Here is a 114,210-nt window from a genome sequence, read left to right on the forward strand (position 1 = left end):
AGAGCTTCCCCGGCTCGTTCTATCCGCGGGCGATGAGCCCGGGCTCGGTGGTCGTCGAGTCGCGGATCGGCAGCGAGGTCATCGACGACCTCGAACGCCGTGGACACCGGGTGACGGTGGGCGGTCCGTGGTCGGAGGGCCGGTTGTGCGCGGTGGCCCGCGACCGGGAGAACGGTGTACTTTCAGCTGGAGCCAATCCCCGGGGCATGCAGGGCTACGCCGCGGGACGATAACTGAACTTTCGAACAAATAGCGGTCCGGGAACGCCGGACCGCTATTTGTCGTGTCATTTGTAGAGGCGCTCGGATTCGTCCGATGACAAAAACGAGAACAATCTACGAAAAGGAATACCCGGCGAGAAAAGTACGAAACCTTGAAGTATCTTGTAGCGCATGCTCGCTCGCTTCACACGGATGCTGGTGCTCGGCGTTACCGCCGCCGCCATCGCTTCCTGCGCACCGGTTCAGCACCCCGCTGGAACGGCAACGCACACAGATGATTACGGCACACCCGTGGGATCGCAGCCGGTACGTGAGGGCGGCGACCTGGTGATGGGCCTTTCCGCCGAACCCGACAAGCTCGATCCGACCACCTCCAGCTCGCTCTACACGCGTTATGTCATGAGCTCGATCTGCCAGAAGCTCTACGACAACGACGCGTCCGGAAATCTGGTGCCGCAGTTGGCGACCGCGTTGCCCACGCTGTCCGAGGACGGACTGACGGTGACCATCCCGGTCCGCACCGGAATCAAATTCGCCGACGGCGCCGCGTTCGACGCGGCCGCGGTGCAGACCAGTCTGCAGCGGCACTTCAGTATGAAAACCTCACAGCGAACCAGTGAAATGGGTCCGATCGCGTCGATCGAGACGGCCGATCCGAGCCACGTTGTGATTCGCTACAAAAAGCCCTTCGCGCCGATCACCGCGGCGCTCGCGGACCGGGCCGGGATGATCATGTCGCCCGTCGCGCTCGCGAAGGACGAAGGCAAGAACTTCAGCGACAACCCGGTGTGTGTCGGCCCGTTCAAATTCGTCAAGCGAATCCCGCAGACCTCCATCGTGGTGGAACGCGATCCGCTGTACTACGACGCGAAGAACGTGCATCTCGATACGGTCACCTACCGAATCATGGCCGACGCGAACATTCGCGCGTCGAACCTGCGCTCCGGTGACATTCAGGTCGCCGACACGATCTCCCCCCAGGACGTCGATGCGCTGGCCAAGGACCCGGACCTGAACCTGCTGGAGACGGGCTCGCTCGGGTTCCAGGGCATCTACCTCAATATCGGCAACGTCGACGGCGTCGGCAAGCCGGCCAAGCCGATCGACTCTCCGCTCGCGAAGAACGCCAAAGTCCGCGAGGCGTTCTCGCTGAGTATCGACCGGCAGACCTTGGTCAACACGGTATTCAACAACTGGTTCGAGCCTGCGTGTTCGGCCATCGTGCCGAAGAGCACCTACGCGACGCCCGCCGGAATCGCCTGCCCGCCTTATGATCCGCAGCGGTCGAAGCAATTGCTCACCGAGGCCGGCGTGCAGCTGCCGTACCCGATCACGCTGCAGGTCACCAATTCGCAGGATCAGCTTCGTTATGCGCAGGCATTGCAGGCCAACGTCGCCGAAGGCGGCTTCGACCTGAAGATCGTGCCCGCCGAATACTCGACGCTGCTGGACGTGCAGAAGCGCGGCACCTACGAGGCGTTGCTGCTCGGCTGGTCGGGCCGGCTCGACCCGGATGCCAATATGACCCGCTTCCTGTCCACCGGCTCGGGCGGCAACTACGGCGGTTTCAGCTCGCCGAAGCTGGACGAACTGCTGGCCCAGGCGGCGCGCACCACCGACACCGCCAAGCGCGCCGAGTTGTACGGGCAGGCCACGCAGATCATTCAGCAGGAGAATCCGTACCTCTACACCTACCGAATCCGGGTTCTCACCGTGCACACCAAGCGGGTGACCGGCATCGAGGCCTACGCGGACGGTGTCGTGCGGCTCGGAAAGGCCGCCTTCCTCGACGAGAAGGACTGAAAGAGCGCGGCAGCGCAATAGTCGAACACCGCACAGGAATTAGCGGTCCGGAATCGCCGGACCGCTATTTTCCGTATCGATTCCCGCCCGCCACGATTTCCGATGATGGCTGCTAAGAGAACAATGTACAAAAAGAAACGGTGGTGGCGAAAAATGCAGCGTGTTGAAGTATGTTGTAGCGCATGCTCGTTCGCTCCACTCGGATGGCGGTGCTCGGTGTCGTCGCCGCCGTCCTCGCTGCCTGCGCACCGACGCAACACACCACCGAGACCGCAACGCACGTCGACGATTACGGCACACCCGTAGGCACGCAGCCGGTGCGTGAGGGCGGTGATCTGGTGATGGGCCTGTCGAACGAACCCGACAAGCTCGATCCGACCACATCCAGCTCGCTCTACATGCGTTATGTCATGAGCACGGTCTGCGAGAAGCTCTACGACAACGACGCGTCCGGCAACCTGGTGCCCCAGCTGGCCACCGCCCTGCCCGACATCTCCTCGGACGGTCTGACGGTGACCATCCCGCTGCGTAGCGGGATCCAGTTCGCCGACGGCACCGCGTTCAACGCCGACGCGGTCGAGACCAGCCTGACCAGGCACTGGAAGATGGAAGGCTCCCAGCGCACCGGTGAGATGGGTGCGATCAGCGAGATCGAGGCGGCCGACTCGACGCACGTGGTGATCCGGTACAACCAGCCGTTCGCGCCGCTCACCGCCGCGCTCGCGGACCGCGCCGGGATGATCATGTCGCCCACCGCGCTGAAGGAGAAGGACAAGAACTTCGGCGATCACCCGGTGTGCGTCGGCCCGTTCAAGTTCGTCAAGCGGGTGCCGCAGACCTCGATCGAGGTGGAACGCGACCCGCTGTACTACGACGCGAAGAACGTGCACTTCGATTCGATCACCTACCGGATCATGACCGATCCGAAGATGCGCGAGTCGAACCTGCGCTCCGGTGACATCCAAGTGGCCGACACCATGTCCCCGCAGGACGTGGACACACTGGCCAAACTGCCGCAGCTGCGCGTGCTGACCTCGGGATCGTTCGGTTTCCAGGGGATGTATATCAATATCGGCAATGTCGACGGTGCGGGTAAACCGATCAAGCCGATCGATACCGCGATCGCCAAGGACGCCCGCGTCCGGCTGGCGTTGTCGCTGAGTATCGACCGGCAGAAACTGGTCGAGAAGGCGTTCAACAACTGGTACGAGCCCGCTTGCACACCGATCGCGCCCCGAACCTCGTACGCCACCCGCGTCAGCACGGCGTGCCCGGCCTTCGACCCGGCGCGGTCCAGGGAGCTGCTCCAGGAGGCGGGCGTGCAGCTGCCGTACCCGGTCACGTTGCAAGTGATGAACGTGCCCGACCATCTCCGGTACGCGCAGGCGTTGCGGGACAGCGTCGCGGAGGGTGGCTTCGATCTGCGGCTCGTGCCCGCCGAGTACTCGACGATGCTGGACGCGCAGAAGCGCGGCACGTATGAGGCCCTGCTGCTGGGCTGGTCCGGCCGCATCGACCCGGACGGCAACACCGCCCGGTTCCTCACCACCGGTTCCAACGGTAACTACAGCGGATACAACTCGCCCATCCTGGACGACCTCCTGGGCTGGGCCGCACACAGTACGAACGCCGCGCAACGCGGCGCGTTATATGAGCAGGCGGTGCGATTCATTCAGCGGGAGAACCCGTATATCTACACCTACCGTCTGCGTAACTTGACCGTGCACTCGACATGGGTGACGGGCATCGAGGTGTACGCCGACGGCGCTGTCCGGCTCGGCAAGGCCGCGTTCGTCGCGGATCGGAAGGGCTGAAAATCCATGTTGCAGTATGTGTTCCACCGTCTGTGGCAGTCCGCTGTCACGCTGGTGCTCGCCTCGATCGTGGTCTTCATCGGGGTGCGCGCGCTGCCCGGTGATCCGGCGACGACGCTGGCGGGCGAGCAGGCCGACGAGGCCGCCCTCGCCGCGGTGCGTGCCGAATTGGGGATGGACCGGTCGCTGCCGGTGCAGTACTTCGAGTTCGTCACGCACGCGCTGACCGGTGACTTCGGCAAGTCGATCCGCACCGGCACGCCGGTGATCGACATGATCGGCACCACGCTGCCGGTGACCATGCAGCTTGCGCTGTACGCCATGATCATCGCGGTGCTGGCCGGCGTGATCGGCGGCGTGCTCGCGGCGGTGTACCGCGGTCGCTGGCCCGAGTGGGCGGCCAACGGGTTCTCGCTGATGGCGTTGTCGGTGCCCACCTTCTGGGTCGGCATCCTCGCGGTGCTCTACCTGTCGGTGCAGCTGAACTGGTTCCCGGCCTCGGGGTACGTCTCGCCGTTCGAGCATCCGCTGCGCGGCCTCTACTTCCTCACCCTGCCCGCGATCATCCTCGGCCTCGCGCACGCGGCGGTGGTGCAGCGCCAGACCCGCTCGTCGATGGTGGAGACGCTGACCGCCGACTTCGTGCGCACGGCCCGGGCCAAGGGCCTCAGCCGCGGCGCCGTCATCTTCCGATTCGGCTTGCGCAACAGCCTGATCGTGGTCACCACGATCGTCGGCCTGCAGCTCGGCGGGCTCATCGCGGGCGCGGTGGTCACCGAGCGCATCTTCAGCCTGCCCGGCATGGGCAAGCTCACCCTCGACTCGGTGTTCACCCGCGACTACCCGGTGATCCAGGCGGTCATCCTGGTGATCGCCGCGTCCTACATCGTGATCAACCTGCTGGTCGATGTGCTGTACACGGTGATCGACCCCCGCGTGCGAGTGTCCGGGAGGGCGCAATGACAGTCACCGACACCCCGGTCGTCGAGACGACCACCACCGCCGAACCGAACCCGGTCCTGCAGACCCCGCCGCTGGCTGCGGTGCGCGGCCGCGTGCTGCGCCAGCTGTGGCACAACCCGCTCGGCATGGTCGGCGCGGTGCTGCTGCTGATCGTGATCTTCGTAGGCGTTTTCGCGCCGTTGCTCGCGCCGTACTCGCCGAGTGAGGTGCACTTCTCGACGCCGTTCCAGCAGCCGGGCACCGTCGGATTCCTGTTGGGCACCGACGATCTGGGTCGTGACATCTTCTCCCGGGTGCTCTACGGCACCCGGGCCTCGCTTCAGGTCGGCGTGCTGTCGGTGCTGTGCGCGGTGCTCATCGGCGTGCCGCTCGGCCTGCTGTCGGGCTACTGGCGGACCGCGGACATGGTGCTGTCGCGCCTGTCCGACGTGCTGCTCGCGTTCCCCTTCATCATCCTGGCGGTCGGGCTGACCGCGATCAACGGCGGCGGTCTCGCCGACGCCGCCATCGCGCTCGGCATCGCCCAGGTGCCGATCATGATGCGGGTGGTGCGCGCGGAAACGTTGCGGCTCAAGGAAACCGACTTCGTGCTCGCCGCCAACACGATGGACGTGCCGTCCTGGCGCATCCTCGGTGAGCACATCCTGCCCAACTCGCTGGCCCCGATCATCGTGCAGGCCACGGTGATCATGCCGACGGCGGTGCTCGGCGAGGCGATCCTGTCCTTCCTCGGCCTCGGCATCAAACCGCCCGCGCCCAGCCTGGGCATCATGCTGTCCGACGCGCAGCAATACCTGCTCCGCACGCCGTGGCCGGGCATCTTCCCCGGTGTGGCGCTCGCGATCATCTGCTTGGGATTCAACCTCTTCGGCGACGCCCTGCGGGACGCTCTCGACCCGAAGACACGGCGCTGAAGGAGCCCGCAATGACAGAACCACTCTTGGAGATCAGTGATCTGCGGGTGTCGTTCGGCGACGTGACCGCCGTGCAGAGCGCCGACCTGGTGGTCCAGCCGGGGGAGCGGGTCGCCATCGTCGGTGCCTCCGGATCCGGCAAATCGACACTGGCACATGCCATCATGGGTCTGCTGCCCGGCTCCGGCCGGGTCACCGGCGGCACCATTCGGTGGCGCGGCGCGGACATCACCCACGCCGACGAGAAGGTGCTGCGCGCACTGCGCGGCAAGGAGATCGGGCTGGTACCACAGGACCCGATGTCCAACCTGAACCCGGTCGCACGGGTAGGTCGCCAGGTCTCGGAAACCCTTCTCGCGCACAAGATCTGCTCACGCCGCGAGGCGAAGGAACGCGCCATCGAGCTGCTCGGGCAGGCCGGGTTGCCCGAACCGGCCCGGCGGGCGCGGCAGTATCCGCACGAGTTCTCCGGCGGTATGCGCCAGCGCGCGCTCATCGCCATCGGCCTGGCCTGCCGGCCGGACCTGCTGATCGCCGACGAGCCCACCTCGGCCCTGGACGTGACCGTGCAGCGGCAGATCCTGGACCACCTGGAGAAGCTGACCCAGGAACTCGGCACCGCGCTGCTGCTGGTGACCCACGACCTGGGTCTCGCCGCCGAGCGGGCCGACCGGGTGGTCGTGATGTCCGACGGCAAGATCGTCGAATCCGGTCCTGCGCGACAGGTTTTGACGGATCCGCAGGAGGAGTACACACGGCGGTTGGTCGCGGCGGCGCCTGCGTTGATCGCGCCGCGGCGGGCTGATCCGGTGGTCGCGGATCAGGCGGTCGAGGCGGCTGAAGGTGTGGTCGCCGAGAGTGATGCCACGGCTGTCGACGGCACGGTTGTCGAGGGCACCGGCGAGAAGGCTGCTGCGGGAAGCGAAGACGCTGTGGCGACGGAGCCGGCCGCCGATGACGCGGTCGCTGCCGACGAGGCGACTGCCGACAAGGTCGATGATTCAAAGCCGGTCGAGGACAAGGCTGTTGCCGAGGCCGCCGACACGAAGGTCGACGAAGGCAAGGGCGCCGGTAAGAAGGGTGCCGCCAAGAAGTCTGTCAACGGCAAGGTTGCCGCCGCGAAGGTGGCTGAAGAGGTTGCCGAGAAGAAGGCATCTGTCGGCACCGGCGCAGATGAAAAGGCTGCTGACGAAACAGCTGCTGACGACAAGGCCGCTGACGACAAGGCTGCCGACGAAGACGCCATCGACCAAAAGATCGCCGATGGCAAGGTGGCCGACCACAAGGCCGTTGAAGACGACGCCGCTGATGCGAAGGCTGCCGACGAGACGGCAGCTGATGAGAAGGCCGTCGACGGGGAAGCCGCTGTTGCAAAGGCCGCTGATGAGAAGACGGCTGACGACAAGCCGTCGGACGAGAAGGCTGCCGACGGCAAGGTAGCCGACGAGACGGTGGTCGCTGAGAAGGCCGGCGTCACAGTGGCTGCCGACGAAAGCGGCACCGACAACAAGGTGGCTGGCGATAAGGCTGCCGGCGACGAAGCGGCTGGTGCGAAGGCTGTCGATGAGCAGGCCGACGAGAAGGCTGGTGGCGACAAGGCCGCTGAAGACGAAGCCGCTGATGCCAAGGCCGTCGACGAGACGGTAGCCGTCGACGGGGAAGCCTCTGTCGCGAAGACCGCTGACGAGAAGCCTTCCGACGAAAAGGTTTCCGTCGACAAGGCCGCCGCCGACAAGACCGCCGACGAAGCGGTTTCCGTCGAGAAGGCCGTCGACATGTCCGCCGACGAGAAGGTCTCCGTCGAGAAGGCCGTCGACACGTCCGCCGACGAGAAGGTCTCCGTCGAGAAGCCTGCCGCCGAGTCGACAGTTGCCAAGTCCCTCAAGGATTCTCCGATCCTCGAGGTCTCCGGCATCAGCAAGGAGTACCGGATCCGCGGCCGCGGTGGGGTGCTGCGCGCTGTCGACAATGTGTCGTTCACCATCGCCCGTGGCCGCACCACGGCGATCGTCGGTGAGTCGGGTTCGGGCAAGACCACGACGGCGCGGATGGTGCTGGGCCTGGTACCCGTCACGTCCGGCTCGATCAAGCTGAACGGCGTCGACATGGTCGGGCTGCGCGGTGCGCAGTTGCGCGCGGCGCGGCTGTCGATGCAGCCGGTGTTCCAGGATCCGTACGCCTCGCTGGATCCGATGTGGACGGTGGAGCGGTTGATCGCGGAACCGTTGCGCGCCTTCGGTATCGGTGATCGCGAGTCTCGCCGGGCGCGGGTCGCCGAACTGCTGGAGCAGGTCGCGCTGCCCGCGGCGATGGCGCACCGGTACCCGAACGAGCTCTCTGGTGGCCAGCGGCAGCGTGTCGCGATCGCTCGCGCACTCGCCATCGAGCCGCGGCTCGTGGTGTGTGACGAGGCGGTGTCGGCCCTGGATGTGCTTGTGCAGGACCAGATCCTGACGCTGCTCGCGTCGTTGCAGGAGCGGTTGGGCGTCAGCTACCTGTTCATCTCGCACGACCTGGCGGTGGTGCGCGCGCTGGCCCACGAGGTCGTCGTGATGCGCGACGGCCGGGTGGTGGAGCAGGGCCCGGTCGAGGAGGTGCTGACCGCACCGGCCGATCCGTACACTCGCCAGCTGCTGGACGCGATCCCCGGCGCGGGCATGGTCGGCCGCGAATTGCCGGACCACGTGGTGCCCGCCGCCGCCGACGAAGACGCGGACGTCGATTCCATCGACAAAGAACTGGCTGCCAAAGTCTGACGGCGGCAGCCGAATCGAGGCTCCGCGTCGCGGCTGACTACGCGACGCGGCAAAGCCGCCCCGACCCATTCGTGGGTCGGGGCGGCTTGTTTCGTTCTGGTGCGCGGTGTCGCGTTACTCGGTGACGATCGCGATCGCGTCGATCTCGACGAGCATCTCCGCGCGCGGCAGTCCCGTGAAAACGGTGGTGCGGCTGGGCAATACGTCGCCGGTGGTGTTCGCGCTGACGAACTCGCCGTAGGCCTCGTTCATCGCGGCGAAGTCGTCGCGGGTGGTCAGGTAGACGCGCAGCATCACCACATCGTCGAACGTCGCCCCGCTCGCGTCGACGATCGCCTTCACATTTTGCAGCGTGCGGATGGTCTGCGCCGCAACATCGCCCGGGTACAGGTACTCGTTGGTGATCGGGTCCACCGGACCCTGTCCAGAGACCTGCACGAACGGTCCCTTGCGGACACCCTGAGAGAACGTGTGCGCGGGTGCGGGTGCGTCGGTGGTGCGGACGGCGATCTTCTCACTCATGGTCAGCCTTTCGTGGCGGTGGTGGCTCGGCCGGGAATCCAGCCGAGCTCGGCGGAGATGGCGTCGGCCGCCGCGCGAACCCGCGGCAGTTGGGCCAGTACCTGGTCGTGGTCGAGCAGCATGTCCGGCACCGACATGGAGACGGCGGCGACCACCGCGCCGGTGCCGTTGCGCACCGGGACGCCGATGCAGTTGACGAAGCTCTCGTGTTCCTCGTGGTCTTCCGCATAACCCAGGGCGGCAACCTTTTCCAGCTCGATCAGGTAGCGCTCGGGGGTGCGGATGGTTCGTTCGGTGAAGGGGTGGAAGTCGATCTTCTCGGCGATGACCCGCCATTCCGAGCGGGGCAGCGACGAGATGAGCACCTTGCCGACGGCGGTGCAGTGCAGCGGGGCCGGGCGGCCCACCCGCGAGTACATCCGCACACTCTGGGTGGCGTCGAGCTTGTCGATGTAGATGACATCGCCGGACTCGTAGGTGGCGAGATGGATCGTCTGTCTGGTGTCGGCGTTGAGCGCGCTCAGATGCGGCCGCGCGAGCGTGCGTACGTCGCGCTGCTCCAGTGTGCGGTTGGCCAGTTCGAACAGCCGCGACCCGAGCACATACTTGTGCTGACTGTCGTGGGTGACGAAGCGCTGCGCCTCCATCGTCTGCAGCAGCCGCAGCACCGTCGATTTGTGCACGCTGAGCTGGGTCGCCAACTGGTCCAGCGATCGCGAATCCTCGCCGAGGGCAACAAGAATGGTCAACGCACGCGACAAACTCTGACTCATGACTGTGACTCGCTGACTTCAGGGTGACTCATGGCGTGATTCCTTGCTCATGAGGCCACATTCTCGATGACGGTATCGTTGTAATGCAGTTCGGCCCAGGTGGTTTCGTCCACCGCGGCCAACCGTTCCAGTATCGCCGGTGCGGGCAGTTGCGCGCCGTCACCGGTTCCGGTGAGCGCGGCGGCGGCACAGAGGTGGCCGAAGCGCAGTCGCTGCGCCAGCGACCGGTCGTGCAGCAGCGCGGCGAGATAACCGCCGGCGAAAGCGTCACCCGCGCCGATGCGTTCGGTGACCTCCAGCCCGAGCGCGGGCACCTCGACGCGGTGCGCGCCGTCGAATCCGGTGACCGAGTGCGCGTCGTTCTTGACGATCAGCTGCGGGGGTTCCGGGAACAGCGCGCGCAATTCGTCGGCGTCGTCGGTGCCGAACACGGCGCCGGCCTCGTCCGCGCCGAGGAAGACCACGTCGCAGCCGCGCACGTGCCGGGCGAGTACGTCGGCGGGTTTCTCGGCGCGCCCGGACCAGAGCGTGGGCCGGAAGTTCAGGTCGAAACTCACCAGCCTGCCCTCGCGGGGCAGCGCCAGCAGGGCCTCGGTGAGCGCGGTCGCCGACGCCGAGAGCGCGGTGGTGATCCCGGTGAAGTGGACCAGGTCGCAGTTCGCGAGCAGCCGCGCTGCCGGGGTGGCGGCGAGGTCGGCCGGGGACAGTGCGCTGGCCGCGGAGCCGGTCCGGTAGTACAGCATCCGGCTCGCCCGTTCGGCCAGGTCGGTGGCCTTGCCCGAGCCGCTCCCGCGCTCCTTGACGTATACTGCGGTCGGCCTGCCGGGATCGGTGACCACCGCCGACACGTCGACGCCGCGTTCGGTGAGGTGGGTGAGCAGGTATCGGCCGAATCCGTCGTCGCCCACCCGCGACAACCAGGCCGTGTCGACCCCCAGCTGCGGCAGTACGGTGGCCACGTTCGCCTCCGCACCGCCCGCCGTCCGCTCGAAGATCTCCGACTCCTCCAGGGGTCCCGGCTGTGCGACCAGCACGGCAAGTCCCTCGCCGACGGTTACCGCCCGTGGGCGGGTCGACGTAGGCCACGTCACACCGATCTCCTTCCTGTGCTTGCGGCCACCGGCCATCCCGTGCAGAATAACCACACGAAACACGATGCGCAACAAGCATTGCAGAATATGCAATAGCGAGATGCTATGTAAGAACACGCGAATTCGCTGGGAAGGAATGCCGTGGCGATCGACGAAGACGTCGTAGCAGGACTCGGAGACCGGACGCTCGGTCCCGAGCACAAAGGGCTGCCGCCCGCCGCCTGGGGTCGCACCGTGCGCGAATTCCTCGCCACCGCACCGGAGCTCGCGCAGTTCGAGACGCCGCTGCTGACCATCGACCGGTCGGCCGTCGAGGCGAACGTCGCCGTCATGGCCGACTGGGCGAGTGCCGCGGGCGTGCAACTCGCGCCGCACGGCAAAACCACTATGTCGCCGCAGCTCTGGGCGCAGCAGCTGGCCGCGGGTTGCTGGGGCATCACGCTGGCCACCATCTGGCAGGTGCAGGTGGCGCGCTCGTTCGGGGTCGGCCGGATCCTGCTGGCCAACGCGCTTGTCGACCCGGTCGGCTTGCATTGGGTCGCAGCGGAATCGGCGCAGGATCCTTCCTTCGAGTTCGTCTGCTGGGCGGACAGCGTCGAGACCGTCGTGCTGATGGACGAGCACCTGCGGACCGCGCCGGGTACGGCTCAGGTCCGGGTGCTGGTGGAACTCGGTGGGCCGCACGGCCGTACCGGCGCACGCACGGTCGAACAGGCGCGGGAGGTCGCGGCGGCGATCACCGACGCCGAGCGACTCACGCTGGCCGGTGTCGGTGGCTACGAGGGCGCACTCGCACACGACCGTACGCCTGGAGCCACCGATACGGTACGGCACTACCTCGACGAACTCGCCCGCCTGCACCGTGAAATCGCCGCCGCCGGACAGTATCCGGACGGTGCGATCGTGACCGCTGGCGGCAGTGCATACCCGGACCTGGTGGTCGAACATCTGGCGGGCCTCGCCGATGAGCAAGGCGCACAGGGTGTTCCGACCTCGGTGGTGCTGCGTTCCGGCGCGTACATCATTCACGACGACGGTTTCTACGCGGGCATCTCCCCGTTCGCCGCGACGCGCAGCGAAAAGCCGCTCCGTTCGGCTATGCACGGCTGGGCGCGCACGCTGTCGCGTCCGGAGCCGGAACTGGCGCTGCTGGACGCGGGCAGGCGCGACCTGCCCTTCGATGAGGGGCTTCCGGTCCCGCAACGCGTTGCGGGACCGGAAGGTTCGGCGCTGGACCCGGCCGCGACGGTATCCGCGCTGAACGACCAGCACACGTTCCTGCGGCTGCCCCCGGGCACCGAGCTGCCGGTCGGCGCCGTGGTGCGGCTCGGTCTGTCGCATCCCTGTACCGCCTTCGACAAGTGGCGGCTCATCCCGGTCATCGATGACGCCGACGCGCCGTCGCCGCGGGTCGTCGACTTCCTGCACACCTTCTTCTGAGCTGCGGATCATGACGGACTTACTCTTTCGCGACATCGACATCATCGACGGCACCGGTGCGCCGAGCTACCGCGGCGACGTGCTCGTCGAGCAGGGGCGGATTTCGCGCATCGCCGAGCCGGGCAGTATCTCCGGTGCGGACCGGGTCATCGATGCCGGTCCGGGTGCCGCGCTGTGCCCGGGCTTCATCGACATGCACGCCCACTCCGATCTGCATCTACTGACCGAACCCGGGCACTTCCCGAAGGTCAGCCAGGGCATAACCACCGAGGTGATCGGGCAGGACGGGCTGTCCTACGCCCCGATCGACGACGCCACCCTCGCGGTGGTGCGGCGCCAAATCGCCGGGTGGAACGGCAATCCCGCCGATCTCGACTTCTCCTGGCGCACCGTCGGCGAGTACCTGGACCGGCTCGATCGCGGGATCACGCCCAACGCAGCCTATTTGGTGCCGCAGGGCACGTTGCGGCTGCTCGTGGTCGGCGCCGAACAGCGTCCGGCGACGGCGGCGGAGATCGTCCGCATGCAGGAGCTGCTCGCGCAGGGCTTGCGCGAGGGCGCGGTCGGCATGTCCAGCGGGCTCACCTACACGCCCGGGATGTACGCCGACACCGGTGAATTGGCGGCGCTGTGCACGGTGGTCGCCGAGTTCGGCGGGTTCTACGCGCCGCACACCCGGTCCTACGGCGCGGGCGCGCTGGAGGCGTACGCGGAGATGATCGAGCTGGCCAAGAGCACCGGCTGCGCGCTGCACCTGACCCACGCCACCATGAACTTCCACGTGAATCGTGGCCGCGCACCGGAATTCCTGGCACTGATCGACGCCGCGCGCGCCGCGGGCTGCGACATCACCCTGGACACGTACCCGTATCTTCCTGGCGCGACCACACTGTCGGCGCTGCTGCCGAGCTGGGCGATGTCCGGCGGCCCGGACGCGGCCCTTGCCCGCCTCGACGATCCCGAGACGCGGGCGCGAATTGCCGTGGATGTGAACGTGAACGGGTCCGACGGCTGTCACGGCGTGACCGTCGAGTGGGAGACCATCCAGATCAGCGGCGTGGGCAACGCGGAACTCGAAGGCTACGTCGGCAAGCGGCTGGACGAGATCGCCGCCGAGCGCGACATGGCGCCGGTCGAGGTGTTCTTCGAACTGCTGCGCCGCGATCAGCTGGCCACCAGCATCCTGCAACACGTCGGGCACGAGGAGAACGTGCGCGCGATCATGGTGCACCCCGGGCACATGGGCGGCAGTGACGCGCTGCTCGCTCCGGCTCGGCCGCACCCGCGCGCCTGGGGCACCTTCCCGCGCTACCTGGGCCACTACGTTCGCGAACTCGGTGTGCTCGAGCTCGAAGACTGTGTGCACCACCTGACGGGCCGGCCCGCCGCTCGGCTACGGCTGCGTGACCGCGGCCTGGTCCGTACCGGCTACGCCGCCGATCTGGTGGTGTTCGACCCTGCCACCGTGGTGGACACCGCCACCTTCGACAATCCGAAGCAGCAGGCGCGCGGCATCCGGCACGTGCTCGTCAACGGCGAGTTCGCCATCGAGAACGGTGCGCCCACCGGCACTCTCGCCGGACGCGCGCTGCGCATGGACGCCTCGCGAAAGGAGTCATCTTGAGTACCTCGGCCATCGAGGTCATCCGCGCCGACCGCGTGCTGAGCGTGGTGCGCGCACCGGAGATCCCCGATCCGGTCGCGCTCGCCGAAGCGCTTGCCTCGTCCGGGATCCGGGCGCTGGAACTCACCTTCACCACGCCGGGTGTGCTGGGCTATCTCGCTACGGCTGCCGCGGCCGAGGGTGCGGTGCTCGGTGTCGGCACCGTGCTCACCGGTGAACAAGCCAAGGCCGCCATCGACAGTGGCGCGCGGTTCCTGGTCACGCCGGGACTACGCACCGATGTCGCCGAAGTCGCCGCGCAGCACGACATCCCGGTCGTGATGGGCGCTTTCACGCCGAGCGAGGTGCTCACCGCGCTCGATCTCGGCGCGGCGGCGGTGAAGATCTTCCCCGCCAGGGCACTCGGCCCCGGCTACCTGAAGGACCTGCGTGGTCCATTCCCTGACGTGGCGCTCATCCCTTCCGGGGGCGTCAATGCGGGGAACGCCGCCGAATTCCTGGCCGCGGGCGCGATTGCCGTCACGGCGGGTACCGACGTTGTTTCCCCTTCCGATGTCGCCGCGGGCCGCTGGTCCGAAATCGCTACTCGTGCGGCATCGTTCGTTCGATCCATGAATTGAGAGGTCCACATGGGCGCCGTTGATTGGCTGCGCACCACAACCCCGGGGCTGCTTGTGCTCTGCGGGTTGGCGATCGCCGTGTTGCTGTTCGCCATCATCAAGGTCAAGCTGGAGCCGTTCATCGCGCTGCTGCTCACCGGACTCGGGCTGGCGCTCGCCGCCGGGCTGCCGGTGTCGAAGATCGTCGGCACCGCGATCAAGGCCGGTGATTCCCTGCTGGAGACCGGCTTCGGTGGCATCCTCGGGCACATCGCGGTGATCATCGGGCTCGGCACCGTGCTCGGCGCGATACTCGAACGCTCCGGCGGCGCCGACGTATTGACCGGCAAGCTGCTGAACCTGTTCGGCGAGAAGGGCGCTCCGTTCGCCATGGGCCTGCTCGGGCTCATCTTCGGCATCCCGGTGTTCTTCGACATCGGCATCTTCGTGCTCGCGCCGCTGATCTATGTGGCCGCCAAGCGCGGTGGCCGCTCGCTGGTGCTGTACGCGATGCCGATGCTCGCGGGTCTGTCGATGACGCACGCCTTCCTGCCGCCACACCCGGGCCCGGTTGCCCTGGGCGGGCTGCTCGGCGTCAGCCTCGGCTGGTTGATCCTGATGGGATTCGTTTGTGGCCTGCCGGGATTCGTGGCAGCGGGTCTCGTGTGGGGCAGCTACATCGGCAAGCGGATACACGTCGAGGTGCCCGACGAGTTCCTGGTGCGCAAGGAAGATGAGCAGACCGCTCCCGATGAGGGGGAGCGTGTCTCCGACGGTTCCGGTGGGGTCGCGACGAAGACCGTTACGGTCACACCGCCTTCGGTCGGGCTGATCGGCGCGATCATCGCCATTCCGCTGGTGCTGATCCTGGGTGCCACCTTCGGAACCCAAATGCTGGACAAGGACTCGCAGCTGCTGCAGGTGCTGACGTTCTTCGGCACGCCCGCGGTGGCGCTGCTCATCGCGGTGCTGATCGCGTTCTACGTGCTCGGCGTGCGGCGCGGGTCCACCGTGCAGGAGCTCAGTGAGCTGACCGCGGAATCGTTGCGGCCGGTGGGCATGCTGCTGCTGGTGGTCGGCGCGGGCGCTTTCTTCGGCAAGGTCATCTCCGCCACCGGCATCGGCACCGCCCTGGCGGACACCATGTCCGCGGCCGGGCTGCCGGTGATCGTGCTCGCCTACATCATCAGCTGCGGGCTGCGCATCGCCCAGGGCTCGGCGACCGTCGCGATCGTCACCACGGGCGGCATCGTCGCCCCGCTGGTGGCGAGCCAGAACTACTCGCAGATGTCGATCGCGTTGATCGCCATGGCCATCGCCGCGGGCTCGATCATCCTCAGCCACGTCAACGACGGCGGCTTCTGGATCATCGCGAAGTACTTCAACCTGACCGTCAAGCAGACCCTGCAGACCTGGACCGTGCTCGAAACGATCCTGTCCGTGGTGAGTTTCGCGGTCGCGGCGATCCTGTTCGCGATCGTCAGCTGAATTGCGCGGACCCTCGGGTCCGCGGTGTCGAGGTCCGTTGCGGGGCCGGACAACTCGTGGCACAGCCGCCCGTCGGAAGCGACGAGCGGTCCCGCCCAGTCCGGCCCCGCTTCGGCGTTTCGCCGGAGCGCGCTGCCGCCCCGCACCACGGCTTCCGAGTCTGGTAGCTCGACATAACGGGCCAGTTCACACGAGCCGGCACCGAAATCTCCGACCGCGACGGCGATGTCGCCCCTGGCGTGTGGAAGACCCGCGACAACCGGTTCGTGGTCGGTTCCTATGTCCCCGGTCATCCGAACGCACACCTGCTGGTGGTGATGTTCTGGGAACGCACCATCGCTGAAGATCCGGACAACTGTGATCTGACGGTCCGCGTCGACGTCGCGGACCTGACGCACGCACAACAGGTCGTGGATCAAATCACCATGGCCATGGCCGCCGCGCCAGCGGAGCAGACCAGCTGATGCGAGGTGGAGACCGACAACGGTCTCCACCTCGCCGACATCCCCAGCGAAACGGAGACCAAAATCAGGCGCCTGGTCACCCCGCACGCCCTAAACGACGACAAGCGCACCCTGCTGCAAATGCTCGGCCTGATCGAGACCGCCAGCAATGTCGCAGGTGAGAGGACGTACTGACCCTCGGTTCGCTGAGGGGCGGAATGCTCGTCGCCGTTTCTGTCCGTCATCGGGACCCCCGTTCTGAGCAGGCTTAATCCGATCGGCGCGCCAATCGCTGATCTTTTCGGTCACGTGCGCGAGGTTCTTGGGGGCGTGGTGTAGCGCTGGGTGTGTCACCAGTCCGTGGCGTGGGTGGTGCCGAATACTGATCAGGTTTGATGCTTCCCTGCTGGATGGAGATCGTCCGGTGTCCTTGCTTGTCATTCGTCGTCGTCACAGGAGGTTGGCATGGCAGCTCGTGTGCGGAAGATGTGTTCGGTGGTCGCGGTGACCGCGGCCGTGCTGGGTGCAGGGATCGGCACCGCGGTCTCGGCGACTGCAGCACCAACTGGGGAAGGACAGTGCACAGGTACCAAGGTCGAGGACGACGCGGACAAACCGCTTATCATCTCGGCTTGTAAGCGTGCCCACAGCGCCGCCACCCGCGCCGCCACCGCCACCACCGCCATCCGCAAGGTCGTTGGCGACGCCGCACAGGCCCGCGCCACCGCCACCAAAGCTCGCGCCGACGCCAACGCCTTTGCCGCCGAAGACCCACCCGACGCCGAGCTCGTCGCCCGCACCGCCGGAGACGCCACCCGCGCCGAAGCCGACGCTGCCGCCGCTGAAGCCACCGACGCCGCAGCAACTGACGCCGCTGCCCGCGCTGCCGACGCAGCAGCCGCCACCACCTCAGCCGACGCCGCTACCGCCGCCCGCGCCGCTGCTGATGCCGCTGACGCTGCCACCTCNCTGCCGCAGCCGACAGGCCCAAGGATGCAGAGCTTGCCGACAGAGCGGATCAGGCGGAGAAGGCAGCAGTGGAAGGCTTGCAAGCCTCTGCCGACATGCCCAAAAGCGAAGAGACTGGCGGCAGCCCTCAGAAGAAGGACGACGACGACTAGGTCAGGTCTCCCAATAACAGCGCGAGCAGTTCCTAATGCGTGTCATTAGAAGCCGTTACCGATCACGGTTCGCGATCATGTAGCGGCAGGACCAACTGGCTTACGGAATCACCCCGAACACATCCGTTCGGGGTGATTTCTGTCGGTGCCGACTGGTACAACCCTGGTCATGTTTGACCAGATCCGGTCCGCGCGTTTCGCGCTCGACCAGGTGGCATCCACACTCGACCGCCACTCCATACGCGGCGAATAGCTCCCCCGTGATCACATGAGCAAAATGGCGGGCATCATCCGCGACGCGATGGCCGCCTATGACAAGGCCCTGGCACCCCCAGAATGACCGAGCCCGAAGACCTGATGACCGCCGAGCAGCAAGCCCTCGTGCTCGCGGTAGTCGACACGCAACAAAGCAACCCAGCCGGTCACAGACGAACAACTCGCCAGATTCCTCGGAGAGCCCCTCGCGGACGTCGCCGCGGTACGCCGCATGAACTACCGAACGTCGTGTTCCAGCCGGGTGAGCCACCGAAAATCGTGCTCGCCCGGATGCTCGATGTGCTCGAGGCATTCGATCAGGGTGAGGACTACACGCCCCCGCCGGCCGACGCAGACGGCCGCTACTGACTGCGCTTCGAGCCGTCAGGCCAAACGATCGCGACCGGGACACCGCGGTCGCGCGCTAGCTCTACCACGGTGCCGGTGCCGCCCTTCTCGCCAGCGCCACCATCCCACACTGCGATCAGGCGGTCGCACGACGTAAGCATCGCTTCATTCGCAGCCTCGTATGCTTCGCGGCCGACGTCCGGGAAGTCCATTACATGAACAGCGTCAGCCTTACCCAACAGCTGATCAAACAACTCGGCGTGATCCGGCTTCACTTTCCGCTCACGGTAGTTCTGCGCCGGAAGCACAACTTCGAGCGTGCCGCCTGCATCAAGTACGGCCTGAGCGAAAACGGAGTCGGCGCCGCGGGCAATGCAGCTGATACCAGTTAGGTTGGTCGAGTCCTCCTCGGCAAGCAGTTCCATGATCGCGTCGTACACCAGCGGCGCGGTGTTCTCGGTGATGTTCATGTGCCCGGTGACTCCGATGCGCACCAATCCAACTCCTCCTATGCCGTCGCGACCAGCAAGGGCTTCATCTGACCGCGCAGCTCAGCCACACGACCCACCTGCACGAACTGTTCAGTCGCGCGATACACCTTGATCAGTTTCTTCTGAACACGATCTGAGGCTGTTTTCCCCACCGCCTCCACCGCAGTCTCTCCGATCCGGCAGGCTTCTTCCAGTTCGCCCTCGATGAGTCGAGCCTCCAACATTCCCAGCTGGTCCAAGGCGGCACTGCGCCGTCGGTTCGGGCGGCGCAGCTTGACAGCTTGGTCAATCTGCTCGGCTGCCGCAGTTGCGAACGCGGGTTCTCGTCGCGCCATCTCCAGCAGCCGCCCGCCGACTGTCCCCGCCAGCTCTGCCGTGTCGAAGTAGTTGATCCAGTAGGGATCGGTGCTTGGATCCGAGTTGCTGAGCGCTTCGTGGGCCCTGTCGCTGGCTCGGCGAAATGCCGTGGGCCGCCCCAACTTTCCGTATGCCCACGCTTCCCGCGTGTGAAGCATCGCGTTGACGGTTGCAGTGATCCGGTCGCCGAAATGGTCTTGTGCGATCCGAATCAGTTCAAGCGCGTCCGCCGCTCGCTCCCGCTCGACGCTCTCCCGCGGGCAAGCCATTCCGTAGTGGTCGAGAGAAAGCAGCTGTCGAGCCATCCCGGCCAGAGCGTTCGCGCACAGTGCGGGGTCGTCGGCTTCTTTCGCTGCGCGGACTGCCACGGCGTAGTACTGCTGCGCCTTGCTCTGACGACCGGAGTCCCACGACATCGTGGCAGCGGTTTCGGCCAGCAGCGTTTTCGTCCTCATCAGGCGGCGTTTGATCTCTGGAGGATGGGAGTCCCGCAGTATCTCGTTGACCTCGCTGAGCTGACCGACGACTGCCTTGCGGCGCAGGCCGCCGCCGAACTGATCATCCCATTGGCGGAAACGAATGCGCCCGACTCGCAAGACGAGTCGGGCGCATTGGTCGAATGGGCGGTGGCCGCACTGTTCAGATTGTGGGGAACGTCGATCACGTCTCCGTATGTCTGGCAGTGGCCGGTCCTGCCGGGGATTGCGAGGAAGGCCCGCCAACCTACGAGGGTCCGGCCAGGTCCGTGCCGGTGGCCGTTCCTACAGAGGACGGGGCTGGGCACGATCCAGCGGCCGTCACAGGTTCGGTACAGGCGGAGCCGCCCGCGATCGATGCGCCCCCGGACCGGCGCGTGCCCGTCAGTCGCGAGGCCACCGCGGCGGTCGCGCGAGGTCCTCGGTGGATCGGGTCGGTGGGTGGCGGCTTACGCTCGTGACGATCTGAGAGGGAGGTGTCACGATGGCCAAGGCGATCATCGTCGGCGGCGGAATCGGCGGTCTGACCACCGCCGTCGCATTGAGCCGGCGCGGCTGGACGGTGGAGGTGCTGGAGCGGGCTCCCGAGATCAGCGAGGTCGGTGCGGGAATTTCGCTGTGGCCGAACGCACTTCGCGCGCTGGATGCGATCGGTCTCGGCGAACAGGTGCGTGCGCGGGCCATCGAGGAAGGCTCGTCGGGCATCCGGGACAGCTCGGGGCGGTGGCTGTCGCGCATCGATGTCGAAGGGATTCGCGCGCGGTACGGCAGCCCGATCATGATGCACCGCGCCGATCTGCTGGACATCCTGCTCGCGGCGCTTCCGGAAGCTGTTCTGCGCGCAGGTGTCGCGGTGACCGAGGCGCGGACCGACGGCACCGTGGTGCACTCCGCCGGTACCTCCACCGGTGACCTGGTCGTCGGTGCCGACGGTATTCGCAGCGTCGTGCGACGTGCGGTCTGCGGCGATGTCGCCCCGCGCTACAGCGGCTACACCGCTTGGCGGCTGGTGACCACTCCCGCCGAGCCGATCAACAGTTTGGGTGAAACTTGGGGCCGTGGTGAACGTTTCGGCCTGGGCGGGCTTTCCGATGGTCGTGTCTACTGCTTCGCGGTCGTCAACATGCCCGAGGGCCTTCCCGGTGGCGGTCTGGCCGAGTTACGCCGCCGGTTCGGTACCTGGCACGAGCCGATCCCGTCGCTGCTCGCGTCGGCCGACGAGTCCGCCGTCCTCAAACACGACCTCTACGATCTTCCCGACCTGAAAACCTATGTCGCGGATCGCATCGCCCTCGTCGGCGACGCCGCCCATGCGATGACGCCCAACCTGGGGCAGGGTGCGTGTCAGGCGATCGAAGACGCCGTCATTCTCGCCCGGGTCGCCACCGAGGACGCAGACCTGACCAGGTACGACCGCGAGCGCAGGCCTCGTACTCAGATGATCGTCGCCCGTTCCCGCCAGATGGGCACGATCGCGCAGCTGTCCTCGCCGCCGCTCGTCGCCATCCGTAATGCGGCGCTGCGGCTTGTCCCCGCCTCGGCGCAAGCCAAATCCCTTGCGCCGGTGCTGGACTGGACCTGCTGACGATCCGGATCCTGGACCGATCTCGCTGGTTGCCTCGTGATGGGCGCTGACCCTGTCCGTACTCCGAGGTGGGATTCAGATGACGTTCAGCTAGCGGCGCTGCTCAATCGTGTTCCTGCGCAGGGAAATCGCGCAGCGCACGGTGACAGCGGGTGGCTTGGGCGCGCAGGGCGGTGACCAGTTCCGGCGGGCCGGACAGCAGCGTGAAGTCGATGTCCACCGAGGTGATCATCCAGACGAGGGAGTCGGGTGTTTCGGCACCTACCTGGAGGCGGCAGGTTTCCGCGTCGACGGGTTCGAGGACGCCCATGCCCGGCCAGATGTTCGGGGTGGCGGTCTCGGCGGAGGTGTGCAGCAGGACGGTGGCCTGGTACGGCCAGGCGCGGGTGGACAGTTGGTGCGAAAGATAGGTGGCGACATCGCCTTCCGGCGGTTCGCGCGGGGTGAAGCGCGGACCGGTGGGGATGCGCGGGGTGAGCCGGTCGGCGCGGAAGGTGCGCCAGTCGGCGCGGTCGACGTCCCAGGCCACCAGGTACCAGTGGCGGCTGAAATGGACCAGGGTGTGCGGTTCCACCGTGCGCACGGTGGTGGCGCCGTTGTGGGCGCGGTAGTCGAAGCGGAGGCGTTCGTGGCGTTGGCAGGCCTCGGCGACGGCCATCAGCGTCTCCGGTTCGACCGCCGTGCCGGGGGCACTGACTCGTATGGTGGCGCCGCGCAAGGTACGGACGCGGTGGCGCAGGCGCGGAGGCAGCACCTGCTCGAGTTTGGTCAGCGCGCGCAGCGACGATTCCTCGATGCCCGCCACGGTTCCGTCCGAAGCGCTGCGCAGACCGACCGCTACCGCGACCGCCTCGTCATCATCGAGCAGCAGCGGGGGGAGGGCCGCGCCCGCGCCGAGGCGGTAGCCGCCGGTGCCCTGGGTGGCGTGCACCGGATAGCCGAGCTCGCGGAGCCGGTCGACATCGCGGCGCACGGTGCGGCTGGTGACGTGCAGTCGTTCGGCCAGTTCGGCGCCGGTCCAGTCGCGGTGGGCCTGTAGTAAAGCGAGCAGTCTGAGCAAGCGCGCCGACGTCTCCAACATGCGATCCAGCATGGCAGACCGTTAGGAACGCAACTGTCCTAAGTAACGTTGTAGAGCGCGTGCATTCGACCGGCCGTTTCGGCTACTCGCGCCCGCAATTCGGGCGGATCGAGCACCTCGGCGTATTCGCCGAGCGGCAGCAGTCCGTGGGCGAGCACCTCGTACGACTCCGACGGCAGGGTCAGTTCGACCCAGCCTGCCGCGTCGGGTTCGGTCGCCGTGGCCAGTGCCTCAGCCACCGCGACCGGTTCGTTCATCAACCGCAGCATTCGCAGATGCGTGGCGGCGATCCGGCAGCGGGCCCGGACCCGCAGCATCGATTGCGCGAAATCATCGGCGGCCGTGGACCAATGGGTGGACAGGTCGAAATCCGTTGGCCGGTCGAACGATTCGTCGGTCGGCTCGGCGGAGATAATCCTGCTGACCCGGTAGGAGCGGATCGCCGTGCCGTCGCGTGCGACCAGATACCAAGTGCCCGCCTTCATGACCAAACCGAGGGGGTCGAGCGTGCGGTGGACGACCTTGTCCTTGCGGCCGTAGCGCACCCGCAGCTTGCGATCGTGCCAGAGTCCGTCGGCGACGGCGTTCAGCGTGGGTGTCTCGTCGGGGCGGTGGAACCAGCCGGGTGCGTCGATGTGTACCCGTTCGGCGATTCTGGTTGCGCGGCCGCGCAATTCGGGCGGGAGGGCGGCCAGCACTTTGAGCTGGGCGGTGGCGAGCACGGTGCCGAGTCCGAGATCGGCTGCCGCGCCGGGCAATCCGGCGAGCAGCACGGCGTCGGCTTCGTCGGTGGTCAAGCCGGTCAGTCGAGTCCGGTAGCCGTCCACCAAACGCACGCCGCCCGCGCGACCCGGCTCGCTGTAGACCGGTACGCCGGCGGCGGACAGCGCCTCGACGTCCCGGTACACGGTACGTATCGACACTTCGAGTTCCTTGGCGAGCTCGCCCGCCGTGGTCCGGCCGCGGGTTTGCAGGATCAGCAGCAGCTGCACCAGTCGACTTGCTCGCATCAGTCGAGATTAGCCAGAAAACTGGACAGGAGATGTCAAGAATTGCTCGTATCGTGCTCGATATGGCCACTTGGAGTGAGTTCACCGCAGAAGCACCGCACATCGCCGAGATCTTCGTTCGCCGACATGCCGCCGCAGGCAACCTGTGCATGCTCGGCACCCTGCGTTCGGACGGGTTTCCGCGAATCAGTCCGATCGAGCCGCGGCTGTTCGAGGACATGCTGGTGATCGCGGGCATGCCCGGCACCACCAAGTTCCGCGATCTCGCCCGCGATCCGCGCTTCTGTCTGCACACCGCCACCACCGATACGAAGGTCAGCGACGGTGACGCGAAGTTATTCGGCACCGTGGTGGATGTCCAGGACAAGGAGGTGCACGTTCGTTTCGCGCAGGACCTGTTCGAGGAGAGCGGGTTCGATATCCGGGGTCAGGAGTTCGACCACTTCTATGTCGCCGACCTGAGCAGCGCGTCGACCGTCGAAGTGGAGGAGGACCACCTGAGTATCACCATCTGGAAGCCGGGCCAAGGGGAGCGGGTCGTGCAAAAGCAGTAATGCTCGCCGCTGGTCAGTCCTTGCGGGGCAAGCGGTTGAGCACTTCGGTGGCGAGCTGTTGCGGATCGATGCCGAGTGCGCGCAGCGCGGGATGTACGACCTCGTCCTCGTGCGCGAGCAGCCCGAGCATCAGGTGCCCGGTGTCGGCTCTGCTGTTGCTGGTCTTATGGGCTTCGGTGTCGGCGCGGGCCAACGCGCGCAGCACCAGCGGGGTGAAGCGCGGGTTGACCGGTGCGGAGGCATGGTGGGTCGCGACGGCTGCCAGGGCCCGGCGAAGTTTCTCGTGCCCGAGGCCCAGCGCGTCGACCGCGGCGGCGATCGGCGTATCGGGGTCGTCGTCGGCCGTGCTGGTCAACGCGAGCAACAGATCGCTCGCCTCGATGTGCGCGTGATTGAGCGCTCGCGCTTCCCGCAGGCTGTTCTCCAGCGCCTTCCTGGCCTGCTTGGTGAAGGGAATGTTCCCGGACACGCTGTAGTCCGCCGTCCCCGGCGTCAGCGCGATCTGCACCCTGGCCGCCGCGGGCTCGATGCCCAGCTCCGCCAGCGCACGCGCGGTGGTGGCCGCGGAACCGATCTCGCAGGCGCGCAGGATGGCGAGCAGCATGTGCTCCGGGCCGATGTAGTCGTGGCCGTGTTCTCGTGCCTCTTCTTGCGTCAGCACGATCACCCGACGGGCCTGATCGGAGAATCTCTCGAACATAGCGACCCCCTTTCGGCCATTGGCCGCTGCTATCGATGGTAGTCAACATCCGGAGCGGCTGGTCGATATCAGCGGTGTCTAGTGCCGGAGGCGATCACGGCGCGGAAGATCGGGTGCTCGGCATTCAGTCGCTCTCGGTCAACGCTCGGCGGCGACGGGCGAGAAAGGCTCGCTCGGCCGAATTCTCGGTGCGGGCGAGCGCCGCGTCGACGGCGGTCACGGCTTCGGTTGTGCGGCCGAGACGTTCGAGAAGGTCGGCCCGAATCGCGTGGTACAGGTAGTAGTTCGCGAGGTCGAGATCGTCGAGCAGCGAGAGCGCGACGGCGGGCCCGTCGACTTCGGCGACCGCTACTGCCCGGTTGAGCGCGACGATCGGACTCGGCGCCAGCACGGTCAGTTGGTCGTAGAGCTGGACGATCTGCGGCCAGTCGGTGGCGGCCGCGGTCGGGGCGTCGGTATGTACGGCGTTGATCGCGGCTTGGATCTGGTACGGCCCAGGTTGGTTGCGGCGCAGGCACTCTCGCACGATCGCGTGACCTTCTGCGATGCGTTCGCGATCCCAGCTGTCGCGGTCTTGTTCCGGCAGTGGGATCAGAGATCCGTCGGTGGCGGTGCGGGCGGCTCGGCGTGCGTCCGTCAACAGCATCAGAGCGAGCAGTCCGGCGGCTTCCGGTTCGTCGGGCATGAGCTCGGTGAGCAGGCGGCCGAGGCGGATCGCTTCGGTGCAGAGCTCGGCGCGGATGAGGCTGTCCCCGGTGGTGGCCGTGTGTCCCTCGGTGAAGATCAGATAGATGACCGCGAGGACGGCGTGCAGCCGGGCCGGGAGGTCGGCGTCGGCGGGCACGCGATAGGGGATGCGGGCATCGCGGATCTTGCCCTTGGCGCGCACAAGTCGTTGCGCCATGGTCGATTCCGAGGTCAGGAAGGCGCGGGCGATCTCCGGAGTGGTGAGCCCGCCGAGCAGCCGTAAGGTGAGCGCCACCTGGGCGGCGCGGGCCAGCGCGGGGTGGCAGCAGGTGAAGATCAGCCGTAGGCGGTCGTCGCGCACCGCACCCTCCTCGGCCGGTTCGGTGTCGGCCTGCAACAACGCGGCCTGGGCGTACTTGTCCGCGCGGGCGGCTTCCTTGCGGAGCCGATCGATCGCCCGGTTGCGTGCGGTCGTGATGATCCAGCCGGGCGGGCTCGGCGGCAGCCCGTCCGACGGCCAGCGCTGCACCGCCGCGGTGAACGCGTCCTGCACCGCGTCCTCGGCGACACCAATGTCACCGAAGACGCGGGTCAGGGTCGCGACCGCGCGGCCGTAATGTTCGGCGAACACGCGCTCGATCGCCGCGGTGGTCACGGGTGCGTTCATTTAACTGTCGTGCAGTGGCCGGACCTCGATCGGCAGCGTGATTGCCGCGGCCAGCCTGCGACCCCACTCCAGGGCTTCATCGAGATCGGTGGCCTGGATGATCGTGAAACCGCCGATGTGTTCCTTACCCTCGACGTACGGACCGTCGGTGACGAGCGCTTCGTCGTCTTTGACGCGCACCACGGTTGCGGTGCTCGGTGGATGCAGGCCGGCGGCGAAGACCCATGCGCCCGCGGACCGCAGATCGGCGTTGACCGCGTCGACATCGCGCATGATCTCGTCGATATTGTCGGGTACGCCGTCACCGTCGGGCTGGTAGATGCTCAGCAGATACTGCTTCATCGAGGTGCTCCTTCGTACAGGCCGGCCTGGTGCCGGCTTCACCGACTACACGATCGGGCACCCATCAAATCGACACCGTCGGCGAACTTTTTCAGGCGGGATCGGTGAGGGCTTGGACTCGACCGTAGCTCGGGGCTTCGGTGGGGGTGGGGTTGTCGTCGCGGACCGCTCGGGCGGCATCGACGGCGGCGGCCAATGCCGTGCGGTACAGCAGCGAACCGGTGCTGACCCGGCGGACACCGAGGTCGGCGAGCGCGGCGAGGGAGGGGCCGGTCGGTGCGTAGAGGATGTTCAGGGGGAGTGGGGTAGCGGCGACGATTCGGCTGATTTCGTCGGGGTCGGTGAGGCCGGGGACGAAGATGCCGTCGGCGCCCGCGGCCGTGTACTGCTCGACGCGGGTGGAGGTGGTGCCGGTGTCGAGTTTCAGCCAGTAGGTGTCGACGCGGGCGTTGACGAACAACTCGGGGGAGCGGGCCTTGATCGCCGCGATCAACTCGGACTGGTGATCCGGTTCGGCCAGTGCGGTTTCCGTGCGGCCGTCCTCCAGATTGACTCCGGCGATACCCAATTCCGCTAGTTGCGCGACGTATTCGGCGACGGCGCTGGGGCTTTCGCTGAAGCCACCTTCGATGTCGACGGTGACCGGCACCGGCAGCCGGGCGAGTAGCCGAGCCAGTGCCATCGTCGCCTCGGCGGCGACTCCGGTGCCGTCCGGCAGACCTGCCGCGACAGCGACGCCGAGACTGGTGGTTCCGATCGCCGGGAACCCTTCGGCCGCAAGGATTGCCGCGGAGCCGAAGTCCCAGGCGTTCGGCAGGACCAAGGGGCGGTCACCGTGGTGCAGTTCGTGGAAGATCTTCGTCTTGATCATGCGGACCCCTCGATGATTCCGGCGGCGATGGCGATGGCGTGTGCTCGGCCGGGGCAGGCGTGCGGGCCCGCCCCGAATCCCAGTCCAGGGTGCCGCATGTCGAGCTCGACCACCGTTCCGTCGACGAACCGTCTGGTCGAGCGAAGCGGTGGGTTCTCGATCATGGTCCGTTCGATGAGCTGCTCGGCGGTGCCTTCGGCGGTCAGCTGCCGAGCGTTGGCGATCAGTGCGCTGGTCGCGGCACAAGCCTGCACCAGCAGGCAGATTCGGGCCGCCGTGGTGTCGTCGGCTACGCCACTGATTGCCGCTACCAATTCAGCGACGGCCTTGTCAGCCGCAGGGTTGTCCGGCTCGTATGGTTGATAGTGCGCGGCGACGAGGGCTACGGCGTCTACGGAAATGTCATGCAGGCCAAGGGCTTCCGCCAAAGTGCGGACATGGGGCAGTGGGCCGGCGGTGATACCGGCTCGCTCGCGTAGATCAGCGGGGGAGAGCCGGTCGAGTTCCGCGGTGACCAGCGCACGCAACCGCTGGTGCTCGGCTCCCTCGGTGAAACGCGGCACGTGGCAGCGCAGCCAGGCCAGGCCGACCGGTGCGTCCACCCGGGGCACGGCGGGCACCGGTGCGTTGATCAATGTGGCGCGCACTTGCTCGGGATCGGTGATCGCAGGTGCTGTCATGCCGTGACCGTAGCCCCGGATCATTTCGGTGGCCGCCGAAACGTTCGCGCACCATCATGGGATGGTGTCATCCAGAGGAGCCGAACTAGCAGGTCTCGCCGCGTTGCTCGCCGACCGCACCCGCGCCGACATGTGCCTGGCCTTGGTCGACGGCCGCGCCTGGACCGCAGGTGAGCTCGCCCGCCACACCGGAGTGGCCGCGTCCACCGCGACCGAACACCTCGATCGCCTCCTCGCGGGCGGGCTGCTCATCGAACGCCGCCAAGGGCGGCACCGCTACATGCAACTGGCGGGCCCACAGGTGGCCGACCTGCTGGAGTCCATGGTCACCCACCTGGACCCACCCCGGCCGACGGTGACCAACCTCCGACCCGCCACCGCCGCAGCAGCTTTGGCCCGCGGCCGCACCTGCTACGACCACCTGGCCGGACGCTTGGGCGTCGCCATCACCGATGCCATGACCACCCAGGACTTCCTCGACCAGGACAACGGTTTCGCACTCACCGAAGCCGGCCTGACCTGGCTGACCGGCCCGCTGGGTATCGACCCCGCCACCCTGCGTACCACCCGCCGCCCCCTCGCCCGCCCCTGCCTCGACTGGACCGAACGCCGCACCCACCTCGGCGGCGCCGCGGGCGCTCACCTCTGCCGCCGCCTCCACGAACTCCACTGGATCACCCGCGTCGGCACCGGCCGCGCCATCCGCCTCACACCGAAAGGCGAATCCGCCCTGCAAACCCTGCTGGCCCTCGACCCCTCCGCGCTACAACCAACTACACCCCATCCCGCAACTGCCGCAGCCGATAAGCCACCCTCGAAATAACTCCCGCCAACATCCGAGCCCCCGACTCCAACCGCTCCAGCAACTCCACCAACTCGTCCTCGGTGGCCCGCGAAACATCCAACCCCCGCACCCCGGCCACCGCACTCTCCAGCGCTCTGACCTGCTCCTCAAAGGATTCGTTCGAACGCATGTTCTAATAATAGCAGCTCTGCTCTGCGTGCAACGGATGTGCCGTCGGCACGCAACTCCGCGGTACGGGCAGGAACTCGGATGCCGGTCCGCTCAGCAGTTCGGTCGTGGCGGCGCGGACAGTCGCGCGCCGGTGTCCAAGCCAGTTCGGGCGTTGGTGGCCGCACCGGTGCTGACACCCGATGGTTGGAAACTGATCGCGCTGTCGATCAGGCCAGTGAGGACGTCCTCAACGGCGTACCCCCCGATCCATGGCGCGGACGACTGCATCCTGTTCATCATCGCCATACCGTGCAGCGCCGTCGAGAGACCCGCGGCGATCACTCCTGAATCATCGGGTTCGCCGCCACGGCAGCGCGCGAGCGCGCCGGTCAGCACATCCAACGCGTCGTGTGCCCCTGAGGTTGCGCCTGTTCGCTGCGTCATCAGCGTGTAGCGCAAGGGATGTCGCCGCGCGAACGCGATATACGCGAGGCATCCATGCATGAGAAGGTCGCGAGATCCCGTCGCCTGCTCCGAACTGCCGACGATGGCGCGAACGATCTCCTCCCAACTCGCTTCGGTCACCGCGTCCAGCACCGTGTCCCGATCGGGAAAGTGCGCATAGATGGCGGGTGCGGACACGCCCGCGGCGCGCGCGATGCTGCGCAAGGTCACGTCGGATTCCGATTCGACCTCGTCGATCAACCCGGTCGCCGCGCGCACGATCTCGTGACGTAGCGCACTCCCGTGGCCTCGAGCGTTGCGTTTGCGAGGTGTCGCTGCCATGCTCTCATCTTAACACTTGTAAATAAACAATTGTAAAGTCGAGGATTCATGAAGGTCACCCACCGTTTCGCCCGCCACCCCGCCACCTGGTTGCCGCCGCTGGTAATGATGTTCGTGCTCGCGATCGCACTGCCTGCCGTTTACCTCGGCGGCACAATCGATCCGAGCGGCGATCTGAAAGACTTCCCGATCGCGATGGTCGTCGAGCCACAGACCAGCTCGGCGAACAACGCGGCGGGCCAGGTGCGCGCCGCGGTGGAATCCGCCGTGAACGACGACACCGTCACCTTCATCCCGATGACCACCGACGAGGAGAAGGAGCAGATGGGCGCCGGCAAAATCTTCGGAGCCGTGCGCATCCCTGCGAACTTCAACGCCGAGATCGCCCGTCTGACAACGGATTCGGTCGGGCCGCCCGCGCGCGCTGTGCTACACCTCGACAGCGCACCGGCATCCGGGGCCCTGAGCTCCGGGCTGTTCACCGGCCAACTCGCACCCGTGGCCGCCGCGGTGAACACCGAATTCGGAAAGGCATTGGCCGCCAACGCGACCCCCGTCACCGCCGCGACCGCACTCGCGGCGCCGTTCACCGTCTCGGCTGCCCCGCTGGTGCCGCTTCCCGCCCGCACCGGTCTTGGCACCAGCGTCTTCTATTACGGGTTGATCCTGGTGATGCTCGGCTTCGTCGGCGCCTCGGCGCTGCATCCGATGATCGACTCGGCACTCGGCTTCCAGCCGAGCGAAATGGGACCAAAGGTTCAGCGCCGCAACTATACCCACCTATCCCGGGCGCATACCCTGCTGGTCAAATGGTCGGTCATGCTGCTTGCCGCACCGCTGTGCGCCGGCGGCGCACAGCTCATCGCAGGCCCCCTGTTGCACATGCCCATTCCGGCACCGCTACAACTGTTTCTGTTCTCGACAACCACCATCGCCGCCATCGGCATCGGCGCCCTGACCGTCTTCGCGCTGTTCGGCGCGCTCGGCCCGCTGATCAACATGTTCTTCTTCGTCGCCCTCGCGATGATCTCCTCGGCCGGAACGATCCCACTGGAAGCTACGCCGACGTTCTTCCGCACGATTGCCACCTTCGAGCCGATGCGCCCCATCATCACCGGCTTGCGGTCGATCCTTTATTACGACTCCGCACCACTGTCCGGCTTGACAGCGGCCTGGGTCCACGTCGGCATCATCGGCGCCGCCGCGGCACTGACCGGCATCATCGCCACCTACCTGTTCGACCGGGTTCCCGCTTTCACCCGTCAACCCGAACTCGCTGGCACTGCAGGGTGAGAGCTCGTGGAGTCGGACAGCGAACCGGAGGACTTACTATCGGCGCTTGATCCACGGGCCTTGCGAGGAGTGTCGTCAGTGGAGTTCTTCGACCAGTCCGATGATGATGCCCTCGGGGCCGCGCACATATCCGTAGCGGAGCATGTCTTCGTATCGGGCTATCGTGCCGACGAGTTCGCCACCATGGGCGCGCAGGCGGTCGATGACGTCGTCGATGTCGTCGATGGCGAACGTCAGGCGGGGGATGCCCAGGGTGTTCACCGGTGCCTTCGGCGCGGGTTCGGTCGCCGGCGAGCGGAAGGTCGAAAGCTCGACCCGGCCATGGCCGTCCGGCGTCCGTACGACGGCCATGTCTGCTTGCACGCCGTCCAGTCGGAGGAGGTCGTCGGCCCATTGACCACCGACTGTTGCCTCGCCCTCCAACTCCAAGCCCAGTTCGATAAAGAACGCGACAGCTGCCGCGAGATCCTCGACCACAATGCCCACGTGGTCCATTCGGCGGATCGCCATGATGTTCTCCTCAGGTTTCGTTGCGCGGCCCATTCGGCTGCTCGTACCCCTGGGACGGAGCTGACCGAGCGTTCTCGACATCCTCGAACCGGAAATTCATCCAGCCCCCGAAACCAGGGGCAGGATGTGCCTCTCGATGACCGATAGCATCGGTGCCACGCACTGCCCCAGTCAATTGATGGTGCGCCAGGGGGGAATATTCGATGCCAGAAGAAACACTTCGGGCAGACGACGAAGCTGTGCAGGCTGACCTCCTCGGTGACAACCTCAGTAGCCGCAGTAGACGGCGCAGACTGCAATTCCCGGCAACCTTCGGCTTACCGCGATGCCGGTGACACGATGGCCGGTCCACGCGATGCGCAAGATCCTCAGAGCAATCGGATTCAGGGATAGAGGTCACGGACTGTGAGCGGGTTCGAGGTTGAGATCAGTCAGCTGAAGGAGGCGGCCAAGGCGGCGGGATCCGCCGCGACCCAGGCCTTGGCGGTGGACCCGGGTAGCGGCTTGGCCGGGCTCGCGGCGGCATTGCCGGGTGGGGAGGCGGCGAAGAAGGCGCCGACGTTGGTGACGACGTTCAACGACCGCGCGAAGGGCTGGGCAGAGGAGATCGGCGGCTGGGGCGATTTGGTGACCGCGGCCGCGAAGTTGTACGCCGAGAACGAGGTCGAGGCGGAAAGGGCTTTCGGATAATGGCCGTCGGCTATCACGACGTCCGCAAATGGGACTCGCAGGCGCTCGATACCTCGGCCACCAACCTGCGTGGGCGGCGGGACAAACTCATCGGGCTGCAGGACGAACTCGACGACGCGAGGAGATTGCCGCAGTGGCACGGCCCCGCCAGCGAGCGCGCCCGCGGTTCGCTGGGCACCACGCGCAACAACGCCGAAATCCTGATCGCGGAGCTGTCCGCGGTCGACCGCGCTATGCAGAACGCGTCGGACGACGTGTCCGCCCTGAAAACCCGGGTCGCCAATAACGACGCCCTCGCCGACACTTACCAATTCGGCATCGCCGCCGACGGCGCGATCGTGGACAACAAGCCGCCGGACCCGCCGCCGAAGTCGCGATTCGAGGCCGAAGACCGCGCGGAGAGCGCGCGGCATCGCGAAACCATCAAGGCGCAGCTGGAAAAGGAAACCAAGGCGATACTCACCACGGCGAAGAACATCGACACCGCCGTCGCCCTGGTGCTGCAACTCGCGCAGGACCGCAAGATCAGCGACCACGGCGCGACCACCCTCGACGGCGCCAGAAAAGGTGGGGAGATCGACGCCAATGTGGCCGAGATGGAGCAGGCGCTGCGCGACGCCGGGCTGCTGACCGGTCCGCCGGTGACCGGCTATTACCGGCAGTGGCTCGAGAACGCCGTGCGCCGGGGCGTATCGATCGACACGATCAAACAGATGGTCTCCGAACACAAGATCACGCCGGAGGATTTCAAGATCCTGGATCGAATGGAAGAGATCCGCGAGGACGAGGACGGCGACGGGATCTTCAAGTCGTTCTTCCTGATGCCGAACAACATGAGCGGCGACGACGCCGCCAAGGCGGTGCGGATGACCTACATCTTGAACGCGGGCACCGACTACGGCACCGAAGGCGAGAAGACCGACTTCGCGCCGACCCCATACGGATCCGCGGAACTGCGGCGAATCACCGAGCGGCAACGGGACAACTCCTGGAGCTACAACGACGATGTGGGATTCGTGCACGGTAATGGTGGGCGTTTGGTGACCACCCCGAACGGCATGATGATGGGTTTGGGCGGAAACCTCGTCCAAGACCAGTTCAGCCAAAACGGCGGAACCACCTGGGGCGATACGTTCATGCTGAACATCGACGACACGAAAGATCCGGCGCAACAGCTTCGAGAGGTCGCGAGGTCGGGTCACGCGTGGTACGAAAACGACAACGGCCCATACCGAGGCAAACTCGATCTGGACCGCTTTTTGCATCACGAGGAGCGCCATTCCCAGCAATGGGCGGAGGAAGGTTATGCCGGCTTCCTCGCGTCCTACGCGTGGGAGCAGGTCACCGGCGGCAACGAGACCGAGGAAGAAGCGGGGCTTTCCGATGGCGGCTATTAGGTGGCCACGCGTCGCCTGCGCTGCCGTGTTCGTGGCGGCGGTGACCGGGGCGTGCGACAGCCAGGCACAGTTCGCGCCGTCGCTGCCGCCGGCCGCCGGGTTCCGCGTCGACGACGGCGTCCTGAAACTGTGGACGGGCACTCCGTGCGAGGGTGTCACCGGCCTGACGTTGATCTTCGACTCGGGCACCTCGAACAGCACGGACCAGGTGTGGACCGCGCCGCGGCCCGGGGTGCCGGTGGAGCGCATGGACCTGCTGCGGACCGACAAAGGGTCTTTTCCTGACATCGGCGGACCTTTCCAGGTCCAGAAACCGCTGCCCGCGGACTACGACTGGACCAAGGCAGGTTCGCTCTCCTTCTCCGTTGACGGCCCGGAGGCGTACGGTGCCAGAGCCGACGTCGCTCGAGTCTTACGCGAGTCGGCCCAACACCCGTCCGGGAGTTACCTTTTCGGTGAGCGCGGTTGGCTGGACGCGTCGGACGTGCAACGCGAGAACCGGAAGTCGTTCCTGACCGTCTGTACTCCCGACCCGAAGTGATTGCGGCACAACCCAACCCGCGGAGCCGACATGGACACGCCGAACAGCACTCCCCGCACAAGCGCACTGCGGACCACGCTCCGCCGCCTTGTGCTCGCCGCGTTCGCCTGCACCGCCGCGTTGATCGTGCTGTTCGTCGCCGAGGTGGTGCTCAGCGTCACCGGAGTGTCCGCCGACCCGCACGGCTACGGAATGTTCGCCGGAATCCTGTTCGCGGCGACCCTGACACCGGTGGCGTTGGCGCTGTGGTTTTTGTATCGATCAATGCGACGACGCGGGAACTGACCAGCTCGATACAGCACCGCGCACCTCGCCACGAGCATGCATCCAGCCTTCGCTGCGGCTACGCATCCCAGGGCGATCTCGCCGCGGTAGCAGGTTTTCGGAAGCGTGCGGGTGCATCGGGCTGTGACGATCACCAGACGTCGATCCGAGGAGAATCATGCGACGACATGTTGGGCTGGCCTTGTTGGCCGTCGCGGGGTTGCTCGATACCGCACCTGCCGTCGGTGCGGTCGCGCCGCAGGGAATGTACGCCGCTTATGGCATTGCTCCGGCCGGGCGCGATCTCGAGGTGGTGCTGCGGCACCGGGCGGTGCTGTTCGCCGTCCTCGGGGTCGGGCTGCTGGTGGCGGTCTTTCGTCCCGCGCTGCGGCCGATCGCGGTGCGCGCCAATGCGATCAGCATGGGCAGTTTTCTCGTTCTGGTGATCGCCGGGGGTCCGGTCGGACCTGGGTTGGTGCGGGTGGCAGCCGTCGACGTCGCCGGTTTGGTGGCGCTCGGCGTCGGCGTCGCGCTGCTGCGGGGTGAGGGCGCTGTCGAGCAAGTGCCCTTGGTTGGGGGAAGGCGATGAGAACCGTTGTGCTGTGCCTTGCCGGTGTGCTGTTCGCGGGGATGGGGTTGTATGCGCTGGCCGCCCCTGCCGCGCTGGTGCGGCCGTTCGGGTTGTCTACGCCAACGGCGGTGAGCCGCGCAGAGATTCGCGCGGTGTACGGCGGTTTCGGTCTGGCCGTCGCAGGGGTGCTGTGGTGGTCGGCGTTCGGTGCCGGCGAGCTGCGAACCGGGGCGGCGCTGACAGTCGGGTTCGCCTTGGCCGGGATGGCGGGCGGCCGCATCATCTCGCGGCTGATCGACAGCGGAATGCGTTTCTATCCGATCTGGTTCTACTGCTTGGTTGAACTCGCCGGCGCGGCACTCGTGCTCGGTGTCGCCTGACATGCACGTTCACAATCCGTCTACTGCGATGATCACGACTATGATGGTCGACTCGGGCAACCGCCACGTGGGCGAGCGCACCCTGTGGCTCTGGCAGGGCCAGGCGGCGTACCTCGGCCCGTCGTTCCAACTGGACACCCACTCGACGCCGGTGCAGTGCTTCGTACTCGGCGTGGACGAGAAGATCACCGTCCGCACCCCGGATGGTGGACGGTGGCAGCGGCGCAGCGTGCTGATTCCGGCACGAACCGCACACAAACTCGAATCCAGCGGACGGGTCCTGTTCTACTACCTCGATCCCCGCTCGGCGGCCGCTGCCCGATTGCGAGCGGCGATGAACGAGCAGACAACACCCGTGGCGACGGGACACCGGGACGAGGCGGCCTTGACCGCCCACCTGAATCAGCCCGGCCACCCAGACCCGCGAGTACTGCGCCGGATCATCGCCGGCCCCGAGACACCAGCGACGATCGACGAACGGATCCGAGCGGTGATGAACACGATCGTCAACGAGCCCGCCGGACAATCCGGCGCCGCAGAGCTGGCCGCCGGCCTCGGCATCTCCACTTCCCGTTTCCTGCACCTGTTTTCGGCCAACGCCGGCACCAGCTTTCGGCGCTACCGCTTGTGGGCCCGCCTGTTATCGGTCGCAGGCGCCGTCGCCGACGGCATCGACCTGACCCGCGCCGCAGCCGACGCGGGATTCGCTTCGGCCAGCCATTTCAGCGACACGTTCCGAACTTTGTTCGGACTCACCGCAACTGAAGTACTCGCCCAAGGCATGAAGATCGTCCTCGTGCCGGACCCGGAGTTGGATGCCGGTGACCGATAGGGATACAGCCGTCAGGATTCGCGGGCTGCGATCGCGGCTTGGATCCGTCGTAGCGTGCGGAGACCTTTCTTCGCTGCGACGCTCACCATGCCGTCGAAGACCGTTGAACCACGATCGTGGGCCATCAACCGTTCCAGTGTCGGCACGGCACGATCGTCGCCGGTCGAACCGAGCGCGACAGCGGCCCAGTAGCGCTGGTCCGGGTCGTCGCTGTCGGCCGCCTTGCACAACCTCGGGATGATGTCCGGGGCGAATTTGGCCAGCGCGCTGGCGATATAGCCGATGCGGTAGTACCGGCGGTTCTCGAATTCGTCCCATAGTGCGGCGAGGGCCGCCTCGCCGCCGATCAGGCCGAGCGCCTCGGCGGCACGTTCGCGCATTCCGGCGATCGAGTCGCGCAGCACGGGGGTGAGTGCCGGGACGACGGATTCGTCGCCGAGTTGGCCCAGCGCGATGACCGCTTGCTCGCGAGCCATGTCCTGGGGGTGGTCCAGCATCGCAATCAAGCTGGGGACCGCCTCGCGGAAGCCGAGCGCCGCGCAGCCCATCGCCGCCCAGGCCTGGCAGTTGTACTGAGTGTCGGCGAGCGACGCCAGCAGCGGTTCTCGCAGCGTGTCGTCGCCGAAGATCGCCGCCAGGTTCAACGCCCGGGTGTACAGCGACCGGTGGTAATCGCGATAGTCGCGGACGAGCCCGCGCAGTGCTTCCTCGGCGGAGGCGTCGCCATCGGCAGCCCGATCGAGCAGGAGCCGCAGATTTTCCACGCGGGTCTCGAGATCACCGTCTTTGAGGCGTCGCGCATCAGCTGGATTCACCGCCCAACGGTACCTGGCGCTGATCTCGCCCTCCGGTCGCCTCAACCTGGCCTGACCATTGACGAGTTACCGCTTGGTGCGTTGTCCGGCCCGAGCCGCGATGGCCTTGGCGAGCGGCCATTGCGCACCGATGGCGGTCAATTCGGTGACTTCGCCGAGCAGGCTATCGGCGGCGGGGAGCGCGTAGTGGCGGCTGCCGGACGGAGAGTTGCCGTGCGCCTTGGCATCTCGGGCACGAACGAGCAGGACGGCGCGGTCCAGTGCGTCGTAGGGGGGGCCGGTCGGGGCTGCGCGCGAGATCGCCGCCGCGATGTCGGGCGGGTGCGGTGTCGCGTAACGGCCCAGGTCCAGGATGCTGTCCCGGATCTCGATGACGGTGCGGTGCAAGAGATATCGGTTGGGCTGGGCGCCGTCCGGTACAGGGCTGTGGTGCACGATCTCCGGGCAGGCGGCGGTCAGTTCGGACCAGAGGGGGCGCAGCGCTTTACGGTGGCGTGTCAGATCGTCTACGCCCATCCGGTTGACGATGGCGATCACCGTCAGTCCCATGCACAGCACCAGATCGAAAAACACTCCGTTGCGATCGATTTCGGCCTGGATGCCGGTGAAAGTATTGTGCTGCCCGGTAATCCGGAAGGCGGACGCCACCAGGGTGGCGCCGATACGTCCGAGCACCGCGACGCCCGTGAGCAGCGTCGCCACGTACATCGCCGCTTCGCCGCGACCGACTCGGTTACGGAGTTCGGCACCGGCCGCCTGAATGACCAGGACTGCCATCGCGACACCGATCGGCGCCGTGCACAGCCAATATCCGAACTGTGCCCATCCGGTGCGTTCGAAGATCGTGCCGGTGCCGCCACCGAAGGTGCTGAAACACAGTGCCGCGACGCTGAATACGGCGGCCAGCCCGTAGCTGACGCGCGGCGAGCGAAAGCGATACAGCAGCGCCGCGCCGATCAGCAGCCCGGCCGCATAGCCGACATTGAAACCGATCACCCCGAGTTCGAGGATCAGTTCTTCGGAGAGCCATCCGCCGGAGAGATCGGTGATGAGGCGGCGCACTGTCGGTTCCCGGGTGGTCGCGGTGGCGACGACACAGCCGAAGGCGATGGTGACGTGCCGGTCGAGCTCGGTGTTGAGCAAGCCGACGAGGCGACCAGCCAGCAACAGGCAGGCGGCGATCACGGTGGGCAGCGTTACCGCTGTCGGTAGCGTCGAGGTCAGCATCGCTCAGCGCTGAAAGACCAAGCGGCCGAGCACCGAACGTGGTCGCTGAACCTCGAGGTCGACGTCGGACATGAGCATCGAGGCGAACAGTTCGGCCTGGTTCTCGTCGACATCGTCGTAATTGCTGCGGGCCAGCACGCGCAGCACACTATCGATATCCAGGTCGGGGAACAGCGCCGCGAGCGTGCGGCGCTGCGCGCCCGGCGAAACGAATCCGGCGTGGTCGAGCAACAGATGGGCGATCTCGTGCATCACGATGTGGTCGGTGTGATACCCGGTGCTGGCCGCGTCGTAGGCGATGACGATATCGTCGGCGCGTTCCACAACAAGCCCGCACGGAAACCCACCCGTGGTCAGATCCTGTTGCGGAACAATCAGAATCGGCTTACCCACCCGTTCGGCCACGTGCGCGACGAAGGTCGCCAGATCCCACGGCCGCGGCACCTCGAGCGAGATCGCCAGCTGTCGGATGCGTTCGACCGCGGGGTCGACACCGGCGCGTCGGAACATGGAGCCATCTTCGCCGCCGATGGTCCGGATTGTCCAGGGGAGCAGCCCGCCGTCCGACTGACAGAATCGCCGGTCGCACGGTGTCTTCAAGATCGGCACTGCGTACATTCCGTGACGTAACGCCATAACCGAGGAGAAGGCGATGGGTAGTACACCGATAGAGCCGAGGGCATTGACCGAGCTCGAAACTAGCGTTGTGACCAAACTGCTGTCCGCCTCGGGCAAAGCCGGCGCTGGTGACTATCTGGCGCAGGTCCCGTTTACACAGGTCGTTGCCACGTGGGGTGAGGGTTCCCCGAGCGTCGATCTGGTGGTTCCCCCCGGTGTGGCCGCCGCATCCGATTCAACCAACGGAATCTTCATCGATGGAGGTGTCACCGACCGCAACGGGGCACCGATCGGCGAAGTCATTCTGTGGGTCGAGGACGGGAGGCTCGGCGGAATCGAGTACACCTGGTACACCGATGAGCGCCCGAAGTCGCTGCCCAACCCGTCGCAGATCGAGGTTTCGAAGCGGGTCTAGATGGCCCGCACCGCGCGGCGGATCCGTCGGCGTTTGCGTTGATCACGGCGGCGGCGCATCGTGTTCACGCAAAGGCTGAGGTGATCGGTCTGTCAGGTCACGCAGCGCTTCGTCATATTGGTTGCGGTCGAACCTGAATGGGCCGAACACGGCATAGTCGCGTTCCGGCCGATAGGGCTGTTCGATGCGATGCCAGATCACCAGGCTGTCGGAGACGACGATTTCGGCCAGCAGCGGCCAGTCGCCCCACGCGCCGCACTGACACACGAGCAAGGGCGTTTTCGTTCCCGTTGTCATGCTGGACCTTCCGTGAAAATGGTCATCGATCCGAAAGTTCCACGCGGATCCGGGATGCAGGCCACCGTATGCGCCACCCGCGGGCTGCATGCCTGCCGCGAGCTCGAACCTGTCGATCAGATCGGTGAGTGGCACACCGTCGATACGGGGTTCGACAGTGTCACTTCGCACGATCGGTAGTGGGCGTGGCACGAACGGAAGGACGCCGGGAGGAAGCCAGGGGCGCGTTCGGGAGACCCGGACCTGCATGTCGAACTGAATGTTATTGAGGGCCATGGTCGAATCCGGTCTGGCCGATGGATCGGCGCGGAGCCGCGGCAGTGCAGTATCTCGACCTGCGTCGCCGACTGCGATCCGTGATGCTATCGGCCGATCGGAAAACGGCCGCTTGCCGGGCGTCACCGGCAGGGACGCATGGCGTCCTTTCCACAGAGGAAGTTCACCGCCCCAACATATATGGCACGCACACCAGCCACAAGATGCGCTTGGCCGGGTGTTGAGCCTGCCCGCGTGGCGTGATTTATCCGACCTTCAGTGACGAGACGGCGAGTTGTTCGGTGAGCGCTCGCCGCAGGAAGCTCGGATCATTCAGGTGCGGTTGGAGTAGGCGCCAGCCGTGGTAGTAGGTGAAGATGTAGGGCTCGGTGAAGGGGGTGCTGAGAAAGCCTTGTAGGAACGTCAGTTCGTCGTCGGATACCAAGGCTGTGTCGGCGAGGTAGTCGCGGACCTTCGGCCATGGTGTCGCGTCGGCCAGGAGCAGCGAGGCGTTGCAGTATGCGCCCCAGAGGATGTTGCGGGCGTGCTGGATCTTGGCGTAGTTACTCGAATCGGGTTGGAGCTCTTCGATATTGTCGAGTAGCCAGTGCTGGGCTTCGTCGTCGGGGAACAGCACCTGCGGGGCGTGCAGGCCGAGGCCTTCGGATACGACGTAGGCCGGTGACGGCATGAATCGCACCTGGATGTCGGGGCGGTGACCCTGATGGATTTCCTTCATCATGAATTCGCAGATGTGTCCCGGAACTGCCTCGTGGGCAACGACATAGAACAGATCGGCCAGGTTGAAGGGCAGGTTCGGATCCACGAACACGCTGCCTGCGGTTCCACCTCGATGCAGTCCACGAAAGGGTCCGGGGGCGAATTCAACTGTCACAGCTAGCTTTTCCGGCAGCGATAGTAGCGCCTCGGTTCGCCGCCGGGTTTCCGTCAGCGCCAGGTGAATCAGTTCGGACAGGCGCTCTGGTCGGCCGGGCGGCAGGCTGTGTGCGGTGCGCCAGGCGTGCAACCGTTGCGCGAGTGTGCCTTTCGTCTCGGGCAGGGCTTCGTCCAGTAGCTGGTAGGCCTCGCCGAAGACCTCGTCGGGAATCCATGCGGCGTCGATTCCCAGCATCCCGCGTACCTGTTCGGGAAACGGCAGCTGCTCTCCGGTCAGCCGTCGGGCGATGGTGTGCAGCGCCCGCACCTGTTCCGCCATGGCGGGATCGTTGTCGGCGACGGCCGCCGCCATATCCTGCGCGGCCCGGACCAGATCCGCAGGATTCGGCAAGGGCTCGTTCGCCACCTCGTCCAGCCACCGCGCAGGCCCGCGATAGTCGAGAATCCAACTTCCGGTGGGATGTTGGGTCACCAGCCGATCGACCCGCAGGGCGAGCAGCGCGTAGTCACGCAAAACGTCCATATTTCCACTGTGCCGCGTGTATCGAACTTCCGCAGCCGTCGAAGACTCCGCCTGCTCCGATTCGGCCCCGACAGCACGACGGCAGCGGGCAGTGGGCAGCGTGACCTCTCGAAATGAATTGGGCGAATCGGGCAGCGATCCGCCATGATTCGTCGGGTCAACGTTCAACGCACGTGCTCACAAAGGAAAGTGCTTGATGAGGTTCATGAGTAAGGCCGCAGTCGCGATCGCGACGATGGGTCTTGCGGCCGGGTCGGTAATCGGTGCCGGCGCGGCGAACGCGGCCAGTCTCCACGGTGCGATCGCATTCAGTGGCGATGACTGGAGCTACGGCACCAGTATCGATGCGCCGAGCCGCGAGGAGGCGATCGCCGAGGCGCTCGACGCGTGCGGCATCGCCGACTGCATCGTTTTGGTGGATTGGGCGGACGGCTGCGGTGCGCTCGTCTACACCGACGACGCGGTCGCCACCGGCGCGGGGTTCAACCGCTCGGCCGCACTGTTCGGCGCCTACGCCAGCATGTCCCGGCATTACCCGCCGGCCTTCCTGGCCAATGTCGGTTCCGCGGACAGGTCGGGGACGGAGATCAGCGAGGTGATCTGCACCGCCAACGCGGGCTGATCTTCGTTTACTTGGAAGACCCGGAACCTGTTGGGGGCCGGGTCTTCTTTGGTGTTCCGAGCACCCATCGGGGTAGCCGGTTTCGGGCGCCGAAGTGCCGCGTCATCAGGCAAAAGCCACAATCACGACGTCCGCCGTGTGATCTGTGGCCCACCGTTTGACAGGTCTCGGTCGGCGGGTCTCAATTGGTCACGTGACCAGTTAGCCTCGGCTCTCCCCTCGGAGCAGCGCGTTTCCGCACAGGAGTGAAGATGAACCTACGGAGCCTCGTGCTCACTGCCACGTTCGCCGCGGCCTGCGCCGTGGTGACACTCGCGACACCTATCGCGCATGCCGAACCTGATCGAGTGCCCGAAACCGTCGATATCGCCTGCGCGGGTGGCATCCGGCATCGCAACGCCGACTGGTATCTGCCCGAGGGGTCCGCCAACGGTCTGGTTTGGCTGCAACACGGTTTCGCGCGAAGCAACGCGAACGTGGCCAGTCTCGCCGAGCATTTCGCCGCCGCCGGCTACGTCGTCTTCGCGCCCGCCTTGCCGTTTCTCGATCCAGCAGGCTGCACCCTGCAGAATCTCGGCAACAACACCGGCTTCCTCGACAACATCGCCGGGCTGTTCGCCACTGCGGCCGACCCCACCAGCCCGCTGGCCCGCAGCTTCGCCGCGGCCACGTCGGCTGCGCACCGTTCGGATCTTCGACTTCCGCAACAAACCGTGTTCGTCGGACACTCCGCCGGCGCCGAGGCCGTCGAATATGTCGCCCACCGACTGCACGCCGACCACCCCGCCGCCTTCGCCGACCTACACGGACTGGTCCTGCTCGATCCCGTGAAATCATTCCTCGGCGACAACACCGATCAAGCCCTCGCCGATCTCGACCACACCGACCTACCGATTCTCGACATCGCCGCGAAACCCTCGCAATGCAACCTCTTCGGTGTCGGCACCGCAGCCGCCCAACGCCTGCTGCACCGTCGCTACCTCGGCGTCCGCATCGGCACCGGCGTGCACACCGACGCCGAAGGCGACAGCGGTGACATGATGGGAAACCTATTGTGCGGCAACCCGAAATCCGTGAATATCTCCACCCTGCAAACCCTCGCAGTCGGGTGGACCACTGATTTCTTCACCGGCACCAGAACCGCCGACTATTACCCCGCCCAAGCACCCGCCACCGACGCAGCCACCGCGCAATCAGCAGTCACAGACGCAGTTTCGGCCGCACCGGAAGCCAAGATTTTGACCGGCTCGTAGAAAGCGAAGCCTGGAATTGGGTGATCGGGGCCTACGCTTGGATTACCTCGATGCCGACCAGGGCGTTCAGTGAGTCGCAGCTGGCCCAGGACTGATTCTGTCCGTATTGCACCGGGCCGTATTTCCAGTAGGTGAAGGGGACTGGCCAGGCTACGCAGGTGAGCTTTACCTGGTGCCAGGTCGGCAGCTCGCAGTTGGCCATTCCGCCGGTGTTGAAGATGTTGTAGACGTGACAGTTGGCCTGCCATACCGGTACGTCGGCCTGGGCGACACCGCCACCGGCGAGCACTGTGGCTGCGGCCGCGGTGGCAACGAAAGCGCCGGCGGCGAGTCGTTTCGTGGATACCATTGCGAACCTCCTGAAATAGTGTTGTCTGGAACACATCGCAGACAAGGCGCACTTGTTACTCGAAACGTTCATGACGGGCGCGGTTTCTCCTGGGCAGTCCTGAATGCATTTGCGCAGTCGACGGCTTATCCGTCGTCATGAATAAGGCTTGGCCGGACTCGGCATCACCGTTATAAGCACGGAGTGGGCCGACTATCCGTCGGGACGGCGATGCGGCCGCTAAAGATTTGCGAGTCGCGCGGCCATGGCCACGTGCGCAGTCGCTGAGGGTGATGCGGGTTGTTGCGTTGTTCCGATCCGTAGCAGGTTTGTCCAAGCCCCCAGCGGCCGTGCTACCGGATCATGGCTGTCGGCGGTGCTGCCGGACCTGGTGCGGAGGGGGCGCCAGGTCCGGGATCGCGACCGCTGGACAAGTGATCACGGGGAACTGGTGCTGGCATCGGCCCGAGAAGCCGACCGCACCATCTCCACGTGATCACTTGTCCAGCAAGGTATTACGAAAGAGGCGGCCCGGCCCTGGGGCAAGCGAGGGCCGGGGTCTGTGAACGGGCGACGGTCAGTCGTTGTCTTGGTCGATTGAGACAATCGTCCCGGTGCGCGCGTCGACCGTCACCTCGTACCCACTGCCGTCGCGGGTTTTGACGTCGACCTCCCACTTGGGGGTGCCGTCCGCGGTGTCCAGCTCGACGGATTCGACGGTCGCGCCCATCAACGCCTGCCGCGCCGCGTCGAGGGCTTCCTGCTCACTCACGGGTTCCGCGGTGGCCAGTGCACTGCCACCACCGATCAACGCGACGGTCAGCGCCGCGCCGACGGTCAATCGGCGCAGGTCGGAGCCGATGCGGCGGTTGGTGAACGGCATGATGATCCTCCTTGGTCGATAACTTCGGTGGCGCGGCGGTCGCCCGCCTGCGCCCTTCGCGTGGGAACTACCACCGAATCCGCGCGGTATGCCTGTTAATCAGGACCGCCTGGTGTGGTGTTGGCAATGCACCTCATCGGCCCGCGAGTCGGAACTTTGCCGGCAACACCCCTGCCTTCTGCGGCTCCATGTGTTTGGGGCCCAGAATCTGCGGCGAGGCCAGGCGCGCGAGTGTGCGGCCAACGGGGGTGTACCGCCGGCGATCTGCGACACAACCCCAGGCGGAACCTCGCGCCCAATTGGTGTTTGCGCCCAGCCGAGCCGGGTACCAAGCCTGCGAAACCCCTGACTCTTCCAGCGGGATCAAGGCAAGATGGGGACCAGCTGGTGAATGAGCTTGCATAGTCGTGCATAATCATCACATGGTTGATTCGGTGCACGCGCCGGAGCCAGCAGGGCCCGCGTTGCGGGTTGCGGTGGCCGGGGCGAGTGGGTACGCGGGCGGGGAAGTATTGCGACTGCTGCTCGGTCATCCGGCGTACCGCGAGGGCCGCCTGGTGATCGGCGCGCTGACGGCGGGTTCGAACGCCGGAACCCCGCTCGGCGCGTTGCAGCCGCACCTGTTGCCGCTGGCGGACCGAGTGCTCGCACCGACGACTGTCGAGGAGCTGGCGGGGCACGATGTGGTGTTCCTCGGCCTGCCGCACGGGCAGTCCGCGGCCATCGCCGAGCAGCTGCCCGCATCGACGGTGATCATCGACTGCGGCGCCGACTTCCGGCTGACCGACGCGCAGGCGTGGGAGAAGTATTACGGCAGCGCGCACGCGGGCAGCTGGCCTTACGGCCTGCCCGAGCTGCCGGGCGGGCGGGAGAAGCTGCGCGGCGCGAGCCGGATCGCGGTGCCGGGTTGCTACCCGACCGTGGCCAGTCTGGCGATGGCACCGGCGATCGCCGCCGGCATCGTCGCGCCGAACGTGAATGTCGTTGCGGTGAGCGGTACTTCGGGCGCCGGGCGCAAGCTCGACGTCGGCCTGCTCGGCTCCGAGGTGATGGGTTCGGTGCGGGCGTACAGCATCGCGGGCGCACACCGGCACACCCCGGAGATCGCGCAGAACCTGAAGGCGGCGGGCGGCACCGACGTCGCCGTGTCGTTCACGCCGGTGCTGGCACCGATGCCGCGCGGCATCCTGGCGACCTGCACGGCACCGACCTCGGTGGATGCCGAACAGGCCCGCGCGGTCTACGAAAAAGCCTATGCCGATGAGCCATTCGTGCACCTGCTGCCGGAAGGCGTACTGCCGCAGACCGGCGCGGTGCTCGGTTCCAACGCCGTCACCCTGCAGGTGGCGGTGGATGCCGACGCGGGCTTGCTCGTGGTGATCGGCGCGATCGACAACTTGACCAAGGGCACCGCGGGCGCCGCGATGCAATCGATGAACCTGGCCGTCGGATTCGACGAGACCGCAGGACTTTCCACCGTAGGAGTGGCACCGTGACGACATCCGCTGCGACGCAGACCGCCAACGGCAAGCTGGTGCGCAACCAGGGCGTCACCGGCCCGCTCGGCTTCCGGGCCGCCGGTATCGCGGCCGGCATCAAGGCCAGCGGAAAGCCGGACCTGGCACTGGTTTTCAACGAGGGCCCGGAGTACGCGGCGGCGGGCGTATTCACCCGCAACAAGGTGAAGGCAGCCCCGGTGCTGTGGTCGCAGCAGGTGCTCTCCGGCGGACGACTGCGCGCGGTGATCCTGAACTCCGGCGGTGCCAACGCCTGCACCGGCCCCGGCGGCTTCCAGGACACGCACAAGACCGCCGAAGAACTCGCTGCGGCACTGAGCAATTGGGGTTCCGAGACCGGCGCCGGTGAGATCGCCGTCTGCTCGACGGGGCTGATCGGCGACCGGCTGCCGATGGACAAGCTCGTCCCCGCGATCACCGAGATTGTGCACGAGATGGGCGGCGGGCTCTCCGGCGGGCTCGACGCGGCGCACGCGATCATGACCACCGATACGGTGCCCAAGGAAGCCGCGTTCCACCATCGGGACAAGTGGAACGTCGGCGGCATGGCCAAGGGTGCGGGCATGCTCGCCCCCTCGCTGGCCACCATGCTTGTGGTGCTGACCACCGATGCCGCCGCCACGCCCGACCAGCTGGATCAGGCGCTGCGCAATGCCACTGGGCGCACCTTCGACCGGCTCGACGTCGACGGCTCCTGCTCGACCAACGACACCGTGCTGCTGCTCGCCAACGGCGCCAGCGAGGTCACCCCGAGCCAGGAAGACCTCGACGCCGCCGTGCTCGCGGTCTGCGACGACCTGGCCGCCCAGCTGATGGCCGACGCGGAGGGCGTCACCAAGCGGGTGCTGGTCACCGTCGCGAGCGCGGTCAGCGAGGACGAGGCGGTGGCCGCCGCGCGCACCGTCGCCCGCGACAGTCTGGTCAAGACAGCGCTTTTCGGCTCCGACCCGAACTGGGGCCGGGTGCTCGCGGCGGTCGGCATGGCGCCGGTCACCCTCGACCCGAACCGGATCTCGGTGTCGTTCAACGGAAATCCGGTCTGTATCGACGGCGTCGGCGCACCGGGCGCCCGCGACGTCGACCTGTCCGGTGGCGACATCGAGGTGCTGATCGAGCTGAATGTCGGTACCGCCGCAGCCACTATCCGCACCACCGACCTCTCGCACGGTTACGTCGAAGAGAATTCGGCGTACAGCTCATGACAAGCCAACTCCGCCACGAGCTTTCGGCGCTGGACAAGGCGCACATCCTGGCCGACGCGCTGCCCTGGTTGCAGAAGTTCCGCGACAAGATCGTGGTGGTGAAGTTCGGCGGCAACGCCATGGTCGACCCGGAACTCGAGCGGGCGTTCGCCGCCGACATGGCGTTCCTGCGCACCGTCGGCGTGCACCCGGTGGTGGTGCACGGCGGCGGCCCGCAGATCAGCGCCATGCTGAAGAAGCTCGGCCTGGAGGGCGAGTTCCGCGGCGGCTTCCGGGTGACCACGCCGGAGGTGATGGATGTGGTGCGCATGGTGCTGTTCGGGCAGGTCGGTCGCGAACTGGTCGGCTTGATCAACGCGCACGGCCCGTACGCCGTCGGCATCTCCGGTGAGGACGCGCAACTGTTCACCGCGACCCGCCGCACCGTCGAGGTCGACGGCGAGCCCACCGACATCGGGCTGGTCGGCGACGTCACCTCGGTGAATCCGGACGCGGTGCTCGACCTGATCTACGCGGGCCGCATCCCGGTGGTGTCCACCATCGCGCCGGACGCGGACGGCGTGGTGCACAACATCAACGCCGACACCGCCGCCGCCGCGCTCGCCGAGGGCATCGGCGCCGAGAAACTGGTGGTGCTGACCGACGTCGAAGGCCTCTACACCGACTGGCCGGACCGGTCCTCGCTGATCACCCGCATCGATACGGCGGCGCTCGCGGAGTTGCTGCCCCGCCTGGATGCGGGCATGGTGCCGAAGATGGAAGCCTGCCTGCGCGCCGTACAAGGCCGGGTGCCGACAGCGCATGTGATCGACGGTCGCGTGCCGCACGCCGTGCTGCTGGAACTGTTCACCGGAGAAGGAATCGGAACGATGGTGACGCCCGACTCGTCCTCGAACGGGGCGGGCTCGCCGGACGGAACGAGAACATGAGTACAGACCAAGAACTCCAGGCGCGGTGGTCCGCCGCGATGATGAACAACTACGGCACGCCGAAGATCGCGCTGGTGCGCGGTGCGGGCGCGGTGGTCTACGACGCGGACGGCAACCGCTACGTCGACTTCCTCGGCGGTATCGCGGTGAACAGCCTCGGGCACGCCCACCCGGCGATCCTGGCCGCGGTCACCGAGCAGCTCGGCACGCTCGGGCATGTCTCGAACATCTACGCCAACGAACCGGTGATCGAATTGGCCGAGCGCCTGCTCGCGCACTTCGGTGACGGTTCTTCCGAGACGGGCCACAGCGGGCGGGCCTTCTTCTGCAACTCGGGCACCGAGGCCAACGAGGCCGCGTTCAAGATCGCGCGGTTGACCGGGCGGCGCAAGATCATCGCCTGCGAAGAGGCCTTCCACGGCCGGACCATGGGTGCGCTCGCGCTCACCGGGCAGGCCGCGAAGCGAACGCCGTTCGAGCCGCTGCCCGCGGGCGTCGTGCACGTGCCCTACGGTGACGCCGCCGCGCTGGAAGCCGTGGTCGACGCGGACACCGCCGCGGTGTTCCTGGAGCCGATGATGGGGGAGAGCGGCGTCGTCGTGCCGCCGGCCGACTACCTGGTCAAGGCCCGCGAGATCACCGCGCGCCACGGTGCGCTGCTCATCCTCGACGAGGTGCAGACCGGCATCGGCCGGACCGGAAAGTTCTACGCGCACCACGCCGCAGGCATCGTGCCCGACGTGATCACCCTGGCCAAGGGGCTCGGCGGCGGGCTGCCGATCGGCGCGGTGCTGGCCACCGGTGCGGCCGCCGAACTGCTCACTCCCGGCCTGCACGGGACGACCTTCGGCGGCAACCCTGTGTGCGCCGCGGCCGCGCTCGCCGTGCTGCGCACCATCGACGAACAAGACCTGCTCGCGCATGTCGAGTCGGTCGGCAAGCGGCTCGCCGACGGCATCGAACTGCTGGAGCATCCGCTGATCGACCACGTGCGCGGGGCCGGGCTGCTGCTCGGCATCGTGCTCACCGACGACGTCTCCGCCCACGTCGAGGCGCGGGCCCGGGCCGCCGGATATCTGGTGAATCCGGCCAAGCCCAACGTTATTCGGCTCGCCCCGCCGCTGATCCTCACCGAGACCCAGGCCGACAATTTCGTCGCCGATCTGCCGGAGATCCTGGACTCGGCCACCCAAGATGCGAAGGAGGCTGCGGCGCAATGACTTCAGCACAGCAGGTACGGCATTTCCTCCGCGACGACGATGTGAGCCCGGCCGAGCAGGCCGAAATCCTCACCCTGGCCGCCGAACTCAAGCACGCGCCGTTCTCGCAGCGTCCGCTGGAGGGGCCGCGCGGGGTCGGCGTGATCTTCGAGAAGAACTCCACCCGTACCCGGTTCTCCTTCGAGATGGGCATCGCTCAACTCGGTGGGCACGCGGTGGTGGTGGACGGGCGCGACACCCAGCTCGGCCGCGAGGAAACCCTCGGCGACACCGGCCGGGTGCTCTCCCGCTACGTCGACGCGATCGTCTGGCGCACCTTCGAGCAGTACCGGCTCGACGAAATGTCGGCCACCGCAACGGTTCCGGTGGTCAACGCGCTGTCCAACGAGTTCCACCCCTGCCAGGTGCTCGCCGACCTGCAGACCCTCGCCGAGCGCAAGGGAAACCTGGTGGGGCGCAACCTCACCTACTTCGGTGACGGCGCGAACAACATGGCGCACTCGCTGCTGCTCGGTGGCGTCACCGCGGGCCTCAACGTCACCATCGCCGCGCCGACGGGTTTCGAACCGCTGCCCTGGATCCTGGAGGCTGCCCGCAAGCGCGCCGCCGACACCGGCGCCACCATCACGCTGACCGCCGACCCGATCGCCGCGGCCGACGGCGCGGACGCGCTGGTCACCGACACCTGGACCTCGATGGGCCAGGAGAACGACGGCCTGGACCGCGTCGGCCCGTTCCGCCCCTTCCAGGTGAACAGCGAGCTGCTCGCGCACGCCCAGCCCGACGCCGTGGTGCTGCACTGCCTACCCGCCCACCGTGGCGAGGAGGTCACCGACGAGGTGCTCGACGGTCCGCACAGTGTGGTGTGGGACGAGGCGGAGAACCGGCTGCACGCGCAGAAGGCGCTGCTGGTGTGGTTGCTGGCCAAACGAAGTGATGGTGCGGCATGAGAGGTGAGCGTCCGCGACGAGCAGTCGTGCGTGCGTGCGTTGACGAGGTGCTGTCGTGAGCGTCGCACATCCGGAGCCGGGCAAGACGGGACCAGAAATCGCGCGCACTCGCGCCGGACGGCAGTCGCGCATTGTCGAACTGCTGACCGCACACGCGGTGCGCAGCCAGACCGAACTGGCGGCACTGCTGGCGGCCGAGGGCATCGAGACCACGCAGGCGACGCTCTCGCGTGACCTGGACGAACTCGGCGCGGTGAAGTTGCGCGCCGCCGACGGGGGCGCGGGCGTCTATGTGGTTCCCGAGGACGGCAATCCCATCCGTGGCGTCATCGGCGGCACCGATCGTCTCGCGAAGCTGCTCGGCGACCTGCTGGTCTCCACCGATCACAGCGGCAATATCGCGGTCCTGCGCACCCCGCCGGGTGCCGCGCACTACCTGGCCAGCGCACTGGACCGCGCCGCGCTGCCTTATATCGTCGGCACCATCGCAGGCGACGACACCATCGCCGTCATCGCCCGCGAGCCGCTGACCGGCGCCGAACTGGCCGCGAAGATCGAGGAGATCGCCTGACGCAGGTCAGGAGAACGGGTATTGCCCGCCGCCACCACGCGGTGTGCGATTGTCCGGCGTTGCCACGTCGATGATGTCTTGAATGAGGTCGACGACCGCGCGGCCGACGTCCAGGACACCGTGGCCGAGGGTGCTGAACTCTCCCGCGACGAGGTGTAGCAGTGCGTTCATGACGTCCGTCCTTCTACCCGCCCGACGATTCCGTTTCCAGGGTCGCACACCGGCGAACGGCACGCCAAGGACGTAATCCGCTTGATGGGCAGTGACTTTCGCGAACGATCCGGGGCTGCGGGAGCGGTTCCCGGACCCCCGTTGTGAATGGGCTTGCATCATCGTGCATAATCATTTGTAGGACGTGCGGGCCGCTGTGGCGGGAAGCCGGTCCGTACTTCGAACACAAGCATCGAAACCGAGGAGCACACAGACCATGTCCGAACGCGTCGTACTCGCCTACTCAGGTGGGCTGGACACCTCCGTGGCGATCAGCTGGATCGCCAAGGAGACCGGTTCCGAGGTGGTGGCCGTGGCCATCGACCTCGGCCAGGGCGGCGAGGACATGAACGTGGTGCGCCAGCGAGCGCTGGACTGCGGCGCGGTCGAGGCCATCGTGGTGGACGCGCGCGACGAGTTCGCCAACGACTACTGCCTGCCGACCATCCAGGCCAACGCCATGTACATGGGCCGCTACCCGCTGGTCTCCGCGATCAGCCGGCCGCTCATCGTCAAGCACCTCGTCGAGGCGGCCAAGTTCCACGGCGCGAGCACCGTCGCGCACGGCTGCACCGGCAAGGGCAACGACCAGGTGCGCTTCGAGGTCGGCATCGGCGCGCTCGCGCCGGACCTGAACGTGATCGCCCCGGTCCGGGACTACGCGTGGACCCGGGAGAAGGCCATCGCCTTCGCCGAGGAGAACGCGCTGCCGATCAACGTCACCAAGAAGTCCCCGTTCTCCATCGACCAGAACGTGTGGGGACGCGCGGTGGAAACCGGCTTCCTCGAGGACCTCTGGAACGCGCCGACCAAGGACGTCTACGACTACACCGCCGACGCGACGGTCAACTTCGAGGCCCCCGACGAGCTCATCATCACCTTCGAGAAGGGTGTCCCGGTCGCCATCGACGGCCGCCCGGTGAGCGTGCTGGAAGCCATCGTCGAGCTGAACCACCGCGCCGGACGGCAGGGCGTCGGCCGCCTCGACATGGTCGAGGACCGGCTCGTCGGCATCAAGAGCCGCGAGATCTACGAGGCGCCCGGCGCCATCGCGCTGATCACCGCGCACCAGGAGCTCGAGGCCGTCACCGTCGAGCGCGAACTCGGCCGGTACAAGCGGCAGGTCGAGCAGCGCTGGGGCGAGCTGGTCTACGACGGCCTGTGGTTCTCCCCGCTCAAGCGCGCGCTGGACGCGTTCGTCGGCGAAACCCAGGAGCACGTCTCCGGCGACATCCGGATGGTGCTGCACGGCGGCAATGCTGTCGTCAACGGCCGCCGCTCCGAGCAGTCCCTCTACGACTTCAACCTCGCCACCTACGACGAGGGCGACACCTTCGACCAGTCGCTGGCCAAGGGTTTCGTGCAGATCCACGGGCTGTCCTCGAAGGTCGCGGCGCGTCGGGATCTGAACCAGAAGTAAGCGCGCTGAAGTCGTGCGGGCCGAGGAGAGTTCGCGGCCCGTACGGCGGCGGCTGGCGCAAGGTCAGCCGGTCGGCGCTGCTCGCGCGGCTCCGGATGGCACCATGCGGAGGACAGTCGCTCCATCGGCTGGCACAGTGCAAGGCGCTGCGCTGTTCACACCGAGCAGTTCGGCACCCCGCAGGTGGGCACCTTTGCAATGGGGGCGCACCGGGCGCTCGCAGTGCGGCGGCGCACCGTAGGGCAGGCGCTGCACTGGACGGCACGGCATAGACATCACCCCTCTGATGACCGCAACCGAGGAGACAGCACACCATGACGCAGAGCGGCAGCACGAACACCGGTGCGCTCTGGGGCGGGCGTTTCGCGTCCGGACCGGCCGAGGCGATGGCGGCCCTGAGTAAGTCGACGCAGTTCGATTGGGTGTTGGCGCCGTACGACATTCGCGCTTCGAAGGCGCATGCGCGGGTGCTGCACAAGGCGGGGCTGCTCTCGGAGAGCGATCTCGCCGGGATGCTCACCGGGCTGGATCAGCTTGCCGCCGACGTGGATTCGGGCGCGTTCGGTCCTGCCGAGTCCGATGAGGACGTGCACGGTGCGCTGGAGCGTGGGCTGATCGAGCGGGTCGGCGCCGAGCTCGGTGGCCGGCTGCGGGCCGGGCGGTCGCGCAATGATCAGGTGGCCACGTTGTTCCGGATGTGGTTGCGCGACGGTGTGCGCCGGGTCGCGGCCGGTGTGCTCGACGTGGTCGACGCGCTGGTGGCGCAGGCGGCCGCGCATCCCGATGCGGTGATGCCGGGTAAGACGCACCTGCAGGCCGCGCAACCCGTGCTGCTGGCTCATCACCTGCTCGCGCACGCGCATCCGCTGCTGCGCGACATCGATCGGCTGCGTGACTTCGACAAGCGGGCGGCGGTGTCGCCGTACGGTTCCGGCGCGCTGGCCGGTTCGTCGCTCGGGCTCGATCCCGAGGCGATCGCCGCCGAATTGGATTTCGACGGTTCCGCAGCCAATTCGATCGACGCCACGTCTTCGCGGGACTTCGCCGCCGAGGCCGCGTTCGTGCTCGCCATGATCGGCGTCGACCTCAGCCGGATGGCCGAAGAGGTAATCCTCTGGAGCACACCGGAATTCGGCTACATCACCCTCGCCGACGCCTGGTCCACCGGTTCGTCGATCATGCCGCAGAAGAAGAACCCGGACGTCTCCGAACTCACCCGTGGCAAGGCGGGCAGGCTGATCGGCAACCTCACCGGTCTGCTGGCAACCCTGAAGGCGCAGCCGCTGGCTTACAACCGAGACCTGCAGGAGGACAAGGAACCCCTGTTCGACTCGGTCGCGCAACTCGAACTGCTCTTGCCTGCCATCGCCGGCCTGGTCTCGACGCTCACCTTCCACACCGACCGGATGGCCGAACTCGCGCCCGCCGGTTTCACTCTCGCCACTGACATCGCCGAATGGCTTGTCCGGCAGGGTGTTCCGTTCCGGGTCGCGCACGAAGCGGCCGGCGCTTGCGTCCGAGTCGCCGAATCCCGCGGTGTCGGCCTGGCCGAGCTCACCGACGAGGAATTCGCCGCCATCGACCCCGCTCTCACGCCGAACGTGCGCGAGGTCCTTACCGTCCAGGGTTCCATCGCCTCCCGCAACGCTCGCGGCGGCACCGCGGGCACCCAGGTTGCCCGCCAACTCGACGAAATCGCCGGTACCACAACCCAGCTCCGCAGCTGGTTGAGCTGAGCCTCCGCGAGTGGCACATGGTGGTGGCAAACGTCGAGTAGACCTCACGATGGTGTGCCACTCACGGGGGAAGTAGTTCCGCAACGTGGAGTAGGGGAGCGGCCAGGGCTGGGATTGCCTTGGGGTGCCGTAGCTGACCCTTGTGATAGGTGAGCAGGTCTTGGCCGGCGAGGCTCCAGTGCGGGACCGCGTTGTAGAGGTGCGCGGTGATCAGCTGAGGGCCGATCAGCCTGCGGGCGTAGTGCGGGTCCGGTGCGACGACCCGGTAGCGATAGTCGAACGTCGGATTGCCGGTGGCCGTCGGTTTATCGCCGAACAGGCTGCGGCCCAGCTGCGAGAGCGAGCCCCGGGACAGCACGCTGACCGGCAGGTGCGGCTGGTCCAGGCGCACAACAATGACGATGTAGTGGTGCGTCGTCGAACTACCGTCCGAGGACGACGTCTCGTGTTTGTAATCGGCCACGGTCACCCACCGGCCACCGAGCTGCCCGGTCAGCACCACGCCGAGGCCGCGCGGATTTCGGCCGGGTAGCCGCGTCGTCCACTCCGCGCGGGCACGCTCGGTATACGACCAGCCGTGCGCCCGCGACCATTGCCACAGCTGAGTTTTGCGCGCCCGTTCGGCACGCATCGACCGCTGGACCGCGACCACGAGCAGCACGATCAACGCGACAACCACCGACGCCCCCGCCGCGCCGACGAGCATCACCACATCCATCCCGATCCTTACATCCTCGTCGCCGGACGCCGCCGCGTCCCACCCTCGCCGAGTTCCCCCCGGCTACCGCACCACCCACGGCGCGCTGCCCCGTCATTCTCCGGTACTCGTTACGCTGCCGCCATGACCCTGCTGTTTCTCGCCATTGCCATCGCGTCCGAGGTGACCGCAACCGTTTCGCTGAAACTCTCCGACGGATTCAGCAAGGTCATCCCGTCGATCATCGTGGTCATCGGCTACGCCAGCGCATTCTGGTTCCTCTCCCAAGCCCTGAAGCGCGGCATGCAGATCGGCGTCGCCTACGGCATCTGGTCCGCGGTAGGCGTAGCCGCCATCGCCATCATCGGCGTCCTCTTCCTGGACGAGCGCCTGACCCTCATCCAAGTAGGCGGCATCGCCCTGGTGATCCTCGGGGTGCTCGCCCTGGAACTCGGCGGCGCACACTGAGTGAGCGGGTGTGCCGCCAATCAACACTCAGCGGCACACCCGACACGGTAGAAATCAGACGAACTCGCTGGTGTCGAGGTCGAACTCGAAGGGCTTCGGCAGCCGGAGCGAGACACCGAACTTGGCGGTGGCGGTGTGCCGGTATTCCCCGTCCACCGGCTCCCAGTAGACCGTCATTTCGGCGCGATGGCGATCGATCAACAGGTAGGCGGGGATATGAGCCTGCGCATAGGCATCGCGCTTCTCTATGCGATCGACTTCCGCGTCGCGTTCGCGACCGGAAGTGATCTCCATGATCATCAGCACCCCAGACGGGTCGGACCACGACGGCTGATCCCGGAAATACCCACGTGGTGCGACTGCACCATCCACCCTGGCACGGCTTTCGCGATAGGCCGGGATACGCACGCCGACCTCGGGCAGTAGCCGCCACTCCGGGCAATGGTCCCGAATTTGATCGCCGATGATGCTGGCGAACTCGGCATGCTCACCATCGGGAACCGGAACCACGTAGATCCTTCCATTGATCAGCTCGACGTCGACCTCCTCGGACGATGCGCGCTCCAGCACCTCGAACTCCGCGAGGGTCACATCGGCGTCCATGCTGCTCATATCCCCAGGGTAACTGGGCGGCGCGGGTTCGTTCTGCTGGTCGTCCACCAGCAGGTGTCGCGCTGCGGTGCGCGGGCTCATGTGGCGCCCAAGCTCGACCGCGGGCTGCTACGTTCCACTCTGCAACTCCTTCTACTCGACGACGGGATCGTTGTGCATTTCCTTTGACGTGCGACGCAGGCCAATGGTTCCCGCAAAACTCCGCGACTTTCAGTGCTGAAACTGGGTGTTGGCGATCCACTACTCGCCGAGCAGCTGCTGAGGACGTTCAGTGCATTGTTTTCTCACCCCAAATAACCGGATCATGTTGCGCCTCTCGCATTTTGCCGAATACGTCCCATGAGACCTCAGCCCGAACGTAGCATCGGGCGATGGATTGGACGTTTGCTCAGCTGTGCGTGCACGGATGTGGCCGATGACCTCGGACGATGCCGCGAAACAGGCCGAACCGACCGGCGAATCGGCCGTCGCGCTGCGGGCCGATGGACTGGTGAAGCGCTACGGCGCGGTGGAGGCGTTGCGCGGCGCGAACTTTCAGGTGAGCGCCGGTGAAGTGGTCGCCTTGATCGGCGACAACGGTGCGGGTAAATCGACTCTGGTGAAATGCCTTTCCGGCGCCGAACAGCCGGATTCCGGGCGGATTTTGCTGGACGGCAAGCAGGTGGTGCTGAATACGCCCACGGCGGCACGCAAACTCGGCGTGGAGACGGTGTATCAGGACCTCGCGGTGGCTCCCGACCTGGACCCGGCCGCGAATCTCTTCCTCGGCCGCGAACTGGTGCGCAAGGGTTTGGCGGGCAAGCTCGGCATGCTGGATCGCACCGCGATGAGAGCCCAAGCGGTCGAACACTTCCGGCGTCTCGGCGTCACCCTGCAGAGCGCGGATGTGCCGATCGGCTCGCTGTCGGGCGGGCAGCGGCAGAGCGTCGCGGTGGCCAGGGCGGTGATGTGGGCGAGCAAGGTGGTGTTCATGGACGAGCCGACCGCCGCGCTCGGCGTGGTGCAGCGCGAGCGGGTGCTCGACGTGATCCGCCGGGTCCGCGACGAAGGCATCGCGGTGGTGCTGATCAGCCACAACATGCCGGAGGTGCTGGCCGTCGCGGACCGCATCGAGGTGCTTCGGCTCGGTCGGCGGGTGGCTCGGTTCACCGCGGCCGAGGCCACCCTCGAACAGCTGGTCGGCGCCATGACCGGCGCGCTGTCACAGGAGGGTACGGCATGAGCACGCCAGCAATGCCGGAGCAGAGCGAGGTGCGGGCATGACCGAGGTCAACACTGTCGACGGCAACGGCGGCCCGGAGTTGCCCGAACGCACTGTCCTGCAACGACTTCTCGGCGCGAGCACAGTCTGGATCGGCGTCGTGCTGGTCGCGCTGTGCATCGTGTTCAGCGTCCTGCGGCCCGATGCGTTCCCCACCCGCTTCACCTTTCAGACGCTGCTGATCGAAACATCGGTGCTGCTGGTGCTTTCGGTGGGCATGACGTTCGTGATCATCACCTCCGGCATCGATCTGTCCGTCGGTATGGTGCTGATCTTCGCCGGCGTGATCGGCGCCAAATCGATGGAGGCGCTGAGCCCGGACCAGGATGCGACCGGCGCGGGTTGGGGCATCATCGGCATCGGCTTCCTGCTTTCCGTTGTGGGCGGCGGTGTTTGGGGCCTGATCAACGGATTACTGGTGGCGAAGGCCAAGATTCCGCCGCTGATCGTCACGCTCGGTTCGTTCGGCGCCGCCCTCGGCGCGGCCCAGCTGATCACCGGCGGCGTCGATACGCGCACGGTGCCCGAAAAGCTGCGTAACACACTGGGTTTTGGTACCACCCTCGGCGGCATCCCCAACCTGGTGTTGGTCGCCACCGTGGTCACCGTGGTCGCCGCGTGGGTGCTGCACACCACCCGCTTCGGCCGCTACACCTACGCCATCGGCTCCAACGAGGAGGCCGCCCGGCGTTCCGGCATCGCGGTCACCCGGCATCTGGTGCTGGTGTATCTGCTCACCGGCGTGCTCGCGGGTCTGGCGGGCTTTATGAATCTCGCCTACTTCGGCACCACCACCATCGGCGGGCACACCACCGACAACCTGGATGCCATCGCCGGCGTAGTGATCGGCGGCACCAGCCTTTTCGGTGGTGTCGGCTCGGTCGTCGGCACCGTGATCGGCGTGTTCATTCCGTCGGTGCTGAAGAAGGGGTTCGTCATCGCGCAGGTGCCGGTGTTCTGGCAGCCGATCGCGGTGAGCGTGGTGCTCGTCGCGGCAGTCTGGTTCGACCAGCTGCGCCGCCGGGCCCGCGATCGGAAATAGGAGTCGACAGTGACAAACAAGATGGCGGAGGTAGCCGAATGAGGGTGGCGAAGCGGACGGCGGTGATGATCGGCGCGATGGTGTCGGTCGGCGCGCTGCTGGTGTCCTGTAGTGGGCAGGTGGGCGATTCGGGCGGCACCGACAGCAAGAAGCTGGTGCTGATTCCGGGCGTCGCGGACGAGCCGTTCTACATCTCGATGCAGTGCGGCGCACAGGAGCAGGCCACCAAACTCGGCTACAAACTCGACACCCAGGCGCCGACGAAGTTCGACGCGGGATCGCAGACGCCGGTGCTGACCGGCGTGGTGGCGAACAAACCCGGCGGCATTTTGATCGCGCCGACACACGCCACCGCGATGGCCAATCCGATGAAGCAGGCCAAGGACTCGGGCATCAAGATTGTCGAGGTGGACACCGCCCTGGACGACACTTCTGTTGCGCTGTCATCGATTTCGTCCGACAACAAGAAGGGTGGCGCGCTCGCCGCGCAGACCCTCGCCAAGCTGGTGGGGGACAAGGGCCCGGTGCTGGTGATCAATACCAAGGCGGGCACCTCCACCACCGACGCGCGGGCGCAGGGCTTCGAGGAGGCGATCAAGAGCTTCCCCGGCATCACCTCGCTCGGCGTGCAATACAACAACAACGAAGCGGCCCAGGCGGCTTCGATCGTCACCGCGACGCTCGCCGCACACCCCGACCTCGCCGGAATCTTCGCCACCAACCTCAGCTCGGCCGAGGGCGCGGCGACCGGCCTGCGCAACGCGAACAAACTCGGCCAGGTGAAACTGGTCGGCTTCGACGCCAGCCCCAAACAGGTCGAAGACCTGAAAGCCGGTACCGTGCAGGCACTTATCGCCCAGGACCCCGCGGGCATCGGCGCCAAGGGCGTCGACCAGGCCGCCGCCGCCATCGAAGGCAAACCGGTGACCCGAAAGATCGAGACCGACATGATCGCGATCACCCAGGCCGACATGGACGCCAACTCGAAGTACTTCTACAAGCGCAAGTGCTGACGCTCGGATGAGGGGCCGACCGGGCGCGATCGAGCGCCCGGTCGGCACACATCCAGGTGACGCGCACTGGCGTTCGGCCCGCCTTCGTGCGCGACCTGGCGGCGCATCTACTCGGCGTTGCCCCTAGTCCGCCGCGCGGACCGAGTAACCGGCGTTGGTCAGGGCGTTGAGGACGTCTTCGCGGTGGTTGGGCCCGCGGGTTTCCAAGGTGAGGGAAACCTCGACCTCGTCGAGCGCCAGCCAGGTTCCGGTTCGGGCGTGCCACACGTCGACGACGCTGGCGCCGGTCTTGCCGACCACGGCGAGTAGTGCGCTCAATCCGCCTGGTTGATCCGAGATCGTCACGCGGACAGCGAGATAGCGGCCGGCCGCGCTCAAGCCGTGGCCGATCAGGCGGGTCAGCAGTAGGGGATCGATATTGCCACCCGAGAGGATCGCGCACACCGGTCCCTTCAGTTCGAGATCTGCTGCAGCACAACTCATCAGTGCCGCGACTGCCGCCGCACCCGCGGGCTCGACGATCAGTTTGGCTCGTTCCAGGCACAGCAGCAGCGCCTTGGACAGCGAATCCTCGTCGACGGTCACCATGGCCGAGACGTGTTCGGCCACATGGACGAACGGCACCTGGCCCGGCTGCCCGACGGCGATACCGTCGGCCATCGTCGACATCTTGCCGACTCGCACCGGCTTGCCCGCCGCCAGCGAACCCGGCCAGGCGGCCGCCTCTTTCGCCTGCACCCCGATCACCCGCACCTGCGGGGCCAGATGGTGCAGCGCCACCGCGATGCCCGCGATCAAGCCGCCGCCACCGGTCGGCACGAGCACGGTGCCGACGTCGGGGATCTGCTCCAGGATTTCCAGCGCCACCGTCGCCTGCCCGGCCACGACGTCGGGGTGGTCGAACGGATGGATCAGCGTCGCACCGGTTCGGTCGGCGAACTCGGTGGCCGCGTCGAGCGCGTCTTCGATGGTCTCGCCCACCTGCCGCACCTCGGCACCGTAGGCCTTGGTGGCGGCCAGCTTCGGCAGCGAGGCACCGACCGGCATGAAAACGGTCGAGGTGATATCCAGCGAGGTCGCGGCCCAGGCCACGCCCTGCGCGTGGTTACCGGCACTCGCGGCGACCACGCCGCGCGCCCGATCCTCGGCGGGCAGATTAGCAATCCGGTTATAGGCGCCGCGCGGCTTGAACGACCCGGTCCGCTGCAGGTGCTCGCACTTCAGCCACACTTCGCCGCCCGCACGCTCGGACAGTACCCGGGATGCGACGATGGGCGTTTTCCGAATCACCGGCGCCAGCAATTCCGCCGCCGCAGTGATTCGCTCCATACCGACCAACTCCATGGCGCCCATGCTGCCATCCTGCCCGCAATACGTCCGACGATTCCGGCCGACGCCACACCGCCGGCACCCGGACCTGCGGTCAGGCCGCCTTGGCGAGGTTGTGCGCGAGCGCGCCGAGGCGGGCCAGGCGCGCGTCACCCAGGGGAGTGAGACGCCCACCGAGACGGTTGGTGACGAAGCCCAGCGACATGCCGGTGGCGGGGTCGGCGAAGGCACCGGAGCCGCCCAGGCCGAAATGGCCGAAGGCGGAGATCGGGTCCGCCTTCGACGGGCGCATGGGCACGCCGTGGTAGCCGAGCGCCCACGGGATTCGCAGGGCGAGAACGTAATCGGGGGTGAAGATCTGACGGCGACTGACCTCCGCGATGGTGTTGGGGCGCAGCAGCTGGAATCCGTCGAGCTCGCCACCATTGGCGAGAGCACCGTAGAGCCGGGCCAGCGCGCGGGCGGAGAACACGCCGTTGACGCCGGGCATCACCGAATCATGCAGGCGCGGATCGGCAACCAGGTCGGCGAAGCCCTTCGGTGTGGTGTCCATCGCCGCCGAAAACCTGGTCCGGCCGAGCAGCCGGGAGCTGTTCTCCCAACTCATGCCCGCGACAGTCAGCCGGGGAAAGTTCGTCGCGACCCGGTCGCGCTGCGCATTCGGCACCCCGAACCAGAGTTCTTCGGCGGCAAGCGGTTCGGCGATCTCGGTGCGCAGCACCTCGGTGAACTCCGTACCGGTGATCTGCCGCACCAGCTCGGCGACCAAGTGCCCGAAGGTGATTCCGTGATAGCCGCTGGTGACGAGGTGGCGCGGATCCGGCGCCGCCGCGGCCAGGGCCGCCGTCACCGCCGCATCGTCGAAGAAGCGATCGAACGAACCGGGCAGCAGCCCACGCAACCGGTGCAAACCCGCTCGGTGGCTGAGCAATTCGCGCACCGTGATGCGCTCCTTGCCCGCGGCGCCGAAGTCGGGCCAGTACGTCGCCACCGGCTCGTCGTAGTCGAGCTCGCCACGCTCGGCGAGCCGGTGCAGCACCGTGCTGGCCACACCCTTGCCGGTCGAATACGCCATGGCCACGGTGTCGTGCGCCCACGGCACCTCGGGCTTTGCGTAGCCGGCCCAGACGTCGACCACCGGCTCGCCGTGCAGATAGACCGCGAGCGCACCGCCGCCGTCGAGAGGTCGCCGGAACAGCCGGTCGAACTCGGCGACCAGGGTCGCGAACCGGCGATCTACGAACTGTGCTGCCGAAACCGTCATCGGAAACTCTCTGTAGTACGTGTCCCGCATTCCAGAATTGCACGACGCACAGCAGCCGCGTGCACGCCCCTCGCCCGCGACCGGTCGGTACGGTGAACGTTTCCTGAGCGTCACACAGCCGCCTTCGATCGCAACACGCCTGGCCTAGCGTGTTCGCATGCCCCCGAGACGACGTTCGGCGCTACTCGCGAGGTTGGTCGTCGACACACCCGGCCGACCGCAAGTGATCCTCGGCGAACTACGCCGGGTGATCCTGGACGGCGCGGTGCCGCCGTGCACCGTCATTCCGCTACGTGAGGTGGCCGTACTGTTCGGCGTGAGTCACATCCCGGTCCGTGAGGCGTTGAAGACGCTGATCGGGGAGGGGCTGGTCACGCACGAACCGCACGGGGGTTACGTGGTGGCCCAGCTGACCGCCGCCGAGCTGCGCGAGATGTACATCGTCCGGGAGACCTTGGAGAACGCCGCACTGGCCGCAGCCGCGATCAACGCGAGCGCCGCGGACCGCGCGGACCTGATCGCGGTGAACGCGCAGCTCGAACAGGCGATCCGCGACGACGATCCGGCCGCCTACCACCGCCGTTCCCGCGACTTCCACGTCGCGCTGACCAGGCCGTCGCGCCTGTTCCGGCTGCTGCACATGCTGGAGTCGGCGTGGAACGTCACCGAGCCGGTGCAGTCCATGGTGCACATCAGCCGCGGCGACCGGGTGCGCCTGCACACCGACCACGCACTGATGATGGACGCGTTTCTCGCGCGCGACGTGGATCGCCTGCTGCTCACCGCCGAACGTCATCACCGCAGGCTGGAAACCGTCATCGCGACCTTGCCGACGGATACCGGGTTGCTCGCGCCGGAAGATATATCGGCCGCGCAATAGCCGGGAAATAACGAGGCAATGGCCGGGCAATGCCGCCTCCATACGGTCGTTTCGAGCACAGTTCCACCTCCCGGACGGGCAGAACCATGACCGAAACAATTGCGGCACCGAGCATTGCGCCACCGGCGCACACCGTCGGTGCGGCCTACGACCCACGCCTGACCAATGCCGATCTCGCGCCGTTACGCACGCAGAGCTGGGGTTCATACAACTTCTTCGCCTTCTGGATGTCGGACGTGCACAGCGTCGGCGGTTATGTCACTGCGGGCAGCCTGTTCGCGCTGGGCCTGGCCAGCTGGCAGGTGCTGGCGGCCTTGCTGATCGGCATCACCATCGTCTACTTCTTCTGCAATCTGGTGGCGAAGCCGAGTCAGGTGACCGGCGTGCCGTATCCGGTCATGTGCCGCAGCGCCTTCGGGGTGCTCGGTGCGAACATTCCCGCCATCATCCGAGGACTGATCGCGGTGGCCTGGTACGGGATCCAGACCTTCCTGGCCTCGGCGGCGCTGGATGTCGTTCTGGTGAAACTGTTTCCGGGGCTCGCCCCGTACGCCGTGGCCGACGACTATGGCTTCCTGGGACTTTCGCTGCTCGGCTGGTGCAGTTACCTCCTGCTGTGGGTCGTGCAGGCGTGCGTGTTCTGGCGCGGCATGGAGGCCATCCGCAAGTTCATCGACTTCTGCGGGCCCGCGGTCTACGTGGTGATGTTCCTGCTCTGCGGCTACCTGATCACGAAAGCAGGTTGGGGCGCCATCGATCTGAACCTCGGCGACGTGAAGTACACCGGCTGGGACGCAGTACCGGTCATGCTCGGCGCGATCGCGCTGGTGGTGTCCTACTTCTCCGGCCCGATGCTGAACTTCGGCGACTTCTCCCGCTACGGAAAGACTTTCGCCGCCGTGCGCCGCGGCAACCTGCTCGGCCTGCCGCTCAACTTCCTGCTCTTCTCGCTGCTGGTGGTGATCACCGCCTCGCTGACGGTCCCGGTCTACGGCGAACTGATCACCGATCCGGTGGCGACGGTCGCGCGCATCGACAGCACCTTCGCGATCGTGCTGGGCGCGTTGACCTTCACGGTCGCCACCATCGGCATCAATATCGTGGCGAACTTCATCTCCCCGGCCTTCGACTTCTCGCACGTGGACCCGCAGCGGATCAGCTGGCGCGCGGGCGGCATGATCGCCGCGGTCGGCTCGGTGCTGATCACCCCGTGGAATCTGTACAACAACCCCGAGGTGATCCACTACACCCTCGAGGTGCTCGGCGCGTTCATCGGCCCGCTGTTCGGCGTGCTCATCGCCGACTACTACCTGGTGCGTAAACAGCACGTGGTGGTCGACGACCTGTTCACGATGTCGAAGACCGGAAGTTATTGGTATAGCAAGGGATACAACCCGGCGGCAGTGCTCGCGACGGCGGTCGGCGCGCTGGTCGCGGTGATCCCGGTGCTGGCCAAGGACATTCCCGGCATGTACACGGCGGCGCAGTACAGCTGGTTCATCGGCTGCGGCCTCGGCTTCGCGGTGTACTACGTGGTCGCCACCAGAACGCCGTGGGCTGTGCGCGGAGTGCCTGCCTGATGCGGATCCGCTTGATCAACCCGAACACCACGCGGGCGATGACCGACACGATCGAGGAATGTGCCAGGGCCGTCGCCGGTCCCGGCACGATCCTCGACGCGGTGACCGCCGAGATGGGGCCCGCCTCGATCGAGAGTCACTATGACGAAGCCCTCAGCGTCCCAGGCCTGCTCGCCGCCATCCGGTGCGGCGAGCAAGCGGGCGTAGACGGCTATGTGATCGCCTGCTTCGGCGATCCGGGCTTGGATGCCGCGCGGGAACTGGCCGGCGGCCCGGTGATCGGCATCGCCGAGGCGGGCATGCAGGCGGCCAGTCACATCGGTCGTGGATTCAGCGTCGTCACCACATTGCACCGGACCATCGGACGCGCGGCCGACCTGGTGGAACGGTATGGGCGGCAACGGTTCTGCCGCGGCATCCACGCCTGTGAGCTCCCGGTGCTCGCGCTGGCCACGGACCCGGACGCCCGCAAGATCGTCACCGAGGCCTGCCGGACGGCGGTGGACGCAGATGGTTCCGATGCGGTCGTGCTCGGCTGCGCGGGCATGGCGGACCTGTGCGCGCACATCCGCGCCGAGATCGGGGTACCGGTGATCGACGGGGTGGCGGCGGCGACGCTGACCGTGCAGTCGCTGATCACCCTCGGACTGCGCAAGTCGGGTAGGGGAGAGTTCGCGCCGCCGCCGCCCAAGCCGTATTCGGGGCAGCTGCGTTCGTTCGGGCTATGAGCGCGAACTCACGCGGCGACGGCGGTGTGCAGTGTCTGCAGCACGGCATCCGGATCATCGACATCGACGACGACCCTGGTGAAGGCGGCACCGGAGAGCTCGATGCGCAGAGCACGTCCGTCGAATCTGGTGTCCCAGAACTCTTTACGACCCTTGCCGCGGAACGTGCCCGCGGCGATCACGCCGGGGAAGAAGGTGCCGGGTGCGCGTACCCACGGCGGGCGCCGATCGACCTCGGCTTTGGTGACATCGGTGATGTTCGCTAGATCGAAGGTGATGTGCTCGCGCAGGGCGAGTACCTGATGTCCGCCGACCACCTGGATCGTCACGGTCGTTCCCGTGACCTCGATTTCGACCATCGCGCACCTCACGTCCGGAGAGAATCTCTGACGTCTCCCACCATGCAAGGCGGACCTGGTCATAGCCTGTGCCCTTCCTTTGATTTTTCTCAGTGTTTGCTTCACATGCTCTTACTTAGATATGCGCATCTAAATATGTAGTCACCGCCACCTCGCCGTCTTCGGTCCCGAGCGTGTCGGCACAAAACAGCAAGGACGGGATGGGATTCTCATCTTGCTCCACCTGTTCCTGCACGTCCGCATTCCGACGCCGCACCGGTCGTTCGGAAAACCGTCCGCGAGAAAAGGTGTCGATGCTCGGGAAAATTGCCGGCACAGCGGCGCTGTCCGCCGTATTGCTCGTCCCCTTCGAAATCCCGGCCGCATCCGCGTTACCGCCTTCGGGCCGGTGCGCGAACGGCGACTTCCGCTGGACCGCGGTGGACGGCGCGATCGACATGACCCCGCACGTGCTCACCTTCACCTCTGTGGGCGTGCTCCGCGACTGCACGGGCGGCCCCGAGGGCATCACCGGCGGCACCTTCACCGGCACCCACCTCGCCACCTCCGACTGCCTGCGCCCGGCCGACGGCCCGATCACCGTCGACGTGCTCTGGTCCAACGGCGCGACGAGCAGGCTGTCGGGACCGTGGCCGGTGACGATGCAGCAGCCGACGACCGGAACGCTGGACGTCGTCGACGGCCTCGGCCAGGGCGGTCGCGTCCTGATCACCGCCGACTACGAGATGACCCCGGCGATGATCGGCGACTGCCTCGGACCCGGGGTGCGCACCGGTGTCGGACGGCTCAGCGCGACTACCGTTCTGTGAGCGCCCGTTCGGCGACCTCGAGCACGCCGGCCAGCCACGGCGTGTAAGCGTCCGGATCGTCGGCCATCGCGTCGCGCAAGGCCTCCGGCTCGATCCAGGCGTAATCGGCGACCTCGTCCGGATCCGGGTGCGGCGAACCGGCGCTGAGCAGCCCGACCAGCACGTGGTCCCATTCGAACTCGACGCGCCCGGTCGTCGCGTCCTCGGCGTGATACCGGTAGACGCCCACCTCGGCCAGGGTCGTGGCGAGCCCCATCTCCTCGGCGAGGCGGACCGCGGCGGCCGCCGTGACGGGTTCGCCGGGTGCGGGATGGCCGCAGCAGGTGTTGGCCCACTGCGACGGGAAGCGTGTTTTCACCGCGGCGCGCTGCTGCAACAGCACGCGGCCGGTGTCGTCGAACAGCAGCACCGAGAACGCGCGATGCAGCTGTCCGGGCGCCTGATGGGCCTGCGACACCGGGCACGTGCCGATCGCGTGTCCGGCGTCGTCGACGAGTTCGACGGGCAGGGCCTCGCGGTCGGTGATCGGGTGCTCCAGTGTCTCGGTCACCTCTCCACCTTATCGGCGGCGATCAGCGGGTAGCTGCGGCAACCCTCCTGGTCCACGGTCCGGAACGGTCGCTCGGCACCCCACGCCAGCTCGGCTTTCGGCTGCGGCGCCCAGTGCGGGACGGTGGTGGCGGTGAGGTCGGTCACGTGCTCGAGAATGGTCATGCCGGTACACCCTCTCTCAAAGCGGCAGTGTCTGTTTCTGGTGATCCACGCAGCGGTCGACAGGCGAGACCGACCGGGCCTCGACAAAGGTCGATGGTTATTCGGCGTCAGTTACTTCTGCACAAAACGACGCGGGCGCAATGCCCGCAAACCCGGCGAAATGGTCTACGCGACAGCATGTTCGGAGCTGGCACCGATGGTAGGACGGTTGGCGGGTCGCGTGCAGCGGAACGACGAGATGCCCGAGCGGATGGTTACGACATGCCGCCGATCGAATAGCCGGGACATAACTTTCGGCCCGGAATCGCAGAACAGCGGACAGCTCGCTGCCGGCTAGCTATTTTGCGCGGCGGCGATGCCATGGAGCTGCTCGACGGTGACCGAAATTCCGCGGACTCGGCATTCCGACGATTGCGCGTATGGCAATTCGAGTTCGATCCAAACCTGTTCGTGGCGTCGAAAATTTGTGCGGAATCGGGCGCTGACCCCGGCCGACGTGCATGGATCGTGTCACAGCGGACACATAATGGACACACGGTGTGGGAAGCTCTGTGCAAACACATCGGCGTACTTGTCGGGAGCCGGCGGGCTATCCCTTCGGTCGGGTACGCGAATGATGAGGGTCAACGTTCTAGGGTAGGGCCAGGAGCGATCTTGAAGTTCAGTGCGAAGGATTTGGTCGGATCGGCGCAGCGGTTGATGGCAACCGCGCAGAACGGCCTGGAGGTCATCCGTTTCGGCGGGTTGACCCATGACGTCGAGTCGTCCCCGTTCGAGGTGGTCGAGAGAAGGCGGATGTACCGGCTGCGGCACTACTTCCCCGACGACCCGACTCCGGGCCGTCCGGTCGCGCTGCTCGTGCCACCGCTCATGGTGAACGCCGACATCTGGGACGTGAACGTCGAGGACGGCGCCGTCGGCATCCTGCAGCGCGGCGGAATCGATTGCGGGGTCGTCGATTTCGGCTCGCCCGCCAGTGAAGAGGGCGGCTGGGAGCGTGACCTCGCCGACCATGTGCTCGCGGTCAGCAGCGCGATCGACGCGGTGACCGAGGCGACCGGCAGCGCCGTGCACCTGATGGGTTATTCGCAGGGCGGCATGTTCGCCTACCAGGTCGCCGCCTACCGGTTCGGCAAGGGCGTGCAGAGCATCGTGACGTTCGGCAGCCCGGTCGACGTGGTCGCGGGCATGCCGTTCGGGCTGCCCTACGGGATGGTGTCCGAGGTCGCCGACTTCCTGGCCGATCACGTGGTCACCCGGCTGCCGATCACCGATTCCATGGTGCGCATCGGCTTTCAGCTGCTCGACCCGATGAAGACCGCCAAGGCCAGGTTCGACTTCCTGCGGCAGCTGCACGACCGGGAGGCGTTGCTGCCCAAGGAGCGTCAGCGCCGGTTCCTCAACAGCGACGGCTGGGTCGGTTACGCGGGTCCGGCCGCCGCGGATCTGCTCAAGCAGTTCGTCGCGCACAACCGATTGATGCTGGGCGGCTTCGTGATTCGCGATCAGCCGGTATCCCTCGCCGAGTTGAAGTGCCCGATCCTGGCGTTCGTGGGCGAGGTCGACGACATCGGCCAGCCCGCCGCGGTGCGCGGCATCGTGCGGGCCGCGCCGAACGCGGAGGTGTACGAGGCGACCCTGGTCGCCGGGCATTTCGGCCTGGTGGCGGGCAGCACGGCGACCAACCACACCTGGCCGCTGGTGCGCCAGTGGGTCGATTGGCTCGAACGCGACAAGCCGCTGCCGCCGGAGATCCACCCGATGGCCGAGCACGTCGACAGCAACCGGCCGCGGTCGGCGGCCACCCGGGTGGTGCACACCGCCGCGACCCTGGCCGAGGCGGGCGCGGGCGTCGGCAAGGCGCTGGAAGGCATTGCCAGCAATACCGTTCGCGGTTCGGTCGAGCTGGCCGGTGAGGCCGCGCGGGCGCTGCCGCGACTGACCCGGCTCGGCATGATTCAGCCGCACACCCGTATTTCGCTGGGACGGTTGATCGCCGAGCAGGGCAGGCGCGCACCACTGAAGGACCTGTTCCTGTTCGAGGATCGGGTGCACACCAACGCCGCGGTCAACGTCCGCATCGACAATGTGGTGCGTGGGCTCATCTCGGTCGGTATCCGGCCCGCGATGCGGGTCGGCGTGATCATGGAGACCCGGCCGAGCGCGCTGGCCACGGTCGCCGCGCTGTCCCGGCTCGGCGCGGTGGCGGTGCTGCTCGCCCCGGGCAGCGAGCTCGCCCGCGCGCTGGAGATCACCGGCGTCGACACGGTCGTCACCGATCCGGAGAACCTGCGGCACGCCTCGACCGTCGGCGCGCGGGTGCTGGTGCTCGGCGGCGGCGACACCCGTCGGCTCGATATTCCGTTGAGCGATCAGGTGATCGACCTCGAGCAGATCGATCCGGCGCAGGTGAAACTGCCGGCTTGGTACCGGCCCGATCCCGGCTTGGCGCGCGAGCTGGCGTTCGTGCTCGTCACCGGCACCGGTGACCGGCTGGAAACCAAATACATCACCAACCACCGCTGGGCGCTGTCCGCCTTCGGTACCGCGACCACTGCCGATCTGAATCGCAGGGACACGGTGTATTGCCTTGCGCCGCTGCATCATTCGTCCGGCCTGCTGGTGAGCCTCGGCGGCGCGATCGCGGGCGGCAGCCGGATCGCGCTGGCGCGTTCGCTGGATCCGGCGCAGTTCGCCGAGGAGGTGCACCGCTACGGGGTCACCGTGGTCACCTACACCTGGACGATGCTGCGCGACATCCTCGACGCCGAGGTGTTCCCGGTCGGGCACCGGCACCCGATCCGGCTGTTCATCGGCTCGGGCATGCCCGCAGGGCTGTGGCGGCGCACCACCGAGCAGTTCGATCCGGCCAGGGTGCTGGAGTTCTACGCCTCCATCGAGGGCGACGTGGTGCTGGCCAACGTGAAGGGCGTCAAGCGCGGCTGCAAGGGCAGGCCGGTGCCGGGCACCGCCAGGGTGGAGCTGGTCGGCTACGACCCGATCACCGAGCAGATCCTGGTCGACGACTCGGGTTACGCCCGGCGTTGCGCAGACAACGAGGTCGGGCTGCTGCTCGGCAAGGCGTCCGACGGGGTGGACATCTCGGCGGGCGGGTTGCGCGGGGTGTTCGCGCCCGGTGACTCGTGGATGCCGACGGAGAACCTGTTCCGCCGCGACAGCGACGGCGACTACTGGCTGATCGACCGCAAGGACACTGTGATCCGCACACCGCGGGGACCGGTGTTCGGGCAGCCGATCGTCGATGTCCTGAACGACATCACCGCGGTCGACTTGGAGGTCGCGTACGGACTGGAGGTCGGTGAGCACTGCATTGCCGTTGCCGCGGTCAGCGTGCGCAAAGGTTTCCGGTTGGAGCCCAAGGACGTGACCGAAGCGCTGCGGGCCCTTGATCCGGCCCAGCGACCCGATCTGGTCTACGTGGTGGAGGAGATTCCGCGCAGCTCCTCCTACCGGCCGTCCACCCGGGCGGTGCAGGCGGCGGGTCGTCCGCAGCCTGGCCCCGACACGTGGTGGTACAACCGGGCGTCCGACGCCTACGAAATTCTCACCGAGGACGACGCGCCCACCCTCCTCGGCGACAGCTGAGACGACGAATCCAGTTGCCGAGCCGCCGCATTCACCGGGTGCGGCGGCTCGACCCGGTCGCGCGCGCCGAGCGCCCGCGCCGTAGCATCCAGCGCTGACGTTGCTGTCCGATTTTCAGGGGTCCTTGGTGCGTACGAGCCTTATCTACCGCAACGCCACCGTGTACGAGCTGCTTATTCGCGCGCTGTACGGCCGGCACTACACGGCGCGGTACCGCGCGATCGAGGCGCTCGTGCCCGATGGCGCGAGTGTGGTCGATTTGTGCTGCGGGCCGGCGACTTTGTACACCCGCTATCTGCGCGACAAGTCCGTCGACTACACCGGGCTGGATCGCAACGACAAGTTCGTCGCCCAGCTCACCGAGGCGGGCGGGCGCGGCATGGTCTGGAACCTGAACTCCGACACCCCGCTGCCCGAGGCGGACTATCTGGTGATGCAGGCCAGCCTCTATCACTTCCTGCCCGAGGCCGCGCCGGTGCTCGATCGCATGCTGACGGCGGCTCGCAAACAGGTGATCATCGCCGAACCGGTGCGCAATATCGCCAGCAGCGACAACCGGGTGCTCGCCGCGATCGGTCAGCGGTTCACCAATGCGGGGGACGGCGCGCAGGCGCATCGGTTCACCGAGGAGACGCTGGACGAGTTGTTCCGCAAGTACGAGTCGCGGGTGGTGCGCCAGTCGCTGATCGCGGGCGGCCGGGAGAAGTTGTACGTACTCGACGCCTGAGCGTTGCGGCGAAAGGCGCGACCGCGCATGACATCCAGGCTCGACGCCTGAGCGTTGCACCGAAGCTAGGACCGCGCACCCGTCGCGAGCGATCCTCAGACGGTGAAGTCGGTGACCGCTTCGACCACGCGACCGACCTGCTCGTCGGTGAGATCCGGCCACAACGGCAGGCGCACAACGGTTCCCGAGAACTCGGCGCTGCGCACGCACGGGCGCGGTGTGCGGCCCAGCTTCAATCCGGCCGGGCTGGAGTCCAGCGGCACATAGTGGAACGGCGCCACGATATTGCGGGCCCGCAGGTGCGCGATCAGGTCGTCGCGGCGTTCCTCGGTGGGTGTGCGCAGGTAGTACAGGTGCGCGGTGTGCTCGCGGTCGGCGGGCACGGTCATCAGCCGAACGTCGTTGCGGGCGGCCCATTCCGGCAATCCGGCGGCGTAGGCGTCCCACACCCGGTGCCGGCCGGCCTGGATCGTATCGAACTCGTCGAGTTGCGCGTCGAGCACCGCCGCGTTCAACTCGCTGGGCAGGTAACTGGAGCCGATGTCCTGCCAGGAGTACTTGTCCACCGCGCCGCGCAGGAAGCGGGCCCGGTCGGTGCCCTTCTCCCGGATGATCTCCGCGCGCGCCATCAGGATCTCGTCGGTGAGCAGCAGCGCGCCGCCCTCGCCGCAGTGCACGTTCTTGGTGTCGTGGAAGCTGAGCGTGCCGAGGCTGCCCAGGGTGCCGAGCGGGCGCCCGCGCCACCGGCCGCCGAGGCCGTGCGCGTTGTCCTCCACGATGGCGAAGCCGTGCGTATTGGCCAGAGCCAGTAGCTGTTCCATGTCGGCGGCGACGCCACCGTAGTGGATGACCACCACGGCCTTGGTCCGTGGGGTGACCGCGGCCGCCACCGACTCGGGGTCCAGGTTGCCGGTGTCGAGATCGATGTCGGCGAAGACACAGGTGGCCCCGCGCAACGCCATGGCGGTCGCGGTGGAGGTGAACGCGAAGCTCGGAACGATCACCTCGTCGTCGGGGCCCAGTTCCAGCAGCAGGCCCGCCATCTCCAGGGCGGAGGTGCACGAGGTGGTCAGCAGCGCGTGCGGGGCGCCGGTGATCATCTTCAGCTTCGTGGTGGCCGCCGCGGTGAACGGTCCGTCGCCGTGGCTGTGGTCGGAGCCGAGCACGGCGCCGAGGTTGGCCAGTTCGCGCGGCGACCGGAACGGACGGCTGAAGATGATGCGGTCAGTGCTCAACCCGGTCGGTCCCCTTGGTAGTCGTGGTCAGTTCCCGGTCCTGCCCCGGTCCGGCCGCGGCCAGCGGGCGCGGCGTCGGTGAATCGACGGTCAGATAGAGCGGCTTACCCACGAGGATATGCAACGCCACCCCGAGGTATTCGGCGATCAGGCCGAGTGAGAACAAGATAGCGCCGGCCACCAACAGCAGCACCACGATCATCGAGGCCCAACCTTCGGGCGCCCAATTGTCGGTGGTCAGCGCCTCGTACACGATGACGCCCGCCATCACGACGCCGCAGAGCGCCAGCGTCACACCCAGCAGGCTGACCAGGCGCAGGCCGCGAGTTCCGCTGCACAGCACCATCTTCCAGAACAGCGAGAACAGGCGGCGGTAGTTGTAGCCGGAGTCCTCGCGGCCCTCGGCGCGCAGCACCACCGGCACCTGCGCGACCGAACCCACCACCCAGGTCAGCGCGACGTCGAGATACACGCCGTTGGAGGCGACGTCGGCGAGCTGACGCCCGATGGCGCCGCGGATCAGCCGGTAGCTCTCGAAGCGGGTGGAGTCGGGGAACGCGAACACCGTCGCGAGCACCAGCTTCGCGCCGCGCGAGGTGAGGTTGCGCAGGAAGCCGTGCGGGCGGGTGTTGCTCGGCTTGGAGTAGACCAGCTCGGCGCGCTCGGTCAGCGCGGCGTCGAGGAAGCTGCCGATGAACCGGGGGTCGTGCTGGCCGTCCTCGTCCATGGTGACGATCCAGTCGCCGCCCGCCGCCGACATGCCGGCGATCGTCGCGGCGTCCTGGCCGAAGTTGCGGCTCAACCAGATGGTGCGCACCTCGGGGTAGGTCCGCTCGAGTTCCTGCAGCACCACATCGGAGCGGTCCGGGCCACGGTCGTGCACCAGGATGATCTCGTCGATCTGGAAGGTGGCGCCGCCCGGCGTCTCGGTGGGGCGGGTGAGCTCGTGCAGTTCGGCGACGAGCCCGCCGATGGTGTCCTCGCCGCGATAGATCGGCACGACCACGGACACGGCATGCGGCCGGGACGGCCCGCCGTTCGAGGTGACCGCGGCGGGGCGGGGCGTGCGGGTGGAGGGAATCGGCATCAGCTGGATCGACTTTCGATGACGGTGCGTGCCGGTACTCCCCGCTGGACAGCAGGGCCCGAGCCGCCCAGAACTCTAGCATGGTGCGGGTTTCGGATTCCGGGTCGGCGCATCCCCCCATCATCGACGCGTCGGCGGCCGGATGCCAAGCGCCACACTGCTGTGTAGGGTTTGGAACTCGTGACGGATAGTGCAGTGTCGAGGGTGACGCGACCGGGGTCCGCCGAGGTCACGAGGGGTGACTCGAGCGAGGTCGCCGAGGCGTCGCCTGCCGGGGCCGCCCGTCCGGATGTGCCGGAGGGGGCCCGCGCGGCCCGCCGGGACGTCTACCGCTGGGGACTGGTCACCGCCGTCGGCGTGGTCCTCGGCTACCTCGCGGTGCTGCTCGCCAACGCCAGGCACTTCTACACCGACGACACCGAGTCGCAGTACACCGGATTGTGGGTCGGCCTCGGCGATGCCCTGCGCGACGGCACCTTCCCGGTGCTGGTGCCCGAGCGGTGGATGTCGGGCAACAACACGATGGACGACGCGGGCCTGTTCAACCCGCCGCAGCTGCTGATCGACCTGATCGCGCCGTCCGTCGACAACATGGCGCTGTACGCCACCGTCGTCAAACTGATCTTCGCGATCATCGCCGCACTGGGCGTCTACCGCATCTGCCTCGCCTACGGTGGCCGGCCCGCGTGGTCGGCGGTGGCCGGTGTCGCGTTCCCGCTGTCCGGGTTCTTCCTGTTCTTCGACGAGGCCAGCTGGATGACCGCGCTCACCGGCACCGCGTGGCTGGTACACGCGTGGGCGTCGTCGGTGCGCTACACGCGCGGTCAGGGCGGGCCGATCCCGGTTTTCGTCTTCCTCTATCTGACGATCTCCACCCAGTACATCTTCCCGGCGGTCGAGGCGGCGTTGATGCTGCTCGCGGTCGCGGTGGGTGAGGTTGTCTACCAACGCAAATGGTGGCCGGTCGCGCGGCTCGCGGTGGTCGGGGCCTGTGCCGGGCTCGCGGGGCTGCTGACCTTCCTGCCGAGCATGCTGTCGGCGAAGGTGACCTGGCGCGGCACCATGGAGATCAACAACGACCAGTTCCTCACGGTGCCGTGGTCGGAGTCGTTGAATGCCAGCCTGCCGAGCTCGCTGCCCGCGTTCACCTCCTGGTGGGGGTATGTGCAGCCGATGCCGGTCACCTATATCGCCTGGTTCCTGATTCCGGCGCTCGCCTTCATCGATTGGGGCCGGGCCAAGGACAGCTGGCGGGAGCTCTCGGGTGTCGCGTTCTTCGCGACGATGATGCTGATGTGGGCGGCCGGGCCGGGTTCGATCGGTCCGCTGCGCTGGCCGGTGCGGGTGCTGCCGATGCTGGCCATCGGGCTGCTGGTGCTGGTGTGCGTGTTGCTCGGGCGCTACGGCACGACCAGGGACCTGAAGAATCGCGGTATCGCCGCCGGCGTGCTGGTGCTGCTGCTGTGGGTGCGGTCGTTCTCCGCCGATCCGCACGACGTTGTCTGGCATGTGCTGGCGGCCGTGGCGATCGTCGCGCTCGGCGCCGCGGTGCTCTGGGTGGACCGGATCAAGGGGATCGCGGCGGCCTGTGTGCTGGTGATCGTGGCGATGTTCCCGATCGCGTTCTTCCAGGTGCAGGCCGCGCAGCCGACTCCGATGACGTGGAACTTGCCGACCAACCGCTCCGAGGCCAAGGCCGCGTTCCCGGATTTCCCTGGGACCACGCTGCAGCTCGCTGAGCGCGGACTGCTGCAACCGGGGGACAACAGTCTCGAAGGCGCGTACGGTTCGCTGGTTTTCGGCAACTACGCCAAGTCGCTCGAGCTGTCCTACGTCAACGGCTACACCCCGACCGGTCACTTCTACTTCGGTGAGCTGCTGTGCATGCGGTGGGACAGCAGCGTCTGCCCGGACGCGTTCCGGCGCATGTTCGCACCGGAAGCAAGCACGGGGCGCACCCTGGCCGATCTGATGAAGCTGGATCGGGTGGTGCTGCAACGCGCTCTGTTCCCGGACGCGCGCAACCAGCCCGCGCCGGACGGCTGGAAGTGGGTCGACTATCCGGGGCACGAGAAGTACATCTCGGTGCTCGAACGAGCGGACGGACCGATCTCCACGGTGAACGGCCGGGTTGCGGACGCCAAGAACGTGACCGCGACGTCGATCTCGGAGACCGACACCACCAGCCGGGTGCGGGTCAGCTCGCCGAACGGTGGGCGGGTGGTGTTCGCCCGGCTCGGCTGGCCCGGCTACCGCGTCACCATCGACGGCAGGCAGATTCCGATCACCACGGTGGCGAAATCCTTTGTCGCCGTAGATGTTCCCGCCGGTACGCAGAACGCCGAGCTGGTGCTGACCTGGCGCCCGCCCGGCTGGAAGATCGGCATCGCCACGCTGGCCGCCGGAGTGGTGGGCACCGGTGTGCTGCAGTGGCTGTACGTGCGGTCGCGGCGGCGTGCCAAGGCGCAGCCCGCCGCCGGGTAGGGTCTGGGACTCGTGGTGGAAAGCAACGCCCTCGCCCGGCGGGACGTGTACAAGTGGGGCTGCATAACGGCGCTCGGTGTGCTGGCCGGATATGTGGCCGTGCTGCTGGCCAACGCCCGGCACTTCTACACCGACGACACCGAGTCGCAGTACGCCCCGCTGTGGGTGATGCTCGGAAATCGCCTGCGGGACGGCAAGTTCCCGGCGATGATCCCTGAGCACTGGATGGCGGGTAACTACACCATCGAAGAGGCGGGGCTGCTCAATCCGCCGCAGCTGCTGATCGATCTGATCGCGCCGTCGGTGGACAACGTCGCGCTCTACGCCACCGTCGTCAAGCTGATCTTCGCGATCGTGCTCGGGCTCGGGGTGTACCGGATCTGTTTGGAATACGGGTCATCCGCGCCGTGGGCTGCGGTGGCGGGCATCTCGATTCCGTTCACCGGCTGGCTGTTGTTCTTCGACGAAGCCAGTTGGTACACCGCGTTCGTCGGCACGGCGTGGCTGGCGCACGCGTGGGCCTCCGGTGTTCGTTATGCGCGGGGGCGCAGCGGGCCGATCCCGACTTTTGTCTTCCTGTATCTGGCCATCTCGGTGCAGTACATCTTTCCGGCGGTCGAGGCCGGTCTGATGATCGGCGCGGTGGCCGTCGGAGAGGTTGTCTACCAACACAAGTGGGGGCCGTCGCTGCGGTTGCTCGCGGCGGCCGCCGGTGCGGCGCTGGCAGGTCTGGCGACCTATCTGCCGAGCATGTTGTCGGCGAAGGTGACCTGGCGGGGCACCGCGCAGATCAACAACGACCAGTTCCTGACCGTGCCGTGGTCGGAGTCGCTCAACGCGAGTCTGCCGAGCACGTTGCCTGCCTACAACTCCTGGTGGGGTTATGTGCAGCCGATGCCGGTGGTCTACATCGCTTGGTTCTTGATTCCGGCGCTCGCCTTTATCGATTGGCGTAAGGCGCGGGAGAATTGGCGGGAATTCACCGCGATCGCGCTGTTCGCGATCATGGCGCTGATGTGGACGGCGGGGCCGGGGACCATCGGCCCGTTGCGCTGGCCCGCGCGGGTGCTGCCGATGGTGGCGCTCGGGCTGTTGGTGCTCGTCTGTGTGCTGTTGGGGCGGTACGCGACCTTCGACGGCTGGCGGCGGCGCGGGATCGCCGCCGGGGTGCTGATCGCCTTGTTGTTCGTGCGCTCGTTCTCCGCCGCGCCGCAAGAGCTGGGTTGGCATGTGCTGGCGGCACTTTCGGTGGCCGCGCTCGGTGCCGCGGTGGTGTGGCTCGGCCGGACCAGGGGGATGGTCGCGGCCTGCGTGCTGACGCTGGTCGCGGTGGCCCCGATCGCCTACATCCAGGTGCGAGCGGTGCAGCCGACACCGATGAGCTGGAATCTGCCGGAGAAGCGCTCGGACATGAAGGCCGCCTTCCCCGACTTCCCCGGCACCACACTGCAACTCGCCGACCGCGGGCCCATCCCGCCTGCCGAGAAGAATTTGCAGGGCGCCTACGGTTCGCTCGTCTTCGGCAACTACGCCAAGGATCTGGAGCTGACCTACGTCAGCGGCTACACCCCCAACGGACACTTCTGGTTCGGCGAGATGTTGTGCATGCTCTGGGATACCAGCGTGTGCCCCGACGCCTACCGCCGGGCCTTGGCGGTCGAACCGACCACCGGGCGGACCATCGTCGACCTGATGAAAGTCGACCGAGTGGTCCTGCAGCGCAGGCTCTACCCCGACGCCCGCAACCAGCCCGCCCCCGACGGCTGGAAGTGGGTCGACTACCCCGGCCACGAACAAACCATCTCCGTGCTGGAACGAGTGGACGGATTGATCTCCACCCGCAACGGACGCATCGCCGCCACCACCGGCAGCACCGCCACCTCGGTCTCGGAATCGGATACGGCCAGCCGCGTCCGGGTGAACTCCGACAACGGCGGCCAAGTCGTCTTCGCCCGCCTCGGCTGGCCCGGCTACCACGCCACCCTGAACGGCCGCGAGATCCCCACCCGACTCGTCGCGAAAACGTTTGTCGCGGTAGATATCCCGGCCGGGACGAAGAATGGTGACCTGGAATTGAGCTGGCAGCCACCCGGCTGGCAGATCGGCGCGGCGGCAGCGTTGCTCGGGCTGCTCGGGGTCGGGGTGTTGCAGTGGGTGTTCCTGCGGAACCGGCGTCGCGGTGATGGGGTGGATGCGTCGGTTGACACCGATCCGGGTGAGCCGAGTTCGCCAGAGGCTGATCTGGTGGACGTGAAGAGCTGACGGCGCAGTTCGATTGCGTAGACGCCAAGTCTGACGGCGCAGCTTGATCGTGAACTCAACGCACTGAGGTCGGGCAGTCGTTGTGCCAGGCCGACTGGTGGACGTGTGTTTCGCGGTCGATGGGAATGCCTACCGCGCTCGCGCTCAATTCGGTGGCCGCGACACGTTGGTCCGGGTGAACCCGCCGCGTGCGGCGCAGTCTCGGGCGCGTGGGCCAGCGGTGTGCTGGGAGGGGATTCGGCGGACACGAAGCGCTCATATCGGGTGCGGCGTTGCCAGCGCGAGCAAGTTCTGAGGCGCGATCGGTGCGCCCGTCGATCGGCCGGCGGGGCGGGGCGATAGAGTGCCTGGCGCGACTGGAGGTGGGCACCTGATGGAATTCAACGATGAGCGAAGTGAGGTGTCCGCGGGCGCCGACGGGGTCGCGTCTACGGCGACTCGCGGCGCGGCTTCGTTGGACGACTGCGATGGGCAGAGCGGGCGCGCTGTGCTGAGCAGTGATCCGATTGCCGTCGATCTCAGTACCGCCGAGCAGGCGAAGCCTGGACCGCTGCTGCGTTTGGTGCAGCGGCAGGAGGTCGCGTTCGCGGCCGTCGGCGGGTTCAATACCGCGTTGGGCATCGGGCTGACCGTGGTCTGGCTCGCGGTGCTCGGCGACAACGTGCCGCCGTCGGTCGCGGTGGCGGCCGCCTACGCCGTCAGCATCGTCATCGCGTTCGTGCTGCATCGCACCCTGGTATTCCGGGTGCGCGGACACCTGCTGCGCGACTTCCTGCGCTTCGTCGCCGTCAATTCCGGTGGCCTGCTGCTGAATATGGCACTGCTCGAGCTCGCCGTCTCGGTCTGGCACTTCCCCGACAAGCCCGCCGCCGTCGTGGTGATGGGCCTGGTCGCCTTCGCTAGCTACTTCGGCCACCGCCACATCTCGTTCCGCCGCCGACCGCAGGTCGAAGCAGACCACGCCGTCGGGTAGGTTTTCGGTCATGCCGGAGCACACCTTGGACGCCACCCTGCTGAGCCTGCTCGCCTGCCCCCAGGACAAGGGCCCGCTACTACTGGTCCGCGCCCCCGAGGGCCCCGTCCTCTACAACCCCCGCCTACGCCGCGCCTACCCCATCGACAACGGCATCCCCGTGCTGCTCATCGACGAGGCCCGCGACGCCACCGACGCCGAACACGCCGACTTCATCGAACAGCCAGTAGAAGCCTGACCCTCCACCGGACATAACGGCGGACCCATCTGCCGTTCCCAACCCCCATGTCCCGCCCAGCGCGGGCATCAACGGCCAGCGTTGTCGAGCGGGACAAGAGGGCGGGTCCACTAGATGTTCCCCGCCGTTACGTCCCCTTCGGCGCATCACCTGGGTCGAGGTGTTGCCGAGCGGGACGTGAGGGCAAGCTCCTTCGGCGTTCTTGCCACCATGTCCCCTTCGGCGCACACGGAGTTCGCGAGTGGGACCTGACGGTGGGCGTACTCGATGTTTGGCGCCATCATGTCCCGTTGGGCGCAGCCTCCCGGGTGAGACGGGAAATGGTGGCGGGCCTCTCGGTGCTCTTGCCACCATGTCCCGGTCAGGCTGAGCCCGGCTGTTCGGTTGGGGGAGTGGTTATTTCGCCGGTGAGGTAGCGCTGGAGGGTGGGCTCTTATACACATTTGACGCTGCCGACGAAGGGTTAGGGGTGGGACTGCGGTGGTGGCGGGTGTGTATAGAGAAAGTGCGGGNGCGCTGGAGGGTGGGGGCTATGGCGGTGATGAGGTCTTCGGCGGGGGGGGAGGCCATGGGTTCGATGGCGACGATTTTGCGGGCCATCAGGACTCCGATCATTTGGGAGCCGACGAGGGCTACGCGGAGGCGGCCGTCGTCGTGGGGGGTGGCGATGCGTTGGCGGACGCGTTCGAGGACGACCTCGAGGATGAACGAGCGTGCCAGCGAGACGTCTCCGCCGGCGATGATGCTGCGGACCATCGCGACGATGCCGGGGCCTGCGGGGGAGTCCCAGACGCCGAGTACCGAACGCAGGATGGTTTCGCCGAGTTGGTCGAGTGGGGCGGCGTCGACGGCGGACAGGGTGAGTTCGGGGCTGACCGGTAACTGGACTACCGCGCCGAACAGTTCCTGTTTGGTGCCGAAGTAGTGGTGTACCAAGGCGGGATCGACTCCCGCGTCGGAGGCGACGGCGCGGATGGACGTCTTGTCGAAGCCCGCCTCCGAGAACCGCGCTCGCGCCGCCGCCAGGATCGCCTCGCGCGCACCGGACTGTCCTGGCCTGCGTCCCGAGCGGGCCGGACGATCCTCGCCGGGTGATCCGTTGGTCGCCGTCACGGTGTGCGCCGCCGTAGCGTCGCCGCGCCCAGGCACAGCGCGACGATCGCGAACCCGGCGACGACTGCCAGGTCGCGCCACATCGCACCGGTGGCATCCGGATGCACCGAAACCTGTTGCAGCGCATCGACGGCGTAGCTCAACGGCAGCACATTGCTGATCGCCTCCAACCAGCCGGGCAGCTCGCCGCGCGGAACGAGCAAGCCGCACAGGAAGATCTGTGGCGCTACGACCACCGGCATGAACTGCACCGCCTGAAACTCGGTGCGCGCGAACGCACTTGCCAGCAGGCCGAGCGCGACACCACACACCGCGTCGACCACCGCGATCAGCACCACCCAGCCAGGGTTACCGGCCGAGTCGAGCCCGAGGAGGCCGAACGACACCAGGCAGGCGACCGCAGCCTGCGCCGCCGCGGCCAACGAGAACGCCGTGCCGTAGCCGCCGAGCAGGTCGAGTTTCGCCAGTGGCGTGGTGAGCAACCGCTCCAGCGTGCCCGAGGTGCGTTCGCGCTGCATGGCGATGGCGGTGATCAGGAACATCACGATGAACGGCAGGATGCCGAGCATGCTGATGCCGACGCGATCGAACAGCGACACCGGATTCAGCGGGTTGGTCGGGGTGTCGCGATAGATGAAGTACAGCAACGTCATCAGCAGCGCGGGGACCACCAGGATCATCGCGACGGTGCGGTGATCGTTGCGCAGCTGGCGCAGAATGCGGGTGGTCGTCGCGACGTAGGTGCGGAGGGTGGGCGTCCGCCGGGTGGCGGGCTCGAGTGTGCTGGTCATGGTTCCTGCCTGGTGTTCGACGATGCGTTGCGGTCTCGGGACGGGTCGGCGCTCATGCCGCGCGACCCGTGGTGATCAGCGTGAGGAACGCTCGTTCGAGGTTGTCCTCACCGGTTTCGGCGCGCAGTTCGTCGGGGCTCAGCTGGGCGAGCAGATGACCGTCGCGCATCAGCAGCAGCCGGTCGCAGTGCTCGGCCTCGTCCATCACGTGGCTGGACACAACCAAAGTGGTGCCACCGGCGGCCAATTCGTGAAACTGCTTCCAAAGGTCCACGCGCAGCACGGGATCCAGCCCGACCGTCGGCTCGTCGAGCACCAAGAGCTCGGGCTGAGCGACCAGGGCGCAGGCCAGCGAGGCACGGGTCTTCTGTCCACCGGACAGTTCGTCACCGCGTTGATGCGCGTGTTCGGTGAGCCCGACAGCATTGATTGCCTCGTCGACGGCGCTGCGCTCACGCCCGTAGAGTGCGGCGAAATACGCCACGTTCTCGTGCACGCTGATGTCGGAGTAGATGCTCGGCGCCTGCGTGACATAACCGATGCGCCGCCTGAGCTCCGCCGCCCCGGCCGGTCGGCCCAGCGCCGAGATCTCCCCGGACTGCACGATCTGGGTGCCGACGATGCTCCGCATCAGCGTCGTCTTCCCGCACCCCGACGGACCGAGCAATCCGGTGATCGACCCGCGCGGAATCGTCAAGGAGACATCGTGCAGAACTTCCCGTCCGCCGCGCCGCACCGTCAGGTTCCGGACCTCGACAGCGGTTGATGAGGTGGTTTGCGACATGGTCGCCTCAATTCATCGAGTGTTGAATTCACTGTGTGATGAATTTAGCGCGAGCGCGCGACAAGGGCAAGACCTGCATGTTCGATTGCGGCGTGTCCAGTGATGTGAGCGGCTGATCCGCCGCTCAATGCCCGTGCCGCGGTGGTTCACCCACCGATCCGCCAGCTTCGACCACCACGAATTGGCCCATCATCCCTTGATCCTCATGCCACAGCAGATGGCAGTGATACATGTACGGGGTGTCCGGATCAGCGGGACCGTCGAACCGCATCGCCAACCGGACGGTGCTGTTCGGCGGGATGAAAACGGTGTCCTTCGGTCCGGTGAGTTCCGCGGGCGGCGGGCCGTCGTTTCGCCCGAGCACACGGAACTGCACGTCGTGAATGTGGAAGTTGTGCGGCATCCCGTCGTTGTTGTGCACGATCCACGTCTCGGCCGTGCCGCGCGTGACGGCCAGGTCGATGCGGTCCATGGCCATCGGCTTGCCGTTGATGCCCGCCATATTGATGTCGAAGCGGCGTTCCTGGACCGAGTCCGAACCGTCGGGGGTAGACGGGCGGGCAAGGGCCGCAGGCAGTTCCGGTGACGGGCGCAGTGTGTCGGCGGCGCGAAGCTCGAGAATATCGAAAGTGTCGTCACCGCCGGCGAAACGCTGAGTCCAGAAGTTCAATCCGGCGTCGAGTTTGTTGCTGCGCAACATCGTTCGCTCACCGGGTCGCACCCGTACCACGATCTCGGCGCGCTCGCCCGGTGAAAGCTGCAAACGATCAAGCGCCAGCGGACTTTCCAGCAACCCGCCATCGGTCGCGATGAGCGAGAACTGACGCTCGTCGTCGAAGCCGAAGGTGTAGACCCGCGCGGTGGACGCATTGAGCAGGCGCAGCCGGATCAGCTCGTCGCCGACCTCGCGGTAGGGCGTCAGCGTCCCGTTGACCATCGTCTGATCCCCGAGAAACCCGACATCACGGAACATCGCATGCGACAGATCGAGCTCGGCCCGACGGAATTTCACATCCTGCACAATGATCGGCAGATCATCGACGCCGTAAGTGCTTGGCAGCGGCAAACTTTCGGATAGCTCGTCGTCGAGAAAGAACATCCCCGCGAGCCCACGCCGCACATGCTTCTCGGTCTCGCCGTGCGGATGCGGGTGATACCAGAGCGTCGCGGCAGGTTGATCGATCGTCCACCGAGGCGTCCACGCGGCACCCGCCTGCACCATCTGGTGCGGCCCACCATCCATCACCGCGGGTAAATGCATCCCGTGCCAGTGCACCGTCGACGCCTCGGGCAGCTGATTACGAACGGTGACCGCGACCTGCTCGCCGCGCCGGGCCCGTAGCGTCGGCCCGAGGTAGTTTCCGTTGAACCCCCAGGTCTCCGTCGCCTGTCCTGGCCGGAATTCGGTAACCCCCGTGCGCATTTCGAGCTCGAACTCGCGCGTGCCATCCGGCCGCACCGTCGACGGCGCCAACGGCGGAATCGCGAGCTGGTTGCCGAATTGCACGCGGCCGACAGTGTTCACCACTGCGTTGACGTACACCACGCGGACACAGCCGCCGATCGCAAGCCCGAGCAATGCGACGAGCCCAGCGAGAATCAGGAACAACCGCCGCCACCTGCGCGGCCGGGAAACCGAAACCATCTCCTGACGGTAGGAATCGAGCCCACCCCGTCACATCCGGAAGCGTCCCCATTTCGACCCTTGACTTCCGCCCCGCCACACCAGGATTACTCGCCGCTGAGTTCGGCGGCCGACTCGTGTCCGGCCGCGGCGGTACGCCGCAGGAAGTCCGCGATCAGTGCGAGCTCGGACTCGGTGTATTGCTCGCACAGCTCGTCCATGCGACTGTTCATGCCGGAAAGCACCTGGTAGAGCTCGGTGTTGCGCTCGCGGGTGGCGCGAATGGTGACCGCGCGACGGTCGGTCGCGTCCGGGTCGCGCTCGCGGGTGATCCAGCCGCCGCGCTGCAGACGGTCGAGCACGCCGGTCATCGTCGCGGGATGCAGCCCGGCGAGTTTGGCGAGCGCGCTGGCGCTGAGCGGCCCGTGCCGGTCGACCAGTTCGAGGCAGGTCCAATCGACGTCCTTGAGTTCGACCTTGCCGCCGAACTGCCGGTTGAGCAGCGACAGCTGGGTGTTCAGGTCGCGCAGCGACTCCTTGACCGCGTTGGCCGAGCGTCGATGACGGCGAGCGTCCGCCACTGTTACCTCCTTCATATTGTATGGGACTCATATTAGTTGATATGGTCCTCATATGATACGGCGCTCGGACAAACAGGCGCCGCACCGATATCCCGAGAAGGAACACCATGCGCATCACTGTTTTCGGAGCCAACGGACCCACCGGCCGCCTACTGACCGATCAGGCGCTCGCCGCCGGTCATGACGTCGTCGCGGTCACGCGCCGACCCGAAGATTTCCCGATCGACCACGACCGGCTGACCGTCTTCGGTGGCGATGTGCGGGAAGCGGATTCGGTACACATCGCCGTCGCGGGCGCCGACGCGGTGCTCTCCACGCTGGGCGTGCCCTACGGCAAGGAGCCGATCGACACCTACTCGGTCGGCGTCGCTAATATCGTCGCCGCCATGCGCCGCAACGACATTCGACGCATCGCCGTGGTGTCGTCGAGCGCCGTGGATCCGCAGCCGTTCACCGACGCCGGGTTCCTGTTCAACCGCGTGCTGCAGCCTTACATCGCGCGGGTGATGGGCAAAACGCTGTACGACGACATGCGACGGATGGAATCCCTGCTCGTCGCAACAGATCTCGACTGGACCATCGTGCGTTCGGGCGGCTTGTACGAACTGCCCGCCGTCACCGACTACCTGCTGGTCGAGGGCCATGCCGACAAGCGCTACACCGCCCGGGTCGACCTGGCGGCCGCCATGCTCCGGCTGCTCGATGACAACACGTTCGTGCGCAAGATCGTCAGCGTGGCGACGACAACGGACAACCCCAGCCTGCTCCAGTTGATCCGCGCTGAGGCATTGGGAAAGAGCTGACAGCCCATGTGACTCAGGTCACAACGCCTACCTGTCACGTCTGCACGGGGTTGTTTGTCCCATGGTCGTCACCAACTCGGGTGACCCGATCATTGGAGCAACCCATGAACCACCGGATCGTCATCCTCGGCGCCGGCTACACCGGCCTGTTGACCGCCATGACGTTAGCCCGCCGCACCCGTGCGCTGAACATGCAGATCACGCTGGTCAACCCGTCGGCGCGATTCACCGAACGCCTCCGCATGCACCAGATCGCCGCCGGCCAGGAACTGCCCGACCATCGCATCACCGACATCCTCACCGGCACCGGCGTCGAATTCGTCCAGGGCTGGGTCACTTCCATCGATCCGACCGCCCACCAGGTCATGGTCGACGAAACGAGGACACTGCCCTACGACGAATTGATCTATGCCCTCGGCAGCAGCACCGACACCAGCATCGTTCCCGGCGCCGCCGACCACGCCTGGACCCTCAACGATCCGAAAACCGCACACCGCTTCGCAGAACGTCTGAATGTCGTTACGGCCCAAGGCGGCACAGTCGCGGTCTGCGGTGCGGGCTTGACCGGCATCGAGGCCGCGGCCGAAATCGCCGCCGACCACCCGGGATTGCGCGTCACGCTGATCAGCAACGGCGAACCCGGCGCCATGATGGGCGAGAAGGCCCGCGCCTACCTGCACCGCGCACTGGACCGCCTCGGCGTCACCCGCGAAATCGGCCAGGCCGTCACCAAGGTGCTGCCCGAGGCCGTCGAATTGGCCGACGGCACACTGATTCCCGCCGACCTGACGCTGTGGACCACCGGCGTGCGCGTCTCGCCACTGGCCGCGCAGGCCGGCATCGACACCGACGCGGGCGGCCGCATCGTGGTCGACGAGACCCTGCGCTCGGTCTCGCATCCGACGATCCGCGCCATCGGCGACGCCGCCTCGATCCGCTTGCCCTGGGGCCAGATTCACGGCACCTGCCAGAGCGGCATGCCGACGGCCGCCTACACCGCCGCGGCCATCACCAGGCAGCTGCGCGGCAAGCAGCCGAAACCGTTCCGCTTCGGCTACTTTCACCAGCCGGTCAGCCTCGGCCGCAACGACGGCGTCATCCAGTTCACCCGCTCGGACGACACCCCCGGACGTTTCTACCTGACCGGACGCCTGGCGGCCGTCTACAAGGAATCGGTCAGCGCCAGCCCACTGCCGATGTTCCGGCTCAGCAGGCGAATGAATCCCCCGGTCAAGCTGAGGGCAGGCCGTCAGGCCGTCACCCAGGACCGGGTGGTGCTTGGCAAAGCGGAACCTCATTGAGGAGCATGACCCGATGGTGAATCCGACGCCCGCGCAAGATCCGTTCCTCGAACACCGGCGACTCCTGTTCGCCACCGCGTACCGGATGCTGGGCACCGTCACCGACGCGGAGGACATCCTCCAGGACACCTGGCTCAAATGGCACGACACCGATCAGACGACGGTGCGGCACCCCAAGTCCTACCTGGTCCGCACCGTCACCAACCTGGCGCTGAACCGACTCACCTCCGCCCGGGCCACCCGCGAAAGCTACGTCGGCCCTTGGCTGCCCGAGCCGCTGCTCACCACGCCGAACATCGCCGAGGAGACCGAATTGGCCGACACCGTCTCCACCGCGATGCTGGTGGTGCTGGAAACCCTGAGCCCGATCGAACGCGCGGTCCTGGTGCTGCGTGAGGTGTTCGGCTACACCCACGCCGAGATCGCCGACACCCTCGACCGACCCGAACCGACCATCCGCCAGATCGCGCACCGGGCCCGCGCTCACGTGCAGGCCCGCCGCCCACGCTTCGACACCGACAAGGATCAGCGCGATCACATCACCGCGCGGTTCATGGCGGCCTGTTCCGGCGGTGACCTCAACGCGCTGATGGATCTGCTCGCCCCCGACGTGACCTGCTGGTCCGACGGCGGCGGTGTGGTGACCGCGGCCCGACGACCTCTGCACGGTCCGGATCATGTGGCCCGCTGGACCCTCGGCGTGTTCGCCAAACCGATCGTCGCTGGTTACGAGCTCGAGCCCACCTACCTCAACGGTGAACTCGGCGCAGTGGCCCGGATCGGTGGCCACCCGGTCGCGGCCTTCACCTACGACATCGTCGACGGCCGCATCCAGAACCTGCGACTGCAGGTGAATCCGGGCAAGCTCAAAGGTCTTTCGCTGGGTCCCGACCTCGTCGGATGACCCGGCGCGCCCGCACCGAGGTCGGCCGTTGCCGTCCGTGATCGTTCTAGGCGGCACCGGGCTCGCCGATACCGGCGAGTTCGTCATCCGCGCGAGCCATTTCTGCGAGCGGCACGGCTTGGTCGTGATCGTCGCGATCGGTGAGTCCATCGTCGCGATCGGCGCCGGATTGGCCGGGGTGAAGATCACGCCGCAGCTGATCGTCACCATGCTGTCCGGTGGTGTCGCCCTGTATTTCCTCGGGCAGTTCTTCTTCCGCCTGGTCTTGAAGTTGCCGCGGCCGTGGATCCGGTTGGTCGCGGCCGCTGCCGTCGCGGCGACCACGCCCATCGGCGTCGTCTGGGTGTCGTGGGCGCAGTTGGCGGCGCTGGTCGCGGTCGGTTATCTCGCGGTGATCGCCGACGACCTGATCACCTTGCGCAGTGGTCAGCACAGCTCCTACCTGTAGATCAGCGGGACGGCGCGGAACCTGTCGTAGCCGTCTTGGACAATGGTGGTCGTGTGTGCCGATGAGCTGAACGTCGATCCGCCCGCCGCCGCCCGCCGTGTTCTGGGCGCCACTCTCTGGTCCGGGCCGGTCGGCGTCCGGATCGTCGAAGTCGAGGCTTACGGGGGTGATCCGGCCGGACCGTGGCCGGACCAGGCGTCGCATTCCGGGCGCGGGCGGACCAAGCGCAACGCGGTGATGTTCGGTCCGGCGGGGGTGCTGTACGTGTACCTGAGCTACGGCATGCACATGTGCATCAACGTGACCAGCGGGCCGGACGGAACGGCGAGCGCGGTGCTGATCAGGTCGGGGGAGGTGGTCGCCGGAATCGAGGAGGCTCGCGCACGGCGCCTGCCCGCGCGGACCGACGCCGATTTGGCGAAGGGGCCGGGCAATCTCGGCAGCGCGCTGGGCATCACTTTGAACGACTACGGAACTCCGCTGTTCGAACCGTCCGCGCCGATTCGGCTGGAACTCGCCGGCGCCCTCGACGAGGAGATCGCCAGCGGTCCCCGGGTCGGCGTGAGCACTGCCGCGGACCTGCCGTGGCGGTTCTGGCTGCCGTCCTCGCCCGCGGTCTCCACCTACCGGCGCAGTCCGCGAGCGCCGCGCGCCGAGGCGTCCTGAAGTTCGGCAAGGCGCGTAATTCGCTCGACCAGCGGCGGGTACAGCCGACACACTGAGGCGCACTCGAGCCACCAATTACCCGTGCGGAAAGATGGGACAGCGTGAGCGGCGACATCATCGACGAATTGACCTGGCGCGGACTGATCGCGCAATCCACCGACCTGGACGCGCTGCGTGCGGCCCTGGACGCGGGACGGTTGACCGTCTATGCCGGTTTCGATCCCACCGGGCCCAGCCTGCACGCCGGACATCTGGTGCCGTTGCTCGCGCTGAAGCGGTTCCAGCGCGCGGGCAACCGGCCGATCGTGCTGGCCGGCGGCGCCACCGGACTCATCGGCGACCCGCGCGACGTCGGCGAGCGCACCATGAACTCCACCGACACCGTGCAGGAGTGGGCCACCCGGATCCGTTCGCAGCTCGAGCGGTTCGTCGACCTGGACGATTCGCCGACGGGCGCGGTGCTCGCCAACAACATGGAGTGGACCGGGCAGCTGTCCACCATCGACTTCCTGCGCGACATCGGCAAGCACTTCTCGGTCAACGTCATGCTGGCGCGCGACACCATCAAGCGCCGCCTCGACGGTGAGGGCATCTCCTACACCGAGTTCAGCTACATGCTGTTGCAGGCCAACGACTACTTGCAGCTGCGTCGCAACTACGACTGCACGTTGCAGGTCGGCGGTTCCGATCAGTGGGGCAACATCATCGCGGGCGTCGAACTGAACCGCCGCGTCGACGGTGCCGCGGTGCACGCGCTCACCGTTCCGCTGGTGACCTCGGCCGACGGCAAGAAGTTCGGCAAGTCGACCGGCGGCGGCAGCCTGTGGCTCGATCCCGAGATGACCAGCCCCTACGCCTGGTACCAGTACTTCGTGAACACCGCCGACGCCGACGTGCTGCGGTACCTGCGCTGGTTCACCTTCCTCTCCCGCGAGGAACTGGCCGAACTCGAAGTCGCCACGGCCGAGCGCCCGCATGCGCGGGAAGCGCAGCGCAAGCTGGCCGCGGAGATGACCACGCTGGTGCACGGGGAGGCGAACACCCGCGCGGTGCAGTTGGCGAGTCAGGCCTTGTTCGGCCGCGGCGAACTGCGCGAACTGGATGAGCCGACGCTGGGTGCCGCGTTGCGGGAAGCCGCGGTGGCCGAGCTGGCGGCGGGGGAGCCGAGCACGATCGTCGATCTGCTCGTCGCCACCGGGCTGAGCGAAAGTCGCGGTGCTGCTCGCCGGGCGGTGAACGAAGGCGGGGCCTCGGTGAACAACGAGCGCGTCTCCGACCTCGAGTGGACCCCCGCCGACAGCGACTACCTGCACGGACGGTGGCTGGTGCTGCGGCGCGGAAAGAAGAACCTCGCCGGGGTACTGCGGGCAGGTGCATGAAGATCGCGGTGGCTTGAGTCACATCCGTGTGATTCAAGCCCGCGTTCGGCCCGGGACTGCGGCTCTGACCTGGGGAAACACCGGCGTGAACAGCGGATTTGACTCTGCGTTATCCGCCGCGTAACTTTATCCAAGTCAGAGCGACACGGACACCGACCCGGAGCCGAGAAGCACAGCGGAGACGCTGAGCGGATGGACTGGGAAACGAGGTAGTACGGGGTGCGCCTGGCCATCAGTAAGACGTCTAGGGCGATCACGCGGACTTGACTCTGCGGGAGAAGCCGTTTAGGCTGGAACAGTTGCCTCACGGACGAACCGGTTAGCGCCGGGGATGAAGTGTGTGCGTGTGTTCTTTGAGAACTCAATAGTGTGTCGATGAATGTCAGTGCCAATTATTTAATTGGTTCCGGCTTCTCATACCCCCCGGTTGAGAGGTCGGACATTTAGTCAGCAAATCTTTTTGCTGGCGTTTTGTTTTGCTAGGTTTTCGGACTCTAGTTATTCTTCTGATTGGCCTCTTCGGAGGTTGGTTGAGAGTCTTCAACGGAGAGTTTGATCCTGGCTCAGGACGAACGCTGGCGGCGTGCTTAACACATGCAAGTCGAGCGGTAAGGCCCTTCGGGGTACACGAGCGGCGAACGGGTGAGTAACACGTGGGTGATCTGCCTCGCACTTCGGGATAAGCCTGGGAAACTGGGTCTAATACCGGATATGACCTTCCAGTGCATGCTGGTGGGTGGAAAGATTTATCGGTGCGAGATGGGCCCGCGGCCTATCAGCTTGTTGGCGGGGTAACGGCCCACCAAGGCGACGACGGGTAGCCGACCTGAGAGGGTGACCGGCCACACTGGGACTGAGACACGGCCCAGACTCCTACGGGAGGCAGCAGTGGGGAATATTGCACAATGGGCGAAAGCCTGATGCAGCGACGCCGCGTGGAGGATGACGGCCTTCGGGTTGTAAACTCCTTTCGACAGGGACGAAGCGAAAGTGACGGTACCTGTAGAAGAAGCACCGGCCAACTACGTGCCAGCAGCCGCGGTAATACGTAGGGTGCGAGCGTTGTCCGGAATTACTGGGCGTAAAGAGCTTGTAGGCGGTCTGTCGCGTCTTCTGTGAAAACTTGGGGCTCAACCTTAAGCTTGCAGGCGATACGGGCAGACTAGAGTACTTCAGGGGAGACTGGAATTCCTGGTGTAGCGGTGAAATGCGCAGATATCAGGAGGAACACCGGTGGCGAAGGCGGGTCTCTGGGAAGTAACTGACGCTGAGAAGCGAAAGCGTGGGTAGCGAACAGGATTAGATACCCTGGTAGTCCACGCCGTAAACGGTGGGTACTAGGTGTGGGTTTCCTTCCACGGGATCCGTGCCGTAGCTAACGCATTAAGTACCCCGCCTGGGGAGTACGGCCGCAAGGCTAAAACTCAAAGGAATTGACGGGGGCCCGCACAAGCGGCGGAGCATGTGGATTAATTCGATGCAACGCGAAGAACCTTACCTGGGTTTGACATACACCGGAAACCTGCAGAGATGTAGGCCCCCTTGTGGTCGGTGTACAGGTGGTGCATGGCTGTCGTCAGCTCGTGTCGTGAGATGTTGGGTTAAGTCCCGCAACGAGCGCAACCCTTGTCCTGTGTTGCCAGCGCGTAATGGCGGGGACTCGCAGGAGACTGCCGGGGTCAACTCGGAGGAAGGTGGGGACGACGTCAAGTCATCATGCCCCTTATGTCCAGGGCTTCACACATGCTACAATGGCCGGTACAGAGGGCTGCGATACCGTGAGGTGGAGCGAATCCCTTAAAGCCGGTCTCAGTTCGGATCGGGGTCTGCAACTCGACCCCGTGAAGTTGGAGTCGCTAGTAATCGCAGATCAGCAACGCTGCGGTGAATACGTTCCCGGGCCTTGTACACACCGCCCGTCACGTCATGAAAGTCGGTAACACCCGAAGCCGGTGGCCTAACCCCTTGTGGGAGGGAGCCGTCGAAGGTGGGATTGGCGATTGGGACGAAGTCGTAACAAGGTAGCCGTACCGGAAGGTGCGGCTGGATCACCTCCTTTCTAAGGAGCACATCTCCACGGACACCCACACAGGTGGGATGTTAAACGTCTTGTGGCAGAGACCGTTTCGGATGCATACGTCATCCGGCGGACGCTCATGGGTGGAACACTGACTGACTCTTCTCGCGTATCAATCGGTCGTCATGACTGGTTGGCGAGGGGATATATCGGCACACTGTTGGGTCCTGAGAGAACACGCGAGTGTTTCTCTGGGCAAGATAACGACAAGGCTGGATCTTCAGTCATACCGCAGGGGTTTCCTCTGGCTGGTGCTGAGTATGGGTTTGGCTTTGTGTGTTGTTTGAGAACTGCACAGTGGACGCGAGCATCTTTGTTAGTAAGTGTTTAAGAGCGTACGGTGGATGCCTTGGCACCAGGAGCCGATGAAGGACGTAGGAGGCTGCGATAAGCCTCGGGGAGCTGTCAACCGAGCTGAGATCCGAGGATTTCCGAATGGGGAAACCCAGCACGAGTGATGTCGTGTTACCCGCATCTGAATATATAGGGTGTGTGGAGGGAACGTGGGGAAGTGAAACATCTCAGTACCCACAGGAAGAGAAAACAATTGTGATTCCGTGAGTAGTGGCGAGCGAAAGCGGATGAGGCTAAACCATGTACATGTGATACCCGGCAGGGGTTGTGTATGTGGGGTAGTGGGGCTCATTTTCCTATCACTGCCGTGGTAGGCGGGAGTCAGAAACCGTTGTGTTAGTCGAAGTGGTCTGGAACGGCCTGTCGTAGAGGGTGAGAATCCCGTAGACGAAAACTCAACGGCTCTCGTAGTGAGTACCCGAGTAGCAGCGGGCCCGTGAAATCTGCTGTGAATCTGCCGGGACCACCCGGTAAGCCTGAATACTCCCTGGTGACCGATAGCGGACTAGTACCGTGAGGGAAAGGTGAAAAGTACCCCGGGAGGGGAGTGAAATAGTACCTGAAACCGTGCGCTTACAATCCGTCAAAGCCTGCGAGTCGTTTGGTCGACTGTGGGTGATGGCGTGCCTTTTGAAGAATGAGCCTGCGAGTTAGTGGCATGTGGCGAGGTTAACCCGTGTGGGGTAGCCGTAGCGAAAGCGAGTCCGAATAGGGCGATCCAGTCGCATGTTCTAGACCCGAAGCGGAGTGATCTACCCATGGCCAGGGTGAAGCGACGGTAAGACGTCGTGGAGGCCCGAACCCACTTAGGTTGAAAACTGAGGGGATGAGCTGTGGGTAGGGGTGAAAGGCCAATCAAACTCCGTGATAGCTGGTTCTCCCCGAAATGCATTTAGGTGCAGCGTCACGTGTTTCACGCCGGAGGTAGAGCTACTGGATGGTCTAGGGGGCCTACAAGCTTACCGAAATCAGCCAAACTCCGAATGCCGGTGTGTGAGAGCGTGGCAGTGAGACTGCGGGGGATAAGCTTCGTAGTCGAGAGGGAAACAGCCCAGATCGCCGGCTAAGGCCCCTAAGCGTGTACTAAGTGGAAAAGGATGTGAAGTCGCGAAGACAACCAGGAGGTTGGCTTAGAAGCAGCCACCCTTGAAAGAGTGCGTAATAGCTCACTGGTCAAGTGATTTTGCGCCGACAATGTAGCGGGGCTCAAGTACACCGCCGAAGCCGCGGCATTCACACAATACGTCCGCCACTCTCTACGGGGGGTGGTGCAGCGGTGTGGATGGGTAGGGGAGCGTCCTATAGCCATGGAAGCAGCAGGGTGACCTAGTTGTGGAGGCTATGGGAGTGAGAATGCAGGCATGAGTAGCGAAAGACGAGTGAGAAACTCGTCCGCCGAATGACCAAGGGTTCCTGGGCCAGGTTAATCCGCCCAGGGTGAGTCGGGACCTAAGGCGAGGCCGACAGGCGTAGTCGATGGACAACGGGTTGATATTCCCGTACCCGTGTATCCGCGCCCATGATGAATCAGTTGTGCTAAGTGTCCAAAACCTCCGAGAAGACCTTCGGGTCTCGAGTGAGGGGCTGCACATGACCCCGGCTGGTAGTAGTCAAGCGATGGGGTGACGCAGGAAGGTAGCTGGGCCAGTCAGTGGTTGTACTGGTGTAAGCCTGTAGGGCGTCCGGTAGGCAAATCCGCCGGACATGTAGCCTGAGAGGTGATGCGTAGCCGATTGAGGCGAATTCAGTGATCCTATGCTGCCGAGAAAAGCCTCTAGTGAGTTGGTACACGGCCCGTACCCCAAACCGACACAGGTGGTCAGGTAGAGAATACTAAGGCGATCGAGAGAACTGTGGTTAAGGAACTCGGCAAAATGCCCCCGTAACTTCGGGAGAAGGGGGACCATTTCTGGTGACGGAATTTACTTCCTGAGCTGGGGGTGGTCGCAGAGACCAGTGAGAAGCGACTGTTTACTAAAAACACAGGTCCGTGCGAAGTCGTAAGACGATGTATACGGACTGACGCCTGCCCGGTGCCGGAAGGTTAAGAGGACCGGTTAGCGCCTTCGGGTGCGAAGCTGAGAATTTAAGCCCCGGTAAACGGCGGTGGTAACTATAACCATCCTAAGGTAGCGAAATTCCTTGTCGGGTAAGTTCCGACCTGCACGAATGGCGTAACGACTTCTCAGCTGTCTCAACCACAGACTCGGCGAAATTGCATTACGAGTAAAGATGCTCGTTACGCGCGGCAGGACGAAAAGACCCCGGGACCTTCACTATAGCTTGGTATTGGTGTTCGGTACGGTTTGTGTAGGATAGGTGGGAGACTGTGAAGCGGGCACGCCAGTGTTCGTGGAGTCATCGTTGAAATACCACTCTGATCGTATTGGACTTCTAACCTCGGACCATGATCTGGTTCAGGGACAGTGCCTGGTGGGTAGTTTAACTGGGGCGGTTGCCTCCTAAAATGTAACGGAGGCGCCCAAAGGTTCCCTCAGCCTGGTTGGCAATCAGGTGTCGAGTGCCAGTTCACAAGGGAGCTTGGCTGTGAGAGCGACAGCTCGAGCAGGGACGAAAGTCGGGACTAGTGATCCGGCACCGGCAAGTGGAAGCGGTGTCGCTCAACGGATAAAAGGTACCCCGGGGATAACAGGCTGATCTTCCCCAAGAGTCCATATCGACGGGATGGTTTGGCACCTCGATGTCGGCTCGTCGCATCCTGGGGCTGGAGTAGGTCCCAAGGGTTGGGCTGTTCGCCCATTAAAGCGGCACGCGAGCTGGGTTTAGAACGTCGTGAGACAGTTCGGTCTCTATCCGCCGCGCGCGTCAGAAACTTGAGGAAGGCTGTCCCTAGTACGAGAGGACCGGGACGGACGAACCTCTGGTGTGCCAGTTGTTCCGCCAGGAGCACCGCTGGTTAGCTACGTTCGGAAGGGATAACCGCTGAAAGCATCTAAGCGGGAAGCCTGTTCCAAGATGAGGTTTCTCACCACCTTCGAGTGGTTAAGGCCCCCCACAGACCATGGGGTTGATAGGCCAGAACTGGAAGCCCGGTAACGGGTGTAGGTGACTGGTACTAATCGGCCGAGGACTTACCAACAAAGAAGCTACGCGTCCACTGTGCAGTATCTGAAACAACACACGACACCGTGTTCACGGGTTCGGAGTGAGAGTTTCAGAGGCTTGCGCCTCTGCGAAGATCTCACACGCTCAACGGTTTCAGGGTCAGCCCTGCGAACCTGCGACCGGGGTGGGGTTTTCAGGGGCGAAGCCCCTGAAACAACTCTCCTGGTGAACCTGGGACACGGAGTGTGACAGTTTCATAGAGTTACGGCGGCCATAGCGGCAGGGAAACGCCCGGTCCCATTCCGAACCCGGAAGCTAAGCCTGCCAGCGCCGATGGTACTGCACTCGACAGGGTGTGGGAGAGTAGGACACCGCCGGAACATCCTTCACGATAGGGGACCCAGATTCTGGGTCCCCTATCGTCGTTTCAGCACCTTGCCGTGCCTGGACGACCTTGCCGTGTCATGTCCCCACCAGGACACGTGATTGAATTTGTGGGGCCCCGACCACCTCTTGCGGACCTCAGAAAGGGATCACCGTGTCGGAAAAGAACGACGACGACCGGAAGTCCTTCCGGCGCGGCGAGGGATCCGATCGCCCCTCCCAGGGCAGCGGTGCGTCCGGCGCAGACTCCACCGGCAAGCGCCCCGACCGCGAAAGCGGCCAGCGCGGCGGCTTCAAACGCAACGACTCCGGCCAGCGCGGTAATGCCGGCGACCGCGGCGGCTTCAACCGCAGCGGTGATTCGAGCTCGCGCGGCACCAGCAATCGTGGCGACTCCGGCGGGTTCAACCGCCGTGACGACGCCGGCTCCTCCGGCAGCGCCAACCGTGGTGGCGATTCGGGTAGCCGAGGCGGCTTCAACCGTAGCGGTGGTTCCAACGAGAGTGGCGGTGCCAACCGCGGCAGCGACTCGGGTGAGCGCGGCGGGTTCAACCGTAGCGGCAGCTCCGGCGATCGCGGTGGTTTCAACCGTGGTGGCGATTCGGACAGCCGTGGCGGTTTCAAGCGCGGCGGCGACTCGAGCAGTCGCGGCGATTCCGGGCAGCGCGGAAGTTCCGGCGAGCGTGGCGGTTTCAACCGCGGCGGTGGCTCGGACGAGCGTGGCGGGTTCAATCGTGGCTCGGGTGAGCGCGGGGGATTCAACCGTAGCGGTGGTTCCGGCGAGCGCAGTGGCTTCAATCGTGGGGGCGACTCCGGTGGCCAGCGCGACTCCAGTGATCGCGGTGGATCCAACCGCAGTGGTGGTTCCGGCGATCGCGGTGGCTTTAACCGCAGCGGTGGTTCCGGTGATCGTGGTGGTTTCAATCGCAGTGGTGGCTCCAGTGATCGCGGTGGTTTCAGCCGTGGTGGCGACTCGGATAGCCGTGGCGGCTTCAACCGTAGTGGTTCCGGCGAACGTGGCGGTTTCAGCCGTGGTGGCGATTCCAGTGGTCAGCGCGACTCCGGCGACCGTGGTGGCTTTAACCGCAGCGGCGACTCCGGCGATCGCGGCGGGTCCAACCGCAGCGGTGGCTCGGGAGAGCGCGGTGGTTTCAATCGCAGTGGTGGTTCGAGCGATCGCGGCGGTTTCAACCGTGGCAGCGACTCGGGTGACCGTGGTGGTTTCAACCGCGGCGGCTCCAGCGAGCGTGGCGGTTTCAATCGTAGTGGTGACTCGGGCGGTCAGCGGGATTCCGGTGACCGCGGCGGCTTCAAGCGCGGCGGCGATTCCGGCGGCCGTGGCGGGTTCGACCGTGGCAGCGATTCGCGGGGCAACGGACCCGATGATCGTCGGCGCGGTGGTGAAGGTGCCCGCAGCGTCGGTGGCGATCGGTTGCAGGAGCGTCGTGCGGCGCGTCCGGAGGAGCCCGACCTTCCCGATGACGTGCAGCCGTCCGACTTGGAACCCGCTGTCCGTCGCGACCTGCTGAGCCTGGACAAGTCCAACGCGGAAGCGGTGGCCCGGCACCTGGTGATGGCAGCCAAACTGATCGACGACGACCCACGCCTCGCTCTCGCTCATGCGCGGGCTGCTCGGCAGCGCGCGGGCCGCATCGCCGTGGTGCGGGAAACCGCGGGTGTCACCGCCTACCACGCAGGTGAATGGGCGGAAGCCCTGTCTGAGCTGCGCACTGCCCGCCGCATGTCCGGCGGCTCCGGCCTGCTGGCCGTCATGGCCGACTGCGAACGCGGACTCGGCCGCCCCGAACGCGCCATCGAACTCGGCCGCAGCGACGAGGCCCGCGCCCTGACCGGTGACGAAGCCACCGAACTGCGCATCGTCGTCGCAGGCGCCCGGATGGACCTCGGCGAATACGATCAGGCCGTCGTCACCCTGCAGACCTCCGAGCTGGACCCGTCGCGCACCGGCTCGGCCGCAGCCCGCCTCTTCTACGCCTACGCCGACGCCCTCGTCGCCGCAGGCCGCACCGACGAGGGCCTCACCTGGTTCCTCAACGCCGCCTCGGCCGACCTCGACGGCGAAACCGACGCGGAAGAACGCGCCGAGGAACTCACCGGCGGCGCCCTCCCCGACGACGACCTACAGCTGTAGCAGGACAGGCACGGCTGAGTGTCGCGCCGTGCTGGCAATGCTGAACTCGGAGCGCGGGGCTAGCTGAGAGCTGCCCCGCACACCTTCTGATTTCGCGCACACCGAATCGCATGCCATTCCTTGTGCGGAAAATCAGAAACTGTGGGGCTGTGCGGAGTCGAACCTCGTCGAGCGACAAGCCGACGCTGGGCGACACCGAGATCTCTTGGACAGCTTTGCGTACCAGCGAGTTTCCGCGCATACCCACCGGCAGTTGGCATAAGTGCCAGTTCGTTGGCGCACCGGAGCGTGCCGTCCAGTCTCCTGGATTGCTAGGCATCCCAGCAGGTTTCGCTGCTCCGCGCCCGGCGATCTCTTCGCCGGAATGCGCGGTTACCCTGGCACGGACAACGTATGGTTCTCGTGGCGCGAAATCGCTACGGGTGTGCCGACTTACGGTTGGCATGGCCGGATGATGTTGTAGAGATCAGCGATACGTCAACGGGACCGTCTGATTACAAGGAGATTCACGATGAGCAGTGTCCGGGCAACGGTATTCGTCGGATTGGCCGCCGCAGCATTGGCTGCGATGGGCACGGTCTCGGCTAACGCGGAGCCGTTCGACTACGGGCAGGAGGCCAAGCGCGTCTGCGAAGAGGCCGGCCTCGAGTTCACCCAGAGCATCAACCTTCCCGGCGGCGTGGGCGCGCAGGCGACCTGCCACGCGCCCGGCCAGGACGAAGTGAAGTTCGTCCCGATGCCGGAGGGCACCTACTGCTCGGTCCCCGGCATCATGTCGCCCAAGGAAGGCAGGGCAGACGGCGCCGGAAACTGCGTCGCCTAGCTCCTCCGCCTCTCCGGGTATTCAGGCCAGGCTCAGGTGCGGGGAGAGTTGCTTCGGCGGCCGCCGGTTTCGGGTGGGCAGGGTTAGCCGGTACCCGGTGAGTTACCCATGTGCCGGCCAGATCAGTGGCTGCGGTTGGCAACACAACGCCAATCGGCGCACGAGGTGCAACGAGCGGGACATGATCGTGGCGAATCGCGAGAAGAGCCGCCGTCATGTCCCGTTCGTCGTTTACGTCAGCCGTTGCTGTGGCGGATCCGTTGGCGGTTGGTCGCTGAACGGGGTGTGAGCGTCGCCTCCGGGGGCGATGCCGTTCGTTTTCCTGTCGGCCCGCTGGCGTAGTGTTCGGGTTTCTCGGACCTGCCGAGGGCCACCGGCTCGGCGCGGTGGACAGCGTCCGGCGGATGCGGAGTTCGGCACCGTGCGGGGCGACGATACGGAAGACACGAGGAACATGCGGGGTGCCGGAGACATTGGTAGGTAACCGGAAGCAGCGGCTACGCGATCGCTACGAAGCCTTGCTGCTGGATCTGGACGGCACCCTGTATCGCGGTGACGCGGTGATCGAGGGCGCCCCGGCGGCGTTGGCGCCCGACGAGACCGCGCAGCGGCTCATGTACGTCACCAACAACGCCAGCCGGGCACCGAAGACGGTCGCCGCGCACCTGTCGGAACTCGGCTTCCGTGCGAGCACCGACGAGGTGGTGACCAGCGCGCAGGCGGCCGCACGGCTGCTGGCCGAACAGCTCGAGCCGGGCGCGGACGTGCTGGTCGTCGGTACCGACGACCTGGCCGCCGAGGTGACCGCCGTCGGCCTGCGCCCGATCCGCCGCTTCGACGAAACCGCACCCGCCGCTGTCGTACAAGGACATTCACCGCACACGTGCTGGGCCGACCTCGCCGAAGCGGCGTATGCCCTGCGCGCAGGCGCGCTGTGGGTCGCGGCCAACACCGACAAAACCCTGCCGAACGAGCGCGGCCTCGCGCCGGGCAACGGCTCGATGGTCGCCGCGCTGCGCACCGCCTCCGACCGCGAACCGATCGTCGCGGGCAAGCCCTATGCACCCCTGCTGGAAGACGCGCTCGTGCGCGCCGGAACCCGCAGCGCACTGGTGGTGGGGGACCGCCTCGATACCGACATCGAGGGTGCGAACACCGTCGGACTCGAATCGCTGCTGGTCCTGACCGGCGTCAGCACGCTCGACGAGCTCAAAGACGCCACGGACGAGTTCATCCCGACCTACGTCGCCGACTCGCTGGACGCACTGAACTACCCGCCGGTGCCCGCCGAATCACACACCGACCCGAGCGACCTCGCCGCAGACCTCGCCGACCGGTTGCGGCGCAACCCGGGACGAGCCGTGACGGTACGCGCGTCTGCTGCGGAAATCCGATAGCGTTGACGCCACGATGACTACTCCCATGCCCCGCCCGACCGGCCCCGGTATGCACGCACCCGGCGCGAACGGACCCCGCCCCGGGGCCCCGCTGCCCGGTCAGCATCTGCCGGGTGGCCCAGGGCGCCCGGAGCCGGCCGACCCGGAGCGCATCCGCAGCGAGATCGACGGCCTGCTCACCGAACTCGCCACGCGCACCAGCTGGCCGGGCTCGCCGACCGCGGCCGAGGGCGCCGAATCCGGCACGGACATCACTCGCCGCGCGCGCATCCTGGAACAGGCACACGACGTGCTCGTGCAGGCCCTGGCCACGGTGGACAAGATCTGAGGTGGCCAGACGCGCGCGCGTGGACGCCGAACTGGTTCGCCGCGGATTGGCGAGATCGCGGGAACACGCGGTCGAGCTGATCGGCGCCGGTCGCGTCCTGATAGCTGGAACGGTCGCCGTGAAGCCGGCGACCGCCGTCGAGGCGGGTACGCCGCTGCTGGTCCGCGAACAACCCGACGAGGTGTCGTGGGCCTCCCGGGGTGCGCACAAGCTGCTCGGTGCGCTGGCAGCCTTCGAGCCCGCCGGGCTCACCATCGCGGGTAAACGCTGCCTGGACGCGGGCGCGTCGACCGGCGGCTTCACCGATGTACTGCTGTCGCGCGACGCTCGCGAGGTGGTCGCGGTGGACGTCGGCTACGGCCAGCTGATCTGGCGGTTGCAGAACGACGATCGCGTCCGGGTGGTCGATCGCACCAACGTGCGCAACATCACCACGGAAACCGTCGGCGGCACAGTCGAATTGGTCGTCGGCGACCTGTCGTTCATCTCGCTCGCGCTGGTGCTGCCCGCGCTGGCCGCGTGCACCGCACCGGGTGGCGACCTGCTGCCCATGGTGAAACCCCAGTTCGAGGTCGGCAAGGAACGCGTGGGTTCCGGTGGCGTGGTGCGGGACCCGGCGCTGCGCGCCGAAGCGGTGCGCGACGTCGCCACCGCAGCCGCGGCGCTCGGCCTGCGCACGGAGGCGGTGGTGGCGAGCCCGCTGCCGGGCCCGTCGGGCAATGTCGAATACTTCGTATGGTTGCGCAAAGACGGGCAGCCCGAAGACGACGGGGAGCGAGTCGCTGCTCTCGTCGAGCGTGCGGTTGAGGAGGGTCCACAGTGAACGCGCCGACCAGAGCCGGTGGCCGGGAGATCCTGCTGGTGGCACATCCGGGCCGCGCGGAGATCATCGAGACCGCCCACCGGGTGGCGAAAATCTTCGCCGACGCGGGCATCTGCCTGCGGGTACTCGCCGACGAGGCCGTCGACACCCGGTTCGAGGCCGAGCCGGGTGGTTATCCGGTGCGGGTGGTCGAGCACGGCCCGGACGCGGCGATCGGCTGCGAGATGGTGCTGGTGCTCGGTGGTGACGGCACCTTCCTGCGCGCCGCCGAACTGGCCCGCCCGGCCGGGGTGCCGGTGCTCGGGATCAACCTGGGCCGCATCGGGTTTCTGACCGAGGCCGAGGCCGAGCATCTGGATGACGCACTGGCACACGTGGTTCGGGGCGACTACCGCATCGAACATCGGATGACCGTCGACTTCACCGTCCGGATCGACGACGAGGTGGTGCAGACCGGCTGGGCGTTGAACGAGGCCAGCATCGAAAACGCCTCGCGGACAGGCGTGCTGGAGTTGGTGCTGGAGGTCGACGGTCGGCCGGTGTCGGCGTTCGGCTGCGACGGCATCCTGATCTCGACGCCCACCGGTTCGACCGCCTACGCGTTTTCCGCCGGCGGCCCGGTGGTGTGGCCGGAACTCGAGGCGCTGCTGGTGGTTCCGAGCAACGCCCATGCGCTGTTCGCGCGGCCGCTGGTGACCAGCCCGGAGTCGCGGATCGCGGTCGAGTGCGTGGCCACCGGTCACGATGCGATAGTTTTCCTGGATGGCAGGCGCACCCTGGAGTTGCCGAGGGGCGGCCGGTTGGAAGCGGTCCGCGGTGCCCAGCCGGTGCGCTGGGTGCGGCTCGATTCCGCGCCGTTCGCGGACCGGATGGTGCGCAAGTTCCAATTGCCCGTGACAGGCTGGCGTGGCCGACGGCGAACGGAGAGCACACATGCTGACCGAGATCAGGATTGACGGCCTTGGCGTCATCTCCACGGCCACCGCGCAATTCCACGAGGGCCTGACTGTTCTCACGGGTGAGACCGGTGCGGGCAAGACCATGGTGGTCACCAGCCTGCACCTGCTGAGCGGTGCGCGGGCCGACGCGGGACGGGTGCGGCTCGGTGCCGCGCGTGCGGTGGTGGAGGGGCGCTTCACCGTCGACGATGTGAACGACGCGGCCCGCGCGGAAGTGACGCAGGTGCTGGAATCGGCTGCGGCCGAACAGGATGACGACGGCAGCATCATCGCGATCCGCACGGTCGGCAGCGACGGGCGGTCCCGCGCGCACCTGGGTGGGCGCGGCGTGCCTGCCTCGGTGCTCGCCGATTTCACTGCGTCGCTGCTGACGGTGCACGGACAGAACGATCAGCTGCGGTTGCAGCGCCCCGATCAGCAGTTGTCGGCGCTGGACCAGTTCGCCGCCGACACCGTCGGGCCGCTGTTGCGCAAATACACGGTGCACCGCCGCGCCTGGTTGGACGCCCGCGCAGAACTGCTCGAACGGACCGCGCGCAGTAGGGAATTGGCGCAGGAGGCGGACCGGCTGCAGCATTCGCTGTCCGAAATCGACGCCATCGCACCGGAACCCGGCGAGGACGTGCGCATCGTCGACGAGGTGCGCAGGCTCAGCGATCTCGATTCGTTGAGGGAGGCTGCCGCAACCGCGCACGACGCCCTGGCCGGTCCCGTCGATTCACCCGAAGAGGGTTCGGGCGCACTGGAATTGCTCGGCTCCGCGCGTGCTCGCATCGACTCGGCCGATGATCCCGCGCTGACCGCGCTCGGTCCCCGGCTCGGCGAAGCCATCGCCGTCGTGGTCGATCTGACCACCGAACTCAGCGGCTACCTCTCGGATCTGCCGTCGGACCCCGGCGCGCTGGACTCGCTGCTCACCCGGCAGGCCGAGCTCAAGTCGCTGACCCGCAAGTACGCGCCCGACATCGACGGTGTGATCGCCTGGGCCGACGACGCCCGCAGCCGCCTCGGCTCGCTCGACGTGTCCGAGGAGACGTTGACGGCGTTGGCGGCCGAGGTCGATTCCGCGGCCGAGCGGGTGCGGGAGGCGGCTCGCAAACTCAGTGCCGCGCGGAAGAAGGCGGCGGGCAAGCTCGCGTCCGCGGTGAGTGCCGAATTGGGTGGTCTGGCAATGGGTAAGGCCAGGCTCGAGGTCGAGGTGCATCCGATGCCCGCGGGGCCGCAGGATTCGGCGCCGTTGACCATCGACGGAAAAGACGTGCACGCCGGGTCATCCGGCATCGACGAGGTGGAGTTCCGGTTGTCCGCGCACTCGGGTGCGCAGTCACTTCCGTTGAGCAAGAGCGCATCCGGCGGTGAGCTCTCCCGGGTGATGCTCGCCCTCGAAGTGGTGCTCGCCAGCTCCGACCACGGCGCGACCATGGTGTTCGACGAGGTCGACGCCGGCGTCGGCGGACGCGCGGCGGTGGAGATCGGCCGCAGGCTGGCCCGGCTCGCGCGCACCCACCAGGTCATCGTGGTAACCCACCTGCCGCAGGTCGCCGCCTTCGCCGACACCCACCTGGTGGTCGACAAGTCCGACGACGGCAAGGGCAAAGTCAACAGCGGTGTGCACGCGCTGACCAAGGACGAGCGCGTCATCGAATTGGCCCGCATGCTGGCCGGTTTGGACGACACCGAGACCGGGCGGGCGCACGCCGAGGAACTGCTGGAGCTTGCGCGGGCGGAGAAGTCCGGAGCGGCCGTTTAGCCTGCGGCTGCTGTCGAGACCGGCCGGGCGCACGCCGACGAGCTGATGGAGGCGCCGGGAAGAGAAGTTCGGAGCGGCAATCTAGCCCGCAGCCGCAGCCGGCCGGACACACATGACGAGGAGTGCTGGAGACCGTGCGGGTGGAGAAATCCGGGGCGGCCGTCTAGCCCGCGGGCGTTGTCGAGACCGGCGGGCGCACGCCGAGCAGCTGCTGGTTGCCGCCGTCGGGCCCGCAGCCGCCACAGCACACCGCACTCGGCGTCGTCCGTGCTCAGCTGGCTCCGCAGTTCGGCTCACAAAGCGTTCCCACCCTTCACAGGAGCTGGACGTCCTGTGAAACGTATAGATGCTCTGTGAGTTTCGTGTTCTGAGGTTCACATCGCGGGTGCCGACGGGATCTGTTGTTCCGGCGGACGTGGGGTCCGAGCAGCGCAGAGGCACCGGTTTCTATTCCGTTGTGCGCCGGAACGACGGAGGTAACCGCTAGCGCACAGCCTTTTGCGCTGCCTTGATGAACTGGGTGATCAGGTTCTTCAAGCCGAACTCGAGCACCTTGGCGGGTACGGGAAGGCTGGGCTCGGACTCCATCGTGTAGGAGACCAGGGTGCCGTTGTCGGCGTCGGTGAAGGTGACCACGCCGACGTGCCGCTTGACCGGGGCACCCTTGACGATCTTGTATTCCATCCGCTCGCCGGGCACCAGCTTGGTGATCTCCTCGGTGACGCCGAGCGGGCCGACGCCGAGCAGGTGCTGCGCGCCGACGCCTTCGCGCTCGGTCAGCCCCGGCTTGGTCAGCTTGACCTTGATCGGGAGGTACGGGCTGATGCTCTCGCGGTCGGCGAAGAGCCGATACACCACATCACGCGGGGCGGCGATGACGGCGTCGACAGTCGTGCTGGCCATGGGGTCTCCTCTTCGAGTTACCTGTGACGGGCAGCATATAGGTAGTACTGGGTCGGCCCGGGGCTCTGTGTAACCGGTGTCACAGACAGCGAGGCTCGGGCATCGTGGATCGCTTCGTCAGCTTCGCGTAAAGAGCAACGTGTCAGTCGCGTTCGGCGCCGAGGCTGATGCCGCGGGTGGCGAGCCAGGGGAGCGGGTCGACGCGGTCGGTGCCGTTGAGCCAGACCTCGAAATGGCAGTGCGGACCGGTGGTTTCGCCGCGGTTGCCGACGGTGGCGATCTCGTCGCCCGCCAGCACGTGCTGACCGATATTGACCAGCGCTGTGTTGATGTGGCCGTACACGGTGATCGTGCCGTCGTCGCCGAGCAGCCGTACCCACATGCCGAATCCGCTCGCCGGTCCGGCGCTGATGACGGTGCCATCCTCTACCGCGACGATGGGGGTGCCGATCGGCGCGGCCACATCCACGCCGGCATGCAGCGCGCCCCAGCGCATTCCGTAACCGGACGTGAAGGTGCCGGAGGTGAACTTGGTGAACAGCGGGCGCAGCTTCGCGGCGGCCTGCGCGGACAGCTCGTCCGCGACCTTGCTGCCGTTCTGCAGGATGTCGCTGAACTGCCCGAGATCGGCCGGACCTTCGTCGAGCAATCCCGGTTCGGTACCCGCCGGTGCCGCGGCCGCCGACTGCGGTTGGCCGAGTGCCATCGGCACCACGGTGGTGTCCATCGGCGGTTCGTCGCTGCCCGCCAGCAGATCCTGCCCGACAGCGACGAATGCGCCTGCGGCAACCGCGAGGATGGCGGCGCGACCCTTCAACGCGGTCGGCGGTGCGGGGGTGCGATGTCTGCCGCCGCGCCGCTTGGGACGATCCGCGGCCGAGGATCGCCACGTACCAGCCGACTGCCCCCGCTGGTCGTCCGGGGACTGCCCCCGCTGGTCGTCCGGGGACGGCCACCGCTCATCGTTCGCGGAGGGCCACCGGTCGTCTGGTTGCGTCGACCGGCCTCTTGACGGCCGCCACGCATCATCCGGCGACGACCACGAATCGTTTGGCTGTGCCTGCTCGTCCTCTGGAGTCGGCGACTGGCCCTCAGTCGAGACCCACTGGCCCTCCGACGCGGTCCATGCCTCGCCGTTCCACGCCCACTGGTTATCTGGTCGCGCCGACCGATCCTCGGGTGCGCGCCATTGATCTTCGGGGGTGGGCCACTGGTTCTCGGGTGTGGGCCACTGACCTTCGGGTGCGCGCCACCGATTCTCGGGTGCGAGCCACTCACCTTCGGGTTCGGCCCACCCGCCCGCAGGTTCCGACCACTGAGACTCCGGCGATGGCCAAACATCGTCCGACGTAGGCCATGTCTTGCGGGTCTGCGTCGGTCGATCCTGTTGCGGCGCCCACAGTGCGGCTGATCGAGCCGGTGGATCTTCGGGCGACGACCACTCCTCCTGCGATGCCCACTGATCTGCTGGCGACGGCCACGCTTCCCCGGTTGCTTGCCAAGTGGCGGCTGACCGCGTCGAGTGATCCACCGACAGGTTCTGGGGCGATGCCCACCGATCCTCGGTTGACGCCCACCGATCATCCGGTGACGCCCACTGATCCTCGAACGGCGTCGCAGATTCAACCCACTGCATCGAATAGCTATCGCATTGCTGAGGATTGACCGAATTGCGCTGATCACCCCCGGCTCGCCGCCCGCGACCCCGCATCGAATCGGCGCTCATCGACTCACCCGCATTTGTCTGTATTGTCCCGAACCAGCCGAAATGGGCGAAACGTCTGGTCCACGGCGCAATCGCCCGGTATTCACAAGGGTTTCGAGGCACATCACGCTGTCGTCCTTCGTCACGTCATGTCGAGCTGTCGTCGGGGCTGGTCGACGGTAACGAAACGATAGCGGTACTGCTCGTTAGGCGCGCGAACTAAACACGGCAATGTGATGGCCACCACAACACCCCTCCGTGCAACGAGTCCGCCCGCGTGTCGCGCGTGGTGTCAGTGTTGTCACAGTGATGTATGTGGTAGGTGGTACGGCGCGCCTCCACCAACGGTTTAGGGTTTGCGTGCAGCATCGGATTCATGAAGATGCTGGCGTTGTTGTCGAGGAACACCGAAACGCTGCCCGGCCTCTCCGGGATAGCCCGGGTGGATCGCAACACCCGGCGCCTGCTGAAACGGGTCGGACCAGGCGATGTCGTCGTGCTCGACGAGATGGACCTGGACCGCCTCACCGCCGATCGCCTGGTCGAGGCGGGGGTGGTCGCGGTGATCAATACCTCGCCGTCGATCTCCGGCCGCTATCCCAATCTCGGTCCGGAAGTGCTGGTGGCGAACAACATCCTGCTGCTGGACACGGTGAGCTCCGACGCGTTCAGCAAGATCAAGGACGGCGTCAAGGTCCGCATCGATGAGGGCGTCGTCTACGCCGACAAGGTGATCAAGAAAGAGCCCGAGGTCCTGGTCAAGGGCATCGAGCTGACCGACTCCGACATCGCCGAACGGATGATCGAGGCGCGCAACGGGCTGGCCGACCATCTGGAAGCGTTCGCGGGCAACACCATCGAGTTCATCCGCACCGAAAGCGCCCTGCTCATCGACGGTATCGGCGTGCCGGAGCTGGAACTGGCGATGAAGCACCGGCATGTGGTCGTGGTGGCCGACGGCCCCGATCACGCCGAAGATCTCAAGCGGCTCAAGCCGTTCATCAAGGAGTACGTGCCGATCATGGTCGGCGTCGGTCGCGGCGCGGACACCCTGATGAAGCAGGGCTACCGCCCCGACCTCATCGTCGGCGACCCGGACGAGATCACCTCCGCCACCTTGAAATGCGGCGCCGAGGTGATCCTGCCCGCCGACACCGACGGCCACGCCAAGGGCCTGGAACGCATCCAGGATCTGGGCATCGGCGCCACCACTTTTCCGTCTTCCGGCGCGCCCGCCGATCTGGCGCTGCTGCTCGCGCACCACCACGGCGCGTCGCTGATCGTCACCGCGGGCGCCGCCGCGACGCTCGACGACTTCTTCGACCGCAGCCGCCGGGAGAGCAACCCGGCGACCTTCCTCACCCGCCTCAAACTCGGCACCAAGCTGATGGACGCCAAGGCCGTGGCCACGCTGTACCGAAACCGGGTGTCCGGCATCGGCATCGCGATGGTGGTGCTCGCCGCCCTGATCGCGGTGATCGTGGTGCTGCTCGCCTCCAACACCGGCACCGACGCCGTGGCCTGGGCCGCCGACACCTGGGACCGGTTCGCGCTGTGGGCGCAGGGCTTGGTCGGCGCGGGCGACAAATGACCGAGGGAGCACGATGATCTCGTTACGTCAGCACGCCATCTCGATCGCGGCGATCTTCCTGGCCCTCGCCATCGGCGTGGTGCTCGGCTCGCAAACGCTGGCAGCGGATCTGCTATCGGGGTTACGTGCGGATAAATCGGATCTGCGCCAGCAGGTCGACACGGTGTCGGATCAGAACCGGCGCCTCACCGATCAGCTGAACGCGGCCGATCGCTTCATCGCCGGATCCGCGGGCCGCATCCTCGGTGGCACCCTGGCCGATCGCAGCGTCGCGGTGTTCACCACCCCCGACGCCGACCCTGCCGACATCGAGGGTGTGACCAAGGCGCTGGAAACCTCGGGCGCCGCGATCACCGGGCGGATCTCGCTCACCGACGCGTTCGTCGACGCCACCGAGGGTGACCGGATGCGCAGCGCCGTCACCAATGTCATCCCGGCGGGCGCCCAATTGCGCACCGGCGCAGTCGATCAGGGCAGCATGGCGGGCGACCTGCTCGGCCTGGTTCTGCTGCTCGATCCGGCCAACGGGCAAACCCGCGGCACTCCGCAGGAACTGGGCCTGGTGCTGGAGACGCTGCGCGGCGGCGGCTTCCTCGCCTACGGCGACACTCCGGTGCGTCCCGCGCAATCGGCGGTGGTGATCACCGGCAACGGCGCGAAGTCCGCTGAGAACAGTCAGGGTGCCAACATCGCCCGTTTCGCGGGCGCGCTGCGTGGGCGGGGTGCGGGTGTCGTGCTCGCGGGGCGCTCCGGTGCCGCCGAGAATCCAGGGCCGCTCGCCGTCGTCCGCTCCGATGGTCCGCTCGCCACCACGGTCAGCACCGTCGACAACCTCGATCGGGAGATCGGCCGCGTCACCACCGTGCTCGCGCTGAGCGAGCAGTTGAACGGTGGCACGGGTCGCTACGGCACCGGCGCCAAGGCGACCTCGCTGACGCTTGCTGCGATGCCGCGCTGACAACGTCTGTCTTCGCTGGCGGGTCGCGTGCATAAAGGCGGGCACGCACTCGTCGGAACGATTGGCGACCACGCAGACGGCAGCGAGGACTGCGCTCGAGCCGATGGCACTGACCACGACCAGCTGGGCGACGGCCCGGGATTCGCCGAGCGCCGACGTGAGCCCCGCGATACCGCAAAGCCCACTCGGCGACCTCCCTCACAGCCGTCAGCACGACGCATGATCAACGCTCCGGCGATCCAACAGCAAACGTGCGTGGCGTTACTTCCCCACGCACGATCCGTGTTACCGTGAAGACCCGTGGGTCATACACGGAATCAGGCGCGAACGGCTACGAAGCACATCTTCGTGAGTGGTGGAGTCGCCTCCTCATTGGGTAAAGGTCTTACCGCCTCCAGCCTCGGTCAGCTGTTGACGGCGCGTGGGCTGCGCGTCACGATGCAGAAACTCGACCCGTACTTGAACGTCGATCCCGGCACCATGAACCCCTTCCAGCATGGAGAGGTTTTCGTGACGGAGGACGGGGCCGAGACCGATCTGGACGTCGGTCACTACGAGCGGTTCCTGGACAGGGACCTGACCCGGGACGCGAATGTCACGACCGGGCAAATCTATTCGACGGTCATCGCCAAGGAGCGCCGCGGCGAATACCTCGGCGACACGGTGCAGGTGATCCCGCACATCACCGACGAGATCAAGAGCCGGGTGCTCGCCATGAGCGCGCCGGACGCCGACGATCAAACCCCCGACGTGGTGATCACCGAGATCGGCGGCACCGTCGGCGATATCGAGTCGCAGCCGTTCCTCGAGGCGGCTCGCCAGATCCGCCACGATGTCGGCCGGGAAAACGTCTTCTTCCTGCACGTCTCGCTGGTGCCCTACCTCGCCCCCTCCGGCGAGCTGAAGACCAAACCGACGCAGCACTCGGTGGCGATGCTGCGCAGTATCGGCATCCAGCCCGACGCGCTGATCCTGCGCTGCGACCGCGAGGTGCCGCAGGCGCTGAAGAGCAAGATCGCGCTGATGTGCGACGTCGACGTCGACGCCTGCATCTCCACCCCCGACGCGCCGTCGATCTACGACATCCCGCGCGTGCTGCACCGCGAGGCCCTGGACGCCTACGTGGTGCGCAAGCTCGGGCTGCCGTTCCGCGACGTGGACTGGACCGTGTGGGGCGATCTGCTCGACCGGGTGCACTCGCCGCGCGAGACGGTCGAGGTCGCGCTCGTCGGCAAGTACGTCGACCTGCCCGACGCCTACCTGTCGGTCACCGAGGCGTTGCGCGCGGGCGGATTCGCCTCGCGGGCCAAGGTACTCATCCGCTGGGTGCCGTCGGACGAGTGCGAGACCCCGGCCGGCGCCCAGTCGGCGCTGCGTGACGTGGATGCGGTGCTGATCCCCGGAGGCTTCGGCATCCGCGGCATCGAGGGCAAGGTCGGTGCCATCAGCTACGCCCGGGCACGCGGCATTCCGCTGCTCGGTCTGTGCCTCGGCCTGCAGTGCGTGGTCATCGAGGCGGCCCGTTCGGTCGGTCTGGTCGAGGCGAACTCGGCCGAATTCGAGCCGGACACCCCGCATCCGGTGATCTCCACGATGGCCGATCAGGAACAGGCCGTCGCCGGCGAGGCCGATCTCGGCGGCACCATGCGCCTCGGCGCCTACCCGGCGACCCTGGCGAAGGGTTCCGTGGTCGCCCAGGCCTACGGCAGCGAGCAGGTTTCCGAGCGGCACCGGCATCGCTACGAGGTGAACAACGCCTACCGTGACCGGATCGCCAAGAGCGGGCTGCAGTTCAGCGGCACCTCGCCGGACGGGCACCTGGTGGAGTTCGTCGAACTGCCCGCCGACGTGCACCCGTTCTTCGTCGCCACCCAGGCGCACCCGGAGCTGAAGAGCCGTCCGACCCGCCCGCACCCGCTGTTCGCGGCGCTTGTCGCGGCGGCACTGAAATACAAGCTGGCCGAGCGGCTTCCGGTCGACATCCCGGACGAGGAGTTCGCGAGCGCGGCGGATCAGGCGTAGCACGATGACGCAGGACGGTGGCACCGCCGGACCAGGCAGCCACGATTTCGAAACCGTTTCCAGCGAAACCGTCTACAGCGGCGCCATCCTGGCGTTGCGCCTCGACCAGGTGCGGATGCCCGGCGGGCACGTCGCCGAGCGTGAGGTGATCGAGCACCACGGCGCCGTCGCTGTCGCCGCGATCGATGACGACGACAACGTGGTGCTGATCAACCAGTACCGGCACCCGATCGGCAGGCGACTGCTCGAGCTGCCCGCCGGCCTGCTCGACCTGCCCGACGAGGATCCGCTCGTCGCCGCACGCCGCGAGCTGGCCGAGGAGACCGGCCTGGCGGCCAGGGAATGGTCCGTGCTGGTGGATGTGGCGCTCTCGCCGGGGTTCACCGACGAGGCGTTGCGGGTGTACTGCGCCCGCGGGCTGTACGAAACCGACCAGCCGGAGCCGGAACACGAGGAGGCCGACCTCTCGATCGTGCGCATGCCGGTCGACGAGGCGGTGCGCGCGGCGCTCGCGGGGGAGATCGTCAATGCGACCGCCGTCGCCGGTGTGCTCGCGCTCGCCGCGGCGCGGGCGAGCAAGACCGAGTTGCGGCCGGCCGACGCGCCGTGGCCCGGGCAGCCCACCGCGTTCCTGCGCCGCAAGGCGGCCGAGAAGTCCGCGGACTGACGGGCGCCGACCGGTGCTCGCGCGGGAATTGGATGCCTACCTCGACCATCTCGCGGTCGAGCGCGGTGCCGCGCGCAACACCCTCGGCGCTTATCGGCGTGACCTCGGCCGGTATCTCGACTTCCTGATCGGGCGCGGCATCACCGCGCTCGATCAGGTCGCCGAGGGCGATGTCGCGGAGTTCACCATGGCATTGCGGGCCGGCGGCGCTGAATTCCCGCCGCTGGCCGCGGGTTCGGTGGCTCGTGCGCTGATCGCGGTGCGCGGGCTGCACCGGTTCGCCGCGGCCGAGGGGATGACCACCACCGATGTCGCGCACGCGGTGAAACCGCCGGCTCCTGGTCGCCGGTTGCCCAAGGCACTGCCGTACGACCAGGTGCTGAAACTGCTGGAAGCCGCGGGCGGTGGTTCGGCGAGTGATCCGGATGCCGCGCCGGGCACCGATGGCGGTCCGCGTGGCCTGCGCGACCGGGCCCTGCTGGAACTGCTGTACTCCACGGGCGCACGGATTTCCGAGATGGTCGGGTTGGATGTCGACGATCTCGACACCGACGAACGCGCCGTGGTGCTGCACGGCAAGGGTGGTAAACAGCGCATGGTGCCGATCGGCAGGCCCGCGCTGGCCGCCGTCGACGCTTACCTGGTTCGGGGGCGTCCCAAGCTCGCCGCCAGCGGAAAAGGCAACGCGGGCGCGCTTTTTCTCAACGCGCGCGGTGGACGGTTGTCTCGGCAGAGCGCCTGGCAGGTGCTGCAGACCGCTGCCGAACGTGCGGGTATCGGCGCCACCGTCTCGCCACACACTTTGCGGCACTCGTTCGCCACGCATCTGCTCGACGGGGGAGCGGATGTGCGGGTGGTGCAAGAGTTGCTCGGCCACGCGTCGGTAACCACTACTCAGATCTACACCCTGGTCACCGTCAACACGTTGCGCGAAGTCTGGGCAACCGCCCACCCGCGCGCCCGCTAGTCGAGTCCCACAGAGTCTCCATACGTTTCACAAGGCTCGTCGACCTTGTGAAACGTATGGCGGGTCTGTGAGTCTCGTCCCTATCTGTCGCTTGGTGGGCGGGGGAAAAGCTGGGGCGCGCCTTTTTGGACCTCCGCCACCGCGAGCCGCAACGAGCCGGGGAACAAATCGGACTACGGTCCAGTTAACCCCTTCGTGTCGGGGTTAGCGCTGGGCGCCTCGGCGTGCGCAGACGTGAGGTGAGTTGAGTGGCAAAGTCTTTCATCGTCCAGGAAGCCGATGTCGAAGCGGTGGCGCTGCCGGGCGGCGGGTCCTTCCAGCTGCTGGAGGACAGCGAGCAGTCCGACGGCCTGTTCGGCGCGAACCGTCTCGTACTCGCCGCAGGCGCGAATGGCACTCGCCCGCACCACCACACGCAATCCACGGAGATCTTCTACGTCCTCGACGGCACCATGGAATTCCTCGTCGACGGCGAAATCAGCGCGGTGCGCAAAGGCGGACTGGTCGTCGTCCCGCCCGGCACCGTGCACGCGTTCGGCGCGTCGGCGGCCGGACCCGCCGAGTTTATCGCCGTGCTGACACCGGGTATCGTCCGCTTCGAGTACTTCCGGCAGCTCGGCCGGATCGCCCGCGGGGAGGCGGAATGGGACAGCATGGACGACTTGCACGACCGCTTCGACGTGCATTTCGATGGTGACCCGGAGTGGCGCTGAGCGATACGGGGTAGCGTTTTGCTGTTCGGGGCTCGGCGTGGTGCCGCGAACACGCCGCGCGCGTCGCGGCACTTGCACGCTCGCAAGCGGTAGCGTCTAACGAGAGTCGGACCGTACGAAAGCGAGGGTCGGGCCTGATCCGCCTCGCTACGCTCGGCGAGGCAACGGGCAGGAACGTATAAGGAGCAGCGGATCGTGACATCAGCCGGAGCGGCAGAGCCGCCGATGGGTGCTGGGGCGGAGCCGCTTACGGGTGCGCGCTCGGGTCCGTACTCGGAGGCCGCGGCCGAAACCCTGTGGGGCACCGGGGCCGAACCAGTCCCCGAGGACGCGGCACTCGGACCCACCGGACGCCCACTGCGTCTGGTACCCGACCCGCCACCGCTGGACCGGCACGGCGACGCCCTCATCGTCGCCATGTGCAACCAGAAGGGCGGCGTCGGCAAGACGACCTCCACCATCAATCTCGGCGCCTCCCTCGCCGAATACGGGCGCAAAGTGTTGCTGGTCGACCTCGACCCGCAGGGCGCGTTGTCGGCGGGATTGGGTGTGGCCCACCATGATCTCGACCTGACCGTGCACGACCTGCTCGTCGGCTCCAAGGGTTCGATCGACGACGTGCTGATGCCGACCCGTGTTGAGAACATGGATCTGCTGCCCAGCAATATCGACCTGTCGGCGGCGGAGATCCAGCTGGTCAACGAGGTCGGGCGGGAGCATTCACTCGGCCGGGCCCTGCACGGCATCCGCGATCGGTACGACTACATCATCATCGACTGCCAGCCGTCGCTCGGGTTATTGACCGTCAACGCGCTGGCCTGCGCCGACGGTGTGATCATTCCGATGGAGTGCGAGTACTTCTCGCTGCGCGGGCTCGCGCTGCTCAACGACACCGTGGAAAAGGTGCGCGACCGGCTGAATCCGCGGCTGAGCCTGTACGGAATAGTGGTCACCATGTTCGACGCCCGACTACTGCATTCGCGTCAGGTGATGGCGCGGGTCGTCGAGGTGTTCGGCGACCTGGTC

107 protein-coding genes, 3 rRNA genes and 1 pseudogene (2 of these 111 only partly in view) are annotated in these 114,210 nt (G+C 66.6%); 72 read left to right on the forward strand and 39 right to left on the reverse strand.

Annotated elements, in window-relative coordinates; all coding sequences use genetic code 11:
- The 6 genes from DBO33_RS13455 to DBO33_RS43950 all read left to right on the forward strand — a co-directional run.
- A protein-coding gene (locus tag DBO33_RS13455; RefSeq protein ID WP_107655333.1) for a gamma-glutamyltransferase family protein crosses the window boundary here: on the forward strand, window positions 1-233 show its end. Its footprint begins 1,549 nt before the window's first position; 233 of the gene's 1,782 nt are visible here — the last part of the coding sequence; its start codon lies off the left edge, out of view; it ends in the stop codon at window positions 231-233.
- Window positions 234-392: 159 nt separating this feature from the next.
- Entirely contained in the window at window positions 393-2,024 is a 1,632-nt protein-coding gene (locus DBO33_RS13460) for an ABC transporter substrate-binding protein (protein ID WP_107655334.1), read from the forward strand.
- A gap of 182 nt (window positions 2,025-2,206) precedes the next feature.
- Window positions 2,207-3,838, forward strand: coding sequence for an ABC transporter substrate-binding protein (locus DBO33_RS13465; RefSeq protein ID WP_107655335.1), 1,632 nt, complete (start codon window positions 2,207-2,209; stop codon window positions 3,836-3,838).
- Window positions 3,839-3,844: 6 nt separating this feature from the next.
- A complete protein-coding gene (locus tag DBO33_RS13470) occupies window positions 3,845-4,801 on the forward strand; it encodes an ABC transporter permease (protein ID WP_107655336.1) in 957 nt (318 codons plus the stop codon).
- Window positions 4,798-5,715 carry an ABC transporter permease gene (locus tag DBO33_RS13475; RefSeq protein ID WP_234390823.1) on the forward strand — a complete coding sequence of 306 codons (918 nt, stop codon included), beginning with the start codon at window positions 4,798-4,800 and terminating at the stop codon, window positions 5,713-5,715. Before DBO33_RS13470 ends, DBO33_RS13475 begins: the two co-directional genes overlap by 4 nt.
- 11 nt (window positions 5,716-5,726) lie before the next feature.
- Window positions 5,727-8,471 (forward strand): dipeptide ABC transporter ATP-binding protein, encoded by a 2,745-nt coding sequence (locus DBO33_RS43950; protein WP_456093877.1) that lies wholly within the window; start codon window positions 5,727-5,729, stop codon window positions 8,469-8,471.
- Window positions 8,472-8,585: 114 nt separating this feature from the next.
- On the opposite strand, the gene DBO33_RS13490 is transcribed toward DBO33_RS43950, so the two are convergent.
- From DBO33_RS13490 to DBO33_RS13500, 3 genes are read right to left on the reverse strand one after another with little or no spacing between them, the layout of a single operon-like run.
- Window positions 8,586-8,993 (reverse strand): RidA family protein, encoded by a 408-nt coding sequence (locus tag DBO33_RS13490; RefSeq protein WP_107655337.1) that lies wholly within the window; start codon window positions 8,991-8,993, stop codon window positions 8,586-8,588.
- A gap of 2 nt (window positions 8,994-8,995) precedes the next feature.
- A complete protein-coding gene (locus tag DBO33_RS13495; RefSeq protein WP_107655338.1) occupies window positions 8,996-9,766 on the reverse strand; it encodes an IclR family transcriptional regulator in 771 nt (256 codons plus the stop codon).
- Between the two features lie 47 nt (window positions 9,767-9,813).
- Window positions 9,814-10,857: a sugar kinase gene (locus tag DBO33_RS13500; RefSeq protein WP_234390824.1), complete on the reverse strand. Its 1,044-nt coding sequence runs from the start codon at window positions 10,855-10,857 to the stop codon at window positions 9,814-9,816.
- Between the two features lie 147 nt (window positions 10,858-11,004).
- Here DBO33_RS13500 and DBO33_RS13505 point away from each other — a divergent pair, with 147 nt between their 5' ends.
- The 7 genes from DBO33_RS13505 (at window position 11,005) to DBO33_RS42750 (ending at window position 18,196) form a co-directional block, all read left to right on the forward strand.
- Complete coding sequence (locus DBO33_RS13505) at window positions 11,005-12,297, forward strand: amino acid deaminase (RefSeq protein ID WP_456093894.1); 1,293 nt, start codon at window positions 11,005-11,007, stop codon at window positions 12,295-12,297.
- Window positions 12,298-12,307: 10 nt separating this feature from the next.
- On the forward strand, window positions 12,308-13,921 hold the full coding sequence (locus DBO33_RS13510) for an N-acyl-D-amino-acid deacylase family protein (protein ID WP_107655340.1): 1,614 nt from the start codon (window positions 12,308-12,310) through the stop codon (window positions 13,919-13,921).
- On the forward strand, window positions 13,918-14,541 hold the full coding sequence (locus DBO33_RS13515; protein WP_107655341.1) for a bifunctional 4-hydroxy-2-oxoglutarate aldolase/2-dehydro-3-deoxy-phosphogluconate aldolase: 624 nt from the start codon (window positions 13,918-13,920) through the stop codon (window positions 14,539-14,541). The genes DBO33_RS13510 and DBO33_RS13515 overlap by 4 nt, the downstream gene beginning before the upstream one ends.
- 9 nt (window positions 14,542-14,550) lie before the next feature.
- Window positions 14,551-16,008: a GntP family permease gene (locus DBO33_RS13520; RefSeq protein WP_107655342.1), complete on the forward strand. Its 1,458-nt coding sequence runs from the start codon at window positions 14,551-14,553 to the stop codon at window positions 16,006-16,008.
- 239 nt (window positions 16,009-16,247) lie between these two features.
- The gene (locus DBO33_RS13525) at window positions 16,248-16,472 is read left to right on the forward strand and encodes a hypothetical protein (RefSeq protein WP_107655343.1); all 225 of its coding nucleotides are present in this window, start codon (window positions 16,248-16,250) and stop codon (window positions 16,470-16,472) included.
- A gap of 6 nt (window positions 16,473-16,478) precedes the next feature.
- Window positions 16,479-16,646, forward strand: a complete 168-nt coding sequence (locus tag DBO33_RS42740; protein ID WP_159080235.1) for a hypothetical protein — start codon at window positions 16,479-16,481, stop codon at window positions 16,644-16,646.
- A gap of 1,262 nt (window positions 16,647-17,908) precedes the next feature.
- Window positions 17,909-18,196, forward strand: coding sequence for a hypothetical protein (locus DBO33_RS42750; RefSeq protein ID WP_159080237.1), 288 nt, complete (start codon window positions 17,909-17,911; stop codon window positions 18,194-18,196).
- Here DBO33_RS42750 and DBO33_RS13530 read toward each other — a convergent pair.
- A complete protein-coding gene (locus tag DBO33_RS13530; protein ID WP_199856602.1) occupies window positions 18,190-18,669 on the reverse strand; it encodes a hypothetical protein in 480 nt (159 codons plus the stop codon). The two genes, DBO33_RS42750 and DBO33_RS13530, sit on opposite strands and share 7 nt — an antisense overlap.
- A 14-nt stretch (window positions 18,670-18,683) precedes the next feature.
- Window positions 18,684-19,619 (reverse strand): hypothetical protein, encoded by a 936-nt coding sequence (locus DBO33_RS13535; RefSeq protein WP_199856603.1) that lies wholly within the window; start codon window positions 19,617-19,619, stop codon window positions 18,684-18,686.
- 364 nt (window positions 19,620-19,983) lie between these two features.
- Between DBO33_RS13535 and DBO33_RS13540 the strand changes: the two genes are divergently transcribed.
- Complete coding sequence (locus DBO33_RS13540) at window positions 19,984-21,084, forward strand: FAD-dependent oxidoreductase (protein ID WP_107655345.1); 1,101 nt, start codon at window positions 19,984-19,986, stop codon at window positions 21,082-21,084.
- 103 nt (window positions 21,085-21,187) lie between these two features.
- On the opposite strand, the gene DBO33_RS13545 is transcribed toward DBO33_RS13540, so the two are convergent.
- The gene (locus DBO33_RS13545) at window positions 21,188-22,165 is read right to left on the reverse strand and encodes a helix-turn-helix transcriptional regulator (RefSeq protein ID WP_107660242.1); all 978 of its coding nucleotides are present in this window, start codon (window positions 22,163-22,165) and stop codon (window positions 21,188-21,190) included.
- A 38-nt stretch (window positions 22,166-22,203) separates the two neighbouring features.
- Window positions 22,204-23,175, reverse strand: coding sequence for a helix-turn-helix transcriptional regulator (locus DBO33_RS13550; RefSeq protein ID WP_107655346.1), 972 nt, complete (start codon window positions 23,173-23,175; stop codon window positions 22,204-22,206).
- A gap of 62 nt (window positions 23,176-23,237) precedes the next feature.
- Between DBO33_RS13550 and DBO33_RS13555 the strand changes: the two genes are divergently transcribed.
- Window positions 23,238-23,729, forward strand: coding sequence for a pyridoxamine 5'-phosphate oxidase family protein (locus DBO33_RS13555; protein WP_107655347.1), 492 nt, complete (start codon window positions 23,238-23,240; stop codon window positions 23,727-23,729).
- 13 nt (window positions 23,730-23,742) lie between these two features.
- Here DBO33_RS13555 and DBO33_RS44430 read toward each other — a convergent pair whose 3' ends face one another.
- From DBO33_RS44430 to DBO33_RS13580, 5 genes are all read right to left on the reverse strand, one after another.
- Window positions 23,743-24,429 carry a Clp protease N-terminal domain-containing protein gene (locus DBO33_RS44430; protein WP_107655348.1) on the reverse strand — a complete coding sequence of 229 codons (687 nt, stop codon included), beginning with the start codon at window positions 24,427-24,429 and terminating at the stop codon, window positions 23,743-23,745.
- 124 nt (window positions 24,430-24,553) lie between these two features.
- Window positions 24,554-25,783: an RNA polymerase sigma factor gene (locus DBO33_RS13565; RefSeq protein ID WP_107655349.1), complete on the reverse strand. Its 1,230-nt coding sequence runs from the start codon at window positions 25,781-25,783 to the stop codon at window positions 24,554-24,556.
- Window positions 25,784-26,125, reverse strand: a complete 342-nt coding sequence (locus DBO33_RS13570; RefSeq protein WP_107655350.1) for a YciI family protein — start codon at window positions 26,123-26,125, stop codon at window positions 25,784-25,786.
- Window positions 26,126-26,216: 91 nt separating this feature from the next.
- Complete coding sequence (locus DBO33_RS13575; RefSeq protein ID WP_107655351.1) at window positions 26,217-26,996, reverse strand: isocitrate lyase/PEP mutase family protein; 780 nt, start codon at window positions 26,994-26,996, stop codon at window positions 26,217-26,219.
- The gene (locus tag DBO33_RS13580; protein ID WP_107660243.1) at window positions 26,993-27,676 is read right to left on the reverse strand and encodes a hypothetical protein; all 684 of its coding nucleotides are present in this window, start codon (window positions 27,674-27,676) and stop codon (window positions 26,993-26,995) included. Before DBO33_RS13580 ends, DBO33_RS13575 begins: the two co-directional genes overlap by 4 nt.
- A gap of 61 nt (window positions 27,677-27,737) precedes the next feature.
- Between DBO33_RS13580 and DBO33_RS13585 the strand changes: the two genes are divergently transcribed.
- Entirely contained in the window at window positions 27,738-28,499 is a 762-nt protein-coding gene (locus DBO33_RS13585) for an ArsR/SmtB family transcription factor (RefSeq protein WP_107655352.1), read from the forward strand.
- Here DBO33_RS13585 and DBO33_RS42755 read toward each other — a convergent pair.
- Entirely contained in the window at window positions 28,450-28,650 is a 201-nt protein-coding gene (locus tag DBO33_RS42755; protein WP_159080238.1) for a hypothetical protein, read from the reverse strand. The two genes, DBO33_RS13585 and DBO33_RS42755, sit on opposite strands and share 50 nt — an antisense overlap.
- 92 nt (window positions 28,651-28,742) lie before the next feature.
- The gene (locus tag DBO33_RS13590) at window positions 28,743-29,417 is read right to left on the reverse strand and encodes a TetR/AcrR family transcriptional regulator (RefSeq protein WP_107655353.1); all 675 of its coding nucleotides are present in this window, start codon (window positions 29,415-29,417) and stop codon (window positions 28,743-28,745) included.
- 48 nt (window positions 29,418-29,465) lie between these two features.
- Between DBO33_RS13590 and DBO33_RS13595 the strand changes: the two genes are divergently transcribed.
- A complete protein-coding gene (locus DBO33_RS13595; protein WP_107655354.1) occupies window positions 29,466-30,710 on the forward strand; it encodes a YhgE/Pip domain-containing protein in 1,245 nt (414 codons plus the stop codon).
- A 75-nt stretch (window positions 30,711-30,785) separates the two neighbouring features.
- Here DBO33_RS13595 and DBO33_RS13600 read toward each other — a convergent pair whose 3' ends face one another.
- Window positions 30,786-31,220 (reverse strand): VOC family protein, encoded by a 435-nt coding sequence (locus DBO33_RS13600; protein ID WP_107655355.1) that lies wholly within the window; start codon window positions 31,218-31,220, stop codon window positions 30,786-30,788.
- Window positions 31,221-31,625: 405 nt separating this feature from the next.
- On the opposite strand from DBO33_RS13600, the gene DBO33_RS13605 reads away from it, so the two are divergent.
- From DBO33_RS13605 to DBO33_RS13635, 7 genes are all read left to right on the forward strand, one after another.
- Window positions 31,626-31,910 (forward strand): hypothetical protein, encoded by a 285-nt coding sequence (locus DBO33_RS13605; RefSeq protein WP_107655356.1) that lies wholly within the window; start codon window positions 31,626-31,628, stop codon window positions 31,908-31,910.
- The gene (locus DBO33_RS43965; RefSeq protein ID WP_107655357.1) at window positions 31,910-33,307 is read left to right on the forward strand and encodes a hypothetical protein; all 1,398 of its coding nucleotides are present in this window, start codon (window positions 31,910-31,912) and stop codon (window positions 33,305-33,307) included. Before DBO33_RS13605 ends, DBO33_RS43965 begins: the two co-directional genes overlap by 1 nt.
- Window positions 33,294-33,848 (forward strand): hypothetical protein, encoded by a 555-nt coding sequence (locus DBO33_RS13615; protein ID WP_107655358.1) that lies wholly within the window; start codon window positions 33,294-33,296, stop codon window positions 33,846-33,848. The genes DBO33_RS43965 and DBO33_RS13615 overlap by 14 nt, the downstream gene beginning before the upstream one ends.
- 30 nt (window positions 33,849-33,878) lie before the next feature.
- Window positions 33,879-34,133: a hypothetical protein gene (locus DBO33_RS13620; RefSeq protein ID WP_107655359.1), complete on the forward strand. Its 255-nt coding sequence runs from the start codon at window positions 33,879-33,881 to the stop codon at window positions 34,131-34,133.
- Between the two features lie 157 nt (window positions 34,134-34,290).
- Window positions 34,291-34,701 (forward strand): phosphopantetheine adenylyltransferase, encoded by a 411-nt coding sequence (locus DBO33_RS13625; protein WP_159080239.1) that lies wholly within the window; start codon window positions 34,291-34,293, stop codon window positions 34,699-34,701.
- The gene (locus tag DBO33_RS13630) at window positions 34,698-35,063 is read left to right on the forward strand and encodes a DUF4345 family protein (RefSeq protein ID WP_107655361.1); all 366 of its coding nucleotides are present in this window, start codon (window positions 34,698-34,700) and stop codon (window positions 35,061-35,063) included. The genes DBO33_RS13625 and DBO33_RS13630 overlap by 4 nt, the downstream gene beginning before the upstream one ends.
- Window positions 35,064-35,103: 40 nt before the next feature.
- Window positions 35,104-35,895: a helix-turn-helix domain-containing protein gene (locus DBO33_RS13635; protein ID WP_159080240.1), complete on the forward strand. Its 792-nt coding sequence runs from the start codon at window positions 35,104-35,106 to the stop codon at window positions 35,893-35,895.
- Between the two features lie 11 nt (window positions 35,896-35,906).
- On the opposite strand, the gene DBO33_RS13640 is transcribed toward DBO33_RS13635, so the two are convergent.
- From DBO33_RS13640 to DBO33_RS13650, 3 genes are all read right to left on the reverse strand, one after another.
- Entirely contained in the window at window positions 35,907-36,710 is an 804-nt protein-coding gene (locus DBO33_RS13640; protein ID WP_107655363.1) for a HEAT repeat domain-containing protein, read from the reverse strand.
- 66 nt (window positions 36,711-36,776) lie between these two features.
- Complete coding sequence (locus DBO33_RS13645; RefSeq protein ID WP_107655364.1) at window positions 36,777-37,937, reverse strand: DUF6545 domain-containing protein; 1,161 nt, start codon at window positions 37,935-37,937, stop codon at window positions 36,777-36,779.
- A gap of 3 nt (window positions 37,938-37,940) precedes the next feature.
- Window positions 37,941-38,447 (reverse strand): CUE domain-containing protein, encoded by a 507-nt coding sequence (locus tag DBO33_RS13650; RefSeq protein ID WP_107660244.1) that lies wholly within the window; start codon window positions 38,445-38,447, stop codon window positions 37,941-37,943.
- Between the two features lie 172 nt (window positions 38,448-38,619).
- Between DBO33_RS13650 and DBO33_RS13655 the strand changes: the two genes are divergently transcribed.
- On the forward strand, window positions 38,620-38,970 hold the full coding sequence (locus tag DBO33_RS13655; protein WP_234390825.1) for a hypothetical protein: 351 nt from the start codon (window positions 38,620-38,622) through the stop codon (window positions 38,968-38,970).
- 42 nt (window positions 38,971-39,012) lie between these two features.
- Here DBO33_RS13655 and DBO33_RS13660 read toward each other — a convergent pair whose 3' ends face one another.
- Both DBO33_RS13660 and DBO33_RS13665 read right to left on the reverse strand, forming a co-directional pair.
- Window positions 39,013-39,669, reverse strand: coding sequence for a hypothetical protein (locus DBO33_RS13660; protein WP_199856604.1), 657 nt, complete (start codon window positions 39,667-39,669; stop codon window positions 39,013-39,015).
- Between the two features lie 118 nt (window positions 39,670-39,787).
- On the reverse strand, window positions 39,788-40,942 hold the full coding sequence (locus DBO33_RS13665; RefSeq protein ID WP_107655366.1) for a hypothetical protein: 1,155 nt from the start codon (window positions 40,940-40,942) through the stop codon (window positions 39,788-39,790).
- A gap of 196 nt (window positions 40,943-41,138) precedes the next feature.
- On the opposite strand from DBO33_RS13665, the gene DBO33_RS13670 reads away from it, so the two are divergent.
- Both DBO33_RS13670 and DBO33_RS13675 read left to right on the forward strand, forming a co-directional pair.
- Entirely contained in the window at window positions 41,139-41,564 is a 426-nt protein-coding gene (locus DBO33_RS13670; RefSeq protein WP_107655367.1) for a DUF4189 domain-containing protein, read from the forward strand.
- 251 nt (window positions 41,565-41,815) lie between these two features.
- Window positions 41,816-42,817 carry an alpha/beta fold hydrolase gene (locus DBO33_RS13675; RefSeq protein WP_159080241.1) on the forward strand — a complete coding sequence of 334 codons (1,002 nt, stop codon included), beginning with the start codon at window positions 41,816-41,818 and terminating at the stop codon, window positions 42,815-42,817.
- Between the two features lie 31 nt (window positions 42,818-42,848).
- Here DBO33_RS13675 and DBO33_RS13680 read toward each other — a convergent pair whose 3' ends face one another.
- Window positions 42,849-43,166, reverse strand: a complete 318-nt coding sequence (locus tag DBO33_RS13680; RefSeq protein WP_107655369.1) for a hypothetical protein — start codon at window positions 43,164-43,166, stop codon at window positions 42,849-42,851.
- Between the two features lie 556 nt (window positions 43,167-43,722).
- A complete protein-coding gene (locus DBO33_RS13685) occupies window positions 43,723-44,028 on the reverse strand; it encodes a PepSY domain-containing protein (RefSeq protein ID WP_107655370.1) in 306 nt (101 codons plus the stop codon).
- Window positions 44,029-44,450: 422 nt separating this feature from the next.
- Here DBO33_RS13685 and argC point away from each other — a divergent pair, with 422 nt between their 5' ends.
- Genes argC through DBO33_RS13715 form a run of 6 tightly spaced genes read left to right on the forward strand, consistent with a single transcriptional unit; the run spans window position 44,451 to window position 50,417 of the window.
- Window positions 44,451-45,524, forward strand: coding sequence for an N-acetyl-gamma-glutamyl-phosphate reductase (gene argC / locus DBO33_RS13690; RefSeq protein ID WP_107655371.1), 1,074 nt, complete (start codon window positions 44,451-44,453; stop codon window positions 45,522-45,524).
- Window positions 45,521-46,747, forward strand: coding sequence for a bifunctional glutamate N-acetyltransferase/amino-acid acetyltransferase ArgJ (argJ, locus tag DBO33_RS13695; protein WP_107655372.1), 1,227 nt, complete (start codon window positions 45,521-45,523; stop codon window positions 46,745-46,747). Before argC ends, argJ begins: the two co-directional genes overlap by 4 nt.
- Window positions 46,744-47,676, forward strand: coding sequence for an acetylglutamate kinase (argB, locus tag DBO33_RS13700; protein WP_107655373.1), 933 nt, complete (start codon window positions 46,744-46,746; stop codon window positions 47,674-47,676). The genes argJ and argB overlap by 4 nt, the downstream gene beginning before the upstream one ends.
- Entirely contained in the window at window positions 47,673-48,896 is a 1,224-nt protein-coding gene (locus DBO33_RS13705) for an acetylornithine transaminase (RefSeq protein ID WP_107655374.1), read from the forward strand. The genes argB and DBO33_RS13705 overlap by 4 nt, the downstream gene beginning before the upstream one ends.
- Window positions 48,893-49,846, forward strand: coding sequence for an ornithine carbamoyltransferase (gene argF, locus DBO33_RS13710; protein WP_107655375.1), 954 nt, complete (start codon window positions 48,893-48,895; stop codon window positions 49,844-49,846). Before DBO33_RS13705 ends, argF begins: the two co-directional genes overlap by 4 nt.
- Window positions 49,847-49,901: 55 nt before the next feature.
- On the forward strand, window positions 49,902-50,417 hold the full coding sequence (locus DBO33_RS13715) for an arginine repressor (RefSeq protein ID WP_397296796.1): 516 nt from the start codon (window positions 49,902-49,904) through the stop codon (window positions 50,415-50,417).
- Window positions 50,418-50,423: 6 nt separating this feature from the next.
- On the opposite strand, the gene DBO33_RS42760 is transcribed toward DBO33_RS13715, so the two are convergent.
- A complete protein-coding gene (locus tag DBO33_RS42760; RefSeq protein WP_159080242.1) occupies window positions 50,424-50,588 on the reverse strand; it encodes a hypothetical protein in 165 nt (54 codons plus the stop codon).
- Window positions 50,589-50,844: 256 nt separating this feature from the next.
- Between DBO33_RS42760 and DBO33_RS13720 the strand changes: the two genes are divergently transcribed.
- Both DBO33_RS13720 and argH read left to right on the forward strand, forming a co-directional pair.
- Window positions 50,845-52,047 carry an argininosuccinate synthase gene (locus DBO33_RS13720; RefSeq protein ID WP_107655376.1) on the forward strand — a complete coding sequence of 401 codons (1,203 nt, stop codon included), beginning with the start codon at window positions 50,845-50,847 and terminating at the stop codon, window positions 52,045-52,047.
- 314 nt (window positions 52,048-52,361) lie between these two features.
- Window positions 52,362-53,783, forward strand: a complete 1,422-nt coding sequence (gene argH / locus DBO33_RS13725) for an argininosuccinate lyase (protein WP_107655377.1) — start codon at window positions 52,362-52,364, stop codon at window positions 53,781-53,783.
- Between the two features lie 61 nt (window positions 53,784-53,844).
- Here argH and DBO33_RS13730 read toward each other — a convergent pair whose 3' ends face one another.
- Window positions 53,845-54,501, reverse strand: coding sequence for a hypothetical protein (locus DBO33_RS13730; RefSeq protein WP_107655378.1), 657 nt, complete (start codon window positions 54,499-54,501; stop codon window positions 53,845-53,847).
- A 123-nt stretch (window positions 54,502-54,624) separates the two neighbouring features.
- On the opposite strand from DBO33_RS13730, the gene DBO33_RS13735 reads away from it, so the two are divergent.
- A complete protein-coding gene (locus DBO33_RS13735) occupies window positions 54,625-54,948 on the forward strand; it encodes a DMT family transporter (RefSeq protein WP_107655379.1) in 324 nt (107 codons plus the stop codon).
- Between the two features lie 54 nt (window positions 54,949-55,002).
- Here DBO33_RS13735 and DBO33_RS13740 read toward each other — a convergent pair whose 3' ends face one another.
- Entirely contained in the window at window positions 55,003-55,560 is a 558-nt protein-coding gene (locus DBO33_RS13740; protein WP_107660246.1) for a Uma2 family endonuclease, read from the reverse strand.
- A gap of 415 nt (window positions 55,561-55,975) precedes the next feature.
- On the opposite strand from DBO33_RS13740, the gene DBO33_RS13745 reads away from it, so the two are divergent.
- The 3 genes from DBO33_RS13745 to DBO33_RS13755 are packed head-to-tail and all read left to right on the forward strand — an operon-like array spanning window position 55,976 to window position 58,876.
- Window positions 55,976-56,782 (forward strand): ATP-binding cassette domain-containing protein, encoded by an 807-nt coding sequence (locus tag DBO33_RS13745; protein ID WP_234390826.1) that lies wholly within the window; start codon window positions 55,976-55,978, stop codon window positions 56,780-56,782.
- 37 nt (window positions 56,783-56,819) lie between these two features.
- The gene (locus DBO33_RS13750) at window positions 56,820-57,863 is read left to right on the forward strand and encodes an ABC transporter permease (protein ID WP_107655380.1); all 1,044 of its coding nucleotides are present in this window, start codon (window positions 56,820-56,822) and stop codon (window positions 57,861-57,863) included.
- 38 nt (window positions 57,864-57,901) lie between these two features.
- Window positions 57,902-58,876, forward strand: coding sequence for an ABC transporter substrate-binding protein (locus tag DBO33_RS13755; protein ID WP_107655381.1), 975 nt, complete (start codon window positions 57,902-57,904; stop codon window positions 58,874-58,876).
- 123 nt (window positions 58,877-58,999) lie between these two features.
- On the opposite strand, the gene ilvA is transcribed toward DBO33_RS13755, so the two are convergent.
- A complete protein-coding gene (gene ilvA, locus DBO33_RS13760; RefSeq protein ID WP_107655382.1) occupies window positions 59,000-60,229 on the reverse strand; it encodes a threonine ammonia-lyase in 1,230 nt (409 codons plus the stop codon).
- Window positions 60,230-60,299: 70 nt separating this feature from the next.
- Window positions 60,300-61,469 carry a serine hydrolase domain-containing protein gene (locus tag DBO33_RS13765; protein ID WP_107655383.1) on the reverse strand — a complete coding sequence of 390 codons (1,170 nt, stop codon included), beginning with the start codon at window positions 61,467-61,469 and terminating at the stop codon, window positions 60,300-60,302.
- Window positions 61,470-61,626: 157 nt separating this feature from the next.
- On the opposite strand from DBO33_RS13765, the gene DBO33_RS13770 reads away from it, so the two are divergent.
- The 3 genes from DBO33_RS13770 to DBO33_RS13780 all read left to right on the forward strand — a co-directional run bounded on the left by DBO33_RS13770 (window position 61,627) and on the right by DBO33_RS13780 (window position 64,657).
- Window positions 61,627-62,349, forward strand: coding sequence for a GntR family transcriptional regulator (locus DBO33_RS13770; protein ID WP_107655384.1), 723 nt, complete (start codon window positions 61,627-61,629; stop codon window positions 62,347-62,349).
- A gap of 86 nt (window positions 62,350-62,435) precedes the next feature.
- Window positions 62,436-63,929: an NCS1 family nucleobase:cation symporter-1 gene (locus tag DBO33_RS13775; protein ID WP_107655385.1), complete on the forward strand. Its 1,494-nt coding sequence runs from the start codon at window positions 62,436-62,438 to the stop codon at window positions 63,927-63,929.
- On the forward strand, window positions 63,929-64,657 hold the full coding sequence (locus DBO33_RS13780; protein ID WP_107655386.1) for an aspartate/glutamate racemase family protein: 729 nt from the start codon (window positions 63,929-63,931) through the stop codon (window positions 64,655-64,657). The genes DBO33_RS13775 and DBO33_RS13780 overlap by 1 nt, the downstream gene beginning before the upstream one ends.
- Before the next feature lie 8 nt (window positions 64,658-64,665).
- Here DBO33_RS13780 and DBO33_RS13785 read toward each other — a convergent pair whose 3' ends face one another.
- Window positions 64,666-65,016: a hypothetical protein gene (locus DBO33_RS13785; protein WP_107655387.1), complete on the reverse strand. Its 351-nt coding sequence runs from the start codon at window positions 65,014-65,016 to the stop codon at window positions 64,666-64,668.
- 293 nt (window positions 65,017-65,309) lie between these two features.
- Here DBO33_RS13785 and DBO33_RS13790 point away from each other — a divergent pair, with 293 nt between their 5' ends.
- Entirely contained in the window at window positions 65,310-65,825 is a 516-nt protein-coding gene (locus DBO33_RS13790) for a hypothetical protein (protein ID WP_107655388.1), read from the forward strand.
- Here the strand turns inward: DBO33_RS13790 and idi are convergent.
- Window positions 65,812-66,375 (reverse strand): isopentenyl-diphosphate Delta-isomerase, encoded by a 564-nt coding sequence (idi, locus tag DBO33_RS13795; RefSeq protein WP_199856605.1) that lies wholly within the window; start codon window positions 66,373-66,375, stop codon window positions 65,812-65,814. The two genes, DBO33_RS13790 and idi, sit on opposite strands and share 14 nt — an antisense overlap.
- Entirely contained in the window at window positions 66,372-66,539 is a 168-nt protein-coding gene (locus DBO33_RS42765) for a hypothetical protein (RefSeq protein ID WP_159080243.1), read from the reverse strand. Before DBO33_RS42765 ends, idi begins: the two co-directional genes overlap by 4 nt.
- Before the next feature lie 654 nt (window positions 66,540-67,193).
- On the opposite strand from DBO33_RS42765, the gene DBO33_RS13800 reads away from it, so the two are divergent.
- Complete coding sequence (locus DBO33_RS13800; RefSeq protein WP_107655389.1) at window positions 67,194-70,145, forward strand: acyl-CoA synthetase; 2,952 nt, start codon at window positions 67,194-67,196, stop codon at window positions 70,143-70,145.
- Window positions 70,146-70,272: 127 nt separating this feature from the next.
- Entirely contained in the window at window positions 70,273-70,872 is a 600-nt protein-coding gene (locus DBO33_RS13805; RefSeq protein WP_107660249.1) for a class I SAM-dependent methyltransferase, read from the forward strand.
- A 95-nt stretch (window positions 70,873-70,967) separates the two neighbouring features.
- On the opposite strand, the gene rffA is transcribed toward DBO33_RS13805, so the two are convergent.
- The gene (rffA, locus tag DBO33_RS13810; RefSeq protein WP_107655390.1) at window positions 70,968-72,107 is read right to left on the reverse strand and encodes a dTDP-4-amino-4,6-dideoxygalactose transaminase; all 1,140 of its coding nucleotides are present in this window, start codon (window positions 72,105-72,107) and stop codon (window positions 70,968-70,970) included.
- Window positions 72,097-73,194: a glycosyltransferase gene (locus DBO33_RS13815; RefSeq protein WP_107655391.1), complete on the reverse strand. Its 1,098-nt coding sequence runs from the start codon at window positions 73,192-73,194 to the stop codon at window positions 72,097-72,099. The genes rffA and DBO33_RS13815 overlap by 11 nt, the downstream gene beginning before the upstream one ends.
- Window positions 73,195-73,551: 357 nt before the next feature.
- Here DBO33_RS13815 and DBO33_RS13820 point away from each other — a divergent pair, with 357 nt between their 5' ends.
- The 4 genes from DBO33_RS13820 to DBO33_RS13835 all read left to right on the forward strand — a co-directional run bounded on the left by DBO33_RS13820 (window position 73,552) and on the right by DBO33_RS13835 (window position 79,151).
- Window positions 73,552-75,678 carry a hypothetical protein gene (locus DBO33_RS13820; RefSeq protein WP_234391364.1) on the forward strand — a complete coding sequence of 709 codons (2,127 nt, stop codon included), beginning with the start codon at window positions 73,552-73,554 and terminating at the stop codon, window positions 75,676-75,678.
- 15 nt (window positions 75,679-75,693) lie between these two features.
- Complete coding sequence (locus tag DBO33_RS13825; protein ID WP_107660251.1) at window positions 75,694-77,940, forward strand: hypothetical protein; 2,247 nt, start codon at window positions 75,694-75,696, stop codon at window positions 77,938-77,940.
- Window positions 77,941-78,313: 373 nt separating this feature from the next.
- Window positions 78,314-78,913 (forward strand): GtrA family protein, encoded by a 600-nt coding sequence (locus DBO33_RS13830; protein WP_107655392.1) that lies wholly within the window; start codon window positions 78,314-78,316, stop codon window positions 78,911-78,913.
- A 10-nt stretch (window positions 78,914-78,923) separates the two neighbouring features.
- Window positions 78,924-79,151, forward strand: a complete 228-nt coding sequence (locus DBO33_RS13835; protein WP_107655393.1) for a Trm112 family protein — start codon at window positions 78,924-78,926, stop codon at window positions 79,149-79,151.
- 396 nt (window positions 79,152-79,547) lie between these two features.
- Here the strand turns inward: DBO33_RS13835 and DBO33_RS13840 are convergent, their stop codons facing one another.
- The 5 genes from DBO33_RS13840 to DBO33_RS13860 form a co-directional block, all read right to left on the reverse strand.
- Window positions 79,548-80,345, reverse strand: a complete 798-nt coding sequence (locus DBO33_RS13840; protein ID WP_456093878.1) for a TetR/AcrR family transcriptional regulator — start codon at window positions 80,343-80,345, stop codon at window positions 79,548-79,550.
- Window positions 80,261-81,055, reverse strand: coding sequence for an ABC transporter permease (locus DBO33_RS13845; RefSeq protein WP_107655394.1), 795 nt, complete (start codon window positions 81,053-81,055; stop codon window positions 80,261-80,263). The genes DBO33_RS13840 and DBO33_RS13845 overlap by 85 nt, the downstream gene beginning before the upstream one ends.
- Window positions 81,056-81,107: 52 nt before the next feature.
- Complete coding sequence (locus tag DBO33_RS13850; RefSeq protein ID WP_107655395.1) at window positions 81,108-81,839, reverse strand: ABC transporter ATP-binding protein; 732 nt, start codon at window positions 81,837-81,839, stop codon at window positions 81,108-81,110.
- Between the two features lie 124 nt (window positions 81,840-81,963).
- Window positions 81,964-83,484, reverse strand: a complete 1,521-nt coding sequence (locus tag DBO33_RS13855; protein ID WP_107655396.1) for a multicopper oxidase family protein — start codon at window positions 83,482-83,484, stop codon at window positions 81,964-81,966.
- A gap of 86 nt (window positions 83,485-83,570) precedes the next feature.
- A complete protein-coding gene (locus DBO33_RS13860) occupies window positions 83,571-84,044 on the reverse strand; it encodes a MarR family winged helix-turn-helix transcriptional regulator (RefSeq protein ID WP_234390828.1) in 474 nt (157 codons plus the stop codon).
- A 107-nt stretch (window positions 84,045-84,151) separates the two neighbouring features.
- On the opposite strand from DBO33_RS13860, the gene DBO33_RS13865 reads away from it, so the two are divergent.
- The 16 genes and pseudogenes from DBO33_RS13865 (at window position 84,152) to recN (ending at window position 103,658) form a co-directional block, all read left to right on the forward strand.
- Window positions 84,152-84,847, forward strand: a complete 696-nt coding sequence (locus tag DBO33_RS13865) for an NAD(P)-dependent oxidoreductase (protein ID WP_107655398.1) — start codon at window positions 84,152-84,154, stop codon at window positions 84,845-84,847.
- Between the two features lie 104 nt (window positions 84,848-84,951).
- A complete protein-coding gene (locus tag DBO33_RS13870; RefSeq protein ID WP_107655399.1) occupies window positions 84,952-86,148 on the forward strand; it encodes an NAD(P)/FAD-dependent oxidoreductase in 1,197 nt (398 codons plus the stop codon).
- Between the two features lie 13 nt (window positions 86,149-86,161).
- Entirely contained in the window at window positions 86,162-87,052 is an 891-nt protein-coding gene (locus tag DBO33_RS13875) for an RNA polymerase sigma-70 factor (RefSeq protein WP_107655400.1), read from the forward strand.
- A gap of 37 nt (window positions 87,053-87,089) precedes the next feature.
- Window positions 87,090-87,500: a low temperature requirement protein A gene (locus DBO33_RS13880; protein WP_325050799.1), complete on the forward strand. Its 411-nt coding sequence runs from the start codon at window positions 87,090-87,092 to the stop codon at window positions 87,498-87,500.
- Between the two features lie 42 nt (window positions 87,501-87,542).
- The gene (locus tag DBO33_RS13885; RefSeq protein ID WP_107655401.1) at window positions 87,543-88,166 is read left to right on the forward strand and encodes a DNA-3-methyladenine glycosylase; all 624 of its coding nucleotides are present in this window, start codon (window positions 87,543-87,545) and stop codon (window positions 88,164-88,166) included.
- A 101-nt stretch (window positions 88,167-88,267) separates the two neighbouring features.
- On the forward strand, window positions 88,268-89,545 hold the full coding sequence (gene tyrS, locus DBO33_RS13890) for a tyrosine--tRNA ligase (RefSeq protein WP_107655402.1): 1,278 nt from the start codon (window positions 88,268-88,270) through the stop codon (window positions 89,543-89,545).
- Window positions 89,546-90,085: 540 nt separating this feature from the next.
- Window positions 90,086-91,604: ribosomal RNA gene (locus tag DBO33_RS13895) — 16S ribosomal RNA — on the forward strand.
- A 335-nt stretch (window positions 91,605-91,939) separates the two neighbouring features.
- Window positions 91,940-95,076, forward strand: a 23S ribosomal RNA gene (locus tag DBO33_RS13900).
- 229 nt (window positions 95,077-95,305) lie between these two features.
- Window positions 95,306-95,422 (forward strand): 5S ribosomal RNA (rrf, locus tag DBO33_RS13905).
- Together the 16S, 23S and 5S rRNA genes form the textbook arrangement of a ribosomal RNA operon.
- Before the next feature lie 1,166 nt (window positions 95,423-96,588).
- Window positions 96,589-97,578 (forward strand): annotated as a pseudogene (locus DBO33_RS13910) (hypothetical protein); the annotation flags it as partial.
- Window positions 97,579-98,089: 511 nt separating this feature from the next.
- Complete coding sequence (locus DBO33_RS13915) at window positions 98,090-98,401, forward strand: hypothetical protein (RefSeq protein ID WP_159080244.1); 312 nt, start codon at window positions 98,090-98,092, stop codon at window positions 98,399-98,401.
- A 461-nt stretch (window positions 98,402-98,862) separates the two neighbouring features.
- Complete coding sequence (locus DBO33_RS13920) at window positions 98,863-99,798, forward strand: HAD-IIA family hydrolase (protein ID WP_234390829.1); 936 nt, start codon at window positions 98,863-98,865, stop codon at window positions 99,796-99,798.
- A 13-nt stretch (window positions 99,799-99,811) separates the two neighbouring features.
- The gene (locus tag DBO33_RS13925; RefSeq protein WP_325050712.1) at window positions 99,812-100,126 is read left to right on the forward strand and encodes a hypothetical protein; all 315 of its coding nucleotides are present in this window, start codon (window positions 99,812-99,814) and stop codon (window positions 100,124-100,126) included.
- 1 nt (window position 100,127) lies between these two features.
- Window positions 100,128-100,949: a TlyA family RNA methyltransferase gene (locus DBO33_RS13930; RefSeq protein WP_107655404.1), complete on the forward strand. Its 822-nt coding sequence runs from the start codon at window positions 100,128-100,130 to the stop codon at window positions 100,947-100,949.
- Window positions 100,946-101,905: an NAD kinase gene (locus DBO33_RS13935; protein WP_107660253.1), complete on the forward strand. Its 960-nt coding sequence runs from the start codon at window positions 100,946-100,948 to the stop codon at window positions 101,903-101,905. Before DBO33_RS13930 ends, DBO33_RS13935 begins: the two co-directional genes overlap by 4 nt.
- A complete protein-coding gene (gene recN, locus DBO33_RS13940) occupies window positions 101,883-103,658 on the forward strand; it encodes a DNA repair protein RecN (protein ID WP_107655405.1) in 1,776 nt (591 codons plus the stop codon). The genes DBO33_RS13935 and recN overlap by 23 nt, the downstream gene beginning before the upstream one ends.
- Window positions 103,659-104,141: 483 nt before the next feature.
- Here recN and DBO33_RS13945 read toward each other — a convergent pair whose 3' ends face one another.
- Together DBO33_RS13945 and DBO33_RS43970 are read right to left on the reverse strand one after the other, a co-directional pair.
- A complete protein-coding gene (locus DBO33_RS13945) occupies window positions 104,142-104,561 on the reverse strand; it encodes an SRPBCC family protein (RefSeq protein ID WP_107655406.1) in 420 nt (139 codons plus the stop codon).
- A gap of 142 nt (window positions 104,562-104,703) precedes the next feature.
- The gene (locus DBO33_RS43970; protein WP_325050713.1) at window positions 104,704-105,378 is read right to left on the reverse strand and encodes a M23 family metallopeptidase; all 675 of its coding nucleotides are present in this window, start codon (window positions 105,376-105,378) and stop codon (window positions 104,704-104,706) included.
- A gap of 1,264 nt (window positions 105,379-106,642) precedes the next feature.
- On the opposite strand from DBO33_RS43970, the gene steA reads away from it, so the two are divergent.
- The 7 genes from steA to DBO33_RS13985 form a co-directional block, all read left to right on the forward strand.
- Window positions 106,643-107,857 carry a putative cytokinetic ring protein SteA gene (gene steA, locus DBO33_RS13955; RefSeq protein ID WP_107655408.1) on the forward strand — a complete coding sequence of 405 codons (1,215 nt, stop codon included), beginning with the start codon at window positions 106,643-106,645 and terminating at the stop codon, window positions 107,855-107,857.
- Between the two features lie 13 nt (window positions 107,858-107,870).
- The gene (locus DBO33_RS13960) at window positions 107,871-108,815 is read left to right on the forward strand and encodes a copper transporter (protein ID WP_107655409.1); all 945 of its coding nucleotides are present in this window, start codon (window positions 107,871-107,873) and stop codon (window positions 108,813-108,815) included.
- Between the two features lie 300 nt (window positions 108,816-109,115).
- A complete protein-coding gene (locus DBO33_RS13965; RefSeq protein ID WP_107655410.1) occupies window positions 109,116-110,837 on the forward strand; it encodes a CTP synthase in 1,722 nt (573 codons plus the stop codon).
- Between the two features lie 4 nt (window positions 110,838-110,841).
- Window positions 110,842-111,504 carry an NUDIX domain-containing protein gene (locus tag DBO33_RS13970; RefSeq protein WP_107655411.1) on the forward strand — a complete coding sequence of 221 codons (663 nt, stop codon included), beginning with the start codon at window positions 110,842-110,844 and terminating at the stop codon, window positions 111,502-111,504.
- A gap of 13 nt (window positions 111,505-111,517) precedes the next feature.
- Window positions 111,518-112,471: a site-specific tyrosine recombinase XerD gene (xerD, locus tag DBO33_RS13975; protein ID WP_107655412.1), complete on the forward strand. Its 954-nt coding sequence runs from the start codon at window positions 111,518-111,520 to the stop codon at window positions 112,469-112,471.
- A gap of 248 nt (window positions 112,472-112,719) precedes the next feature.
- Window positions 112,720-113,184, forward strand: a complete 465-nt coding sequence (locus DBO33_RS13980) for a cupin domain-containing protein (protein WP_199856606.1) — start codon at window positions 112,720-112,722, stop codon at window positions 113,182-113,184.
- A gap of 195 nt (window positions 113,185-113,379) precedes the next feature.
- Window positions 113,380-114,210: the 5' portion of a ParA family protein gene (locus DBO33_RS13985; protein ID WP_425574357.1), read on the forward strand. It continues 144 nt past the right edge of the window; 831 of the gene's 975 nt are visible here — the first part of the coding sequence; its start codon is at window positions 113,380-113,382; the stop codon falls past the right edge of the window.

The organism is Nocardia suismassiliense (assembly GCF_900269665.1).
Taxonomy (GTDB): domain Bacteria; phylum Actinomycetota; class Actinomycetes; order Mycobacteriales; family Mycobacteriaceae; genus Nocardia; species Nocardia suismassiliense.

What these genes read in the sequence shown, in the direction of transcription:
- DBO33_RS13460 (WP_107655334.1), top strand. Translation starts at nt 393, where the DNA reads ATGCTCGCTCGCTTCACACGGATGCTGGTGCTCGGCGTTACCGCCGCC.
- DBO33_RS13465 (WP_107655335.1), top strand. Translation starts at nt 2,207, where the DNA reads ATGCTCGTTCGCTCCACTCGGATGGCGGTGCTCGGTGTCGTCGCCGCC.
- DBO33_RS13470 (WP_107655336.1), top strand. Translation starts at nt 3,845, where the DNA reads ATGTTGCAGTATGTGTTCCACCGTCTGTGGCAGTCCGCTGTCACGCTG.
- DBO33_RS13475 (WP_234390823.1), top strand. Translation starts at nt 4,798, where the DNA reads ATGACAGTCACCGACACCCCGGTCGTCGAGACGACCACCACCGCCGAA.
- DBO33_RS43950 (WP_456093877.1), top strand. Translation starts at nt 5,727, where the DNA reads ATGACAGAACCACTCTTGGAGATCAGTGATCTGCGGGTGTCGTTCGGC.
- DBO33_RS13490 (WP_107655337.1), bottom strand. Translation starts at nt 8,993, where the DNA reads ATGAGTGAGAAGATCGCCGTCCGCACCACCGACGCACCCGCACCCGCG.
- DBO33_RS13495 (WP_107655338.1), bottom strand. Translation starts at nt 9,766, where the DNA reads ATGAGTCAGAGTTTGTCGCGTGCGTTGACCATTCTTGTTGCCCTCGGC.
- DBO33_RS13510 (WP_107655340.1), top strand. Translation starts at nt 12,308, where the DNA reads ATGACGGACTTACTCTTTCGCGACATCGACATCATCGACGGCACCGGT.
- DBO33_RS13520 (WP_107655342.1), top strand. Translation starts at nt 14,551, where the DNA reads ATGGGCGCCGTTGATTGGCTGCGCACCACAACCCCGGGGCTGCTTGTG.
- DBO33_RS42750 (WP_159080237.1), top strand. Translation starts at nt 17,909, where the DNA reads ATGACCGAGCCCGAAGACCTGATGACCGCCGAGCAGCAAGCCCTCGTG.
- DBO33_RS13540 (WP_107655345.1), top strand. Translation starts at nt 19,984, where the DNA reads ATGGCCAAGGCGATCATCGTCGGCGGCGGAATCGGCGGTCTGACCACC.
- DBO33_RS13545 (WP_107660242.1), bottom strand. Translation starts at nt 22,165, where the DNA reads ATGTTGGAGACGTCGGCGCGCTTGCTCAGACTGCTCGCTTTACTACAG.
- DBO33_RS13550 (WP_107655346.1), bottom strand. Translation starts at nt 23,175, where the DNA reads ATGCGAGCAAGTCGACTGGTGCAGCTGCTGCTGATCCTGCAAACCCGC.
- DBO33_RS13555 (WP_107655347.1), top strand. Translation starts at nt 23,238, where the DNA reads ATGGCCACTTGGAGTGAGTTCACCGCAGAAGCACCGCACATCGCCGAG.
- DBO33_RS44430 (WP_107655348.1), bottom strand. Translation starts at nt 24,429, where the DNA reads ATGTTCGAGAGATTCTCCGATCAGGCCCGTCGGGTGATCGTGCTGACG.
- DBO33_RS13565 (WP_107655349.1), bottom strand. Translation starts at nt 25,783, where the DNA reads ATGAACGCACCCGTGACCACCGCGGCGATCGAGCGCGTGTTCGCCGAA.
- DBO33_RS13570 (WP_107655350.1), bottom strand. Translation starts at nt 26,125, where the DNA reads ATGAAGCAGTATCTGCTGAGCATCTACCAGCCCGACGGTGACGGCGTA.
- DBO33_RS13575 (WP_107655351.1), bottom strand. Translation starts at nt 26,996, where the DNA reads ATGATCAAGACGAAGATCTTCCACGAACTGCACCACGGTGACCGCCCC.
- DBO33_RS13580 (WP_107660243.1), bottom strand. Translation starts at nt 27,676, where the DNA reads ATGACAGCACCTGCGATCACCGATCCCGAGCAAGTGCGCGCCACATTG.
- DBO33_RS13585 (WP_107655352.1), top strand. Translation starts at nt 27,738, where the DNA reads ATGGTGTCATCCAGAGGAGCCGAACTAGCAGGTCTCGCCGCGTTGCTC.
- DBO33_RS42755 (WP_159080238.1), bottom strand. Translation starts at nt 28,650, where the DNA reads ATGCGTTCGAACGAATCCTTTGAGGAGCAGGTCAGAGCGCTGGAGAGT.
- DBO33_RS13590 (WP_107655353.1), bottom strand. Translation starts at nt 29,417, where the DNA reads ATGGCAGCGACACCTCGCAAACGCAACGCTCGAGGCCACGGGAGTGCG.
- DBO33_RS13595 (WP_107655354.1), top strand. Translation starts at nt 29,466, where the DNA reads ATGAAGGTCACCCACCGTTTCGCCCGCCACCCCGCCACCTGGTTGCCG.
- DBO33_RS13600 (WP_107655355.1), bottom strand. Translation starts at nt 31,220, where the DNA reads ATGGCGATCCGCCGAATGGACCACGTGGGCATTGTGGTCGAGGATCTC.
- DBO33_RS43965 (WP_107655357.1), top strand. Translation starts at nt 31,910, where the DNA reads ATGGCCGTCGGCTATCACGACGTCCGCAAATGGGACTCGCAGGCGCTC.
- DBO33_RS13615 (WP_107655358.1), top strand. Translation starts at nt 33,294, where the DNA reads ATGGCGGCTATTAGGTGGCCACGCGTCGCCTGCGCTGCCGTGTTCGTG.
- DBO33_RS13620 (WP_107655359.1), top strand. Translation starts at nt 33,879, where the DNA reads ATGGACACGCCGAACAGCACTCCCCGCACAAGCGCACTGCGGACCACG.
- DBO33_RS13625 (WP_159080239.1), top strand. Translation starts at nt 34,291, where the DNA reads ATGCGACGACATGTTGGGCTGGCCTTGTTGGCCGTCGCGGGGTTGCTC.
- DBO33_RS13630 (WP_107655361.1), top strand. Translation starts at nt 34,698, where the DNA reads ATGAGAACCGTTGTGCTGTGCCTTGCCGGTGTGCTGTTCGCGGGGATG.
- DBO33_RS13635 (WP_159080240.1), top strand. Translation starts at nt 35,104, where the DNA reads ATGATGGTCGACTCGGGCAACCGCCACGTGGGCGAGCGCACCCTGTGG.
- DBO33_RS13645 (WP_107655364.1), bottom strand. Translation starts at nt 37,937, where the DNA reads ATGCTGACCTCGACGCTACCGACAGCGGTAACGCTGCCCACCGTGATC.
- DBO33_RS13650 (WP_107660244.1), bottom strand. Translation starts at nt 38,447, where the DNA reads ATGTTCCGACGCGCCGGTGTCGACCCCGCGGTCGAACGCATCCGACAG.
- DBO33_RS13665 (WP_107655366.1), bottom strand. Translation starts at nt 40,942, where the DNA reads ATGGACGTTTTGCGTGACTACGCGCTGCTCGCCCTGCGGGTCGATCGG.
- DBO33_RS13670 (WP_107655367.1), top strand. Translation starts at nt 41,139, where the DNA reads ATGAGGTTCATGAGTAAGGCCGCAGTCGCGATCGCGACGATGGGTCTT.
- DBO33_RS13675 (WP_159080241.1), top strand. Translation starts at nt 41,816, where the DNA reads ATGAACCTACGGAGCCTCGTGCTCACTGCCACGTTCGCCGCGGCCTGC.
- DBO33_RS13680 (WP_107655369.1), bottom strand. Translation starts at nt 43,166, where the DNA reads ATGGTATCCACGAAACGACTCGCCGCCGGCGCTTTCGTTGCCACCGCG.
- DBO33_RS13685 (WP_107655370.1), bottom strand. Translation starts at nt 44,028, where the DNA reads ATGCCGTTCACCAACCGCCGCATCGGCTCCGACCTGCGCCGATTGACC.
- argC (WP_107655371.1), top strand. Translation starts at nt 44,451, where the DNA reads ATGGTTGATTCGGTGCACGCGCCGGAGCCAGCAGGGCCCGCGTTGCGG.
- argB (WP_107655373.1), top strand. Translation starts at nt 46,744, where the DNA reads ATGACAAGCCAACTCCGCCACGAGCTTTCGGCGCTGGACAAGGCGCAC.
- DBO33_RS13705 (WP_107655374.1), top strand. Translation starts at nt 47,673, where the DNA reads ATGAGTACAGACCAAGAACTCCAGGCGCGGTGGTCCGCCGCGATGATG.
- argF (WP_107655375.1), top strand. Translation starts at nt 48,893, where the DNA reads ATGACTTCAGCACAGCAGGTACGGCATTTCCTCCGCGACGACGATGTG.
- DBO33_RS42760 (WP_159080242.1), bottom strand. Translation starts at nt 50,588, where the DNA reads ATGAACGCACTGCTACACCTCGTCGCGGGAGAGTTCAGCACCCTCGGC.
- DBO33_RS13720 (WP_107655376.1), top strand. Translation starts at nt 50,845, where the DNA reads ATGTCCGAACGCGTCGTACTCGCCTACTCAGGTGGGCTGGACACCTCC.
- argH (WP_107655377.1), top strand. Translation starts at nt 52,362, where the DNA reads ATGACGCAGAGCGGCAGCACGAACACCGGTGCGCTCTGGGGCGGGCGT.
- DBO33_RS13730 (WP_107655378.1), bottom strand. Translation starts at nt 54,501, where the DNA reads ATGGATGTGGTGATGCTCGTCGGCGCGGCGGGGGCGTCGGTGGTTGTC.
- DBO33_RS13735 (WP_107655379.1), top strand. Translation starts at nt 54,625, where the DNA reads ATGACCCTGCTGTTTCTCGCCATTGCCATCGCGTCCGAGGTGACCGCA.
- DBO33_RS13740 (WP_107660246.1), bottom strand. Translation starts at nt 55,560, where the DNA reads ATGAGCAGCATGGACGCCGATGTGACCCTCGCGGAGTTCGAGGTGCTG.
- DBO33_RS13745 (WP_234390826.1), top strand. Translation starts at nt 55,976, where the DNA reads ATGACCTCGGACGATGCCGCGAAACAGGCCGAACCGACCGGCGAATCG.
- DBO33_RS13750 (WP_107655380.1), top strand. Translation starts at nt 56,820, where the DNA reads ATGACCGAGGTCAACACTGTCGACGGCAACGGCGGCCCGGAGTTGCCC.
- DBO33_RS13755 (WP_107655381.1), top strand. Translation starts at nt 57,902, where the DNA reads ATGAGGGTGGCGAAGCGGACGGCGGTGATGATCGGCGCGATGGTGTCG.
- ilvA (WP_107655382.1), bottom strand. Translation starts at nt 60,229, where the DNA reads ATGGGCGCCATGGAGTTGGTCGGTATGGAGCGAATCACTGCGGCGGCG.
- DBO33_RS13765 (WP_107655383.1), bottom strand. Translation starts at nt 61,469, where the DNA reads ATGACGGTTTCGGCAGCACAGTTCGTAGATCGCCGGTTCGCGACCCTG.
- DBO33_RS13770 (WP_107655384.1), top strand. Translation starts at nt 61,627, where the DNA reads ATGCCCCCGAGACGACGTTCGGCGCTACTCGCGAGGTTGGTCGTCGAC.
- DBO33_RS13775 (WP_107655385.1), top strand. Translation starts at nt 62,436, where the DNA reads ATGACCGAAACAATTGCGGCACCGAGCATTGCGCCACCGGCGCACACC.
- DBO33_RS13780 (WP_107655386.1), top strand. Translation starts at nt 63,929, where the DNA reads ATGCGGATCCGCTTGATCAACCCGAACACCACGCGGGCGATGACCGAC.
- DBO33_RS13785 (WP_107655387.1), bottom strand. Translation starts at nt 65,016, where the DNA reads ATGGTCGAAATCGAGGTCACGGGAACGACCGTGACGATCCAGGTGGTC.
- DBO33_RS13790 (WP_107655388.1), top strand. Translation starts at nt 65,310, where the DNA reads ATGCTCGGGAAAATTGCCGGCACAGCGGCGCTGTCCGCCGTATTGCTC.
- DBO33_RS42765 (WP_159080243.1), bottom strand. Translation starts at nt 66,539, where the DNA reads ATGACCATTCTCGAGCACGTGACCGACCTCACCGCCACCACCGTCCCG.
- DBO33_RS13815 (WP_107655391.1), bottom strand. Translation starts at nt 73,194, where the DNA reads ATGCCGATTCCCTCCACCCGCACGCCCCGCCCCGCCGCGGTCACCTCG.
- DBO33_RS13830 (WP_107655392.1), top strand. Translation starts at nt 78,314, where the DNA reads ATGGAATTCAACGATGAGCGAAGTGAGGTGTCCGCGGGCGCCGACGGG.
- DBO33_RS13835 (WP_107655393.1), top strand. Translation starts at nt 78,924, where the DNA reads ATGCCGGAGCACACCTTGGACGCCACCCTGCTGAGCCTGCTCGCCTGC.
- DBO33_RS13845 (WP_107655394.1), bottom strand. Translation starts at nt 81,055, where the DNA reads ATGACCAGCACACTCGAGCCCGCCACCCGGCGGACGCCCACCCTCCGC.
- DBO33_RS13850 (WP_107655395.1), bottom strand. Translation starts at nt 81,839, where the DNA reads ATGTCGCAAACCACCTCATCAACCGCTGTCGAGGTCCGGAACCTGACG.
- DBO33_RS13855 (WP_107655396.1), bottom strand. Translation starts at nt 83,484, where the DNA reads ATGGTTTCGGTTTCCCGGCCGCGCAGGTGGCGGCGGTTGTTCCTGATT.
- DBO33_RS13865 (WP_107655398.1), top strand. Translation starts at nt 84,152, where the DNA reads ATGCGCATCACTGTTTTCGGAGCCAACGGACCCACCGGCCGCCTACTG.
- DBO33_RS13870 (WP_107655399.1), top strand. Translation starts at nt 84,952, where the DNA reads ATGAACCACCGGATCGTCATCCTCGGCGCCGGCTACACCGGCCTGTTG.
- DBO33_RS13875 (WP_107655400.1), top strand. Translation starts at nt 86,162, where the DNA reads ATGGTGAATCCGACGCCCGCGCAAGATCCGTTCCTCGAACACCGGCGA.
- DBO33_RS13885 (WP_107655401.1), top strand. Translation starts at nt 87,543, where the DNA reads ATGGTGGTCGTGTGTGCCGATGAGCTGAACGTCGATCCGCCCGCCGCC.
- DBO33_RS13915 (WP_159080244.1), top strand. Translation starts at nt 98,090, where the DNA reads ATGAGCAGTGTCCGGGCAACGGTATTCGTCGGATTGGCCGCCGCAGCA.
- DBO33_RS13925 (WP_325050712.1), top strand. Translation starts at nt 99,812, where the DNA reads ATGACTACTCCCATGCCCCGCCCGACCGGCCCCGGTATGCACGCACCC.
- recN (WP_107655405.1), top strand. Translation starts at nt 101,883, where the DNA reads ATGCTGACCGAGATCAGGATTGACGGCCTTGGCGTCATCTCCACGGCC.
- DBO33_RS13945 (WP_107655406.1), bottom strand. Translation starts at nt 104,561, where the DNA reads ATGGCCAGCACGACTGTCGACGCCGTCATCGCCGCCCCGCGTGATGTG.
- steA (WP_107655408.1), top strand. Translation starts at nt 106,643, where the DNA reads ATGAAGATGCTGGCGTTGTTGTCGAGGAACACCGAAACGCTGCCCGGC.
- DBO33_RS13960 (WP_107655409.1), top strand. Translation starts at nt 107,871, where the DNA reads ATGATCTCGTTACGTCAGCACGCCATCTCGATCGCGGCGATCTTCCTG.
- DBO33_RS13970 (WP_107655411.1), top strand. Translation starts at nt 110,842, where the DNA reads ATGACGCAGGACGGTGGCACCGCCGGACCAGGCAGCCACGATTTCGAA.